We start from the raw sequence: 112,014 nt of genomic DNA, 5'->3' as shown, positions 1-112,014 counted from the left end.
ATCGCGCGCGGCGGCTACGTGCTGCGCGACAGCGAGGGCGCGCCCGAGCTGATCCTGATCGCCACCGGTTCCGAGGTCGGTCTGGCCACCCAGGCCGCCGACGCGTTGGCCGCCGACGGGGTCAAGGTGCGCGTGGTGTCGATGCCGTCCAGCGACGTGTTCGACCGCCAGGACGCCGCCTACCGCGAATCCGTGCTGCCCAACGCGGTGCGCAAGCGCGTGGCGATCGAAGCCGGCGTCAGCGATTTCTGGCGCAAGTACGTCGGCCTGGACGGCGCCGTGATCGGCATCGACAGCTTCGGCGCGTCGGCGCCGGCCGAGGCGCTGTTCCCGCACTTCGGCTTCACGGTCGAGCGCGTGGTCGCGGCGGCGAAGGCGCTGGTCTGAGCTCAGGGGCCGCGCCGATGAGGCTGCCGGCACCGATGCTGTCGAACGCGGGTCGCGCAACGCGACCCGCGCGGGCCGATGTTCCGCAAAGGCGCGGCGGTTGACCGCGGCCCCGGCCCGCACGCCCCGCTGGCCGCAAGCGCGGCGCCGGCCTTACGCGCTGGCCGCGATCTGTTCCGCGCTGTTTCTGATCCTCGTCGGCGCCGCGTCGGCCGCGCCGCCGCGGGTGCTGTGCGACGCCGCGCCGACACCGCGGCCGCTGCCGGATCCCGCCACCTGCCCGCGCCGGCTCGGCCTGCCCGTCGGCGCCGTCGCGCCGACCGCCGCATCCACCGCCACGGGCTTGCTCGCGCAGGCGCGCGAGCGCATCGGCGGCGGGCGCTTCGACGAGGCCGCGCAGGCGCTGGATTGCGCGGAGGCCAGCCTGGGCCGCGACGCCGATTGGTCCTTGCACTACGAACTGGTGCGCCAGCGCGGCATCCTCGCCTATCGGCGCGAGCTCATCCCCGAGGCGCTGAGCCGTTTCGAATGCGCGCTCAAGCTCTCGACCGCGCACGAGGATCGCAGCGCGGTCGCGCGCGATCTCAAGAACGTCGGCAGCGCGCTGCGCCGGCTCGGCGATTTCCGCGGCGCCCTGCGCACGCTCACCGCCAGCCTGCAGATGCAGCGCGCCCAGGGCGAGGTCGGCGGCGCGGTGCTCAACAACATCGCCGACGTCTACCGCGAACTCGACGAGCCCGACGAGGCGACCCGCCATTACCGCGAGGCCCTGGTCGCGTTCCGCGCCCAGAACAACCGCGTCGAAGCCGGGCACGTGCTGGAAAGCCTGAGCGAGCTCAGCCTGGACCGCGGCGACGCGGCGCAGGCTCAGCGCTGGCTGCAGGAAGCGTTGCAGACGTATCGCGAGGCAGGCAACCGCGCCTACGAGCTGCGCGTGTACGCCGGCCTGATGCGCACCGCCTTGTCGCGCGCCGATCTGGCCCAGGCGCGGCAGTGGCGGCAGGCCGCGTTCGCGATCGCGGGCGAACACAAGTTGAGCCTGCCGGCCAGCCTGCAACTGCAGATCGCGCGCAGCGAGCGCCTGGAGGGCCGCGCCGATGCGGCCGCCGAACGCCTGCGCGCGGCGATCGCGGCGCTGCCCGAAAGCGGTGTGGAACGCATCGCGCTGCTGGAAGAGCGGTCGCTGGCGCAGGAGGCCGCGGGCGATCGCGGCGCAGCGATCGCCACCCTGCGCGACGCCCACGAGCAGGAACGCGTGCTCAGCCGCGCGCAGCAGGATCGCCAACTGGGCTGGCTGCGCACGCGCTTCGAAACCGCCGAACGCGACCGCACCATCGCCGCGCTGGAAACCGAGAACCGGTTGCGGCGCGGCGAACTGCGCCAGCGCACCCTGCTGTTGTGGCTGACCCTGGCCGCGAGCCTGGCCGCGGCGCTGGCGCTGGGCCTGCTATGGATGCGCCGGCGCCAACGCGCGCGCCTGCTCGAGGCCGAGCGCGAGGTGCGCGAAGAGGAGGCCTTGGCGCGCTACCGGCGCGAGACGGAGGCGCTGGCCGAGGACCGCAGCCTGCTGCAGGCCCTGCTCGACAGTCGCCAGGACGCGGTCTGCCTGATCGATGCCGAGGGCCAGGTGCTGGCCGCCAATCGCGCCGCCTGTGAACTGCTCGATGCCGATGCCGCGTCGCCGGTGGGCCAGGCGCTGGGCGATTATCTGGGCGAGGCCGATCGCGAGGCCTGGACGGCGGCGCTGGAAGGCATGGAGGACGCCAGCGAGCAGACCCTGGCCTGCGCGCGCCGCGACGGCGCGATCCGCCTGCAGGCCCGGCTCACGCCCTGGCTGCGCGGCGACGGTCTGATCGTGCTCGGGCTGCGCGAGGATTGCGCGAGCGCGGCCGCCATGACGGGTTTGTCCGAGGTCGCGGCGAACGCCGACGATTCCGATCACGACGCGCACCTGCGCGAGGACTTCCGCCGCACCCTGGTCGAGCTGATGCTGGCCGTGGTCGAGACCTGGGAGCGCAGCACCGGCAGCAGCCGCCTGGAGCTGGCCGAGCGCAGCCGCATCTGGCGGGTGACCGTCGACGACGGCCGCCTGCGGGTGCGCGCGATGGAGCGTTATCTGAGCCTGTCGCGGCTGCCGCGGCGGCCGCGCTGGCGCGACGTGCTGCGCTCGGCCTACTACGTGCTCAGCCACTGCACGATGACGGCCCAGGAACGCGAGGACCTGCAGCGCCGCGTCGACGCGGCGCTGGCCTACACCCGGCGCCGCGCCCTGGTCTGAGGCCCCGCCTCAGCGGTCGGGCAACAGCGGCTCGGCCTCGACGCGGTTGTCGACGCAGACCACGCACACGCCCTGCAGATTGCCGTCCTTGAAGCGGTAGAGGTCGTGGTGGTCGCCGTTGTCGGGGCTGAAATCGACCGGCCCCTGCACGAAGGGCACCGCCTGCGCCGCGGGATCGGCGGATTTGACGCCCAGCGCCGAGCATTGGTCGTGCGCGGCCTCGTTGGCCCAATACCACTCGTCGACGATGCCGCAGGTCTTCTCCGGCACGCAGTAGGTCGCGCCGGCCGTGCCCAGCAGCGGCGCGTGCTCGGTGCGGTACTGCGCCAGCGCCGCGGGCGTGATGCTGAAGGTGCTGACGATCTTGGGCGAGGTGTTCGGGTCCAGGCACCACTTCTTGTTCTTGGCCAGGGGGTCGTGGGCGTGGGCGCCGGTGGCAAACAGCAGGCTGAGGCTGAGCAGGCAGAGCAGCGGTTGGCGCGTCATGGCTCGGTCACGGTAGGTGGATGGCCCGCTCAGTGTAGGCGCCGCCGCGCCCGCGGCTCCAACGGTTTCGGGGGCACAAACGGGGTACGAATCCGCGCCAAGCGATTGATTCTTCGAAGCATCGGCGCGATTCGTTCCCGCCGCGGTCCGGTTTGGTCCCGTGCGCGTACTGGCCGCCGGGCGGCCCCGCTCCTAGCGTGATCGGACCCGGTCGGCCGCCGATCACGCGATCGCAGGGCCGGCCCCGGGACCCGCAACCGTCCAATGCCGCCGTCGCCACGGCGGTCCCACCTGGAGATCGCTATGAAGCTCAAGCTGTTCAACCTGGCCCTGATGACGACCGTGCTGCTCGGCGCCAGCCTCGCCTCCGATCCCGCCGGCGCCGCCAACGGCGTGCCGGGCCGGGTCATCCACGACCGCGACGATCCGGTCGGCCCTAGCACCGGCACCTGGCGCGGCAGCTACTACACCCAGTACACCGTGTGGGGCGACGGCATCGAACACATCGGCGAGATCGGCACCACCTTCCGCACCGGGCACGAGGTCTTCGGCAACTCGTACCAGAGTTGCCACAACGCCCTGGTCGCCGAAATGAACGCCGTCGGCGGCGTGGCCGGCTGGACCGACTGCTCGCCGCTGTAACCGTTTTGGGGGATCGTCTCGGGGGATCGCGCGCCGTCCCCGCGGCCGCGATCAGCCGGCGGGTCGTTCGCCGCGCACGGTGACGCGTGTCGGCGGCTCGTCGGTCTCGAGGCGGCCCGGATACCGGTCGTACTCGGACATGGGGCTGTCCTGCGCGCAGCGCGCGTCGGGGAAGCCGTAGCGCTGGCGCAGCGCCAGCCCGCATTCGGCCATGGCCTGGAAGGCCTGGCCGACCTGCATGCACTGCTTGTCGAAATCGCGCCGGAACGCGTCGCGCCGACGCATGAAGTCCTCGCCGCACTTGCGTCCCACCCGGATCCGGTCGAGATCGTCCTGGGCCGCGTTGGTGCCGGCCAGGCCGTACTCCTTGAGCTCGGCCTCGCTGAGGATGCGCAGGTCGCGGTTGGCCACCGTCATCATCTGATCGGCGACCGCGGTGGCCACGCCGTTGCGCTCCAGATAATCGCGCACCTGGGTGTTGATGGCCTTGAGCTCGGCGCTGAGTTCGGCGCGCGAGGTCGCGGTGGAGCGATCGCGGATCAGACGGTGGATGCCGACCTTGCCCGAGATCGAACGGGTATCGCCCGCCGCCAGCACCAGCACGCAGGCGCTGTGGCACTGCGAATCCTCGCGGATCCAGATCGCCCAGCGCGATTCGGCGATCGAGTCGCCGGCGCGGATCGCCTCTTCGACATGGCCGCCGGTGGAATCCAGGTCGAGGATGCGGGTCGGGATTTCCATGCGATCGGCCATCGCCGCCACGCGCTGGACCAGGGCGGTGAAGCCGGCGCCGATCTTGCCGCGGTAGCGCACCCGCACCATGCCCTGCGGCTGGCACGCGCGCAACGCATCGACCAGGCTGAAGAACTCCAGCGAGGTCAGCGCCTCGCCGTCGCCGTGCTGGGCGTAGTCGTACTCGCAGCTGATCGAGGCCTCGCCGGAATCGAGCTTGGCCGGCGGCCAGTAGGTGCCCTTGAGCGCGTCGGCCTTGGCCGGCGCCTGGTCGTCGGCGGGAGCGGCGGAGCGGTCGCCGGACTGGTCGCCGATGGTGACCGCCTCGGCGCGGGCCGTCGCATCGTCGCCGTTCGCCGGCCGCTGGCAGGCCGTGGCCAACAGGCTCAGTGCCAGCAGACCCGATGCGAACAGCCACCTCTTCGACATGCCTTGCTCGTCCTGGTTACGGTTGCGGCCGGCGCCCGCGCGGCGGTCGGCACGGGATTGGACCGCGCGGCCGGCGCCGAGTTTCGGCGGCCGACCCGCTCATGATCGCGCGCGCCGGATGAACGCGAGCGTGATTCCGGGTGGCGTGGACGGCGGCGCCCGGTGTGTCGCCTCAGGCCGCCGGTCGCGGCGTGTCGTAGCGCTTGAAGTAACGATGGTGGCGCAGATGGTCGTGCTGCTGGCCGATCCCGAAATAGGCCTTGCCGCCGCGGCGCCCGGGCTGCAGGCAGGGCAGTTCGTGTTGCGCGTCGGGGTTGTTGGTGTAGTAGGCCGGGATCTTGTCGACGAAGCGGCTGAGCATCTGCGGGCCGCATTCCACGCCGTCGTAGCTGTCGAAGCCGAAGCGCGGATGACCGATGTTGAAGTCGTCCACGCAGACCACGCCGTTCTCGATCAGCGACAGCTCGTGTTCCAGCGGCCAGGCGTCGTACCAATGCGCGTCCAGGTAATACAGCGGGCAGCGGAACTGGTCGCGGAACTTGGCGATCAGCTCCGGCGAGTCCAGCTTCTCCACGTGCGTATGCGGCATGAAGCCGACCCGGCGCTTGACCAGATCGACGTAGCGGTCGACCACGTCGCAAGTGACGATGTTGAGGTGCGGGTAGGCGCGCGCCAGATACTCGGTGGTGTCGCCGACGTTGGAGCCGGTCTCGATGATGGCGTCGCACTGGTAGCGTTCGATCAGATAGTCGAATTCCAGCGCGGTGGTGATGTCGAAGCCGAACGGCCCGCCGTCGTCGCTGAGCTCGGCCGCGCCCAGGCGCATGGTGCGGTAGAAATGCTTGTAGACGTTATCCGACGACATCCGCGAGGCGCTCCCTGAAACACGGTCAGTGACCGAAGTATATGCGGCGTCCGCCCCCGCTTCCTGTGCGAGCGGCGGCAGCCGCGATCGCGAAGCCGACCCTGGCCGCGCCCGCCACGACCAGCGCCGGCATGCGTTCCCTGGCGTGCGCCCGACCGCTCAGGGCGCGCGCGTCTCGCGCAGGCCCAGCGCCAGCAGCCGTGCCAGCAGGCGTTCGCCCAGGCCCGAGGGCGCGGCCAGGTCCATGCGCGCCAGCGCCTCGGCGTCGTCGCTGCGCGCGCCGGTCAAGGCGCGCGCGATCGTGGCCAGCTTGCCGCTACGGCTGGCGGTGGCGGTTTTGAGCCAGCCCAACGCACGCACCAGGCGCTGTTCGACCGCGCTGAAATCGCTGCCCAGCGGATAGTCGGGCAGCAGGCCGTCGCGGCGCAGCGGCGCCAGCGCCGCGCGCAGGTGCTCGGGCGTGTTGTGCCGCGCCGGCGCGGCCATGGCGTAATCGGCGCGCAGCTTGCCCTCGCGGCGCGCGGTGTCGAGCAGACCGCCGCGGTAGCGCGCGTCGGCGATCGCGGCCATGGCCAGCACGCAGTCCTCGTCGGCGCGGCCGCGCAGGTCGGCGATGCCGTACTCGCTGATGTAGATATCGCGCAAGTGGCGCGGGATGGTGGTGTGGCCGTAGTTCCAGACGATATTCGAGCTGACCTGGCCGCCGGCCTCGCGGGTCGCGCGCAGCATCAGCACCGAGCGCGCATCGGGCAGCGCGTGCGCCATGGCGACGAAGTTGTACTGGCCGCCCACGCCCGAGACCACACGGCCGTCGGCGAGCCCGTCGGACACCGCCGCGCCCAGCGCGGTCGCCATCATGCAGGTGTTGAAGAAGCGCGCATCGCGGCGTTGCAGGCGCTCCAGCGCCTCGTGACCGCCGTAGAGCTCGTTGACCTCGCTGATCCGGCGCATGCCGATGCCGCGGCGCTGCTCGTCGGGCAGCCGGCGCAGCCAGTCGTAGAACTCGGGCGAGCCCAGATAGAAGCCGCCGTGCAGGTATTCGCCGTCGCGTTCCAGCGCGGCACGGTCGGCCTCGTCGGCGCTGCCGTCGGCGAGGCGGAGCATCAGCGCTTCGTCGTCGACCACCTTGCGTCGGATCACGCCGACCTCGACCAGGCGCCGGAAGCCCTCGTTGATCATCTCGCTGCAGCCGTACAGGCCGATCGCGAACGGAGCCAGATCGGCGCGCGCGGCCAGGGCCGGATCCAGCGCGGCCAGCACGCGCCGGTAGCCGGCGTTGTCGGCGTGGCGCAGCGCCAGCGCGTGGCAGAGCGCGTCGGCGAGCGCGCCGATGCCGATCTGCAGGGTGCCGCCGTCGCGCACCAGGGTGCTGGCGTAGAAGCCGATCGCGTAGTCGGCGTCGGTGACCGGCTGGCGCGGCAGGCCGAACAGCCTGGGATGCGGGCCGGGCGGGGTCAGCACCACGTCGAAGTAGTCCTCGGCGACGGTGGCGCTGCCGCCCAGCCAGGGCAGTTCCGGGTCGACCTCGGCGATCAGCAGCGGCCGCGGCAGGCCGCGCGCGACGATCGCATCCACCGCGTCCTGGGTCAGGTCGGTGTTGCACGACAGCGACAGGCGGCTGTCGCCGTCGCGGCGCGCGACCTTCTGCACGATCGCGTTGACGCCGCGGTCGGCCAGCGCGCGCGCGACGTGGGTGTAGTTGAGGCTGGCGTAGCGTTGCTGCGCCGGCGGCGAATGCAGCAGCGCGCCGGACTGCAGATAGAACTCCTCGATCTCGATATGCGCGGGCAAGGCGTCGCGCTTGAGCGCGCGCACATAGCTCAGGCGCGGAAAGTCGTCGCCGAAGTGGCGGCTCGCGAACGGGCCGATGAAGCGGCCCTCCAGGCCTTGGCCGGCGCCGGGCGGATCCAGCGACAGCGCGGTGTACAGATGCAGCGGCCGCGAGGGGTCGGCTTCGGCGCGCGCGTAGATCGCGTTCAACAAGCGGTGCGGCTTGCCCAGGCCCAGGGGCGCGCCCAGATGCAGCGGGCCCTGGATGCGGGCGTAGAGAAAATCGACGGCGTCGTCGAGGCGTTCGTAATGGGCGGGTGCGGTCATGGCCCGGAGTATCGCATCGCCGCGGTGGCCGGCTTGACAACTTCGATTACGGGTGTAATCTCAAGAAAAATTACGGATGTAAACGATGCAGATCAGCGAAGCCGAATCGGTGGTGATGGACGTGCTCTGGCGCGAGCATCCGCTCGCCGCCGAGGACGTGGTCGCGGCCCTGGCCCAGCGCCAGGACTGGCAGGAGGCGACCATCAAGACCCTGCTCAACCGGCTCTTGAACAAAGGCGCCGTGCGCGCCGAGAAGCAGGGCCGGCGCTATCTCTACGCGCCGGTGCTCAAGCGCGAGGACTGGGTGCTGGAGGAGAGCCAGGGTCTGTTGCAGCGTCTGTTCGACGGCCGGGTCGCGCCGCTGGTCGCGCACTTCAGCGAGCAGCGCAAGCTCAGCCGCAAGGACATCGCCGAACTGCGCAAGTTGCTGGAGGAGCTCGACGATGAGCAGCGTTGATATCGCCGCCGTCCTGTGGGAAACCGCACTGGCGAGCAGTTTCGCGATCGCCGTGGTGCTGCTGTTGCGGCGCCCGCTGCGGCGCGGCTTCGGCGCGGCCGCCGCGTACGCGCTGTGGGCGCTGGTGCCGGCGGCGGTCGTGGCGGTGCTGTTGCCGGCCGCGCCCGCGCGCATGCCGCTGGCCTTGCCGGTGCAGGCCATGGTCCAGGCCCCGTTGACGGTGGCCGCGCCGCAGGCGCCCGGCATCGCGCCGGCCGACACGGCCCTGGCGATCTGGCTGGCCGGCGCGCTGTTGGCCCTGGCCGCGCTGGCTTGGCAGCAGCGCCGTTTCGTACGCGCGCTGGGCGTGCTGCGCCCGCGCGCCGACGGACTGCGCCAGGCCGATGCGGTGGCCGGTCTGCCGGCGGCGATCGGTTTGCTGCGGCCGATCATCGTCGTGCCAGAGGATTTCGAGCGGCGCTACAGCGTCGAACAGCAGGCGCTGATGCGTGCCCACGAGCGCGAGCACATCGCGCGCGGCGACCTGGCGCTCAACGCGGCGGTCGCTGCGCTGCGCTGCGTCTACTGGTTCAACCCGCTGCTGCACTACGCCGTGCGCCATTACCGCCACGACCAGGAACTGTCCTGCGATCAACGCGTGATTCGCCGCCACCCGCAGGCGCGTCGCGCCTATGGCGAAGCCATGCTCAAGACCCAGCTGGCCTCGCGCCCCGTGCCCCTGGGCTGCCATTGGGGCCACAGCCATCCGCTCAAGGAGAGAATCGAAATGCTCAAGCACGCCAACGTATCGTCGAAGCGCTGGATCTCGGGCGGCGCCCTGGTGGCTCTGCTGGCGGCAGCCACCGGCGCGGCCGCCTGGTCGGCGCAGCCGCAACGCGCGCCGGCCGCCGCGGCCGCGTTGCCCGACGGCTATGCCCTGCTGAAGTTCGAGGTGAGCCTGGACGGCGGCGACCCCAGCAGCTTCCGTGTGCTCGAACGCTACGGCGAATCCTTCGGCGTGAGCGGCGAAGAAGGCGGTTCGACGTGGTCGCTGCAGGGCCGGGTATCCCCGCTGGGCGAAGGGCAGTCGCTGCTGGTGGCCTCGCTGCAACGCGACGGCAAGCCTGTCGGACAACCGCGCTTGACGGTGCGCAACGGGCAACCGGCGCGCATCAGCATCGGCAGCGTGCGCGGATCGAGCAACGCCGAAGTGCTGCAAGGCATCGACATGACGGTGACCGTGAGCGCCGCGGCAGACGCGCGGCCCGTGGTCCAGCCGCGACCGATGGCCGAACCGCGGCCCGCGGCCAAGCCCGCGCCGACGCCGGTCGCCAACCCGCGCGCGCAGACCATCGAGCTGACCGCCGCGGCCTATGGCGCGCTGTCGCCGCCGCCGTACCCGAAGGGCCGCAAGGTCAACGGGCGCGTGCTGCTGGAAATCCAGGTCGGCAGCGATGGCGGCGCGCAGCAGGTTCGGCTGGCGCAAAGCTCGGGCGATGCCGAGCTCGATGCCAGCACCGTCGAGGCCGCGCGCAAGTGGCGCTTCCAGCCCGCGACCCAGGACGGCCGGCCGGTGGCCTCGTGGGTGCAGGTGCCGGTCGATTTCGCCGCCACGTCCGGTCCGACCGCGGCGGCGCCGTTCGACGCGGCGACGGTCGCCCTGGATCCGATCCAGGTGACGGACGAATGATCGCGGCCGCGTAGCGACGCGCGTCGAAGCGGCTTAGCCGACGATGTGGACTTCGTCGGCGATGCGGCGCACTTCGTCGGGGTAGTGGCTGACGTAGATCATCGGCAGGGCGACCTCGTCGCGCACGCGCTGCAGGTAAGGCAGCAATTCGTCGCGACGGTTCATGTCCAGCATCGACAGCGGTTCGTCCAGCAGCAGAATCTGCGGCTGCGACAGCAGCGCGCGGCCCAGGGCCACGCGTTGCATCTCGCCGCCGGACAGTCCGGCGGTGGAGCGCGGCAGCAACGCGCCTATGCCCAGCAGTTCGACGATCGCCTGCAGCTGGAAGCGCGGGGCGACGCGCGCCTCGCCGCGCAGCCCATAGAGCAGGTTGCGGCGCACATCCAGATGCGGGAACAGGCGCGCGTCCTGGAACACGTAGCCGATCCGGCGCCGATGCGCGGGCAGGTCTATGCCGGCCTGGGCATCGAACAGGCAGCGCCCGCCGATCTCGATGCGGCCGCGCTGCGGCCGCAGCAGGCCGGCGATGGCGTGCAGCAGCGAGGTCTTGCCCGCGCCCGAATCGCCGACCAGGGCGATCACGCGCTGTTGGCTGCGGATGCTCACGCTGCGCTCGAACACGCCCCGGCGTAGCGTGAAATCCAGCACGTGCAGTGGCGTCGCGCTCACGCGGCGCGCTCGCGACGCTGGCGCTGCACCAGCCATTCCGACAACAGCACCGCGCCGAACGAGATCGCGACCGCGACCACGGTCAGCCGCCACAGGCCGGACTCGGCGCCGGGCACCTGCAACATGCCGTAGATCGCCGAGGACAGGGTCTGGGTCTCGCCGGGGATGTTCGACACGAAGGTGATGGTGGCGCCGAACTCGCCCAGCGCCTTGGCGAAGGCCAGCACTGCGCCGGCGATCACGCCGGGTAGCGCCAGCGGCAGGGTCATGCCGAAGAACACCCGCCACGGATTCGCACCCAGGGTGGCCGCGGCCTGCTCCAGGCGCTGGTCCACGGCTTCGATCGACAGCCGGATCGCGCGCACCATCAGCGGAAAGCCCATGATCGCGCAGGCCAGCGCGGCGCCGGTCCAGCGGAACGCGAAGCTCAGGCCGAAGCTGTCGGACAGGAAGCGGCCGATCGGCCCCTGGTTGCCGAACAGGATCAGCAGCACATAGCCGGTGACCACCGGCGGCAGCACCAGCGGCAGATACAGCAGCGCGTCGAACAGCAGCTTGCCCGGGAAGTTCTTGCGCGCGAGCAGCCAGCCCATCGCCACGCCCAGCGGCAGACTGCACAACACCGCCACGCTGGCGACCTTGAGGCTGAGCGCGATCGCGGTCAGTTCGGCCGGGCTGAAATCGAACATGCGCCGTTCGCGCTTACTTCAGCAGGCTGAAACCGGCGCGGCGGAACAAGCTCGCCGCAGGCGCCGACGTCGCCAGCCAGCGCATGAACGCGGCCGCCTGCGGATGGTGGCTCGCGCGAATGCGCGCGACCGGATAGATGATCGTCGGATGGGTATCGGCGGGGAAGGTCGCGAGCACGCGCACGTCCCGTTCGACGCGCGCATCGCTGCCGTACACCACGCCCAGCGGCGCCTCGCCGCGCGCGACCAGCATCAGCGCTGCACGCACGTTCTCGGCTTCGACCACATGGGGTTGCAACTGCGTCCACACGCCCAGCGATTCGAACGCGGCGCGCGCGTACTTGCCGGCCGGCACGCTTTCGGTCATTGCCAGGGCCAGGCGACCGTCGCCGATCAGCGGACGCAGATCGACGCCGGGCTTCAGCGTCAGCGGCTGGGCCTGGCTGGTCTTGGGCGCGATCAGCACCAGGGTGTTGCCGAGCAGGTTGCGGCGGCTGCCTACGTCGATGCGATTGCGCTGCTGCAGGTAGTCCATCCAGTCCAGGTCGGCGGACAGAAACACGTCGGCGGGCGCACCCTGTTCTATCTGCCGCGCCAAGGCCGAACTGGCGGCATACGACACCCGCACCGGCTGGCCGGTCGCGGCCTCGTAGGCGACCGCGGCCTTGTCCAGCGATTCCTTCAGGCTGGCGGCGGCGAACACCGTGATCGGTGCGGGCTTGGGCGGCGCGGCCATGGCGCCGGACCAGGACAAGGACAGCACGCACAGCGCGCTGAGCCAGCGACGACGCGTCAGCAGCATGGCGGAACTCCGATGGACGATGGCAGCAGCGTAACGCGAAAAGCGAGGGGTGAGCGTGGAGGAGTGAGGAGTGAGCGTAAGCAAGCATTGCACTTACTCGCTCCTCACTCCTCCACGCTCACTTCTCGCTCTAGGGCGCATCGATCACCCGGATCGATTCGACCTGACGCACCCAGCGCGCGGGCCGCGATTCACCCGGCGCGATCAGGCGCCAGGGGCCGTCGTCGGCGTCCAGGGCGGCGCCGTCGCAGCGGTCGGTCAGCACCACCTCGCGTGCGCCCAGGCTGGGGTCGAGTTCGGCCAGCGAATAGGCGGCGCGGTAACCGTCGCGCGCGGAGATCACCACCACGCGCGCCAGCTGCGCGCCGCGCAGCGGTTCTTCCGGCATCGCGCCGGACGCGCGCAGCAAGGCCGCCAGCGACACGCCCTCGCAGCTCAGGGTCTTGCCGTGGGCGGTGCCGGTGGCGGTCACGCGCGGCAGGCCGGCGATGCGCGCCGCGTCCAGGGCGACGTCCACCGGCGCCATGCGCTGCGGCGGGTCGGAGGCATGCGCGTGCGCGCTCTTTTCGGGCTCCGCGGCGGCGGCCAAGCCCAGGCCCAAGGACAGGCTCAGGCTCAGGCAGGCGATCGCGAGCAGGGAGCGGGTCGGATGCATGGCGGCCTCAGAGTTGGTTGAGCGGAATCTTGAGGTAGCGTACGCCGTTGTCCTCGGCCTCGGGCAGGGCGCCCGCGCGCAGGTTGATCTGCAGCGCCGGCAGGATCAGCGCCGGTACCGCCAGGGTCGCGTCGCGCGCCTCGCGCATGCGCACGAACTCGGCTTCGGCGGTATCGGCGCGCAGGTGGATGTTGGCGCGCTTCTGCTCGCCGATGCTGGTCTCGCAGCGCGGTGCGCGGCCTTCGGGGCCGTAGTCGTGGCAGACGTAGACGCGGGTGCTGTCGGGCAGTTCGTACAGGTGCCGGATCGAGGCATAGAGCATGGCCGCGTCGCCGCCGGGGAAGTCGCAGCGCGCGGTGCCGCTGTCGGGCATGAACAGCGAGTCGCCCACGAACACGGCGTCGCCGATCAGGTAGGCCAGACTGTCCAGGGTGTGGCCGGGCACGGCGATGGTATGCGCGCGCAACTCGCCGATCGCGAACTCTTCCTCGTCCTCGAACAGATGATCGAACTGGCTGCCGTCGGCCTCGACCTTGGCGTCCAGGCCCAGCACCGGAACGAAGGTGCGCTGCACCTCGCGGATGCGCCGACCGATCGCGATGCGCGCCTGCGGCAGGCGCTGCTTCAGCCAGTGCGCGGCGCTGAGGTGGTCCGCATGCGCATGCGTTTCCAGCAGCCAGCGCACCTGCGCGCCGCAGGCCTCGGCGGCGTCCAGGATCGCCTGCGCGGAGGCGCCGCCGGTGCGGCCGGCGCGGGCGTCGTAGTCGAGCACCGGGTCGACGATCGCGGCCTGCGCGGTCGCGGGATCGACCACCAGGTAGCTCCAGGTCCCGGTGTCGGCATGATGGAAAGACTGCACCTGCGGGGACATCGGATTCCTCTTGCTGGGGCGTCCGTGCGATTCGTGCGCCCGCGCCGGGCTCGGCGCGCGGCGGTGTGGTTTGCGCTCAGCGCTTCAGCGCGGCGTTGAGCACGGCGGCCAGATGGCTGCCGCCGCGGCGCAACTGCGCCTCGGCCTCGGGACGCCAAGTCTGCACGTAATTTTCGTCGATCGTCGCCTTGGCCGGATACAGGCCCGGCTGCAGGGCGATCCGGCACGAGGCCTGCGCCCAGGCGGCCGCATCCGGCGGCAGCGCGGGCTTGGCCACGCTGACCGCCAGCGGCAGCGCGCGCAGGCGCTGCAGCCAGGCGTTCTCGTCCAGATGGGCGGCGTTGAGCATGCCGCTGTCCCACAACTGATGCAGGTTGCTGCCGCGGCCGTTGAGGTTGATCTGGACGTCGTTGCCGCCCTTGTCGTGGCTGTAGCCGGCGTGCAGCGGCTGATGCACGTCGCCGACGAAATGGACCACGAACTTCAACGCCTGCAGGCGCTGGTCGCGCGGTCGCGCGCGGTCGCCCAGGATCAGGGTCTGGGCGCGGATCGCCTCGACCACGCAATCGCCCTTGGGACAGTTGCGCGCGGCCTCGTAGACGCAGTCGTCCTCGCCGAGGTTGACGTAGTGCCACTTCGCGCTCTTCTTGCCCAGGTCGGGGTCGTTGCTGCGCAAATCGTCGGCCCAGTTGGCGATACCGGCCAGGGTCGGGTCGGGCTCGCCCGCGAGCAGGGCGTCGATGTCGCCACGCACGGCCGGATCGAGTTCGTCCCAGGCCAGTAGCGCGACCAGGCGATGGCCGAGCGTGCCCCAGGCCAGGGCGTCGAACGGCAGCAGCAGGAGCAGGGCGATGAGGAGGGCGCGGATCATCCCGTCACTTTACTAGAGGCGACGGCGTTGCCGCGCCGCGCAGTCGCGCGCGGACGATGCCGCTCTTGTCGTTTCGCACCCCGGCGTCGCGATCGCGGCGCCGGGGCAGGCGTCTCAGAACGTCCAGACGTAGGCGATGCCGTAGGTCAGCGGGTCGATCTCGGCGGTGCCGATCTTGACGCCGTTGAGCTGGACCTCGCTGTCGATGTCCATCCAGCGCACGTCGACGCGGATCGCACCGCGATCGCCGAGCGGGAAGTCCAGGCCGGCGTGCGCGGCCGGGCCCCAGGAGTCCTTGAGCTTGAGCTTGGTGCCGGCCAGCGCGCCGCGCGTGTCTTCGCTGAAGAACGCGGTGTAGTTGAGGCCGACGCCGACGAAGGGCGAGACCACGCCGTGGCTGTTGAAGTGGTACTGCACCGACACCGTCGGCGGCAGGTGCTTGGTGCTGCCGACCCGGCCGACGCCGACCACGTCGATGTCGTGCTCGAACGGGATGGCGGCCAGCACTTCGATGCCGACGTTGCCGTGCACGAAGTATTCGAAGGTGATGGTCGGGCGCGCGTCGTCGCCGATCTCCAACTGCGCGGTGCCGCCCAGGACGGTGCCGTTGTCGGATTTGGGTGAGACCTGATGGGCGCCGACCCCGAGGGTCCAGGTTCCGGCCTGCTGGGCCAGGGCGGGTTGGGCCAGGCAGGCCAAGGCCAGGGCCGCGAGCGCGGCCCGCTGCGAACGCTTGTTCATTCCGTGAGTCCCCTGAGTGATCCGGCTTGGATCTGCTGGCACTTTAGTGGCACGTTCAGCTTGGGAACCATGACTTTCGTTGCAATATCGCCCGCCCGGGGGCCTGGGGCCGGCCCCCGGCCCGGGCTTGCTAGAATAGGGGTTTCCCATCCCACCGCTGTGCGGGCGCAGGAGCTTGAAGAAATGGCGATCAAGGTAGGCATCAACGGCTTCGGCCGCATCGGACGCAACGTGCTGCGCTCGGCGGTGCAGAATTTCGGCGGCGAGATCGAGATCGTCGCGATCAACGACCTGTTGGAGCCGGACTACCTGGCCTACATGCTGCAGTACGACTCGGTCCACGGCCGCTTCAAGGGCGACATCGCGGTCGAGGGCAACACCCTGATCGTGAACGGCCAGAAGATCCGCCTGACCCAGGAACGCGACCCGGCCAACCTCAAGTGGGACGAGGTCGGCGCCGAGGTCGTGATCGAGTCCACCGGCCTGTTCCTGGACAAGGCCACCGCCCAGAAGCACCTGGACGCGGGCGCCAAGAAGGTCGTGCTGTCGGCGCCGTCCAAGGACGACACGCCGATGTTCGTCTACGGCGTCAACGACAAAACCTATAAGGGCGAGGCCATCATCTCCAACGCCTCGTGCACCACCAACTGCCTGGCTCCGCTGGCCAAGGTGCTGAACGACAAGTGGGGCATCAAGCGCGGCCTGATGACCACCGTGCACGCCGCCACCGCGACCCAGAAGACCGTCGACGGCCCGTCCAACAAGGACTGGCGCGGCGGCCGCGGCATCCTCGAGAACATCATCCCGTCCAGCACCGGCGCGGCCAAGGCGGTCGGCGTGGTGATTCCGGAACTCAACAAGAAGCTCACCGGCATGTCCTTCCGCGTCCCGACCTCGGACGTGTCGGTGGTCGACCTGACCGTCGAGCTCAACCAGGACGCCACCTACGCCGAGATCTGCGCCGAAATGAAGGCGCAGAGCGAAGGCGCGCTCAAGGGCATCCTGGGCTACACCGAGGACAAGGTGGTCGCCACCGATTTCCGCGGCGACACCCGCACCTCGATCTTCGACGCCGACGCCGGCATCGCCCTGGACGGCACCTTCGTCAAGCTGGTCAGCTGGTACGACAACGAGTGGGGCTACTCGAACAAGTGCCTGGAAATGGTCAAGGTGGTCGCGGGCAAGTAAGCCGCGGCGATCGTTGCGATACGAAGAGCCCCGCGTATGCGGGGCTTTTCTTTTGGGCGCGCGATTTCTCTAGCCCGTTCCCCATCGCCCCTTTGCAAAAGGAGGCGGGCGCCCTGTGCGAGTCGATGTCGATTCGTTACTAGCGGCGCCGGGGGATTTGCTGTTGCTGTTGGCACCGGCCAAAAGCAAATCCCCCCCCTGGCCCCCCTTTTTCAAAGGGGGGGAACCTGATGAGGGGCTGCTTTCGAGCTCGACGTCAAACCGCCGCAGTCGCCGACTCGCGCAAACCTTGCACTGCCTACCCCATCCCCATCGCCCCCTTTGCAAAAGGGGGCGGGCGCCTCATGTCAGTCGATGTCGATTCGTGGCCAGCGGCGCCGGGGGATTTGCTGTTGCTGTTGGCACCGGCCAAAAGCAAATCCCCCCCTGGCCCCCCTTTTTCAAAGGGGGGAACCTGATGAGGGGCTGCTTTCGAGCTCGACGTCAAACCGCCGCAGTCGCCGACTCGCGCAAACCCTGCGCCGCCTGCACCATCGCCTTCAGCGCGGTGCGCACCTCCGGCCAACCGCGGGTCTTGAGGCCGCAGTCCGGATTGACCCACAACTGCGCGGGCGTGAGCACGTCCAGGGCCTTGTCCAGCAGTTCGCGCATCTCGTCCACGCTGGGCACGCGCGGCGAGTGGATGTCGTAGACGCCGGGGCCGATGCCGTTGGGATAGCGGTAGCGCACGAACGCGTCCAGCAGCTCCATGCGCGAGCGCGAGGTCTCGATCGAGATCACGTCGGCGTCCAATGCGGCGACCGCCTCGATGATGTCGTTGAACTCGGCGTAGCACATGTGGGTGTGGATCTGAGTGGCGTCGTCGACGCCGCTGGCAGCCAGGCGGAAGGCTTCGCCGGCCCAGGCCAGGTAGGCCGGCCAGTCGGCGCGGCGCAGCGGCAGGCCTTCGCGCAGCGCCGGTTCGTCGATCTGGATCACCGCGATGCCGGCCGCCTCCAGGTCCAGCACTTCCTCGCGCAGGGCCAGGGCGATCTGACGGCAGGTGTCGGCGCGCGGCTGGTCGTCGCGCACGAACGACCACTGCAGGATCGTGACCGGCCCGGTGAGCATGCCCTTGACCGGGCGCGGCGTCAGCGACTGCGCGTAGCGCGCCCAGTCCACCGTCATTGCGCGCGGGCGGGCGACGTCGCCGTACAGCACCGGCGGCTTCACGCAGCGCGAGCCGTAGCTCTGCACCCAGCCGTGGGCGGTAAAGGCGAAGCCGGACAGCTGCTCGCCGAAGTACTCGACCATGTCGTTGCGCTCGAACTCGCCGTGCACCAGCACGTCCAGGCCCAGCGCTTCCTGTTCGCGCAGGCACAGCTCGGTCTCGCGCTCGAGGAAGGTCCGATACCCGGCGTCGTCCAGGCGCCCGGCCTTGTGCTCGGCGCGCGCCTGGCGCACCTGCGAGGTCTGTGGGAACGAGCCGATCGTGGTGGTCGGGAAGTCGGGCAGCTTCAGACGTTGCGCCTGCACCTGCGCGCGCCGCGCATACGCCGAATCGCGCTGGGTCATCGCCGGCACCACCGCAGCCAGCTTGGCGCGCACCTGGGCGTCGCGCAGCAGCGGCGAGGCCAGGCGCGCGGCGCGCGCGCTCGCGGCCGCGCTCAAAGCGCCCGCGGCGCGGCCGTCGTCGGCCAGGGTGTCGGCGAGCAGACGCAGTTCCTCGATCTTCTGCCTGGCGTAGGCCATCCACTGCTGCAAGGGCGGCGGCAGCTTGCGTTCCAGGCCCAGGTCGATCGGCACGTGCAGCAGCGAGCACGACGGCGCCAGCCACTGCGCGCGCGTGCCGGCGCGGCGCGCCAGACTGAGCGCGGCGTCGAGATCGGCGCGCCAGATGTTGCGGCCGTCGACCACGCCCAGACTGAGCGCGCGGTCTTCGGGCAGCTTGGGCAGCAGCGCTTCGAGCTGGCCGGGCGCGCGCACCAGGTCCAGGTGCAGGGCCTGCACGGGCAGGGCGGCGGCCAGTTCGGCGTTGTCGCCTAGCCCGCCGAAGTAGCTGGCGAGCAGGCGCGCGGGCGCGTCGACGCCGGCCAGCGCGTCGTAGGCGCGACGATAGGCCTTGCGATCGTCGTCATCGAGATCCAGCGCGAGGCAGGGCTCGTCCAATTGCACCCATTGCGCGCCGGCCGCCTTCAGCCGCGTCAGCAGTTCGGCGTAGGCCGGCAGCAGCGCGTCCAGCAGCGCGCGCGGATCGCCGCCGTCGCGGCGCTTGCCGAGCTTGAGCAGCGACACCGGCCCCAGCAGCACCGGTCGTGCCTGCAGGCCCAGCGCCTGCGCTTCGGCGAGTTCGGCCAGCGGCTTGTCGCCGCGCAGCGCGAAGCGCTGATCGGGTTCGAACTGCGGCACCAGGTAGTGGTAGTTGGTGTCGAACCACTTGGTCATTTCCAGGGCGCGCAGATCGTGGCGCGCGTCCTGCAGGCCGCGCGCGAGCGCGAAGTAGCCGGCCAGCGGATCGGCGTCGAGCGTCTCGCGGTAGGGCGCGGGCACCGCGTCGAACAGGACGGCGGTGTCCAGCACGTGGTCGTAGAGCGAGAAGTCGTTGCAAGGCACGACGTCGGCGCCGGCGTCGCGCGCCAGCGTCCAGTGCCGGGCGCGCAGCGTGCGTGCGGTGTCGTGCAGATCGCCGGCCGCGGTCTCGCCTTTCCAGAACGATTCCAGGGCCTGCTTGAGCTCGCGTCGCGCGCCGATGCGCGGGAAGCCGAGGTGGGTAACGCTGATCATGATGTCTCCTGCGATGCGTGTGGGCATGAGCAGGGCAACGAAGGAAGGCGGGTACGCACGCGCGACCGCCCGCCGCGGATGCGGCGACGCCGGAGCACGACCTGCCTTCGACCTTCGCCCCCGCGGGCGAACCGGCTCCACCAACAGGCGCGACGGGCGGCCGCAGCCGCGCGCCGGCGCCGGCCAGCGGGCCGGAGTCGGACGGAGGGCGAACCCTCCGGTCATGGCAGGTCTTCGGGCTTGGGGCATGGCGCCGTTCGACGCCGCCTACTGTCCGTCGCTTCCCGGGCTCGCACCCAGTGCCTGACGGAGGTCGTTCCCTACACCGCTGCGGGGCAGCTCCGGAATTGGACGCGAGTCCGTACCGGATTCCCTCTAGCCGTCGCCGGCGCGAACCGGCGGCGTCTTGTCACATCGCTTTATCTTTATGAAGCGATGGTCACCATGACGGCTGCCAAAGTACGCCTCGGAGCGGGGCCCGTCAATCGACGTCCGCGGGTTCAGGCCGCGGCGGAATCCAGCGCGGGCACCGGCGTCGGCACGCCCTCGCGGTCGAGCGCGATCATGGTGAAGCGCCCGCGCGTGGCCAGCTGCGATTCGCCGCTGAGCAGGTCCTCGCAATGCATCTCGACTTCGACTTGCATCGAGGTGCGGCCCACCGAGACCACGCGTGCGATCAGCTCCACCAGCGCGCCCTTGGGCACCGCGGTGTGGAAGTCGATCTGTTCCGAGCGCGCGGTCACCACCGTGCGGCGGGCGTAGCGCGAGGCGGCGACGAAGGCGGCCTTGTCCATCCAGGCCAGGGCCTGGCCGCCGAACAGGGTGCCTAGATGGTTGGTGTGATCGGGGAAGACGATCTCGATGATGCGGGCTTCGGTCATGGGGCTAGGAGTGAGCGTGGAGGAGTGAGGAGTGAGCGAAGGCAGGAGGGAGGGGATGAGGCGCTCTTGCTGGCTCCTCGCTTCTCGCTTCTCACTTCTGCTTCAAAATGCCTCGTCGAACGCCACTTCGCCCTGCACGCCGACCTGATACGCCGAGACCCGGCGCTCGAAGAAGTTGGTCACTTCCTGCACGTCCTGCAGGTCCATGAAGCCGAAGGGGTTGGTGGCGCCGAAATGCTTGGGCATGCCCAGCTGGGCCATGCGCTGGTCGGCGCAGTACTCCAGGTACTGGCGCATGTCCTTCAGCGACAGGCCGACCACGCCGCCGGACAGCACGTCCTGGGCGAACTGGAGTTCGCAATCCACCGCGTCCTCGAACATCCTGACCACCTGCGCACGCAGGTCGGCGTCGAACAGGTCCGGCTCTTCCTCGCGCGCGGTGCGGATCACCTCGAACGCGAACGCCATGTGGCAGCTTTCGTCGCGGAACACCCAGTTGGTGCCCGAGGCCAGGCCGTTGAGCAGACCGCGCGAGCGCAGGTAATAGACGTAGGCGAAGGCGGCGAAGAAGAACAGGCCCTCGATGCAGCCGGCGAAGCAGATCAGGTTGAGCAGGAACTGGCGGCGCTGTTCGCGCGTCTCGATGCGCTTGATGTCCTGCACCGAGTCGATCCAGCGGAAGCAGAACTCGGCCTTGGCCCGGATCGAGGGGATATTCTCGACCGCGTCGAAGGCCTTGGCGCGCTCGTTCGGGTCGGGCAGGTAGGTATCGAGCAGGGTCAGGTAGAACTGCACGTGCAGCGCTTCCTCGTACAGCTGCCTCGACAGGTACATGCGCGCCTCGGGCGCGTTGATGTGCTGGTACAGGTTCAGCACCAGGTTGTTGGCGACGATGCTGTCGCCGGTGGCGAAGAACGCGACCAGGCGTTCGACCAGGTGGCGCTCGGCCGGACCGAACTTGTGCTTGAGGTCGTTGACGTCCTGCGAGAAATCGACCTCTTCGACGGTCCAGGTGTTGCGGATCGCGTCGCGGTACATCTCGTAGAAATGCGGATAGCGCATCGGCCGCAGGGTGAGATCGAAACCGGGGTCGAGCAGGCGGGGCGTGGCGAGGGACATGGGATTTCCTTGAATTGCTTTCCTACTCCCGCGAGCGGGAGTAGGTGCCCGGAGGGCGGATGGGAGCGCTCGAGAATCGGTTACGGCGCGAGTCGCGGGGCGGCCCTCACCCCAACCCCTCTCCCGCGCGGCGGGAGAGGGGCTAAAGCGGGTTTACTGGCAGGCTTCGCAGGATTCGGGGTTTTCCAGCGAACAGGCGATCGCCTCGTCCTGGGTGTACTCCGGCTTGGGCGCCGCGACCGGCGCGCTGACCGTGCTCTTGGCGATCTTGGTGGCCGGGCGCGAACGCAGGTAGTAGGTGGTCTTCAGGCCCTTCTTCCAGGCGTACATGTACATCGAGCTGAGCTGGCCGATGTTCGGGCTCTCGATGAACAGGTTCAGCGACTGGCTCTGGTCGATGTAGGCGCCGCGTTCGGCGGCCATGTCGATCAGCGAGCGCATCGGCAGTTCCCAGGCGGTGCGGTAGATCTGGCGCAGCGACTCGGGCACCTCGTGCACGGACTGGATCGAACCCTCGGCCATCTTGATGCGGTCGCGCATCTCGGCGGTCCACAGGCCGAGCTTCTTGAGCTCCTCGACCAGGTACTTGTTGACCACCAGGAAGTCGCCCGACAGGGTCTCGCGCTTGAACAGGTTGGACACCTGCGGCTCGATGCATTCGTAGCAGCCGGCGATCGAGGCGATGGTCGCGGTCGGCGCGATCGCGATCAGCAGCGAGTTGCGCAAGCCGTGCTCGGCGATGCGCTGGCGCAGGCCGTCCCAGCGCTCGGGCTGCGACGGGGTCACGCCCCAGGCTTCGAACTGCAGCTCGCCGATCGAGGCGCGGGTGTCGTCGAAGGACGGGTGCCTGCCGTGCTCCATCGCCAGTTCGTTCGAGGCCGACAGGGCGTGGAAGTAGATCGCCTCGGCGATTTCCTGGGCCAGCTTGCGCGCCGGCTCGGAGTCGAAGGCCAGGCGCAGCTTGAAGAACACGTCCTGCAGGCCCATGGTGCCCAGGCCGACCGGGCGCCACTTCAGATTGGCGCGGCGCGCGGTCTCGATCGGGTAGAAGTTCAGATCGATCACGCGGTCGAGCTGGCGCACGGCCAGGCGCACGGTTTCGGCCAGCTTGTCGAAATCGAAGGCGCCCTTGCCGTCTTCGTACATCTCGACATGGTGCGAGAGATTGATCGAGCCCAGGTTGCACACCGCGGTCTCGTCCTGCGAGGTGACCTCGAGGATCTCGGTGCACAGGTTGGACAGGTGGATGACGTTACCGTCGCGCAGGGTCTGGTTGGACGCGCGGTTGGACTTGTCCTTGAAGTTCATCCAGCCGTTGCCGGTCTGCGCCAGGGTGCGCATCATCCGGCCGTAGATGTCGCGCGCCTTGACCTTCTTGACCGCAAGGCCGGCCGCTTCGGCGGCGTGGTAGGCGCGGTCGAAGGACTCGCCCCACAGGTCGGTCAGCTGCGGCACCTTGGCCGGGTCGAACAGCGACCACTCGGCGTCGGCTTCGACGCGGCGCATGAATTCGTCGGGAATCCAGTTGGCCAGGTTGAGGTTGTGGGTGCGGCGCGCTTCGTCGCCGGTGTTGTCGCGCAGTTCCAGGAACTCCTCGACGTCGGCGTGCCAGGGCTCCAGGTACACGCAGGCCGCGCCCTTGCGCTTGCCGCCCTGATTGACCGCCGCCACCGACGCATCCAGCGTCTTCAGCCAGGGCACGATGCCGTTGCTGAGGCCGTTGGTGGAACGGATCAGCGAGCCGCGCGAGCGGATGCGCGTGTAGCTCAGGCCGATGCCGCCGCTGAACTTGCTGAGCTTGGCCACGTCCATGTAGCGCTTGTAGATCGCTTCCAGCGAATCGTCGGGCGAATCGAGCAGGAAGCAGCTCGACAGCTGCTCGTGGGTGGTGCCGGCGTTGAACAGGGTCGGCGAGGACGGGATGTAGTCGAGCTGGGCCATGCGGCGGTACAGCGCGAGCGCGTCGCCGACGTCTTCGCTGAGGGCGCAGGCGATGCGCAGGAAGAACTGCTGCGGGGTCTCGATCACGGTGCGCGCGGTCGGGTGGCGCAGCAGGTAGCGGTCGTACAGGGTGCGCAGGCCGAAGTAGTCGAAGCGCGCGTCCAGGCTGCGGTCGATGGCGTCGTTGAGCTTGCGCGCGTTGGCTTGCACGAAAGTCAGCAGGCGGTCGTTGATCAGGCCCAGCTCGTGGCCGCGCACGACCGACTGCGAGAACGCGTGGATCTCGATGCCGGCGACTTCCTTCTCGATCACGTTGCTGAGCAGGCGCGCGGCGAGGCGGCCGTACTCGGGCTCCTCGGCGGTGAGCAGGGCGGCGGTGCGGATCGACAGTTCGTCCAGCTCGCGCGTGGTCGCGCCGTCGTACAGGCCGGAGATGGTGCGGGTGGCCACGCGCATCGGATCGACCGCGTACAGGTCCTCGCCGCAGCGGGTGACCGCGCGCACGATCTTGTTGAGGTCGACCGGTTCGCGGCGTCCGCTGCGCTTGGTCACGCTCATGGTGAGGTTGGCGGCCGGCGGGGTCAGGGCGAAGCCGGGCGTGGCGTCGGGCTGGCGCGCGGGCGCCTGGGCGGGGGCGGGGGAGGTGCTCGCAACGGCGGGCGCTTCGGTGGTAGTGGTCATAGGGGCTCCGATGCGTGGGCGCACGGGTCGCCGGCCTTCCCACGAGGGCCGACGTGCGCGGACGCAGGACGCAACGCCGAGGGTCGGCGTTGCGGCTTGCGCCCCCGCGGGCGCGAAGTGTTCGAGGATGACGACAGGGTGTCGCGCAGGCCGAGACGGCCCGCGGACCGCGACGGCGAACCGTGGCGGGGCGACACCGGCCGTCTTCCCCCGAAGACTCCTGAGCCGGTACCGCGCGGTGTGCGACGCGCGGCTGTCGGCAGGTCTTCGGGCTCGGGACTTGAAGCCAGAAGTGAGCGGGGAGAAGTGAGGAGCGAGTACCGAACCGCTCACCACTCACTTCTCTCCGCTCACTCCTGCTTCTCCTACTGGCGGCCGCTTCCCAGGCGCAGGGCGCCCAGTGCAATGACCGCGTTCGTTTCCCATACCGCTGCGGGGCAGCGCCGGCTTTGTCGCCGCCCTTTCGGGGCGGGTCCGCACCGGCTTCCCTTTTAAGCCGATCTCGCGATCGGCACCGACGGGCACAACATATTAGGGGTGCCCCGATCCGTCAACACGATATGTGGTGAACGACCGCAGATTCGCAACAAAAACTTCGGCGCCGTTGCGGCGCCGCGCTTGGTGTTAACGTGCGTGGCGACAAGGACAGGGATGGGGCGCGATGGAGGGTCTGTTGGCGTTGTTGGTGCTGGTGCTGCTGGCCGTGCCGGTGCTGTTGATCATCGCCTTGGTTTCGATCTCCGGGCTCAAGGCCCGGGTCGGGCTGTTGGAGGCGCGCATCGCCGAACTCGCGCGACGCGCCGACGCGCGACCGTCCGCAGCCGCGGCCGCGGACGTCGCCGACGACGAGGCCGACGAGCGCGAACCGACCCTGGGCGAGCTCATGCGCGGCGCGCCTGCGGCGTCCGCGCAGCCGCCAGCGTCCGCGACCGCATCGCCGGGATCGCCGCCCAGCCCCGATGCGGGCCCGCCCCCGAGCGCACCGCCCGCCCCGCCGCGCGCCGCCGAACCGGCCGCCGCGATGCCGCCGCCGTTGCCCGCCTCGGCGCCGCGCCCGATCTTCCCGGAGGCGCCGCGCGCCGAGCCCGCGCGCGCCGCGCGCGCCCAGGTGCGCGCGCCCGCGCAGCCGGATCCGATCGAGCGCATGGTCGGCGCGGTCAAGCGCTGGTTCACCGAAGGCAACGTGCCGGTCAAGGTCGGCATGCTGGTGCTGTTCGCGGGCGTGGCCGCGCTGCTCAAGTACGCCACCGATCAGGGTTGGATGCGCTTCCCGATCGAGTTCCGCCTGGCCGGCATCGCCCTGGCCGCGCTGGCCGGGCTGGTGTTCGGCTGGCGCCAGCGCGAACGCAAGCGCAGCTTCGCGCTGAGCTTGCAGGGCGGCGCGATCGGCGTGCTGCTGCTGGTGGTGTTCGCGGCGTTCAAGCGCTACGGACTGATCGAGGCGGGGCCGGCGTTCGCGCTCAGCATCGTGCTGGTCGCCGGTGCCGGCGTGCTGGCGGTGCGTCAGAACGCGATCGCGCTGGCGCTGCTGGGCATCTTCGCCGGCTTCATGGCGCCGATCTGGCTGTCGACCGGGCAGGGCAATCACGTCGCCTTGTTCAGTTATTACGCGGTGCTCAACGCGGCGATCTTCGTGATCGCCTGGTGGCGGCCGTGGCGCGCGCTCAACCTGCTCGGCTTCGTGTTCACCTTCGGCATCGGCACCGCCTGGGGCGTGCTGCGCTATCGCAGCGCGGATTTCGCCAGCACCGAACCCTTCCTGCTGCTGTTCTTCGCCTTCTATCTGCTGATTCCCATCCTCTACGCCTGGCGTCAGGCCGCGGGACGACGCGATTTCATCGACGGCTGCCTGGTGTTCGGCACGCCGTTGGTCGCGTTCTCGCTGCAGGCCGGTCTGCTCGAAGGCGAGCGCATGCCGCTGGCGTTCTGCGCACTGGGCCTGGCCGTGCTGTATGCGGCGCTGGCCTGGTGGCTCAAGCGCCGCGAGCACTTCGTTGCGCTGGCCACGCCCTATGCCTTGCTCGCGGTCGGTTTCGCGACCCTGGCCGTGCCCTTGGCGCTGTCGGCGCAAACCACCGCCTGCGTGTTCGCGGTCGAAGGCGCGGCGCTGGTGTGGCTGGGCCTGCGTCAGCAGCGGATCCTGCCGCAGCTGGCCGGTCTGGCCCTGCAAGTGTTCGCCGCCGGCGGTTTCCTGATCGGCATCAGCGACGGCCCCGAGCCGCTGACCGCGGTGCTCAACGCGCGCTTCATGGGCGCCTTGCTGATCGCACTGGCCGGTTTCGCCAGCGCCTGGAGCTACCGTCGCGCCGAGCAGCGCAATCCGGCTTTGTTGTACTACCTCTGGGGTCTGGCCTGGTGGTGCGGCAACGCCTGGGGCGAGTTCGATCGCTTCCTGCTGTCCGACCTGCGCGCCGATGCCAGCCTGGCCTTCGTCGCGCTCAGCGCCTGGCTGGCCGCCGAGACCTACCGCCGCCTGCCCACGCGCGCGTTGTCGTGGACGGCCGCGCTCGGCCTGGCGTCCGCGCTGCCGCTGGCGATCGCGCAGGAGACCGCGCATCTGCATCCCTTCGGCGGCTACGGACTCGCGGCTTGGCTGGTGTACGCGATCGCGGGCTTGCGCGCCTTGCGTTGCCTGCGCGATCAGGCCGGCGCCGCGCTCGCGTTCGCGCACTCGACCTGGCTGTGGGCCTGGCCGCTGGCGGCCAGCCTGTCGCTGCACGAGTTCGCGGGCCGCGCCACCGTCGGCGATGGCTGGACCTGGGGGGCGCTGGCGCTGCCGTTCCTGCTGATGGCCGCGGCCCTGCAATGGCGCCCCGAGTGGGTCGCGCTGCCGGTGGGCGAACGCTTCCGGCAATGGCGCGGCGTGGTCCAGGGCAGCTTCGTGTTCGCCCTGGCACTGGGCGCCATCGTCGTGCTGGGCCAGCCCGGCAGCAGCGCGCCGCTGCCCTGGGTGCCGCTGCTCAATCCGTTGGATCTGAGCCAGCTCGCGGTGCTGGCGCTGTTCGCGTTCTGGCTGGCGTCGCCGTCGGCGCCGGACGATCTGCGCGCGCGCCGGGTGCCGCTGTTGGCGGCCGCGGGCTTCGCCCTGATCACGGCGATCACCCTGCGCGCGACCCATCATTGGGGCGGCGTGCCTTGGGATGGGTCGATGTACCGCACCGGCCTGGTCCAGACCAGCCTGACCGTGGTCTGGAGCCTGCTCGGCGTGCTGGGTTGGGTGATCGGTTCGCGCCGCGGCCAGCGTGGGCTGTGGCTGACCGGCGCGGTGCTGATGGCGGTGGTGCTGGCCAAGCTGGTATTCGTCGACCGCACCCACCTGGGCAACCTGCTCGGGATCGCGTCCTTCATCGCTTACGGCCTGTTGTGCACCCTGGTCGGTTATCTCGCGCCGGCGCCGCCGGCGACGAGCGATGCACCTGCAGAGCCCCCATCGGAGATGTCGGCATGAGCCTGGTCCGCGCGGTAGCGAGCATCGCCTTCGTCTTGTGGCCGGCACTGGGCCTGGCCGGGCCGCGCGACGACTACGCCCAGCAGTGGCCGCTGCAACTGAGCAGCGCCAACGCGGGCGCGTACCGCGTCGTGCTAGACGATTCGGTTTATCTGCAGGCGCGTCAGTCCGGCCTGCGCGACGTCGACGTGATCGACGGCACCGGCAATCCGGTGCCGGCGGCGATCTACCGGCCCGGCGCCAACGACGTGCGCGCGACCACCAAAGTCAGCCTGCCCTGGTTCGCCTTGCCGGCGCGCGCGGCCGGCGCTGGGCAGGACTGGCAGTTGGTCAGCGAAGTGGAAGCCGACGGACGCCTGCGCCGGGTCGAGGCGCGCGGCATCGGCCGCAGCACCGCGACCGGCCCGCAGACCGCCTTGCTGATCGACGCCAGCACCGTGCGCACGCCGATCCGCGCGCTGGAACTGGATTGGGCGCCGGGCACCGCGCTGGACGCGGCCTACCGGGTCGAGGCCAGCGACGATCTCGAACGCTGGCGCGAAGTTGCCGCCAATGGGCGCCTGGTCGATCTGGAGCAGGGCGGCCGCCGCCTGCTGCAGCGCCGGATCGCGTTCGAAGCCGCCGGCCTGCGCGCGCGCTATCTGCGCCTGAGCCCGATCAATCCCGATGCGGTGGCGCCGATCCGCGCGGTCAGCGCCGAGCTCAGCGCGGGCGCCGATCCCGCGCCGCTGCGTTGGCGCCAGCTCAAGGGCCGGCGCCTGGCCGCCGAGGGCGCCAAGGACAAGGGCGCGCGTTTCGAATTCGAGCTCGACGGCCGCTTCCCGATCCAGCGCATCGACGTCGCGCTGCCCGGCAATTACGCGGTGCGCTGGATGCTGGAAAGCCGCGACCAGGCCGATGCGCCCTGGCAGCGGCGCCTGGATACCTGGACCGCCTACCGCGTCGGCGCCGACGGCCGCTCGTCCTCGCGCGCCCTGTCGGCGCGCACCGACGACCGCTATTGGCGCCTGCGCGCCGATGGCGCGGTGCCGGCCGAGCCGACCCTGCGCCTGGGTTATCAGCCGGAGATGGTGGTGTTCATCGCCCAGGGCGCGCCGCCTTACGCCCTGGTCGCCGGCAGCGCGCGCACCGCGCGCGACGACCTGCCGTTGCCGCAGGCGATGATGGCGCTGCAGCAGGGCCGCGGCGCCGATTGGCGACCGGCCGAGGCCAGCCTGGGCGCGATGAAGGCCCTGGCCGGCGCGGCCGCGCTGCAGGCGCCGGAGCCCGAGCGCAACTGGCGCACCTGGCTGCTATGGGCGGTGCTGGTGGTGGGCGCGCTGGTGGTCGCCGGCTTCGCTTTCAGTCTGTTGCGCGGGAGCGCGCCGCCGGCGGCGTGAAGGCCGGTCTCCGGGATCCGGCGACGTTGCCGCAACCGCGCAAAGGCCCGCCACCGGCGGGCCTTTCGCGTTCCGGGGCCCGCGTTCCCAGGCCCGGCCCTTACAATATCCGGCTACGGCAGCCGACCCTGCGCGCGCCGCCTTCCCCCTTATGTCCGTGCCCAGGAGGCCTTACGTGTCCATCGTCCGCATGACCGATCTCGATCTCGCCGGCAAGCGCGTGCTGATCCGAGAAGATCTCAACGTGCCGATCGACGCCGGCCGCATCACGTCCGAGCAACGCATCCTGGCGGCGCTGCCGACCCTGAAGTTGGCGCTGGAAAAAGGCGCCGCGGTGATGGTGACCTCGCACCTGGGCCGGCCCCAGGAAGGCGTGTGGAGCGAGGCCGATTCGCTGGCGCCGGTGGCCGCGCGCCTGTCGCAGCTGCTGGGCATCGACGTGCCGCTGATCAAGGACTGGGTCGAAGGCGTGGACGTGCAGCCAGGCCAGTTGGTGCTGCTGGAGAACTGCCGCATGAACGTGGGCGAGGGCAAGGACGACGAGGCCCTGTCCAAGCGCTACGCCGCGCTGTGCGACGTGTTCGTGATGGACGCCTTCGGTACCGCGCACCGCGCTCAGGCCTCGACCCACGGCGTGATCCGCCAGGCCAAGCTCGCCGCCGGCGGCCCGCTGCTGATGGCGGAGCTGGACGCGCTGGCCAAGGCCCTGGACAACCCGGCGCGCCCGCTGCTGGCGATCGTCGCCGGCTCCAAGGTCTCGACCAAGCTGGAGCTGCTGTCCTCGCTGGTCGGCAAGGTCGATCAGCTGATCGTCGGCGGCGGCATCGCCAACACCTTCATCGCCGCGCTCGGCCACAAGGTCGGCAAATCGCTGGTCGAAACCGATCTGATCGGCACCGCCACTCAAATCATGGCCGACGCCAAGGCGCGCGGCGCCGATATCCCGGTGCCCACCGACGTGGTGGTGGCGCCGGCCTTCGCCGCCGACGCCCCGGCCACGGTCAAGGCGGTGGACGCGGTGGGCGAGGACGACATGATCCTCGACATCGGCCCGGACACCGCCGCGCGCTACGCCGAACTGATCAAGAACGCCGGCACCGTGGTCTGGAACGGCCCGGTCGGCGTGTTCGAATTCGACGCTTTCGGTCACGGCACGCAGGCCCTGGCGCGCGCGATCGCCGCGTCCAAGGCGTTCTCGATCGCCGGCGGCGGCGACACCCTGGCCGCGGTCGACAAGTACGGCATCGGCGACGACGTCAGCTACATCTCCACCGGCGGCGGCGCCTTCCTCGAGTTCCTGGAAGGCAAGGAACTGCCGGCGGTCGCCGCGCTCAAGCAGGCGGGCGCCTGAGCGTGGCCGCGGCCACGCCGACGCTGTTCTTCGACCTCGACGGCACCCTGATCGACTCGGCGGTCGGCATCACCCGCTGTGTCGCCCATGCGTTGACCCGGATGGACCAGCCGGTGCCGCCGGAGTCGGAGCTGCGGCGCTGGATCGGTCCCTCGCTGCGCACCAGCTTCGGGCCGTTGTTCGCCGAGCCCGCGCAGGTCGAGCGCGCGGTCGAGCATTACCGCGAACGTTTCGAGAGCCACGGCTGGGCTGAGCACGAGGTTTACGCCGGCATCGAACAGACCGTGGAATCGCTGCACGCGGCCGGCCATCGCCTGGCGATCGTGACCGCCAAGAACGAGCCGCATGCGCGCAAGATCATCCAGCACCTGCCGTTCGGGCACCGCTTCGACGACGTGATCGGGTCGACCATGGACGGCAGCCTCAGCGACAAGCCCGAGCTGATCGGCGAAGCGCTGCGGCGCTTCGCGCTGACGCCGCAGGACTGTTGGATGATCGGCGACCGGCGCATGGACATCGAAGGCGCGCGTCACCACGGCATGCGCAACATCGGCGTGCTTTGGGGCTTCGGCGGCGAGCAGGAACTGCGCCAGGCCGGCGCGCAGCAGTTGGCGACGACGCCGCAGCAACTGCCGGCGCTGCTCGCGGCCTGAGCCCGCGCGGCATTCGCGACAGCGAGCCGCGCCAGCGCCTCCCGTGGCGCAGCATTCCGGACCCGCCGACCGCGCCGCGCGTCGGCGCGCGCGGCTGCGGATGTGCCGATGCACGCAATTTGTGCCATTCACGTGCCCTGCTGTGAAGCGGGTCAAGGTTTGCGGCGGCCGTCGGAGGTAGCGTCCGGCTGCGGTCGACCGGCCGCGCAGACACGGAGTCCGCACCATGGGTCGCAAGGGCAGTGTGTTCCGGAATACCTCGATCGCCGTCGCCCTGCTGGCGCTGCTGATGGCCGGCGCAGCCGTGGCCGGACGCGCGGGCGAAGGCTATTCGGTGATCTACTTCGACGACGCCGGCAACGAGGTCGGCGGCGCCACCGCCAACTGCGGCGGCCAGTACGTGTCCTGGGGCCAGCGCACCGCCCACTACACCCGCAACACCTGGATCTGCGACTGACGCCAGCGTCGCGTTGGTCCCGCAGCCGCGCGCGGCATCGCGCGACGTTCGCGCCACCGTGAGCGCGAAGGCCGCATGCCGCGCCGCTTCCTCTCCCACGTAGGATGCGGTGAGTCCAGCGAATCCCGGTCATCGAGCACGGTCGGCGCGCGCGCTGGGTGCCGGCCTGCGACGACGCCGCGCTTCGTGGCAGGACTCACCGCATCCTGCGGTCTCGCAATGCGCCATCCCGGCTCGCACCCGCACGCTATACCGGCGCCTCGTGCCGGCCCCTCGTAGGATGCGGTGAGCGCAGCGAACCGCATCGTTGCGGATATCCAGCCCGAGCGCCGCGCCCCATAGCTTCGCGACGATGCGGTTCGCCTGGCGGCTCACCGCATCTTGCGGTGTCGTGTGTGTGACTTCGTCTCGTAGGATGCGGTGAGCGCGGCGAACCGCATCTTTACCGATATCCAACCCGAGCGCCGCGCACCGTAGCTTCGCGCCGACGCGGTTCGCCTGGCGGCTCACCGCATCCTGCGGCGCCTGCTCAATCGCCGCGGGCCTGCCACTCGCGCGCCAGCAGCCCATAGATCGCCGAGTCCTGGCATTCGCCGGCGACCTGCCAGCGTTCGCGCAGCACGCCCTCGCGGCGGAAGCCCAGGCGCTCCACCAGCCGGCAGGAGGCCTGGTTGCGTGGGTCGATGTCGGCCTCGAGGCGGCGCAGTCCCAGCCGGTCGTAGGCATGCTCCATCACCAGCGACAGGGCTTCCTGCGCATAGCCGCGGCCCCAATGCGCCGATTGCAGCGCATAGCCGAGCTCGGCCCGGCCCTGCTCGCGATGGATATCGAACAGGGTCGCCGCGCCGATCAGGCGGTCGCTGTCGCGCAGCGCGATCGCCCAGCACAGCATGCTCTGGTTGCAGCGCGCGGCGATCGCGCGGGCCAGGTAGTCCTCGGCCTGGCTGCGCTGGGTCCAGGCCGGAAAGCTCCAGTAGCGCATCACCGCCGGATCGGCATGCAGGGCGTAGTAGTCGCCCAGGTCGTCGCTGCGGAAGCCGCGCAGGCGCAGACGCTCGCCGCGCAGCAGGGGCAGGTCGTCGCGTTCGGCGGATTCGTCTCGGATCGGAGCGGACATGCGGGCGGAACCGATGGAAGGACGCGGCAGCTGTGCTAGCGTGGCCCGCAGTCACGGAACCGCAGTCTGCCATGCCCGCCAATCCTCGTCGCACCAAGATCCTCGCCACCCTCGGCCCGGCCACCGATCCGCCGGGCGTGCTCGACGCGCTGCTGACCGCCGGCGTCGACGTGGTCCGACTCAATTTCTCGCACGGCGATCCGTCCTCGCAGATCGCGCGCGCGACCGCGGTGCGCGAAGCCGCGCAACGGGTCGGGGTGGAGGTCGGCATCCTGGCCGACCTGCCGGGCCCGAAGATCCGCATCGAGCGTTTCGCCGACGGCAAGGTCTTGCTCAAGGCCGGCGACCGCTTCGATCTGGTCGCCAGCGTCGACGCGCCGCCCGGCAGCCTGCGCGAGGTCGGGGTGAGCTATCTGGGCCTGCCCAACGACGTCGAACCCGGCGACGTGCTGCTGCTCGACGACGGCCTGCTGCAGTTGCGCGTGGACGCGGTCGAGGGCCAGCGCATCGTCAACACCGTGCTCAACGATGGCGCGCTCTCCGACCGCAAGGGTCTGAACAAGCAGGGCGGCGGCCTGTCGCTGGGCGCGCTGACCGAGCGCGACAAGGAATTGATCGCGGTCGCGGCCGAGCTCGGCGCCGACTTCATCGCGGTCTCGTTCTGCCGCAACGCCGAGGACATGAACGAGGCCCGCCGGATCGCGCGCGCCGCCGGCAGCGATGCCGCGCTGGTGTCCAAGATCGAGCGCGCCGAGGCGATCGAGAACCTGGCCGAGATCGTCGAGGCCAGCGACGTGGTGATGGTCGCGCGCGGCGACCTGGGCGTGGAGATCGGCGACGCCGAACTGCCCGGCCTGCAGAAGAAGATCATCCGCGAATCGCTGGCGCGCAACCGCGTGGTCATCACCGCCACCCAGATGCTGCAGTCGATGGTCGACAGCCCGATCCCGACCCGCGCCGAAGTGCTGGACGTGGCCAACGCCGTGATCGACGGCACCGACGCGGTGATGCTGTCGCAGGAATCCGCGGCCGGCCGCTACCCGGTCAAGGCGGTCGAGGCGATGGCGCGCATCTGCCTGGGCGCCGAGCGCCAGTTCGATCACGACACCGATTTCGAAGCCGCGCCGCGCAACCTCGAACGCGCCGACCAGGCCATCGCGATGGCGGCGATGTTCGTATCCGAGCACATCGGCGTGCGCGCGATCGTGGCCATGACCGAGTCCGGCGGCACCGCGCGCTTCCTGTCGCGGTTCCGTTCCAACTCGCCGATCTACGCGTTCTCGCGCCACGACGGCGCGCGCCGGCGCATGGCCCTGATGCGCGACGTCTACCCGATCGATTTCGACAGCCGCGGCCTGGCCTCGCGCGACGCCGCGCGCAGCGCGGTCAAGCAGTTGTTCGACACCGGCAAGCTGGCGATCGGCGAGCGCGTGATCTTCACCAGCGGCGACACCATGGAACAGCACGGCGCCACCAACACCCTGCGCCTGCTCCAGGTCGGCGCCAGCGGCTGCGCCGAGGGTCTGGGCGAGCTCTGAGCCTGGCCCGGCGTCCCGGCCTGCGGTGCAGCTTTCCGGTGCTGCGCGGCTCGACTTGAAAACGGTTACCGCCAGGCCCTGCAACGGACTGGCGCGTCTGAACGGCGCGCGGGGGCGGCTGTCGTCGCCAGCCGCTATAATTGCGGGCTTCCCACCGCTCCCCAGGACGTCCATGAGCATCGAACAGCTTGCCGAAACCGCCCAGGCCATGGTCGCCGCGGGCAAGGGCATCATCGCCATCGATGAGTCCAACGCCACCATCGCCAAGCGTTTCGCCGGCGTCGGCATCGAGAACAGCGAAGAACAGCGCCGCGCCTACCGCGAGCTGCTGCTGAGCACGCCCAAGCTGGGCGACTACATCTCCGGCGCGATCCTGTACGACGAAACCATCCGCCAGTCGACCAAAGCCGGCGTGCCGTTCACCAAGCTGATGGCCGACAACGGCATCATTCCGGGCATCAAGGTCGACAAGGGCCCGCAGCCGTTGGCCGGCTTCCCCGGCGAAGTGGTTACCGAGGGCCTGGACGGCCTGCGCGCTCGCCTGGAGGAGTACTACAAGCTCGGCGCGCGTTTCGCCAAGTGGCGTGCGGTCATCAACATCGGCGACGACATCCCGTCGGGCACCTGCATCGAAGCCAACAGCCATGCCCTGGCGCGCTACGCCGCGCTCTGCCAGGAGCAGGGCCTGGTGCCGATGGTCGAGCCGGAAGTGATCATGGACGGCAGCCACGACATCGACACCTGCTTCGAAGTCACCGAGGTCGTGCTGCGCTCGCTGTTCGGCGCGCTGTACGAGCAGAGCGTGATGCTGGAAGGCACCATCCTGAAGGCCTCGATGGTGCTGCCGGGTTCGACCTGCGACGAGCAGGCCAGCGTCGAGGAAGTCGCCGCCGCCACCCTGCAGTGCCTGAAGTCGACCGTGCCGGCGACCCTGCCGGGCATCGTGTTCCTGTCCGGCGGCCAGTCCGACGAAGCCGCGACCGCGCACCTGGACGCGATGAACCGCATGGGCCCGAACCCGTGGCCGCTGTCGTTCTCCTACGGCCGCGCCATGCAGTCGGCCGCGCTCAAGTTGTGGTCGCAGGACCTGGTCAACAACGTCGCCTCGGCGCAGCAGACCGTGTTCGCGCGTGCGCGCGACAACGGCCTGGCCGCCCTGGGCCAGTGGCAGTCGGCCGCCTAACTGCGCCGCCCGCTGCAGCGAAAACGCCGGCCCAGTGCCGGCGTTTTTGTTTGTCGCGCCGCCTTTTGGCTTGTCCTGCCGCCGCCAGCGGCGACCGAAGGCGGTGCCCGGCCGAGAAGGCAGCGCCGCGCCGGAGGAGGGCGGGCGGTTCGCGTCGGCCGCGCCCCATCGCCGCGCCTAGCGCTATTTAGCTAATCCGGCCGCACCGCAAAGGCGGTTAGACTGGCCGCAGTCGATGCAGGAGGCAGCGCATGGCGGATCCCAAGAAGGTCGCGATCTCCCCGGAGGCCGCCGCGGCGGTCGCGCGCGGCGATCTGATCACCGCGATCAAGCTGGTGCGCGACGCCAACGGCCGGATCGAACTGCGCCTGGCCAAGGAAGCGGTCGAGGCCTGGCGCAACAGCCGGCCCTTGCCGCATGCGGGCAGTTCGTCCCACACCAGCACCAACGCCAAGGCCGCGACGGGCGCGCACGGCGGCCTGCCGGCGGCGGCGCTGCTGGCCTTGTCGCAGGGCAAGACCATCGAGGCGATCAAGGTCCTGCACCAGACCGGCATGGACCTGCGCACCGCCAAGGAGCGCGTCGAAGCGCATCTGCACGCGCATACCAGGACCGCGACGGTGGCGCACAATGCGGCAAGCTCGCGCCCCAGCGTGACTTCGGTGCGCACGCCGACCGTGCAGCACGACGAGAGCGACCGCAAGCTGGTGGTGTACGCGCTGCTGGCGGTCGCGATCGCGACGGTCGGCTATCTGTGGGAAGCGGGCTGGCTTTAGTCGGCCGCGAAGCTCGGACTCGACCGCAAGGGTGGCGAGCGCAGCGAACCGCACCGCTGCCGCGGCATCGCGGCGATGCGGTTCGCTGCGCTCATCGCATCCTACGAGTCGAAAGCCTATTCCTCGCGCGCGGCGTCGCCGCGCGTTGCCGGCCGCTTGAGCGCGGCGCGTTCGGCCATGCGCCGGTCGATCGCGTCCAGGCCCAGGTCCGAGGCGGTCTTGAGCGCGCAGAACACCAGCAGCGCGAAGGTGCCGTGGCCGCCGGCGCCGAACAGGATGGTCAGGTGCATCGGCAGCACGCGCAGGTAGGGCGTGAACATCAGCGCGCCCAGGTTGGGCCGGCCGCGCAGATCGGCCGCGTGCTGGACCTCGTAGGTCTTGCGCTGCGACAGCGCGAACGAGACGCCGCAGGCCACCAGCACCAGCCAGTCGAACATGCCGGATACGCGGTGCTGGGCGAACAGGAACACCAGATAGCCCAGGTGGAAGAAGCCGTAGTGGAAGACGAAGAAGCGCGCGGTCGAGCGCTTGCCGTCCTCGTTCTCCGGCACGCGCTGGCCGCCGGAAGTGAAGCCCTCGGTGCTGAATTCGCGCAGGGACAGCATGCGTTCGCGCGCGTAGTAGCCGACGATCACGCTCTGGATCCAGTACGCCCACAACAGCCAGCCCACATTCCAATCCAGCGCCAACGCCGCGACCAGGGTCGCGGCGTTGGACAGCAGCAGGTTGCGCGCCGAAGGCTGCATGCGTGCGCGGCTCAGCGCGTGGGGCTCAGGACAGACTGGCCAGCCATTCGTCGTCGGAGCCTTCGTTGACGCCTTCGAACAGGATGGTGCTGAGGTAGCGCTCGCCGGTGTCGGGCAGCATGGCCAGGATCGCCGAGCCCGGCGCCGCGCCTTGCGCGACTTCCAGCGCTGCGGCCACGGTGGCGCCGGCCGAGATGCCGACGAACACGCCTTCCTCGGACGCGAGCCGGCGCGCGGTGTCGCGCGCGAGCAGGTCGTCGATCGGCAGGATCGCGTCGGCGGCCTGCGGGTTGAGCACCTCGGGGATGAAGTCCGGAGTCCAGCCCTGGATCTTGTGCGGCTGCCATTCCTTGCCGCTGAGCAATGATGCGCCGGCCGGTTCGGACACGGTCACGCGCACCTCCGGCCGCGCCAGTTTCAGCATTTCGCCGACGCCGGTGAGGGTGCCGCCGGTGCCCCAGCCGGTGACGAAATGATCCAGCCTGCGACCGGCGAAGTCCTGCAGGATTTCCGCCGCCGTGGTCTGGCGGTGATACGCCGGATTGGCCGGGTTCTGGAACTGGCGGGCGAGGAACCAGCCGTGCTGCTTGGCCAGTTCTTCGGCGCGCCGGACCATGCCGCTGCCGCGCTCGGCGGCCGGGGTCAGGATCACTTTGGCGCCGTAGGCGCGCATCAGCTTGCGGCGTTCGATCGAGAAGGTTTCCGCCATCGTCGCCACGAATTTGTAACCGCGCGCCGCGCACACCATCGCCAGGGCCACGCCGGTGTTGCCCGAGGTCGCCTCGACCACGGTGTCGCCGGGCTTGAGCAGGCCGCGCGCTTCGGCGTCGAGGATGATCGCGATCGCCAGGCGGTCCTTGACCGAGCCGCCGGGATTGAAGGACTCGACCTTGGCGTACAAGGTCACGTGCGAGGGGGCGATGCGGTGCAGGCGCACGATCGGCGTGCGGCCTATCGTGTCGAGAATGCTGTCGTGGATCATGGCGTACGGCTCCTGGGCGGGGGAACAAGAGGGGAGTGGGGAGGCGAACGGGGCAGGCCGCCGCCGCGGCGGGCACCGGCCCGATGCGCGGCCGCGGGCGACCCGCCACATTCGGCAAACCTTACACGCGCTGAGCGGCATCATCCGGCCACGCGGGCCAGGCAGCGTCAACCAATGGCCCACGCGAACGTTAACGCAGGGCCGCTAGAATCGCCCGGTTGGGTCTGCACGCGCCTGTTGCGGCGCTGCGTCCAGCCTCCCTCCCGTGTTCCCCGTTCAGAGAACCGCATGCGCCTTGCCCCCGGATTCCGTGCAGCTAGCTCCCGCGTCGGCTGCGCGCTCGTTGTCGTACTGGCCATGGCGGCCTGCAGCAAGGGCGAGGAACGCCAACCAGGTGGTGGCGGCGGCGACCGGCCGGTGCCCGTGACCATCCAGGCCGCCGCGATGCGGCCCTGGAACGACACCGTGCAGGCGCTGGGCAACGTCAAGGCGCGCGAATCGGTGACCGTGACCGCCAAGGTCAGCGAGACCGTGCAGCGCGTGCATTTCGACAGCGGCGACGTGGTCGCCGCCGGCGCGCCGCTGATCACCCTGACCGGCCAGGTCCAGCAGGCCGCGCTGGAGCAGGCCCAGGCCACCGCCAAGGAAGCCGACAGCCTGTACCAGCGCCAGACCGAACTGGCCGGGCAGCAGCTGATCGCGCGCTCGGCCCTGGACACCCAGCGCGCGACCCGCGACGCGGCGCGCGCGCGCGTGGCGCAGATGGCCGCCGATCTCGACAACCGCGTGATCCGCGCGCCGTTCAGCGGCGTGCTCGGCATCCGCCAGGTCAGTCCGGGCTCGCTGGTCACGCCGGGCACGCCGATCGCGACCCTGGACGACACCGCGCGCGTCTACGTCGATTTCCCGGTGCCGGAGACCCTGTTGGCCGACATCGCGCCGGGCCAGCACGTCAGCGGCACCAGCGCGGCCTATCCGGGCCGCGTCTTCGAAGGCCAGGTCAGCACCGTCGACGCGCGCGTCGATCCGACCACGCGCGCGATCACCGTGCGCGGCGACTTCGCCAACGACGACCGCGTGCTGCGTCCGGGCATGCTGGTCCAGATCACCCTGGAACGTCCGCAGCGCCAGGCCCTGCTGATTCCGGAGATCGCGGTGGTCCAGGTCGGCAACGATTCCTTCGTGTATCGGGTCAAGCCCGACGGCACGGTCGAGCGCGCCGACGTCAAGATCGGTACGCGCCGCGAAGGCTTGGCCGAGATCGTCGAAGGCCTCAAGGCCGGCGAGCGCGTGGTGGTGGACGGCACCGGCAAGCTGCGCGTGGGCAGCAAGGTGGTCGAGGGCGGCGCCAAGCCCGCCGCGGCCGCGAAGGGCGCCGGCAATGGTTGAGCGCCTGCGCATGCCGTGCAACGTCAGCGCGCCACGGGGCTGAGCGACGATGAATATCTCCGACCTCTCGATCCGCCGTCCGGTGTTCGCCACCGTGATGAGCCTGCTGCTGATCACCCTGGGCGTGATGGCGTTTTCGCGCCTGACCCTGCGCGAACTGCCGGCGATCGATCCGCCCATCGTCTCGGTCGACGTGACCTATCCGGGCGCTTCGGCCGCGGTGGTCGAAACCCGCATCACCCAGGTGCTGGAGGATGCCTTGGCCGGCATCGAAGGCATCGAGACCATCGAGTCGCGCAGCGTCAACGGCCGCGCCTCGATCAGCATCGAGTTCACCCTGCAGCGCGAGATCGAAGCCGCCGCCAACGACGTGCGCGACGCGGTCAGCCGGGTCACCAACCGTCTGCCCGAGGAGGCCGATCCGCCGCAGATCGAAAAGGTCGAAAGCGACGCCGACCCGATCATCTGGCTCAACATGAGCTCCAAGCAGATGGACACGCTGCAGCTGTCCGATTATGCGGAGCGTTACGTGGTCGACCGCCTGTCCTCGGTGGACGGCGTGGCCCAGGTCCGCATCGGCGGCCAGCAGCGCTACGCGATGCGGATCTGGCTGGACCGCGACGCCCTGGCCGCGCGCGACATCACCGTCAACGAAGTCGAGGCCGCGCTGCGCGCCGAGAACGTCGAACTGCCGGCCGGCCGCATCGAATCGGAAACCCGCGATTTCACCCTGCGCGTGGCGCGCAGCTACCAGAAGCCCGAGGACTTCGCCCAGATTCCGCTGCGCAAAGGCGTCGACGGCTACGTGGTGCGCCTGGGCGACGTCGCCAAGATCCAGCTGGATTCGGCCGAGCGCCGCGCCTACTACCGCAGCAACGGCGAGCCCAACATCGGCCTGGGCATCGTCAAGACCTCCACCGCCAACAGCCTCGACGTGGCCCTGGCCGTGCGCAAGGCCGCCGACACCATCCGGCCCTCGCTGCCGCAGGGCACCGACATCTTCGTCGCCTTCGACACCACGGTGTTCATCGAATCGGCGGTGGAGCGCGTGTACCACACGCTGGCCGAGGCGATCGTGCTGGTGCTGATCGTGATCTGGCTGTTCCTGGGCAGCTTCCGCGCCGCCCTGATTCCGGCGGTGACGGTGCCGGTGTGCCTGATCGCCGCCTTCATTCCGCTGTACCTGTTCGGCTTCTCGATCAACCTGCTGACCCTGCTCGCCCTGGTCTTGTGTATCGGCCTGGTGGTCGACGACGCCATCGTGGTGCTGGAGAACATCCAGCGCCGCGCCGACCTGGGCGAGCCCAAACTGGTCGCGGCCGCGCGCGGCACCAAGCAGGTCGCGTTCGCGGTGATCGCCACCACCGCGGTGCTGGTGGCGGTGTTCCTGCCGGTGGGCTTCATGGAAGGCAACACCGGGCGCCTGTTCCGCGAGTTGTCGGTGGCCCTGGCCGGCGCGGTCGCGATCTCGGCGTTCGTGGCGCTGACCCTGACGCCGATGATGTCCTCCAAGCTGGTGCGTCCGCACAGCGAGGAAAAATCCAACCCGATCAACCGCTGGGTCAACGCGCGCCTGGACGGGGTGAGCCGCCGCTACCGGCGCTGGCTCGACCGCAGCGTCGAGCGGCCCTGGCTGTTCGGCATCCTGATGCTGGTCGCGATCGGTCTCAGTTACGGCCTGTTCCGCTACGTGCCCTCCGAACTCGCGCCGCCGGAAGACCGCGGTTCGTTCCAGATCTCCATCATCGGCCCGGAGGGTGCCGGCTTCGACTACACGGTCAAGCAGGTCCAGCAGGTCGAGAAAATCGTGGCTGCGCACGTCGGCCCGGACAAGACCATCCAGCGCTACAACCCGCGCGTGCCCGGCGGTTTCGGCGCCAGCGAGGAAATGCACACCGGCCGCATCGCGGTGTTCCTGCAGGATTGGGACAAGCGCGACATCAGCACCGCCGACGTCGCCGACGGCCTGCGCGCCGAACTCGGCCAGCTCACGGGCGTGCGCGCGCTGCCGCAGGTCAGCGGCGGCCTGGTGCGCACGCGCGGCCAGCCGATCCAGATCGTGCTCGGCGGCCCCGAGTACGCCGAGCTCGCGCAGTGGCGCGACAAGCTGCTCGCGCGCATCGAGAAGAACCCCGGTTTCTTCTCCGCCGATTCCGACTACAAGGAAACCCGGCCGCAGATGCGGGTCGAAATCGACCGCCAGCGCGCCGCCGACCTGGGCGTGAGCGTGACCGACATCGGCCATGCCCTGGAAACCATGATGGGCTCGCGCCGCGTCACCACCTTCGTGCAGAACGGCGAGGAATACGACGTGGTGGTGCAGTCGGACAAGGCCCTGCGCGCCTCGCCGGCCGATCTGGCCGCGATCCAGGTGCGCGCGCGCGACGGCGGGCTGGTGCCGCTGTCCAACCTGGTGACCCTGCAGGAGCTGGCCGAGCCCGGCAGCCTCAACCGCTTCAACCGCCTGCGCTCGATCACCATCAGCGCCGGCCTGTCGCCGGGCTATCGCATGGGCGACGCGATCACCTGGCTCAACCAGGTCGTGCACGAGGAGTTGCCGGACCAGGCCCAGATCGACTGGAAGGGCGAGTCGCGCGAATACCAGGCCGCCGGCGGCGCCGTGCTGCTGACCTTCGCGCTCGCCTTGCTGGTGGTGTACCTGGTGCTGGCGGCGCAGTTCGAAAGCTTCATCCATCCGTTCGTGATCATGCTGACCGTGCCCTTGGGCGTGCTCGGCGCCCTGATCGGCCTGGCCCTCACCGGCGGCACGCTGAATCTGTTCAGTCAGATCGGCATCGTCATGCTGGTCGGCCTGGCGGCCAAGAACGGCATCCTGATCGTCGAGTTCGCCAACCAGCTGCGCGACGAAGGCCGCGCCATCCACGAGGCCATCGTCGAGTCCTCGGCGGTGCGCCTGCGCCCGATCCTGATGACCTCGATCGCCACCGTGGTCGGCGCGATTCCGCTGGTGCTGGCCGGCGGCCCGGGCTCGGCCAGCCGCGCGACCATCGGCGTGGTGGTGATCTTCGGCGTGTCGTTCTCGACCCTGCTGTCGCTGTTCATCGTGCCCGCGTTCTACGTGCTGCTGGCCAAGTACACCAAGTCGCCCGAAGCGGTCGCGCACGAGCTGGAGAAGCTGGAGCGCGAAACCCCGCAGGCCGGCGGCCACGCCTGAGCCGGTGCGGGAGTGGCAGGCGCCGCTCCCGCACTCAGGCCAGTTCGACCACGCGGCCGCTTTCGCGCTCGCGCATGCGGCCCAGGATCCGCAGCGCTTCGGTCTTGCCCGCCAATTCGGCGGGCCAGAGCAGGCACAAGCCGTCCTCGAGTTCGAGGTGCGCGCGCCCGGCGTCGTTCAATCGGACCTCGACCGCGCGTTCGCCGACGAGGATGCGCTCGGCGCCGCCGTAGCCGCCGCGGCTCTGGTCGTCGCGCTCCAGGCAGATCGCGTCCATGCCGTGTTCGCGGTCCTGCGGCTCGACTTCGTAGGCGCAGACGATATGCAGCACGTCCAGCGGTTCGTGTTCGGAGGCGAAGCCCAGGCTGACCCACAGGCAGTCGTCCTCGCCGGAATGCACTTCCTCGATCGGATAGGTCTTCACCGCTGCTCCTTTCACGCACCGTTTGCAGCGCGACGGTCGCACATTTAGGCTAGTTGCATGAACCCCACCGCCATCGCCGCCCGCCTGCCACCGGCGGGCGAGGGCTACGTCCTGCGCCCGTGGCGCGGCGACGACCTCGCCAGCCTGATCGCGCACGCCGACGACGCTCTGGTCGCGCGCGGCGTCAGCGACCGCTTTCCGCATCCGTACACGCGCGACGACGGCGAGCGTTTCCTGGCCGGCGAGGTCGTGAGCTTCGCCGATCCGGTCTACGCGATCGAAGTCGAAGGCCAGGCCTGCGGCGGCATCGGCGCGCGCCCGGGGCAGGGCGAGCGCCGTCACGGCGCCGAGTTCGGTTACTGGCTGGGCCGCGCGCATTGGAGCCGGGGCCTGATGACGCGCGTGGTCGGCGCGTTCGCGCCCTGGGTCATGCGCGAGCTGGAGCTGCATCGTTTGTACGCGACCGTGCTCGACAGCAACCCCGCTTCGGCGCAGGTGTTGTTGAAGAACGGTTTCATCGAAGAGGGCGCGCAACGCGGCGCCGTGGTCAAGTACGGCGAACTGCACGATCTGCGCGTGTTCGCCAAGGTAAGAAGGAGTCTGCAAGATGCGCCGTGATCCTCCCCGTGGTCCGCGCCCGCCCGGCGGCGGCGATCCCTGGCGGCGCGAGGGCGGCCGCGACGAGCGCGCGCCAGGCCGCGAGCGGCCGGGGCAAGAGCGTTCCGGCTCCGATCGCGGGGGCCCCGAACGCGCCGGCGCCGAGCGGCCGCCGCGCGCGGGCGGTCCCTGGGCCGGTCGTGGCGACGACAGGCCGCGCGACGGCGAACGCGAACGCAGCGGCGATGCGCCGCGCGGGCGCGACACGCCCTGGCGCGAACGCGCGCCGCAGCCGGCACGCGGCGGCGAACGCCCCGCGCCCGCGCACGGCGAGCGCCCGCGTCCGCCGCGTCCGCCGCGCGAACCCGCGCAAGGTTTCCAGGTCGGCGAGCGTCTGGACGAGGCGCAATTGCAGGGCGAGGCCGCGCCGCGTCGCGCGCGCGATCTCGAGCTGCGTCTGTACGGCCTCAACGCGGTGCGCGCGGCCTTCGCGCGCCGGCCGCAGGCGATCCGCAAGCTGTATCTGAGCGAGGCGCGCATTCCGGCCCTGCAGCCCTTGCTGGCCTGGTGCGTGGCCCATCGCGTCGGCTATCGCGTGGTCGAGGACGCCGATCTGGACAAGCTGGCCGCCAGCAGCCACCACGAAGGCGTGGTGGCCGACGTGCTGCGCGAGGAAAACCTGTCGCTGTCGACCTGGCTGCGCGATCTGCCGGCCGGCCCGCAGGCCGCGCTGTGGCTGGACGGCGTGGGCAACCCGCACAACCTGGGCGCGATCCTGCGCGCCGCCGCGCATTTCGGCGTCTCGGCGGTGCTGTTGCCCAAGCATTCCACCCTGGCCCTGTCCGGCGCGGCCGCGCGCGTGGCCGAAGGCGGCGCCGAGGCGGTGCCGATGGTGCGCCTGGGCCGCGGCGACAACGCCATCGCCCAGTTGCGCGGCGCCGGCTTCGCGCTGGCCGCGACCCTGGTGCGCGGCGGCTCCGATCTGTTCGCCACCGCCTTGCCCGAGCGCGTGGTCTACGTGATCGGCGCCGAAGGCGAGGGCATGGACCGCGAGCTTGCGGCCAGCTGCGACCTGCGCCTGTCGATTCCCGGCAGCGGCGCGGTCGAAAGCCTCAACGTGGCTTCGGCGACTGCGGTGTTCCTGGCGGCCTGGGCGTCGCGACAGCGCGCTTGATCCGGCGTCGCTGCGCGTTGGAAGCAAATCCCCCCTGGCCCCCCTTTTTCAAAGGGGGGAATGCTTGCGGGCGATTGGGTCGGCGTCGGCACGCGGGCTTCTAAAGGGGCGGGCATTCTCGAAACCGTGAGCCCCTGCCGGCGAATTCGATACGGCCGGTCGCCCACCAGCCCCCTTTGAGAAGGGGGCGAACGCCCGCGCAGCGGGCGTTGGGGAATTTGCTGTTGTTCTTGCTGTTGTTGATGCTGCCGCGCTCAAACGGCCGCCGCCGCTCAGCTCAGACGACGGATCGTATCCAGCACGCCCGCGTAGGCGTCGGCCTTGTCCGGATCGGCGATCATCGCGCGCAGGCAGGCCGCGGTTGCGGCCAACTGCAGGGTGCGCATGCTTTCGTGCTGTGCGCTTTCGTTGATGTCGTCCAGCGCGGCCTGCATGGCTTCGGCCGCGCAGCGCACCGCGTAGGAAAAGTCGCCGGCGCTGCCGAGCACGTCGTGCAGGCTCTGCTTCACCGCGTCGACGATCTGCGAACTCACGCCGGCGCTGCTGGCCGTGTTCTTGAGGCCGGCGGCGCTGTGCTCGGCCGTCGCCTGCAACTGCTCCGCGCCGGCCGCCGCCATCGTGTCGATCGAGTAGATCTGCATCACGCCCTGGTTGACCGCGGCCTGCATCAGGATGTTCTGCTGCTGCTGCGCGGCGACGGCATTCTGAAACAGGATGCCGGTCGAGTGGGCCATGCTCTGGTAGATCGAGCCCATCGCGAAAGCCGGCGCTTCGCCGATGACTTTGACGTTGCTCTGGGTGACGGCATCGGTGATCTGATCGTTGACGGCGGTCGGGAAGGACATGGCGGCGTTCCTGGTCGGTGGATGGGCGTTCCTTGCGCGGCCAGTCTAAGCCCGCGCAACGACGCTGGGGGACGGCTGTGAAGCGATGCGACGATCGGGCCCGGCGCGAGCGACGAACGGTCGCGGCCACGCTTGGCCGGGCGGTTCAATCGGCCAGGCGGCGGCGCGGCGAGTAGTCGGTCAGGCGCAGGCTGCGGTCTTCGATGCCGTCCACGAAACGGCCGTACTCGGCGCCGGTGCGCTGCTTGATCGCGCTCCACTCGGCGTCGGCCATGAAGCCGGCCCAGGCGCGCTTCATCGCGGCCTCGTCCGGCCACTGCAGCAGGTAGACGAATTCGCTGCGGCCCTCGGCCTGCGCCTGCCAGGTCGCAATTACCTCGAAACCGTGGCGGTCCATGATGCGCAGGGCGTGATCGCGGAAGCGTTCGTGGAAGGCGCGTTCGTTGCCCGGATGCACGCGGTAGATGCGCAGCTGGTGCAGCGGCGCGGGCGCGGCGGCTTCGACTTCGGCCCGCGCCGCAGATGGCGGCGCCAGGCCGCCCAGCAGCAGCGCGACAGCGAGGATGCAGCGGTACGGCGACGCAGCGACGTGCATGGCGACCTCGGCAAGCGGGCGCCGGGGATGCCGGCGCCCTGTCGTTGAAACGGGGGGCGTTAGGGCTCGCGTGCGGCGCTTACTCTTCCGGAACCGGCGCGGCCTTGGGCTGGCTGCCGAAGTCGCCGTCGGCGGAGGCGGCCAGATAGGCGAACACCGCGTAGGCGGCGACGTTCTGCGCCAGCGCCTTGGGATCGATCTTGTCGAAGGTGTCGTCGGGCGTGTGGTGCAGGTCGAAGTAATCGCTGCCGTCCTGGGCCAGGCGCGCCCAGGCCATGCCGCGCTCGGCGATCGGCCCGATGTCCGGACCCGGGCCGCCCTTGCCCGGCGTGTACTCGATGCCCAGCGGTGCCAGCGCTTCGGCGATCTGCTTGTCGGCGGCCTGCGCGTGCGCGGGCGCCGAACTGGAGTAGGCGTAGATGCGGCCCGCGCCGAAGTCGCTCTCGGCGCCGATCTGGTGCTTGGCGACGGCGTTGGCGTGCGCGGCCGCGTAGGCCTTGCCGCCGTACAGGCCCTGCTCCTCGTTGGCGTAGGCGATCACGCGCACGCTGCGCGCGGGGCGCTGCTTCATCTCGCCGATCAGCTTGCCGGCGGCCATGGTCAGGCCGACGCCGGCGCCGTCGTCGATCGCGCCGGTGCCCAGGTCCCAGGAATCCAGGTGGCCGCCGATGATGACGACCTCGTCGGGCTTCTTGCTGCCGCGGATTTCGCCGATCACGTTGTGCGAGGTGGCGGTGCCGTCCCAGCCGCAGTCCAGGGCGACGCGGACCTTGACCGGACCCTTGGCGACCAGGCGCGCGAGCTGGTCGGCGTCGGGCGCGGCCAGCGCGGCGGACGGGATCGGGGTCAGGCCCTCGTCGAAGCGGGTGATGCCGGTGTGCGGGGCTCGGTGCGAGTCGGTGCCGGCCGAGCGCATCAGCATGGCGGCCGCGCCGGCGCGGATCGCCGCCGAGGGCGCGCGGCTGCGCACGCGCGAGCCGGGGCCGTAACCGGCGCCGTCGCGGGCGCGCTGCATGCGGTAGTCGACGAAGGCGATCTTGCCGGCCAGCGAGCCGGCCGGCGCGGCTTCCAGCGCGGCCAGGTCGGCGAAGCGCACGACCTCGGCCTCGACCGTGCCGCCCGGGCTGCCGCCCAGCGCGGTCAGGGTCAGCGGCTGGCGATGCGCGCCCAGCACCTCGGCATGCTCGCTGCGGCGCTCCCACTTCGGGAAGCTCACCGGTTCCAGCCAGACCTTGTCGAAGCCCAGTTCGCGGAACTTGGCCTGCGCCCAGGCGACCGCGCGCGCATCGGCTTCGCTGCCGGCCAGGCGCGGACCGACCTCGGTGGTCAGCGATTCGGTGATGCGATAGCCCAGGTCGCTGGCCAGCGCGCGTTCGCGCAGCTGGGCGACGTTGGCCAGGGCGGACTCGGGGATGCGGGTTTCGCGCTCGGCCGCGTACGCGGGGCCGCTCAGCGTGGCGACGGACAAGACGACGGCCATGGCCGCCCACAACGGTGCACGCATTCCCAACTCCCCGGCTGCAAAGACGAAGCGTCGAGCTTAGCAACCCGCGGCGCGCGGCTTGCATGCCTCAAGTCACGTCGGACTTGAGCGTTTTTTGTCGCTGACTATCGCGGCGCTTGAGGCTGGCTCCTGCGTTTGCCGAAGTTGTCGTTTCGGGGCTGGAAATGCTCCTTGCCGTCCTATGGCGCCACAACCCCATAAGCCAGCTTCGGGGTAGGAGCGGCGTAAGCCGCGATCGCGGCAATCGGCGTAGACGAAAGCTGCGGCTCGTCTCGGCTTTCGATTGCAACAGACCTGCTTTGTCCACCTTGCGTCGTCAATGGGATGCGTGGTCGCGGCTCACGCCGCTCCTACCCCACAGCAGAGCGAGCCCAGACAGCGCAACGGCCGCACTAGGCGGCCGTTGCGGGGCGTCGCGGCGAACCGCTTACTTCTTCAGCGAGTCGCGGATCTCGCGCAGCAGCAGCACGTCCTCCGGCGTGGCCGGGGCGGCCGCCTCGGCCGGCTTGCGCACCTTGTTGTAGGCCTTCAGCACCAGGAAGATCACCAGCGCGATCAGCAGGAAATCGATCGCGGTCTGCAGGAACAGGCCGTACTTGATCGCGACCTCGGCCGCGACTTCCTTGCCCGCCGCGTCCAGCTGCGAGGGCTTGAGCACGTACTTCCAGTCGCTGACGCTGACGCCGCCGCTGAAGAAGCCGATCACCGGCATCACGATGCCGTCGACCAGCGCGGTGACGATCTTGCCGAACGCGGCGCCGATCACCACGCCGACCGCGAGGTCGACGACGTTGCCGCGCGAAATGAATTCCTTGAACTCGCTGATCATGCCCATGGCGGGTCTCCCTGGATTGAACGGCACGGGGGTGCCTAACGCCCGACTATACCGTCGCGGGCGCGATCTGGCCGTGCAGTTCGGCCACGCCTTCGAGCACGGCGTGGTAGCGGTCGCCGGGCTGCAGCGCGGCGACGCCGGCCGGCGTGCCCATGAACACCAGGTCGCCCGCGCGCAGGGCGTACAGGCGCGACAGTTCGTGCAGGATCTCCGGCACGTTCCAGACCAGATCGTCGAGCGAGCCGCGCTGGCGCAGCTGGCCGTTGACCTCCAGGCTGAGCCCGCGCGCGCCGAGCTCGCCGACCTCGGCCACCGGCACGATCGGGCTGACCGGCGCGGAATGATCGAAGGCCTTGCCGGTGTCCCAGGGCAGGCCTTTGGCCTTGGCCGCGGTCTGCAGGTCGCGCCGGGTCAGGTCCAGGCCGACCGCGTAACCGAACACCAGCGCGCCGGCCTGGGCCGGGTCGAGTTCGCCGGCGGGCGCGTCGCGGCCCAGCGCCACCACCAGCTCGACTTCGTGGTGCAGGTCCTGGGTGCCGCGCGGGTAGGGCACGGCTTCGTCCAGCACGATCGCGTCGGCGGGCTTTAGGAAAAACACCGGACGGCCGCGATCGGCGGCCGAGGTGGGGACGGCGGCGCCCATTTCGCGCGCATGCTCGGCGAAATTTCGACCGACGCAGTAGATGCGGCGGACCGGGAACTGTCCGCCGCCGCGGACCGGAATACGGGGCTGCGGCGGTGCCGCGATCACATCGGTCATTGCGGGCCTTACAGGGGTCGGGTGGTATCGCCGCGTTCGATGCGCGCGGCATCGACGACGCGGTACTCGCCTTCGACGATGCGCGGGTCGCGCGCCGCCATCGGCTTGCCGCGGCCCTTCCACAGTTTGTAGACGATGCCGGCGACGATCATCGCCGTGCCGATCACGACGCTGAACATCACCAGCAGTGCCAGCAAGCCCAGGCCGACCACGCCGACGGCGAAGCGCAGCAGTGGGTGGCGCGGCTTGCGCGGCTCGAAGGCGTTGCGCATGCGCTGCTGGAATTGGTGATGGTCGAAGCGGAAGCTGTGGGCGAACATTTCTTGTGTCGTGACACAATGTGGCAACAAGGCCGGACGGACGAGTATCGGACCAGCGATGGACGAGGGTGTGAGAACTTCGTTAAACCATGCCGAAGCCGGCGGTTCGGCGGCGCAGCCCTTGATTTCGTTGGAGCGCATCGCCGTGGGCGGCTTCGCCGAGGCGGAGGCCAGCATAGCCGGCGACGCCGAATCGCTGCTGCTGTACCGCGACGAAACCGGCGTGCGCGCCTGGCTCAACATCTGCCCGCACGCCGGCCGCCGCCTGGACTGGGCGCCGGGTCAGTTCCTCAAAAGCAAGGACGGCCTGCTGGTATGCGCCGCGCACGGCGCCAGCTTCGAGCTGGGCGGCGGTACCTGCGTGGCCGGCCCCTGCCGCGGCGAAGCGCTGCGCGCGATCGCGGTGGTGGTGCGCGACGGGGCGGTCTGGTTGGCTTAGGTGCTGCGGGGCTGAGAGCAAATCCCCCAGCCCCCCTTTCTAAAAGGGGGAATAAACAGCCGCTGCCCGAACGCACGCTCATTTCGCTGCGAATCAGTTCCCCCCTTTGCAAAAGGGGGGCTAGGGGGATTTGCTTCTGCTTTGCTCCTGCTTGCATCCAAGCAGCGCAGCGGCTCACTTGCCCCAGAACAGCAGATTCACCATCAGCACCGCGATCACCGTGTAGATCAGCGACAGCGGCGCGCCGATCTTCCACAGCTCCTTGCCGGTGTAGCCGGCCGGGCCGGTGATCATCGAGATCACCGGATTGGACGCGGTCATGAAATTGTTCGAGGCCGACAGCGCCACGATCAGCGCGAACGCGGTCGGGTTGCCGCCCGCCGCCAATGCCAGGTTGACCGCCAGCGGCACGACCACGATGGTCGCGCCGACGTGGCTGATCACCAACGAGAACAAAGTGGTGAGCAGGCCGATCAGCAACTCCAGCAGCCACACCGGCGTGCCCGTGGGCAAGCGCTCGATGGTGTGACCGGCGATCCAGGCCGCCGCGCCGCTGGAATCCATGGCCCAGCCCAAGGGAATCAGGCAGGCCATCAGGAACACGGTCTTCCAGTTGATCGCCGCGTAGGCCTCGTCGATGTTGATCACGCCCGCGATCAGCATGCCGGCCACGCCGGTCATCAGCGCGATCGACACCGGCAGGCGCGAGGACAGCGCCAGCAGCATGGCCACGGCGAAGATCACCAGCGCCAGCTTGAGCTTGTGCGGACGCTGCTCGCCCTTGGGGTAGTCGGTGACCACCACCAGGTCCTTGCTGGCGGCGACGTCGGCCAGGTCGGTCCAGATGCTGTGCAGCACCAGCATGTCGCCGGCGCGCAGCGGGACGTTGCGCACGTTCTCGCGCAGCACTTGCTTGTCGCGATTGACCGCCAGCAGGCTCAGGCCGGCCTGCTTGCGCAGGTGCAGGTCGCCGGCGGTCTTGCCGATGTAGCCGGAGGTGGCCGGGATCACCGCCTCGGAAATGCCGGCGCGGCTGGGGTTGAACAGATCGCCGAAGGTGCGCAGGCGCGAGGACAGGCGCAGGAAATGGTTCTGGGCGAAATCGCTGACGAGTTGCTTGGAGCCCATCGCGCCGAGCACGCTGCCGACCCAGATGCGGGCGTCGGCCGGCGGCGACAGCCGCGACTCGTTGTCGCTCTTGAGCGCCAGCAGCAGCGGCGCGCCGCGCAGCGCCTCGGCCTCGCCCAGCGACATGCCCACCAGCGGGCTGTCGGCGGTGACGGTGAGCTCGTAGACGTCGCCCTCGATGCCGTAGGCCTTGGCGAAATAGCTCTGGGTACGGGCCGGGGTCGCGCCCTTGTCGCTGTCGTCCTTGAGCAGCTTGTCGCCGAAGAAGTGGAAGTAGGCCAGCGACGCGGCCAGCAGGGCCAGGCCGATCGGCAGCGGCGCGAACATCTTCAGCGGCTCGATCGAGGCCGCGCCCGAGGGCAGGTTGCTGTTGGCGTTGAGCAGCAAGTCGTTGAGCAGGATCAGCGGCGAGTTGCCGACCATGGTCAGGGCGCCGCCCATCACGATCGCGGCCGCGATCGGCAGCAGCAGGCGCGGCAGCGACAGGCCGGTGCGCGAGGACAGGCGCGCGGCGACCGGCATGTACAGCGCCATCACCGACGGGTTCTGCATGAACGAGGAGTTGAGCCCGGCGACCGCGGTGGTCAGCAGCAGCAAGCGCTGCTCGACGCCGTGCGCGCGCCGCAGCAGCCAGCCGGCCAGCCGGTTCAAGGCGCCGGTGCGGTCCAGGCCGGCGCCCAGGATCATGGTCGCGATGATGCTGATCACCGCGTTGCCGGAGAAACCGTTGAACAGTTCGTCGGGTTCGACCAGGCCGGATAGGCCCAACAGCACCAGCACCACCAGGGCGACCACGTCGGCGCGGATGCGCTCGAACAGGAACATCGCCATCGTGAAGCCCACCAGCCCGAGTACGAGCTTCATGTCGGTGGTGAGCGTCAGCGCGGTATCCATGCCGGATCGGTCGGGGGCTCGTCAGCTGCGGTCGTAGAGCAGATCCCAGACGCCGTGGCCGAGTTTCTGGCCGCGGGTCTCGAAATGCGTTTGTGGGCGCCAATCCGGGCGGGGCACCGCCCCGCGCGCGCCGGCGCGGTTGCTCAGGCCCTGGGTCGCATCCAGAACGTCCCACATCTGTTCGGCATAGTCCTGCCAATCGGTGGCGAGGTGCAAGCGGCCGTCGTGGGCGAGCTTGCGCACCAGCAATTGCGCGAACTCGGGCTGGACCAGGCGGCGCTTGTTATGGCGCTTCTTGTGCCAGGGGTCCGGGAAGTAGATCCGGACCTCGTCCAGCGAGCCGTCGGCGATTTCGTTGTTCAGCACTTCGACCGCGTCGTGGTGATACAGGCGCACGTGATCGCTGGCGTCGGCGGCCAACGCGTTGAGCAGGCGGCCGACGCCGGGGGCGTGCACCTCGATCCCGATCAGATCGCGTTCGCGATCGTGCTGGGCGGCGTAGCGCAGCGCCTCGCCGTTGCCGAAGCCGATCTCGAGCACGCGCTTGGCTTTGCGGCCGAAGATCGCGTCGTAGTCGCGCGGCGCGTCGCGGCTCCCGACCGGCTGGTAGTCGATGCCGAAACGCGGCCAAAGCTCGTCGAAGGCGCGTTGCTGAGCCGGGGTGAAGCGGCCCTGGCGCAGCACGAAGCTGCGCACCTGGCGTCGGCCTTCCTCGACCGTGAACGGCTTGGGCGGGGTCTTGGCGCCGTCGCTGGAGAACGGATCGGTCATCTCAGCCGATCAGCCCGTCTACCGGCGAGGACGCGCTGGCGTAGCGCTTGCGCGGAATGCGGCCGGCCTTGAACGCGGCGCGGCCGGCCTCGACCGCCAGCTTCATCGCGTGCGCCATCAGGATCGGATCGCGCGCGCCGGCGATGGCGGTGTTCATCAGCACGCCGTCGCAGCCCAGCTCCATCGCGATCGCCGCGTCGGAGGCGGTGCCCACGCCGGCGTCGACGATGATCGGCACTTTGGCGTTCTCGACGATCTCGAGCAGGTTGTACTTGTTCTGCACGCCCAGGCCGGAGCCGATCGGCGCGGCCAGCGGCATCACCGCGACGCAGCCGATCTCTTCCAGGCGCTTGGCCAGGATCGGGTCGTCGGAGGTGTAGACCATCACGTCGAAGCCGTCCTTGACCAGGATCTCGGCCGCGGCCAGGGTCTGGACCACGTCGGGGAACAGGGTGCGCTGGTCGCCCAGCACTTCCAGCTTGACCAGCGTGTGGCCGTCGAGCAGTTCGCGCGCCAGCCGGCAGGTGCGCACCGCGTCGTCGACGTTGTAGCAGCCGGCGGTGTTGGGCAGCAGGGTGTAGCGGTCCGGCGGCAGCACGTCGAGCAGGTTGGGCTCGCCCGGGTTCTGGCCGATGTTGGTGCGACGGATCGCGACGGTGACGATCTCGGTGGCGGCGGCCTCGGTGGCCAGGCGGGTTTGGTCCAGATCCAGGAACTTGCCGGTGCCGGTGAGCAGGCGCGAACGGTAGGACTTGCCGGCGATGACCAGCGTGTCTGCAGCGGTGGGGGTCGTCATAGGCGGAATTATGAACGATAGCCCGGGGCGCAGGGTGATCGCGACGCGGCTTTGTCGGGGGTTTTTCAGCCCTGAGTGGGGTTCGAGCCGGGCCGCGCGTGGCGCCGGGGCTTTGCGGCACGGAGCGGCGCAAGCCGCGATGAGCTGCAAGAACGAGGCGAAGTACGCGTCTCGGGGTAGGAGCGGCGCAAGCCGCGACCGGCAACTACGCCTGCGACGTGGCTACGAGTCGGGTATCGCTACGCGTGCCGCAGCTCTCTGTGGGAGCGGCGTGAGCCGCGATGGAGTTCAGGGGCGAGGTGAGGTTCGAGCCTAGGGGTAGGAGCGGTGCAAGCCGCGACCGGCAATTACGCCTGCGGTATGGATCAGGTTCGGGCGTCGTTGGAACTGCCGCGGCCTTCTGTGGGAGCGGCGTGAGCCGCGATGGGCTGCGGGTGCGACGTGAGACTGATAGGAGGCGGCGTTGCGTCGTTGCCGGCGTCGCTTCGGGTTGATGTGCGTTGCCATCCATGGCGCGGCTACTGGGCTTCGGATCGTCCGGCCCGGCCATCTTTGGCCGGGCGTTCGCCCAAACTGCGCGGCAATGCAGCGCAAAGCTCGTTTGGGCTCACCCACCCCCCAACGCATGCACGATTTCCACTTTGTCCCCCGCGCCCAGCGCATGCGCGGCATGCGCGCCGCGCGGGACGATTTCGCCGTTGACCTCGACCGCGACCCGGCGCTCGCCCAGGCCCTCGTCCAGCAGCAGTTGCGCGACCGTGGTCGCGGCCGCGATCGCGCGCGGCTCGCCATTGAGAGTGATGTCCATGCCGGCTATTGTCCCGCGCCGCCCGGCGCGCAGCCAGGGCCCGGCCGGTGGTTGTGCCCAGGCTGGCCGCCGGCTGGATGGTTTTGACGCACTGCGCCTTGTATGTCGCAGCGCCGCATGGTTCGATGCCGAGCCATCCGCGGGCGTACTGTCGCAGCGCGGCAAACCTCAAGCCCCGACACCAACACCACCTCACGATCTCGCAGGGAATCCCATGATCAAACCCGTTCGCACCGTGCTCGCCGCCGCCCTGGCGCTGGCGGCCGCACCGGCTTTCGCCCAGACCTATTCGCAGACGATCTTCTTCGGCGACAGCCTGACCGACTCCGGTCACTTCCGCCCCGCGCTGGTCCAGGCCGTGGGCCCGAACGGCGCCCTGCTCGGTCGCTTCACCACCAACCCGGGCCTGGTCTGGTCGGAGTACCTGGCCGACTACTACGGCACCAACGCCGCCAGCGACAACCAGGGCGGCACCAACTACGCCGTCGGCGGCGCGCGCACGGGCACCAACACCAGCGGCGCGCTGGGCCCGATTCCGTCGCTGGCCACCCAGGCCACCAACTACCTCGCCGCCAACGGCGGCCGCGCCGATTCGCGCGCGCTGTACACGGTTTGGGGCGGCGCCAACGACCTGTTCGCGGTCGCCGGCGGCGCACCGGCCAGCACCATCGGCACCGCGGTCGCCTCGCAGATCGGCGTCGTCGGCGCCCTGACCAACGCCGGCGCCAAGTACATCCTGGTGCCGACCATTCCCGATCTCGGCCTGACCCCGCAGTTCCGCGCTGGCGGCGCCGCCAACCAGGCCGCGGGCACCCAGCTGTCGACGACCTACAACAACGCCCTGTTCGGTGGCCTGGCCACGGCCGGCTACCGCGTGATCCCGCTCGACACCTTCAATCTGCTGCGCGAGATCACCGCCAACCCGGCGCCGTACGGCATCACCAACGTCACCGGCACCGCCTGCAACCCGCAGATCACCGCCTCGTCGCTGACCTGCAGCCCGCTCAACTACGCCAACCCGAACGCACCGGACACTTACGCCTTCGCCGACGGCGTGCACCCGTCCTCGCGCGCCCACAAGATCCTCGGCGACTACGCCGTGTCGATCCTGGAAGCGCCGCGTCAGATCGCGCTGCTGCCGAACTCCGAATCCATGGTCGGCCGCTCGCGCGCCGATCGCGTCGCCAACCATCTGGGCAGCAAGCCCGAGGGCGACGGCATGCGCTGGTGGGCCGACGCGCGCGGCGACTTCCAGCGCTACGGCAAGGGCGACGTCTACGACGGCAGCGGCCCCAGCATCACCGGCGGTGTCGACTGGACCCGCGGCGACTGGGTGTTCGGCGGCTTCGCCGGCTTCGGCAAGCAGAGCCTGGACTTCGGTCGCAACGCCGGCGAGTTCGACCAGAGCGACGCCACCCTCGGCGGCTTCGCGGCCTGGTACGGCGCCAATGCCTGGGTCAACGGCCAGCTCAGCTGGACCAAGGTCGACTACGACATCGACCGCCGCGTCGTGCTCGGCCCGACCAGCCGCGTCCACAGCGGTTCCACCGACGGCAAGAACCTGACCGCCGCGATCAACGCCGGTTGGGAGTTCGGCGACGGCGCGCTGCGTCACGGCCCGGTGATCGGCGTGGTCGCCCAGCGCATCGACGTCGACGGTTTCAAGGAAAGCGATCCGGCCCTGGCCACCTCGCTGGCCTACAACGATCAGAGCTTCGATTCGCTGATCGGCAGCGCCGGCTGGCAGGTGAGCTATGCGATCAACGACCACCTCAAGCCCTACGCGCGTCTGACCTACGACCGCGAGTTCGAGGACGCCGACAAGGAAGTGTTCGCGCGTCTGCAGTCGATGCCCGGCACCGCGCCCTACGCCGTGCCCGGTCACGACTTCGATCAGAGCTACGGCACTTTGCTGATCGGCGCGCGCACCCAGCTGTTCGGGCTCGACGCCAACATCGGCAGCAGCGTCACCGTGGGCCAGGCCGGCGGCAATCACGCCACCGTCTTCGCCACCATCGGCGCCGGCTTCTAAGCAGCATCGCAACCGCGCGGGCCCGCACGGGTCCGCGCGGTTTGCCAACCCGCGTAGGCGCGCATAGACTTCGCCGCATGCGGGTGTAGTTCAATGGTAGAACTGCAGCTTCCCAAGCTGCTAGCGTGGGTTCGATTCCCATCACCCGCTCGATCTCTTGCCCGACGTTCGTAGACGGGTAATCGCGAAGCTCGAACCGCCTTCCGCGCGAGCCTTCGTTTCTTCATTTCAGACGCTGCGGCCGATCCGCGATCGGGCCGCTGCCTGCGTTTGCCCGCGCCGGCCGGTCCGCGGCTGCGCGTTGCGGCGTGCGCCGATCGAAGTGCGTACGGCCTCCATCCTGGCGTCGACTAATGCCATGTAAATCAATGGCCTGGGCATCAATTAAATATTAGTATTGACTAATCAATAAGCGAGAGCTAATGTTTATCCATGACCCAAGCCGCCCCCATCGACGCCGTCATGCGCTCGCTCGCCGATCCCACTCGTCGCGCCGTGTTCGAGCGCATCGTCGGCAGCGACGAGATCACCGTGGCCGAGCTCACACGCGGCAGCGGGGTGACGCAGGGCGCCATTTCCCAGCACCTCAAATCCTTGAAGCTGGCCGGACTGGTGATCGAGCGACCCGAGGGCCGCAACGTCTACTACCGCGCGCAACCCGAAGGCCTGGCGCCGCTGGTCGATTGGATGAGCCATTACGGCGTGTTCTGGCGCGAACGCTTCGCCAGCCTGCGCACTCTCTTGAAGGAAATCGACCCATGAACGACGCGGCATCGCAGACCGCCACCCAGGCGATCGTGCTGGACGAGGTGTTTCCGCACGCGCCGGAGATCCTCTGGGCCACGCTGACCAGCGGCGCGCTGATGGCGCGCTGGCTGATGCCGCCGAGCGGATTCGAAGCGGTGGTCGGCCAGCGCTTCACCTTCCAGACCACGCCCGGCGGCGCCTGGGACGGCGTGATCCACTGCGAGGTGTTGGAGGTGAGCCCGAACCGGCGCCTCGCGTTCGCCTGGCGGAGCGGCCACGCCAGCAACGTCGGCTACGGTGCCTTGTTGGACACCGTGGTGAGTTTCGACCTGTCGCCGGCCGACGGCGGCACGCGCCTGCGCCTGGTCCACGCCGGTTTCGTCGCGCCCAGCAACGACGCCACCTACCGCAACCTCAGCGAGGGTTGGCCGAAGGTGTTCAAACAGCTCGACAGCGTCGCGGCCGAACAAGCGCCGCCGACTTCCCTGCACTGAAGCGCAATCTGGATACGAACATGAGCGAGCCTTACACCGGCGGTTGCGCCTGCGGCGCGATCCGTTACGAAATCTCCGGCGAACCTTTGGCGATGAACGATTGCCAGTGCCGCGACTGCCAGCGCAAGAGCGGCACCGGGCACGGCTCGTACCTCTCGTTCCCGAACCGAGCGCAGGTGAAACTCAGCGGCGCGGCCACGCACTGGGATCTGCTCGGCGACAGCGGCAACGCCAAGACGCGCGCGTTCTGTCCCACCTGCGGATCGCCGGTCTATCTGACCTTCTCGGCCATGCCCGACGTGTTCACCGTGCATGCGGCCAGTCTCGACGACCCCGGCCGTTATCGGCCGCAAATGGTCACGTATCGCGCGCGCGGCCATGCCTGGGATCGTGTGGATCCGAACCTGCCGCAGTTCGATGGCATGCCGGTATAGCTCGGCCGCCATGCGGTCGACGGCGGTATCGCTTGCGCGCTGCGTGCCGCTTCGGTCCGTGCGTGCGAAGCGGACCGCCCTGGGCCGTCGCTGGAGGTCCCCAGCGGTGTTGAGGTAGGCTATGGACGTGGTGTCGGGTACGGTTCCCGGTGCGGCCGATCGTTAAGCAAACGATCGCGCTCGACCAGGGATACGACGGGTTCAGTCCTGTCGTACGCACCCTCATCCACGGCTCGATGCGCGCCGCGATGGCGTGCCCGATCCGACAGCGACGGCGGCGCGTCCCCTGATCCGGACGGCCGCTGTTTTTTCTTGAGGGCGACCTCGACGCAGCGGAGACGCGATGGCAGCCCGTATCGTGCTCGGTTGGCGGGAATGGGTGGCGATGCCCGGTCTGGGCGTGGCCGCCCTGCGCGCGAAGATCGACAGCGGCGCGCGCAGCTCGGCGTTGCATGTCGACGCGCAGTGGCGCTTCAGCGAAGGCGGCGCACCCTGGGTAGGCTTCCGCCTCAGCCCCGGCGCGGTCGGGGCGGAAGTGGTGGAATGCCTGGCGCCGATCCACGACGAACGCGTCGTCACCGACTCCGGCGGCCACCGCGGCGAGCGCGTGTTCGTGCGCACCGGCCTGCGTCTGGCCGGGGTCGAACGCGAAATTGAAATAAACCTCGCGGATCGTCGTGGCATGCGTTTCCCCATGCTGCTCGGCCGCACCGCGATGGCACGAGTGTTCACGGTCGATCCGGCTCGCTCGTTCCTGCACGGCAAGGCGGCGCCCAATCCTGCCGCATCCCATTCGGACACCCCCCAGTCATGAAGCTCGCGATCCTGTCGCGCAACACCAAGCTCTACTCGACCCGGCGCCTGGTCGAAGCCGCGCGCCAGCACGGCCACAGCGTGCGCGTGCTGGACCCGCTGCGCTGCTACATGCGCATCGATTCGGACGGCTTCGAGATGCACTACAAGGGCCGCGAGATCGCCGGCTACCACGCGGTGATCCCGCGCGTGGGCGCCTCGATCACGCGCTACGGCTCGGCGGTGCTGCGCCAGTTCGAGCTGATGGGCACCTACACCCCGAACTCCTCCGACGCGATCCTGCGCGCGCGCGACAAGTTGCGCAGCCACCAGCTGCTGGCCGCCGAGCACATCGGCCTGCCGGCGACGGTGTTCGGCGACAACCCCGACGACACCGCCGACCTGCTGTCGATGCTCGGCCCCCCGCCGCACGTGATCAAGCTCAACGAGGGCACCCAGGGCGCCGGCGTGATGCTGACCGAGAAGCTGTCGGCCTCGCGCGGCGTGATCGAGGCGCTGCGCGGTCTGTACGCCAACTTCCTGGTGCAGGAGTTCATCGCCGAGGCCAAGGGCGCGGACCTGCGCTGCTTCGTGGTCGGCGGCAAGGTGGTCGCGGCGATGAAGCGGCAAGCGCCTAAGGGGGATTTTCGTTCCAACCTGCATCGCGGCGGCACCGCCAAGGGCGTCAAGGCCAGCGCGGCCGAGCAGGACGTGGCAATCCGCGCCGCGCGCGTGCTCGGTCTGGGCGTGGCCGGCGTCGATCTGATCCGCTCCGATCGCGGCCCGCTGGTGCTGGAGGTCAACGCCTCGCCCGGCCTGGAGGGCATCGAGGAGGCCAGCGGGGTGGACGTGGCCGGGGAAGTCATCGCCTACGTCGCCGGCCGCACCAAGCGGCATTCGGCCCGACGGGCGGCAGCCAAGAAATAGTGACGAGCTGCTCATTTTCGCGTTTTGCCGCGATCTGCCGCGAACGCCCGGTAACCGTCTGATTCGTCGGCCATCGCCCCCTGCCGGACGTCCCGGGCTTTGCCAGCGGCGTCGGCAGAGACCTGAACGAAACGCGATTTCAGGTTGCTTTTAACAAATAATTAATATTCGTTTTAACAGCCGTTTAATCGATTTCCGCGTAGCGTGTCCGGACCGCAGCACTGCCGCTCTTCCAAGTCAGCGATCTGGTCGAAGCAGGTTACGGTAATCGGGGCAATACCCTTTTGGCCCAGGCGCGGTGGCCCCGCGCTTGGGCCTTTGTTTGCCGGTGCGGCCCGTCATGAGCGAGTGAGAAGCGCACAGCGCGGGCTCTGGCAGAATCGGGAGTCTCGCCGCCTCGTGTTCGCTACGGCCGACGCGCGTCGCCGCCATCAATTCAGGAACCTTGCCGCGACTCTCGGGTCGAAGGCTCAAACAGGAAGGTCCAATGCGCATCCTCGTAATCGAAGACAACCAGGACATTGCCGCCAATCTCGGCGATTTTCTCGAAGACCGCGGCCACACCGTGGACTTCGCCGCCGATGGCATCACCGGATTGCACCTGGCGGTGGTGCACGACTTCGACGCGATCGTGCTCGATCTGAATCTGCCCGGCCTGGACGGTTTGGAGGTCTGCCGCAAGCTACGCAACGAAGCGCGCAAGCAGACCCCGGTGCTGATGCTGACCGCGCGCGACAGCCTCGACAACAAGCTGGCCGGTTTCGACTCCGGCGCCGACGACTATCTGATCAAGCCCTTCGCCCTGCAGGAAGTCGAGGTGCGCTTGAACGCGCTCTCGCGCCGCGGCCGCGGCGTGCAGACGCGGGTGCTCAACGCCGCCGATCTGGAATACAACCTGGACACGCTGGAAGTGCGTCGCCAGGGCAAGTTGCTGCAGCTCAACCCGACCGCGCTGAAGATCCTGCAGGCGCTGATGGAAGCCTCGCCGGCGGTGGTCACGCGCCAGGAACTGGAAACCCGCGTGTGGGGCGAGGAACTGCCCGACTCCGACAGCCTGCGCGTGCACATCCACGGCCTGCGCGCAGTGGTCGACAAGCCCTTCGACACGCCGCTGATCCAGACCCGCCACGGCATCGGCTACCGCATCGCGGCGCCCGAGAACGGTTGATCGCGTGGCGACAGGGGAATCGCCCGCGCCCGAGCGGCGCAAGAAACGGGTTCGCTACCGGCGGCGCTTGCGCAGCCGCATCATTCTGTCCTTCGTCCTGCTCGGCTTCGGGCTGACGACCATGTTCGCGTTCGCGACCAATTGGACCCGCACCCGGGTCGAGAACGCGCTGGTCGAGGACGTGATGAACCGCAACATCACCCAGTTCGCGTTGCAGTTCGAGAAGGACCCGAAGAATCCCGAGTTCGCGGTCGATCAGATCCGCGCCTTCGTCTACACCCCGGACAAGTTCGACTCGGTGCGGGTGAACCGTCCTGAGTGGTTCGAGCTCAAGGACGGCATCCACGGCCTGCGCGGCCAGGACGAGAACGGCGAGTCCTTCGCCTACAAGCTCGCGGTGCGCAAGACGCCCAACGCCTGGTTCTTCCTCGCCTACGACATGAGCTCGACCACGCGCGGCGAACAGCAATTCAACCGCGCCATCTACGGCTCGGTGCTGGTGTTCACCCTGCTGTCGCTGCTGGTCGGCTGGTGGGCGGCCTCGCGCGTGATGAGTCCGGTGTCGGAACTCGCGCGCCGCCTGCGCCTATCCGGTCGAGCTTCGCAGCCCGAAGGACTGGCCACGCACTTCCCCGACGACGAGGTCGGCGAGCTCGCCAAGGCCCTGGACGATTACGCCGAGCGCCTCACCGACGTGGTCCAGCGCGATCGCGAGTTCAACGCCGACGTCAGCCACGAGCTGCGCACGCCGCTGGCGGTGATCAAGGGCGCGGTCGAACTGCTGCTCACGCGTTCGGACCTGGACGAGAAGACCCGCGTCCGCCTGGCGCGCATCCAGCGCGCCGAGCAGCAGTGCACCGACCTGATCAGCGCCTTGCTGCTGCTGTCGCGCAACGAGCGCGGCCACGGCGCCACCGACATCGCACGCCTGTCCGAACAGTTGCTGGATGCGCACCGCGCCCAGCTCGCCGGCAAACCGCTGGACCTGCGCGTGGAAGGCGAGCGTGGCCTGGTGGTGGACGCGCCGGAAGCCGCGGTCGCGGTGGCGCTGGGCAATCTGATCGGCAACGCGGTCAAGTACACCACGCAGGGCGAGGTGATCGTGCGCCTGCATCCGCGCTGGGTGGAGGTGATCGATTCCGGGCCCGGTCTCAGCGCCGAGGACGCGGCCAAGCTGTTCGAGCGCGGCTACCGCGGCACCCACGCCGGCCATTCGCAGGGCGGCGGCATCGGCCTGTCGATCGTGCGCCGGCTGTGCGAGCTCTACGGCTGGGACGTGCGGGTCAAGCCGGGCGAGGAGAAGGGCGTGGTGGCCACGCTGAGCTTCGGCGGTTCGACCGCGCTCGTCGGCTGAAACGCCGAGCGTCGTCGTCGCTCAGAACGGCAGCAGCCCTTCGGTGAGCGCGTTCAGCGGCACGCCGCCGGCGGCTTGGGCGTCCAGCGCGCCGAAACCGCCGCGATGCAGGATGACGTCGCGCAGGTAGTCGAGGAAATAGGCTTCGCGCGATTCGTACAACAACACGAAGTCGAAGCCGTCCTGCGGCAGGGCCACCGAGTAGGGCGCGCCGCCGCTGACGTTGTCCTTGTGGTAATCGTCCGGCGACAGCGCCAGGTGGAACAGGCCGTCGTCCTCGCGTTCGGCCTGCTCCGATTCTTCCAGCAGCGCCTCGGCCGGGTAGACCACCAGAGGATCGAGCATGTCGGGGAAATCGGGGTGCGTGCCGGTGAGCGCGACCCCGCCCATCGCCTGCCAGAAGCATTCCAGCGTGACCGGCAACGCGCCGACCCGAGTTTTCAACATGGCCGGCGCTACGGTATCGGCGTCGAGCAAGGGTGCCGAGACGCCGCCGCCGTCGTCCGGGTCGCAATACACCGAGTAGGCATAGCCGTGCGCCGTCAGGCGCTGGACGAGCAGCCGGCAGTTGTGCGCCACCCGCGCCATCGCCAGTTCGGCGACCGCGCGCATCTGCATGCGCGCGTCGCCCTTGCGCGGGTCCAGCCGCGTCAGCTCCGCCGTCACCTGACGATGCTCGCCGTTGCGGTAGCGCTCGCGGTAATCCATCGCCGCCGTGACCCGAGGATGCGGCTCAGTCGACGCGTTCGAGCCAGCCGTACTTATCCGGCGTCTTGCCGCTGAACAGACCGAAGAACAGTTCCTGCATGCGCTGGGTCACCGGACCGGGCTTGCCGGCGCCGACCTGACGGCCGTCGACCGAACGGATCGGGGTGATCTCGGCGGCGGTGCCGCACATGAACAGCTCGTCGCACAGGTACAGGTACTCGCGCGGCAGATCGCGCTCCACCACCGTGTAGCCCGCGTCGCGGGCGAGGGTGATGATGGTGTTGCGGGTGATGCCGTTGAGCAGCGCAGCGCTGACCGGGGTGGTGTGCAGCGCGCCGTCGAAGACCAGGAACAGGTTCTCGCCCGCGCCCTCGGACAGCAGGCCGGTCGAGGCCAGGGCGATGCCTTCGCCGAAGCCCAGGCGCCGCGCTTCGCGCGCGACCAGCTGGCCCGACAGATAATTGCCGCCGGCCTTGGCGCCGGCCGGAATGGTGTTCGGCGCGAAACGCTGCCAGCTCGACACGCAGGCGTCGATGCCTTGCTCGAGCACGCTGGCGCCCAGGTACTGGCCCATCTTCCAGGTCGCCACCGCCATGTCGGTCGGGGTGTCGGCGGACAGGCCGAAGCCGCCCAGGCCGCGGTAGGCGACCGGACGCAGATAGTCGGTGGTGTAGTTGTTGGCCTTGAGCACCTCGCGGCAGGCCTGGTTGACCTGATCCAGCGTGTACGGCATCGGCATGTCGTAGATCTTGGCCGAGGCGAACAAACGCGTGTTGTGCTCGCTCAGGCGGAAGATCATCGGGCCGTTGGGCGTGTCGTAGCTGCGGATGCCTTCGAACACCGACGAGCCGTAATGCAGCGCGTGCGACATCACGTGGGTGGTGGCTTCGGCCCAGCGCTTGATCGCGCCGTTGTGCCAGATCCATTCGGGGTATTGCATCGCCGGCTTCCGTGGGGGGAGAAACCGCTATTGTGCCCTGTCGGCGCGGCCGGGCCCATCCGCACGCATCGGTACGCTCAGGGTGTGCCGACGCTCAGCCCTTGATCCACCAGCAGCCGAAGTGCCGGATCAGCCCGAATACGGTGTGCGAGGGCGTGCTGCCGTTGGCCAGGGTCTGCTCGACCCGCAACGCCACCGGCAGGCGGCGGGCCTGGGGCACGTATTCGGGTTCGGGCGCGGCGGGTGCGAGTTCGGAGCCGGGTTCGACGTCGGCCGTGGGATCGACCTCGACCCAGCCCAGGTTCTGCGCCGGCGGCGCCACGACCGGCGGTGCGGCCGCGGTCGGCATGATCGGCACGATATCGACCAAGGGCCGCCGGGCGATGGTTTCCAGGCGGTCCAGCACCGAATAACCGGTGCTGCCGGACATGCCGGTCCAGTGGTAGACCCCGGCCAGACGATTGCCGTCGTGGGCGTCGATGGCGCTGGTCATCTGGTACACCAGGTCCTGCACGCTGCGCGCGCAGCCGCCGCGGTAGCCGCCCTTGGCCGCGGCCGCGCCGGGTGGGTTACGAGGAAGGCTGTCGCTGCTGCCTATGTCCTCGCAGCGGCGGTCGGTGAACACCGCCGCGCCGTCCGGGCCGACGCAGCGGCGGATCTGCGCCGGGCTTTCGCGCGGCCACAGCAGGGCCGCGAGCGACAGCAGGACTAGGGCGCAGACACGGACGTACCAAGGCATCGCCGCAGCGTAGCGCCGGCGCTTGGCCGGCGACAGTGCGGCGGTCGCAGTCCGTTCACGCTGCGGCAGCCTACGCAGCCCCGGCGCAAACCGGAGCGCTCACGCCGGCTCAACTCAGGCGCGAGAGCACGCTCAGGGTCGGCTTGGACAGGTTGAGCGTGTAGAAGTGCAGGCCGGGCGCGCCGCCGTCGATCAGGCGCTGGCACAGCTGCGCAACCACGTCGGCGCCGAACTCGCGCAGGCTGTCGACGTCGTCGCCGTAGGCCATCATGCGTTGCTGGATCCAGCGCGGGATCTCGGCGCCGCACAGATCGGAGAACCGGCGCAGCTGGCTGAAGTTGGCGATCGGCATGATGCCCGGCACGATCGGCACCTCGATGCCGGCGGCGCGCACGTCGTCGACGAAACGGAAGTACGCGTCGGCATTGTAGAAATACTGGGTGATCGCGCCGTTGGCGCCGGCGCGGACCTTGCGCTTGAAGTTCTCCAGATCGCTGTGCGCGTCGCGCGCCTGCGGGTGCATTTCCGGATAGGCGGCGACTTCGATATGGAAGTGATCGCCGGTTTCGGCGCGGATGAACTCGACCAGTTCGTTGGCGTAGCGCAGGTCGCCGGCGCTGGCCATGCCCGAGGGCAGGTCGCCGCGCAGGGTGACCAGGCGCCGGCAGCCGATCTCGCGGTACTGGTTCAGCAGCTGGCGGATCTCGGCGCGGGTGCCGCCCACGCAGGAGAGGTGCGGCGCGGCGTCCAGGCTGTGCGCGTCGCGTAGATGGCGCACGGTGTCCGGGGTGTAGCTCAGGGTCGAACCGCCGGCGCCGAAGGTGCAGGACACGTAGTGCGGCTTGCGCACCTTGAGCTTGGCCGCGGTCTTGTCCAGTTGGGCGCGCTGCTCGTCGGTCTTGGGCGGATAGAACTCGAAACTGATCGGCAGCATGGGCGGGGCAGGCGACGGAGTGGCGTCCATAGTATCTCTTCATCGCGATGAAATAAAACGAGACCCGGCCAGCCCTTGATCGCCGGGCCGGCCGGCCCAAACCTGGCCTTAGACCCCGCTGCGCGCATACGGTGAACACGCATGTCCGAACAGGTGCTCGACAATCCGATCTGGGAATCCCTGGCCAGTCGCCATCGCGCGCTGGCCCTGCGCGCCGGCGAGGCCGCGCGCTATCCGGCCCAAGTGGCGCCGTTCCTGGGCGTGCCCGAGGCGGGCGCCGCGGTCGACGACGCGCTGGATGGGCTGGTGCCGGCCGGCGATACCGCGCTGGTGCTGGGGCGCGCGCCGACGGTGTCCGCGCGCTGGGAGCTCAAGCATCTGGCCGAGCTGGCGCAGATGATCTGCGAGCGGCCGCTGGAGCCGGTGGACGGCCCCGAAATCGTGGCGCTGGACGAGAGCCGGCGCGAGGACGTGCTGGCGCTGACCGCGTTGGTGTATCCGCATTACTTCCGTCCGCGCACGCCCGAGCTGGGGCGCTACTTCGGCATCTATCAGGACGGCCGGCTCGCGGCGATGATCGGCGAGCGCATGGGCACGCAGGCGTATACCGAGATCAGCGCGGTGTGCACGCATCCGGACTTCAACGGCCGCGGCTACGCGCGTCGGTTGCTGGTGTTTCTGTCCAACGACAACCATGCGCGTGGGCTGATTCCGTTCCTGCATGTGAGCCAGGAGAATCCGCGCGCGATCGGGCTGTACGAGCAGAACGGTTATCGGCTGCGGCGCGAGATTCCGTTCTGGTCGCTGCGGCGGGTGCAGGCGTAGCTTCGGTTGCTGGCGCGATCGCGGCTTACGCCGCTCCCACAGAGAGCCAGGCTTCCGCATACAGCCCGAGCGTTGCGTCGTTCTCGAAGCCGCGGCCTTGGGGTAGGAGCGGCGTGAGCCGCGATTGCGCCGCTCCGTTGGCTTGTGCGGTCGCGGCTTGCGCCGCTCCTACAGGGGCCAGCGCGTAACTTGTGATGGGGTGGGTTGGCGCATCAAAAATAGATGGTCGCCATTGCCGTTCCTACAGGCCGCGCACGCATCGCGTTCGAAGCCGCGGCCTTGGGGTAGGAGCGGCGTGAGCCGCGACTGCGTCGCTCCGTTGGCTTGCGCGGTCGCGGCTTGCGCCGCTCCTACAGGGCCCGGCGCGTAGCGTGCGGTGACGACCGCACGGGCTCGCGATGCCATGACAGGCGTACGAGCTTGCGATCGTGCGGCGGCATCGTCCCAAAAGAAAACGGGCGCCGAGGCGCCCGTTTTCGTCTTGCATCGCAACGGCCTCGCGGCCGGCGTCGATCAGTAGCGGTAGTGATCCGGCTTGTACGGGCCGTCGGCCGACACGCCCAGGTAGGCGGCCTGGTCGTCGGTCAGGCGGGTCAGCTTCACGCCGATCTTTTCCAGGTGCAGACGCGCGACTTCCTCGTCCAGCTTCTTCGGCAGGATGTAGACCTTGGCCTCGTAGCTGTCCTTGTTCGCCCACAGGTCGATCTGCGCCAGGGTCTGGTTGGAGAACGAGTTCGACATCACGAAGCTCGGGTGGCCGGTGGCGCAGCCCAGGTTGACCAGGCGGCCTTCGGCCAGCAGGAAGATCGAGTTGCCGTTCTTGAAGGTGTACTTGTCGACCTGCGGCTTGATGTTGAGCTTGGTCGCGCCGGAAGCGTTCAGCGCATCGACCTGGATCTCGTTGTCGAAGTGGCCGATGTTGCAGACGATGGCCTGATCCTTCATCTGCGACATGTGCTCGAGCGTCAGCACGTCCTTGTTGCCGGTGGTGGTGACGTAGATGTCGCCACGGCCGAGGGTGCTCTCGACGGTGTTGACCTCGAAGCCTTCCATCGCGGCCTGCAGGGCGTTGATCGGGTCGATTTCGGTGACCACGACGCGGGCGCCGTAGGCGCGCAGCGAGTGGGCCGAGCCCTTGCCGACGTCGCCGTAGCCGCACACCACCGCGACCTTGCCGGCCAGCATCACGTCCATCGCGCGCTTGAGGCCGTCGGCCAGCGACTCGCGGCAGCCGTACAGGTTGTCGAACTTGGACTTGGTGACCGAGTCGTTGACGTTGATCGCCGGGACCAGCAGGGTGCCGGCTTCGGCCAGCTGATACAGGCGGTGCACGCCGGTGGTGGTCTCTTCGGAGACGCCCTTCCAGTCCTTGACCACGGTGTGCCAGAAGCCCGGACGCTCCTTGGCGACGCGCTTGAGCAGGTTCTTGATGATCTGCTCTTCGTGCGAAGAGGCCGGCTCGTCGACCCACTTGGAGCCGTTCTCGAGCTCATAGCCCTTGTGGATCAGCAGGGTCACGTCGCCGCCGTCGTCGACGACCAGCTCCGGGCCCTTGCCGCCCGGGAAGGTCAGCGCGTCGAGGGTGCAATCCCAGTACTCCTCCAGGGTTTCGCCCTTCCAGGCGAACACCGGGGTGCCGGTGGCCGCGATCGCGGCGGCGGCGTGGTCCTGGGTCGAGAAGATGTTGCACGAGGCCCAGCGCACGTCGGCGCCGAGGTCCTTCAGGGTCTCGATCAGAACCGCGGTCTGGATGGTCATGTGCAGCGAACCGGTCACGCGCACGCCCTTGAGCGACTGCGCGGCGGCGTACTTCTTGCGGATCGACATCAGGCCCGGCATCTCGTGCTCGGCGATATCGAGTTCCTTGCGGCCCCAGTCGGCCAGCGAGATGTCGGCAACCTTGTAGTCGCCGTCGGTGGAGAAGGTCTTGGCTACTGCGTTCATTGTTTAGCTCCGATTTTTGGGGTCTGCCGTGTCGAGACCGGCGTGGGGCCGGAATGCGCGGTGACCGCGGACATCGGGCGCCGTTACGTTTGGAATCCGCCAAGCCTGGCCGCGCTCTTGCGTCGCGGTCGCAGCGCCCCTCGGCGAACCGGCAGAATTGTACCGGTAGTCGCCGCCGGAAGCCGCTATTCTCGACCCGGGGAGGGCTCTGGGGCCCGGCCCCGTTCATCGACGGACCGCCCGCCGGCAGGGGATCCACCGCCGTGGTGCGGCCGTTCCGCCATCACCACGCAAGCGGATCGCCCATGAAGAAGTCCATACGGCCTCGTTGTGTCTCCCTGGCCCTGATCGCCACCCTGTTGCTCGCACCGTCCGCCGCGCTCGCGGCCGCGCCGGCCAAGCCCGCCGCCAACGCCGACAGCGGCTATCGTCTGCCGCCGCCGGCGCTGCAGGCCCTGGTCGACGCCCCGCGTCCGCCGCAGCTGATGCTGAGCCCGCGCCGCGACCTGGCCGCGATGATGCAGGTGCCCAACCTGCCCGGCATCGACGTGGTCGCCCAGCCCGAGCTCAAGCTCGCCGGCCTGCGCATCAATCCGCGCAGCTACGCGCAAAGCCGGTTCAGCTTCGGCAGCGACCTGTGGCTGCTCGACATCGCCAGCCGCAAGGACCTGCGCCTGCAGGGCCTGCCGCAGCCGCTGGCGGTGGCCAGCCTGAGCTGGTCGCCGGACCAGAGCCAGCTCGCCTTCAACCACGTCGACGCCAAGACCGGCACCAACGAGTTGTGGCTGGTCGACATCGCCACGCGCAGCGCGCGCCGGCTGCTGGCGCAGCCGCTCAACACCGTGAGCGGACGCGGCTACACCTGGATGCCCGACAGCCGCCGCCTGCTGGTGCAGCTGCAGCCGGAAAACCAGGGCCCGGCGCCCGCGTCCGACGGCATCCCGACCGGCCCCGCCACCCAGCAGACCCAGGGCGGCGGCGCGGTGCGCCAGCTGCGCACCTTCCAGGACCTGCTCAAGAACGAGAACGACGCGCGCCTGTTCGCGCATTACCTGCGTTCGCAGCCGGTCGTGGTCGATCTGAGCGGCAAGGTCGCCAAGGTCGGTCTGCCCGATCTCTACCAGTCGCTGACGCCGTCGCCGGACGGCAAGCTGCTGCTCGCGCAGCGCATCGAGCGGCCGTTCTCCTACCTGGTGCCCGCGTCCTACTTCCCGCGCCGCATCGAAGTGTTGGCGCTGGACGGCAAACTGGTCCACGAAGTGGCCAAGCTGCCGCTGGTCGACGGCCTGCCCACCGGCAACGACGCCGTGCCCACCGGCGTGCGTTCGATCGGCTGGCGCGGCGACGCGCCGGCCACCCTGGTCTGGGCCGAGGCCCAGGACGGCGGTGATCCCGCCAAGCAGGTGGCGATCCGCGACGCGGTGCTGATGCAGGCCGCGCCGTTCGAGCAGCCGCCGGTGACCCTGGCCCAGTTGGGCACGCGCGTGTCCGATATCGAATGGGGCCGCGGCGATCTCGCCTTGATCAGCGAATCCTGGTGGAAGACCCGCCAGACCAAGCAGTGGCGGGTGGCGCCCGACGACGTCGGCCGCGAACCGCAGTTGGTGTTCGAAGGCTCCTACGAGGACCGCTACAACGACCCCGGCACGCCCGCCACCGAGGCCGACGCCGCCGGCAATCCGCGCCTGATCCTGGACGGCGACAGCGTGTTCCTGATCGGCGACGGCGCTTCGGCCGAAGGCGACCGTCCGTTCGTGGACAAGCTGAATCTGGCCGACGGCAAGAAGACCCGCCTGTTCCATTCGCAGGCGCCGTACTACGAGTACCCGCGCGCGCTGCTCGACAACAGCGGCACGCGCGCGATCAGCACGCGCGAATCGCCGACCGAGCCGACCAACTACTACATCCGCGACCTGGGCCAGGCCGAGGCCGCGCCGACCGCGCTGACCCGCTTCGCGCATCCCACGCCGCAGCTCAAGGACGTCAAGAAGGAGCAGATCCGCTACAAGCGCGCCGACGGCGTGGAACTCACCGGCACGCTCTACCTGCCGCCCAAGTACGAGCCCAAGCGCGACGGCCCGCTGCCGCTGCTGATGTGGGCCTATCCGCAGGAGTTCAAATCCGCCAGCGCGGCCAGCCAGGTCACCGATTCGCCGTACCGCTTCAACGCGATCAGCTACTGGGGCCCGCAGGCGTTCCTGGCGATGGGCTACGCGGTGCTCGACGATCCTTCGATGCCGATCGTGGGCGAGGGCGACAAGGAACCCAACGACACCTATCTGGATCAGCTCACTTCCAGCGCCCAGGCGGCGGTGGACGAGGTGGTGCGGCGCGGCGTCGCCGATCGCGAACGCATCGCCATCGGCGGCCATTCCTACGGCGCCTTCATGACCGCCAACCTGCTTGCGCACACGCGCCTGTTCAAGGCCGGCATCGCCCGCAGCGGCGCCTACAACCGCACCCTCACGCCGTTCGGTTTCCAGGCCGAGGAGCGCAATTACTGGCAGGCGCAGAGCACCTACGAAACCATGTCGCCGTTCAACTTCGCCGACAAGATCAAGGATCCGATCCTGCTGATCCACGGCGAGCAGGACAACAACTCCGGCACCTTCCCGATCCAGAGCGAACGCATGTACGCCGCGATCAAGGGCCTGGGCGGCAACGCCCGCCTGGTGATGCTGCCGAACGAATCGCACGGCTACCGCGCGCGCGAATCGATCCTGCACATGTTGGCCGAGTCGAACGACTGGCTGGAACGCTACGTCAAGAACGGCAAGGCCGAGGCCAAGTCGGCACAGGCCGAGGGCAAGGGCGGCAAGAGCAAGGCCGGCAAGTAAGCGCCGGCCGCCGTGCGAAAAGGGGCGCCTAGGCGCCCCTTTTCGTTTCAAGGCGAGGGCGTGAGGCTGCGGATCGGAATGCGCCGCCGCTGCGGCTTGGCCAGGGCATATTCCTGCGTCGACAGCGAGGCGCCCCAGAATTCCTCGACGCTGGGCCCGTTGCGGCTGCGTCCGCCGGCGAAGAAGAACTCGAACAGCTCGCGCAGCCACACCCTCCGGCCCATGCGCACGTACCAGCGCATGCCCTTGAGCACCTCGCGGTCGGGGTGCAGCAGGCTGCGGTAGAGCGCGCGCGGGCGCAACTGCACGATCGCCTCGATCGCCTTCACCCACAGCAGCACCCGCCACGGCGGCACCCGCGTGGTCGCCAGCACCTGATGCTTGTAGTCCCACTTGCGCGCGTCGGTCTGGATCACGCGCCGGTCGGCGACGCTGTCGTAGTAGGGCGTCCAACGATGCGGGGTGACGTAGAGCAGCTGGATTTGGTCGGGGTCGTAGCGCAGCAGGTGGCGCAGCGAATTCCAGTAGTCGCGATCGCGCTCCTCGTCGAAGCCCACCACATAGGTCGCCATCGAGATGATCCCGTGCGCGCGCAGCAGGCGGATCGCTTCGCGGTCCTCGCTGACGCTGGCGCCCTTGCGGATCTTGCTCAGGGTGGCTTCGGAATAGCTCTCGATGCCGAGCAGGAAGCGGATCACGCCCGCGCGCTTGTACAGGTGCAGGATGTCGGCGTCGCGCACGATGTCGCCGGCGCGGGTCGAGCCGACCAGGGTCAGGTCGACGTTCTCCGCGATCAGCGCTTCCAGGAAGGCCTGCCAGGCTTTGCGCGAACCTGTCGGCAGCTCGTCGGCGAAGTTGATCAGGCGCACGCCGTGTTCGCGGTGCAGGCGCGCGAGCTCGCGCGCGAACTTGACCGGATCGCGATGGCGCCAGCGGCTCCAGAAGCCGCGCTGGCCGCAGTAGCTGCACAGGTAGGGGCAGCCGCGCGAGAACTGCACCACCACCGCCTTCATGCCGCCCCAGTAGGAATAGCGGTCGTGGTCGATCAGCTCCCAGCCGACCCGGCACTGGTCCAGGTCCAGGATCATCTCGGCCTGGCCGGTCTCCACGATGTGGCCGTCGTCGCGGCGATAGGCCAGCCCCGGCACGCCGGCCAGGTCCTCGCCGCGCGCCAGCGCCTGCGCTAGCAGGGTCGCGGTGCGCTCGCCCTCGCCGCGCACCACGATGTCCACCGCGGCTTCGCGTTCCAGCACGTCGCGCCAGTGATAGGTCGGATAGACGCCGCCGTAGACGATGCGCAGCTGCGGACGCTCGCGCTTGAGGCGCGCGGCGATGCGGGCGATGGTCGGATGCGCCGAAGTCGAGCCGGAGTGACCGACCATCAGCAGATCGGGCGCGGCCGCGAGCACGCGCCGCACGATCTCGTCGATCGTCAGCGGACCGAACTCGGCGTCCAGCAGTTCGACCGCGAGGCCTGCGTCGATCAAGGGGCCGCCAATGCTGAGCAGGCCCAGCGGCGGCAGTTGCTCGCGCGGGATGCGGCTGCCGATCGCGGTGTGCGGCGGATTCAGCAGCAGGACGCGGAAATCGTTGGGGTCCATGGCGGCCGCTCCTGGCTGCAATCAGCGGCGGCGACGGGCGAGGGCGCCCAAGGCGGCGCGGACCAGGCCGAACGTGCCGACCACCGCGCCGCTCGCGATCAGCGCGAAGCCGATCGGTATCAGCGCGAACGGCTCGTGCAGCACGCCGTCGCCGTCGATGCTGGCGCCGATCAGGCGGAACGCGATCAGGCACAGGCTGCCCAGGATCAGCAGCGAGACGGCGACTTGCGAGGTGAGGGACGGGCTGGACACGACGACGGGCTCCTGAGCGGCAGTAGCATCAGGCTGGGCCCTGCGGGTGCGCGCAGGATGAGGCGTCTGTGAAGCGAGCGTGGCGCCTCGGCTATGCGAATGCCATCAAGGCGCCGTTCTGCTTCCCCCTTTGTTGAGGGGGGTTGAGGGGGATTTGCTTTTGCGCCCCCCAAACAAAAACGGAGCGCCGAGGCGCTCCGTTTTCGTGGCGACGCCCGAAGGCGCGGCGCGGATTACTTCTTGATGCCGGCGTCCTTGCGCAGATCGTCGGCCTTGTCGGTCTTTTCCCACGAGAACGCGGTCGCGGTGTGCTTCTTGCCGGCGGCGTCGACGTAGCTGACTTCCTTGGGCTTGCGGCCGAAGTGGCCGTAAGCGGCGGTCAGCTGATAGACCGGGTGGATCAGGTCCAGCATCTTGACGATGCCGTACGGGCGCAGGTCGAAGTGCTTGCGGATCAGCTTCTCGATCTTGTCGTCGCTGATCTTGCCGGTGCCGAAGGTGGTGACCGAGATCGAGGTCGGCTCGGCCACGCCGATCGCGTAGGAGACCTGCACTTCGCACTTGTCGGCCAGGCCGGCGGCGACGATGTTCTTGGCGACGTAGCGCGCGGCGTAGGCGGCCGAACGGTCGACCTTGGACGGATCCTTACCCGAGAACGCGCCGCCGCCGTGACGGGCCATGCCGCCGTAGCTGTCGACGATGATCTTGCGGCCGGTCAGGCCGCAGTCGCCCACCGGGCCGCCGATCACGAAGATGCCGGTCGGGTTGATGTGGACCTTGCTCTTGGGCAGCTTTTCCAGCCACGCCTTCGGCAGCACCGGCTTGAGGATGTGCTCGTACACGCCCTCGACCAGGTCCTTCTGCTTGATGCCCGGATCGTGCTGGGTCGACAGCACGACCGCGTCGAGGCCGGCGACCTGGTGCTTGTCGTCGTAGCGCAGGGTGACCTGCGACTTGGCGTCCGGACGCAGCCACGGCAGCTTGGAGTTCTTCTGCTTGCGGACCTTGGCCTGCTGCTCGACCAGACGGTGCGAGTAGTAGATCGGCGCCGGCATGAATTCCGGGGCTTCGTTGCAGGCGTAGCCGAACATCAGGCCCTGGTCGCCCGCGCCCTGTTCTTCCGGCTTCTTGCGGTCGACGCCCGCGGCGATGTCCGGCGACTGCTTGCCGAGCATGTTGATGATCGCGCAGGTGTGGCCGTCGAAGCCGACATTGGAGTTGTTGTAGCCGATGTCGTTGATGACCTTGCGCGCCAGCGACTCGATATCGACCCAGGCCGAGGTGGTGACTTCGCCGGCGACGATCGCAGCACCGGTCTTGACCATGGTTTCGCAGGCCACGCGCGCGCGCTTGTCCTGGGCCAGGATCGCGTCCAGCACCGCATCGGAAATCTGGTCGGCGATCTTGTCCGGATGGCCTTCGGACACGGACTCGGAGGTGAACAGGTAGCTGGACATCGGGCGAATATCCTTCGATTCGGATAAAAAGATGGCCGCCTATGATACAGGCTCGGCCGGTTCGGCGCATTGTGCCCATTTCCGGCGTTGCCGGGTCGTTAAGCGGCTGTCACACGCCTGAAGCCCCAGCGCCATCGGACTGTCTCCGGCGCGGCCCAGGCTGCGCGGCATACCGCCGCCACCGCGACGCCCGCCCATGCTGCAACTCGAACGCCGCCTGCAAGAACGCTTTCCGCAGTGGTTTCGGGGCCGCCGCGAGCGGCTGGCCCGGCCGCTGCTGCGCACCATCGGGCGCTGGTCGAAGTTCGACGCGGTCGACGGTTTCCTGGCCGAGAACGGCCATCTGCGCGGTTTCGCCTTCGTCGGCGCGGCCCTGGAGTTCCTGCAGGCGCGTTACAGCGCCGATCCGGCCGAAAAGCAGCGCATTCCGGCCAGCGGCCGTCTGCTGGTGGTCGCCAATCATCCCTCCGGCGCGATCGATGCCCTGGCCCTGCTGGACCTGGTCGGCAGCGTGCGCCGCGACGTGCGCATCGTCGCCAACGATCTGCTGCAGGCCCTGGACGGCCTGGAAGGGCTAATTCTGCCGGTGAAGATCCTCGGCGGCCGGCCCAGCGCCGAGAGCCTGCAGGCGATCGAGGCCGCCCTGGAGGCCGAGCAGTGCGTGATCGTGTTCCCGGCCGGCGAAGTCGCGCGGCTGGGGCTGCGCGGGGTCACCGACGGGCGCTGGCGCCGCGGTTTCCTGCGTTTCGCGCGCAAGACCGGCGCGCCGGTGCTGCCGGTGCGCATCGAGGCGCGCAACTCGGCGCTGTTCTACGGCGCCTCGGCCCTGTTCAAGCCGGCCGGCACCGCGCTGCTGGCGCGCGAGATGTTCGCGCGCGGTTCGCGCCGGATCGCCCTGCGCATCGGCCGCCCGCTGAGCCTGCCCGCCGACGCCGATCCCAACCGCTTGCTGCGCGAGGTGCGGCGAGAGCTGCACGCGATCGGCACGGTGCGCGAGCGCCCCGCGCCGGAAGGCCCGGAACCGCTGATCGACGCGGTCGATCCGCTCGCCCTGCGGATCGAGATCGCGGCCCTGACCTCGCTGGGCCAGACCTTCGACGGCAAGCAGATCCGGGTCGGTCGGCTGCAGCCGGGCTCCAAGTTGCTGCGCGAGATCGGCCGCCTGCGCGAACTCACCTTCCGCGCGGTCGGCGAGGGCACCGGCCGGCGCCTGGACGTGGATCTGTACGACAGCTGGTACGAACACATCGTGCTGTGGGACGCGGGCGCGGCCAAGATCGCCGGCGCCTACCGCATCGCGCGCGGCGCCCAGGTGCTGGCCGAGCGCGGTCTGGCCGGGCTCTACACCGCTTCGTTGTTCCGCTACGCAGACGACACGGTGCCGCGCCTGGCCCAGGGCATGGAGCTGGGGCGCAGCTTCGTCGCGCCCGACTACTGGGGCAGCCGCAGCATCGACTACCTGTGGCAGGGCATCGGCGCCTACCTCGCCCGGCATCGCAAGGTGCGCTACCTGTACGGCCCGGTCTCGATCAGCGCGGCGCTGCCGCCCGCGGCGCGCGAACAGATCGTGGCCTACTACGCGCGCTATTACGGCGCCGAGGAGGGCGAGGCGGTGTCGAAGCAGCCCTTCGTCTATCGCGCCGCGCCGCCGCAGTTCGACGAACTCGACGCCGGCACCGCGTTCCGGGTGCTGCGCGGCAATCTGGACGCGCTGGGCGCGACCTTGCCCATGCTCTACAAGCAGTACACCGAATTGTGCGAGCCGGGCGGGGCGCGGTTCCTCGCCTTCGGCGTGGACCCGGCCTTCAGCGACGCGGTCGACGGCCTGATCGAGGTCGATCTGGAGCGCGTGCGGCCGAAGAAGCGCGAACGCTATCTGAGCGTGGTCGATCCGGCGGCCGAAGCGGCCGCGGCGCGCCACGACGATGCTTCCGTCGCCAGCGAGAGCCGCGTATGAGCCCGTCGATCGCACAACTGCCGCCCCGCCGCCGCGCCGTGTTCCTGTCGGACGTGCATCTGGGCGCCAAGCATTGCCATGCCGCCGAGCTGGCGGAGTTCCTGGCCAACCTGCGCTGCGACCGTCTGTACCTGGTCGGCGATATCGTCGATCTGTGGTGGATGGCGCAGCGGCGCATGGCCTGGGGCGCGGCCCAGTACCGCGTGATCGAAGCCCTGCACGCGCTGCGGCGCGCGGGCACCGAACTGATCTACGTGCCGGGCAATCACGACCGGCCGATCCGGCGCTTCTGCGGCCTGGCCTTGCCGCGCATGTCGATCCGCCGTCGCAGCATCCACGTCACCGCCGACGGCCGCCGCCTGCTGGTCACCCACGGCGACGACTACGACGGCGTGACCCACTTCGGCGGGTTGCAGGAGCGGTTCGGCGACTGGCTGTACTACCGCATCCTCACCGGCAATCAGATGCTCAACCGGGTGCGCCGGCGTTTCGGTCTGCGCTACTGGTCGCTGTCGGAATTCCTCAAGCGCCAGAGCGGCGCCGCCGAGCGCTATATCGCGCGCTTCGTGCAGGCCGGCTTGGACGACGCGCGCCGGCGCGGCCTGGACGGCGTGATCTGCGGGCATATCCACCGCCCGGGTCTGTTCGAACGCGACGGCTGCGTCTACGCCAACGACGGCGACTGGGTCGAAAGCCTGACCGCACTGGCCGAAGACCCCGACGGCAGCCTGCGCCTGCTCTCGCACAACGGCGACACCCTGGCGATGCTGCCCGCGCGCGCGCCGCGCCTGCCGGACGCGCAATTGCCGCACGCGGCGTGAAAGCTTCTGCTTCCCCCTTTGAAAAGGAGGATTGAGGGGGATTTGCCGTTTGAGCGAACTCAACGCCCACACCCGACCTCGCTCCGCGCAACGCGCGGAGCCGATCCATATCGCTCAACCTGCCTCGCGCATCCGCCAACCGCCCGCCCAGGAGTAGGAGAGGACGGCAAGCGGTGGCGGATGCGTCGCCACTACTTGGCGGCGACGTCGCGGTCCTGCATGCCGCCGAGCGAGAGCCGACGCTCGCCGACCTGGATGGTCTGGCCCGCCATCAGGCGCTGATAGCGTTCGTTGCCGAGCGCGCGCTTGAACTGCTCGAGCGAGCGATCGTAGCTGCGGGTGTACTCGGCGAACGCGGTGCGGTTGCCGACGATCATCTGGACCTTGCGTTCGCTCAGGCCGGTTTCCTGCGACAGGGTGTCGACCACTTCATTGGCGTAGACCGGTGCGGTGGCGGCCATCGCGACGACGAACAGTGCGGTTCTTGCGTTCATGACGTTCTCCGTTCGGGCCTCCTGGCCCTGTGGCTGCGACGTCGCCGCAGGCCGGTGTGGGGTGACTCCGGCACTCGTATGATTTCGCATTCGCATGCAAGCGCACGAGTGCCGGAACGGCCCATGACTGACGTCATGTCGGCGGCGAAACCGACGAACGGCAGCAACGTTCGCGCGTTCGACATCATCCCTATCGGGATGCCTCGGCGTTGCGCCGACGCGCGTTGTGCCGATCTCCGCGCGCGGCTGCGCCGGATTTGCGAATAGCGAAAATTCGCCGTGCATCGACGCCCGACCCGGCGCGCGCCATCCCGCAAAGCGGTGCCTTGCGAGGGCATTGGCGTGGCGCCGGATTCTGTGCCAACCTCAGCCCCGCGGGAGGGTCCCAAGGCCGGACGGCCAAGGACACGGGCATCGGGGAGCGATGGCCGCGGACCGCGAACAGGGGATGCCGGCAGCGAGGCGTAGCGCTTACCAGCGCCGCCGGCCACAAACGGCTTAGCGACCAGGGACGGTACGCGATGGTTCGGAAGGATCCGGATGCCTTGATGCCTGTTGCGTATGGCGCACGCCCATGGCTGGCGATCGCGCTGCTGCTGGCCGCGTCGCCGCTGCGCGCGGCGCAAGCGGCCGACGACATCCATACCCTGGACCGAGAACGCGTCAGCGCCAGCGCTTTGCCGGTCACCGCCGCGGCCGCGAGCCAGCACGTGACGGTGCTGGAGCGCGCCGATCTGGACGCGCTGCAGGGCCTGAGCGCGGCCGACATCCTGGCGCGCCAGGCCGGCGTGGTGATCGATCGCGGCGCGGGCAGCGGCGGCTTCGGCGCGCTGTATCTGCGCGGCGCCGATCCCAGCCACGTGGTGGTCCTGATCGATCACGTGCGCCAGAACGATCCCTTGTCCTCGCGCGGCAGCGCGGTCGATCTCAACACCCTGTCCAGCGACGACATCGAGCGCATCGAGATCGTTCGCGGCAACGCCAGCGTGGTCAACGCCGAGGCGATCGCGGGGCTGATCCATATCTTCACCCGCCGCGCCGCGTCCGGCGCCGCGCTCGGCACCAGCATCGGCGGTGACGGTCTGCGCGCGGCGCAGGCATCGTGGTCGGGCGCCGGCTTGCGCGCCAGCGCCACCCAGCGCGAGGAAAGCGGCGATGCCGGCGCGCGCAATCGCGTGCGCGCCGCCAACCTGGGCTGGGACGGCGCGCTGGGCGAACGCACCCGCCTGCACGCGGCCGCGCGTTACAGCGACAGTCGCAATCTCGGTTTTCCCGACGACAGCGGCGGCGACGCTTACGCGGTGATCCGCGCGTTGGATCGCCGCCACAGCCGCAGCCGCCAGCTGTCCTTGCGCGGCGAATACCGGCTGCGCCACGGCGGCGCGATCGAAGCGCAACTGGCGACGTTGACGCGCGACGGCGAGGAAGACACGCCCGGGGTCGCGCCGGGCCTGCGCGATCCCTTCGGCCTGCCGGCGATGCGCAGCCTCGGCGACTATCGCCGCGACGAAGCGCAGCTGCACTGGCTGCTGCTGGGCGGCGACCAGCTGATGTTCACCGTGGGCGCGCAGTACCAGCGCGAGCGGGGCGATCTCGACAGCCTGATCGACTTCGGCGGCTTCGTGCTGCCGGCGGGCTTCGCCCTGCGTCGCAGCACCGCCAGCGCCTTCGCCGAAGCGCGGTGGCAGGCCGGGCCCTGGACCGCGCAGGGCGGGCTGCGCTACGAGCATCCCGACCGAGGCGACGCCGCCAGCCATCCGATGCTGTCGCTGCAGCGCGCGCTGGCCGGCGAGCGCGGCGAGTGGGGGCTGTCGGTCGCGCGTTCGTCCAAGTTGCCCAGCTTCTATGCGCTGGCCCATCCGCTGGTCGGCAACCCCGCGCTCAAGCCCGAACGCGCGCTGCACCGCGAGCTCTATTACGCGAGCTCGGCTGACGCGCGCTGGGGGCTGCGCTTGACCCTGTTCGACGCGCGCTATCGCGATCTGATCGATTTCGATGCCGGACCGCCGCCGCAGTTGGTGAACCGCGCGCGCATCGAGACGCGCGGCCTGGAGTGGCGCCTCGGGCGGCGTTACGCCAACGACTGGCGGCTGCAGTTCGAAGGCAGCTGGATGCACGTGCAGGCCGGCGATGGCGCCGGCGGCGAAACCCGGCTGCGCTACCGTCCGCGCGCGCAGTTCAGCGCCTCCCTGGCCCTGCCGCTGGGCGAGCGCCGCGAGCTGTCGCTGGCGCTGCGTCACCTCGGCCGCCGCGACGACTCTTCCATCCCCACCGGCGAGCGCCGTCTGGACGCGACGACCACGCTGGATCTCAGCCTGCGCCAGCAATGGGGGCCGGCGCAGCTGCTGTTGGCGATCGACAACCTCGCCGATGCGCGCGGCGAGGAAGCCATCGGCACGCGATCGCCGGGGCGCAGACTGCGTCTGGCCCTGCGTTGGTCGCTGCAATGAGCCGCCGCGGGCCCGCCGCCTATGCGGAACGTTCGGCGTGGTGGCGCCTGGGCCTGTTCGCGATTTTGTTGCTGGCCTGCGTGCTGGTGCCGTTCGCGCTGTGGGGCGAGGCCTTCGATCGCGCCGCGCCGGCCTGGCTGTCCGCGCAGGACGCGCGCCTGTGGCTGGCGGCGTTGGGTATCGCGCTGCTGGTGGCCGACGTCGCGCTGCCGGTGCCGAGCAGCGTGATCGGCATGCTGCTGTGCTGGGGGCTGGGGCCGCTGTGGGGCGGGCTCGCGGTGGCGACCGGCTGTCTGCTCGCGTTCGCGCTGGGGTACGTCTTGGGGCGGCTGCTGCCCGAAGCGCGCCTGCGCCGCTGGATCGGCGCGGCCTTGTGGGATCGCGCGCGCGCGTCGGCGCAGCGCCAGGCCTTGTGGTGGATCGTCGCCGCACGGCCGCTGCCGGTGCTGGCCGAGCTCAGCGCCTTGCTGGCGGGCGTGTGGCGGGTGCCGCCGCTGGCCGCGTTCGCACATGCCGCGTTGTCGTCGTGCGCGGTCGGCGCCTTGTACGGCGCCAGCGCCTGGCTGGGCCTGAGCGAACCGCATCCGGCCGCGATGCTGCCGACCATGCTCGCCCTGCCGGCCCTGGTGTGGCTGATCCATCGCATCCTCCTGCGCCGGCTGCTGGCCGGCGCGGGCTCCGCTGTATCCCGTGAACACGATCGAGGAGTGGCGCCATGAGCAGGATCTCGGTAAGCGCAATGTCCCAGCACCCAACAGCACCGCCGGCAGGACGCACCGCGGTCTGGATCGCGATCGCGCTGTCGCTGACGGCCGGCATGGCGATGGCGTCCGGGCCCAGGGTCGAGGCCGCGAAGGCGAAGCAGACGCCGGCCGAGCGCCACATCTACTACACCGGCGGCGTCCACAACGACCAAGGCTGCGTGCCCGCCTCGCGCTGCGTCTATCCGCGCAAGCCGGGCGAGCCCAGCGATCCCCTGTATCCGAAGTGGTGGACCAGCGGCTGGACCATGTACCGGGTGTTCGCCAACTACGACCAGTACCCGCCGCCCTACACCTCGCCGCCGGCGGGTCTGACGCCGGCCGACTATCAGGTCTCCTACGGCGCCACCTACTACGACTCCACCTACGTGCCCGCCGACAAGGACGGCGAAGGCGCGATGATGGAGTACTACGAAAAACAGTGCCTGCCGATCTTTCCCTCGACCAACAACTTCACCTGCGCCTTCGTCTCGCTGGGCAACAAGGCCTACTTCCTGCGCTACGCCGACCGTCCGCCCGGCACGCCGCAGTGCTGCAAGTTCTCGCCCAAGAACCATCCGCCGCGCCTGGACTTCATCAAGCACCTGCCTTACGACGCCCAGCGCAGCACCCATCTCAACGGTGCCGTGCAGGCCTACGCGCGCGAGGTCGGGCCGCAGAAGATCCTGTTCGGCTACGCGTTCTGGCGCGAGCCGACGTCCGACTATCCGATGGACGCCAACGCGCCGCGCTACCGGCATCCGCAGTCGTTCTTCTTCTCCGGCTCGCCCACCGATCCGCCCAACGCGCCGATCGTGAGCCAGAACTACACCAGCTTCCGCGCCGAGCGCCCGGATCCGGCCGAGACCTGGGGCCAGGTCGCGCAGATGTGTCCGGTCGAGCCGGAGTGGTGCTGCCTGTTCGACGGCGATTGCCCGGACAAGGAGCCAGCAGGCCAGAAGAAGTAACAGCCGCAGGACCGGCCGGGTTGATCCGAACCCGAATCCCAGCAAGGACGCGGCGCTCAGGATGGGCGCCGCGATAGCCAGGAGCACGACCGATGAGTTACCTAGACGCGCCGCGCTTGCATTTCAGCGGCTGGTTCCAGGCCGACGTCTCGACCATCAACAACGACGTCCGCACCTTCCAGAACGATTCCTTCGTACCCGAGTACCAGCAATACAACCAGAACGGCAGCTGGAACCCCGAGGGCACCGGCATCTTCCGTTTCCTGGATTGCGCGGTGACCGGCGGCGCGCTCGCCGGCAAGGCCCTACGCAGCGCCAGCGACGATCCGGCGATCGGCATGCTGCTGGAGAACGCCGACCAGCGTGCGCCCGGCAAACTGGTCGATCTGGACCCGCAGCAGCAGATGGTGTCGCAGATCTGGGGCATGCAGCTGCGCCTGCTGGACGCGACGCGCAAGGCCCTGCTGCAGGGCGAGTTCAAACCGGTCGCGTTCTGCAATCTGTGGCAACGTCAGAAGGCCGGCGTGCCCATGGACCAGAAGCTGGCCGCGAACTACCAGTCGGTGCTGGAAGACATCGCCTGGGACGCGGCGTTGGACTCGCCGCTGCTGCGCGCGTTGCGTGAGGCGACCGAGGACGGGCTGCTGTCGATCGCGTTCAACGTCTACGGCTACGGCCGCGACGCCACCATCCCGCGTTACACCATGGGTCACGTGGTCGGCAGCATCGGGCCCTATCTGCGCGGCGAGCCCAAGCATTTCGTGCGCGGCCGGCAGATGATCGCGATGCCGTCGGGGAAGTCGCCGCTGGCGCCCAAGAACGGCGTCTACGATGCCCAGGGCCAGGTCGCGTCCGACCTGAGTACGTTGAGCCTGGATCTGGGCAACACGCTGCCGATCAAGAGTGCCGACAGCGGCTTCGAGGATCTCGGCCCGCTGGTGATCGGCGTATTGAGCTTCAATCCGCTGGCCGAGCTGGTCGCGGACATTCCGGTCAACTCGGTCGCGCTGATCGGCGAAGTGCCGTATCAAACGCCGGACTGGTACGCGCAGACCGCGGGCGTGATCGATTTCGACCTCAGCGCGAACCCGCGCGCGCAGAGCTTCCTGCCGGCCTGCCCCTTGCTGCTGCTGTCGCTGCAACCCTCGGGCTTCTACAAGGTGCTGATGCAGGAGTCGCTGGACGGCCAGTACCTGCGTGCCGACGACTTCGTGTTCCGCATCGATCCGGGCGAGCGCGATCGACTGGAGTTCTACGCCACCCGCTACGGCCAGCCGCTGGCCGGCGCCGGCATCGCGCTCAGCGCCACCGAGGGCTTCATGGGCGGCTCCGGCGGCGGCGACACGATGACGCCGCCGACGCGGCCGCATGCGTCGATTCCCGATATCGGTACGCCCGCCGACGCGATCGCCTACGCCGCCACCGCCACCACCGACGCGGCCGGCCGTGCCCAGGTCGAATTGCGCGCGTCCGACGCCGGCCCCGGGCGGCCGCGCGGCTACATCGCCGGCCAGCTCTACGGCATCGGCTATCAGCTCGCCGCGCAGCCTTCGGGCTACGTTTCCAATCCGCTCAACTACGTGAGCGTGCTGGTCTACAGCAAGAGCGAGCCGCCGGCGGCGCCGACCTGGTACGACGACATCCAGCCCTTGTTTACCCAGTACGGCAATCTCTATCCGATCATGAGCCGCTACGTGGTCGATCTGCGCAGCTACGACTCGGTGATCACGCGGCTGAAGGCGCTGCGCCTGGCGTTCTCGCTGCCGCGGCGCGATCCCAACCACATGCCGGTCACGCGCGACCTCAGCGCCGGCGACCGCGCCACCATCCTGCGCTGGCTGGACACGCCCGGGCCCGACGGATTGCCGCTGTTGGGCAAGCCGCCGCTGGCGCCGACGGTGCCGGTGACCGCGACCGCCGCGACTGCCACGCCAGAACCCCCCGCGGTCGATCTGGCGCCGCTGCAAAGCGCGGGCAAGTCCGCCTTCGTCCTGCAGTACCTGGCGCGCCGCAAGGCGGGGCAGGGCCAAGAACCGGGAGACACGCCATGATCCGCCTGCGTCCGGAAATCCTCAGCGGCATTCGCAGCGCCGAAACCGCGGTCGATCTGCACCAGTACCTGCAGAGCGCGGTCGAGTTGGAGCACAGCACCATCCCACCCTATCTGACCGCGATGCTGTCGCTGCGGCCGGGCAGCAACCGCCGCATCGCCGCGATGATCCGCAGCATCATCGTGCAGGAGATGCTGCATATGAGCATCGCCGCCAACATCCTGATCGCGATCGGCGGCAGCCCGCAGATCAACACCCGCGACTTCGTGCCCAAGTATCCCGGGCCGCTGCCGATGGACATCGGCGACGGCCTGCGGGTCGGCATCGAGGCCTTCTCGATGGGCCTGGTCAAGCACGTGTTCATGGCGATCGAACAGCCCGAGGACGAGATCCCGATCCGTCAACGCATGCTCCAGGCCGGCGGCGAACCCGAATACGCCACCATCGGCGAGTTCTACGACGCCATCCAGCAGCGCATCCGTGAGCTCGGCCAGGGCATCTTCGTCAAGACCAGCGCGCCGCCGCAGGTGGTGGACAGCGCCTGGTTCCCGCCCGACAAGCTGTTCCCGATCGAGGGCCCGGAGTCGGCCTGCCACGCGATCGAGATCATCAAGCTCGAAGGCGAGGGCAGTTCGGTCACGCCGTTCCAGTCGCCCGGCGATCCCGCGCACTACTACATGTTCGGATCGATCGTGGCCGGGCGCGAGCTCATCACCACGCCCGAGGGCTATGCCTACGCCGGCGCGCCGATCGAGTTCGATCCCTCGGCGATCTGGCCGCTCAAGCCGAACTGCAAGATCGCCGACTTCGCGCCCGGCACCCAGGCGCGCAGCCGCATCGAGCAGTTCGCCTACAACTACAGCGCCCTGCTCAACGCCTTGCACCAGGCCTTCAACGGCACGCCGCAATCCTTGAACCGCGCGATCGGCCTGATGTACGACCTGCGCGTGCTGGCGGTGGCGATGATGCAGACCGATATAGACGACGGCACCGGCCGCACCGTCGGCCCCAGCTACGAGTACGTGCAAACCCAGGGAGGCATGGGATGAGCGACAGCGACGCGTCCGTGAACCGGCATCCGGTGGCGATGTTCGAGATCATCGCCCGGGATCAGGCGGCGATGCGGGCCTTCTACAGTCGCGTGTTCGGTTGGCGCTACCAGGACGGCGATGCCGGCTTCGCCTACGTGCATTTCCCGGTACGCATGCAGCCGTTGCTGGGCGGTATCGGCCAAGCCGACCCGAGCACGCCCGGCTTCGAACCGGGGCACAACTTCTATCTGTTGGTCGACGATCTGCAGGCCACCATCGACGCGGCGATCGCGGCCGGCGGGCGTCAGTACATGGCGCCCGCCGACGCCGACGGCTACAGCTTCGCGATGATCCAGGACCCGGAGGGCAATCCGGTCGGCTTGATCCGCCCGTTCCAGCGCTAGCGCGATGCGGGTCGGCCGCGGCGCGCGCCGGCCCGCCGCTGAACCGACGCGTACGACGCGGCGCAGCCGCCCGCGTGGCGGCAACGCCGTGCGCGCTAGCATGCGGGCATGGATTCCCTGACTCAGATCGTGCTCGGCGCCGCGCTCAGCGCCGCCATCGCCCCGGCCGGCCATCGTCGCGCCGCCCTGCTGGCCGGCGCCGCCCTCGGCACCTTGCCGGACCTGGACGTGATACCGGTGAACCTGCTCACCGACGATCCGGTCGCGCGCATGACCTGGCACCGCAGCCTCAGCCATTCGCTGTTGGTGCTGCCGTTCGTGGCCTGGGCCGTGTGGGCCTGGTTCCGCCGGCGCGGCGGCCGCGTGGCGCAATCGCCGCGGCGTTGGTTCTGGGCGATGCAGGCGGCCTTGCTCACGCATCCCATACTGGACGCGTTCACCGTTTACGGCACGCAGTTGCTGTGGCCGTTGACGGTGCGGCCGGTCATGTGGTCCAGCATCTTCATCATCGATCCGCTCTACACCGTGTGGCTGCTGGCGGCCTGCATCTGGGCCTGGTTCGCGCGCGCGAAGGCCAGCGCGCAGCCGGCGCTGCTGTTGGGCCTGGCCTTGAGCACGCTGTACCTGGGCGGTTCGCTATGGGCCAAGCAGCGCGCCGAGCGCGCCGCGCAACCGGCATTGGTGGCGATGGGCCTGGCCGATGCGCCGCGCTTCTCGGTGCCGATGCCGTTCAACATCCTGCTGTGGCGGGTGGTGGCGATGACGCCGCAAGGCTATGTGGAGGGCGAACGTTCGCTGTACGCGGATCGCGGTCCCATGCGTTTCCAGGCCTACCGCTCCGACGTGGACGCCTATCGCCAGGTCGCGGCGTATCCGGCCGTCGCGCGTCTGGCCTGGTTCAACCACGGCTTCATGAAGGCCGAGCAACGCGACGGCCAGTTGGTGCTCAGCGATCTGCGCATGGGGCTGGAGCCGGACTACAACTTCCGCTTCGTGGTTGCCCGACGCGACACCGACGGTTGGAGCGAGGTATCCGCTCAGCAGCTGCAATGGCCGTGGCAGGCTGCCGATCGCTTGCCGGCGATGTGGACGCGCATCTGGAACGAGCCGGCGGCGGCCGTCGGCACAGTCGATACGGGCGTGCCCTCCGCACAATGAAGGCACGCGTTGTGTGTCATTGGTGTTGAGAGCGAATGCGCTTTATGTGCAGGCGTTTCTCGTGCGCGTGCATCGCAGTTGCTAGCGCCAATTCGCTGTGTTGATATGCGGCCGCGACTGGGGGTCGCAGGACGCATGCGTCCTTCATGCACAGGGGAACAATATGCCGATTTTCCTACGCCTGCTCGGGTTGGCGACGGGCGTCTTCATGACGCTGGCTGGCGTCGGTTGCGCCACGATCACGCGCGGCACGACGCAAGCGTTCACCATCGACAGCACGCCGATCGGCGCGACGGTCTCGCTATCCAATGGCGAGCGCTGCGAAACGCCGTGTACCTTGACCTTGAAGCGCAAGTATCCGCTCGCCGTGGAACTGTGCAAAAGCGGATTCCGTCCGGTGCTGACGCAAGTACACAGCCAGGTCGCGGGTTCGGGCGCGGCCGGCATGGCCGGTAACGTGCTCGTCGGAGGGCTGATCGGCGTGGGCGTGGACGCCGCCAGCGGCGCCACCAAGGACCTGCGGCCGAACCCGCTCGCGGTGACGCTGGTCGAGGAAACGCCCGGTTGCGCCGCGCCGAGTTTTCCCGCGGTACCGGAGGGCGGTCAGACCCCGGAGGAATACGCCCAGGGCAAGAGCAAGGCGAAGAAGAAGCGCTGACGCCCTGGCGACAGGGTTCATGGCGGCTCGAGCGCCATGCGTCGAGCCGTCGCGAAGCCCGCGATCAGGCCGCCGCGGACAGTTCGGGCGCCACTCCGGCGATCAGCGCATCGAAGTAGTCGCGGGTCAGACGCAGCTGCGCGTCCGCGCTTTCGGCGCGGTTGACCACGGCGCGGAACGCGGCGTTCTCGGGTCGGTCCTTGGCGTACCAGCCCAGGTGCTTGCGCGCGATGCGCACGCCCGAGACCTCGCCGTAGAAGACGTGCAGGTGTTCGAGGTGGCCGATCAGCCAGTCGCGGATTTCGAGTAGCGACGGTTCCGGCAGCAGCTCGCCGTGCGCCAGGTAGTGGGCGATCTCGCGGAAGATCCACGGCCGTCCCTGCGCCGCGCGGCCGATCATCACGGCGTCGCAACCGGTGCGCGCCAGCACCATCGCGGCCTTGTGCGGCGTATCGATATCGCCGTTGGCCAGCACCGGTATGCGCAGCTCCGCCTTGACCGCGGCGATGGTGTCGTACTCGGCCTGGCCGGTGTATTGCTGGTCGCGGGTGCGCCCGTGCACGGCCAGGGCCTGTATGCCCGCGGCCTGAGCGATGCGCGCGATGTTCAGCGCGTTGCGCTGGTCGTGGTCCCAGCCGGTGCGGATCTTGAGCGTGACCGGCACGTCCACCGCCCGCACCACCGCATCCAGGATCCGTCCCACCAGCGCCTCGTCGCGCATCAGCGCCGATCCGGCCCAGGCATTGCAGACCTTCTTGGCCGGGCAGCCCATGTTGATGTCGACGATCTGGGCGCCGTGATCGACGTTGTGGCGCGCGGCCTCGGCCATGATCTCGGGCACCGTGCCGGCGATCTGCACGCTGATCGGCGCCGGCTCGCCGCTGTGGTCCATGCGGTGGCGCGACTTGGCGGTGTTCCAGAAGCGCGCGTCGCTGGTGGTCATCTCCGACACGCACAGACCGGCACCCAGGCGCTTGCACAGCACCCGGAACGGCTTGTCGGTGACGCCCGCCATCGGCGCCAGCACCACGCGGGGATCGATGTCGTGGGGACCGATACGCATGCGGCCATTGTAGCGGGCGCCGGGCAGCGCTTCGCGTGCGCTCGGAGGCCCGGCCGGCTTGAGCCGGCCGGGCAGGGAACTCAGTCGGTCTGATCGTCGACCGTGGCGCCCGGAGCGTTCAGGGTCACCGAGGCGATGCCGTTCTCGCGGCCGCTTTCGTCGGCGTACATCTGGCTGGTGCCGATCACCTGGCCGTTGGTGGCGGTGAGGTTGAAATAGAGCTTGGCGTTGCTGGCGGTCTTGCGGTCGTAGCGCTTGGGATCCTGGCTGTTCTTGCGTACCGATTCGATGCCGGCGGTGCAGGACGCCTTGGCCGCATAGCCTTCGCTGGTCAGGATCACTTGGCCGTTGCCGGCCTTGAGCACGAACTGGAATTCGCCGTTGGAGCGTTTGCTGATCTCGAACTTGCCGGCCATCGTGTTTCCTCCTTGGAAGGGCTAGAACCCTAGTCAAGCACACTAGACCAGGCTTTGTTACCGGTCCATCGGGAGGCTGCCCCCCAGAACGGTTCAGCGACGGGCGGTGCGCCGGCGCCAGAACAGGAAGCCGGTGACCAGCAAGAAGCTCGGGACCAGGCCGGTGAAGGCCACCAGCGCCTGCCAGACCCGCCCGCCGACGAAGCCGCCGTGCAGCGGATACAGGGCCTCGCTGACGCGCGCGCCGCGCTCCTGGGCGGTGGCGTCGTGCACGCCGAGCACGGCCACGCGATAGGGGTCCAGCCAGACCACGCTGCGCCCGACCGGGTGCCACTCGCCGGCCGCGCGCATGCGGATCGAGACCAGGCCGCTGTCGCCCTTGGGCAGGCCGATGCGACGCAGTTCGGCGCCGGGCAGGCGGCCGTCGGCGGCGCGCAGCAGCGCGGCCCAGTCGATCGGGCGGTCGCTGGCGGTCAGCTTGGGCGGTTTGCGCGCGTCTTCGCCGTCGCCGAACGCGAAACGCAGGCCGCTGCGGGTGGCGCCGTCGTAGACCATGCCGACACCGGTCAGCACCGCCAGCAGGGTCAGCGGCAGCCACAGCACGCCGGCGCCGCGGTGCCAGCTGAACCAGCGCCGGGTCGGCGGGCCGCGGTACCAGCGCAGGCTGGCGCCCAGCGCGGACCAGCGCGGCCACCACAGATAGAGACCGCTCAACAGCAGGAACAGGGCGATCAGGCCGACCACGCCCAGCACCTGCTCGCCGGCCTTGCCGGTCAGCAGATGGGTATGCCAATCGCGCAGCCACAGCACCCAGTCGTTGCCCTTGTTGCGCACCAGCAGCAGTTCGCCGCTGGCGCCGCCGAAGTAGCGGCGCTCGCCATCGGGGAAATAACCCTGCCACACCGGCAGCTGCGCGGTCGGCAGGTCCAGCGAGCTCAGGCCCTGCGCCTGCCAGTCGGCGACGATGCGCGCGAGCGCGGCTTCGCGCTGCGCGGGCGACGGCGGCGCGTGTTCGCTCAGTTGCGGATGCGACCATGCCAGCAGCTCGCGCTGGAACGCGAGCACGGTGCCCGACAGCGCGACCAGCGCGAACACCAGGCCCACGCCGAGGCCCAGCCACAGGTGCAGCCACTTCAGCGCCGCGCGGACGCGATGCTTGATCGGATGTGCCTGGCGTGAGGTCATGCTGGGCTCGATGGCGGCGGCTGCGGTTTAGAAGCGGTGCGACCAGCTCGCGCTGAACACGCGCCCGCGACCGGCGACATAGGTGTCGGCGCGCGGCGTGCTCTGTGAGTAGTAGGTGATGTACTGCTCGTCGAACAGATTCTCGATGCCCAGGCTCAGGCTGCCCACCGGCAGGGCGAAACGCGCCTGCAGATCGACGGTGGTGGTGCCGTCGGCGCTGGCGACCTGGGTGCCGCGCAGGTCGAAGTCGCGGTCCAGCGAGCGGCTGCCCTGCAGGCGGGTGGAGATCTTCGGCGTCCAGGTCTGGTCCCAGAACGCGGTCACGCGGTCGGGGCTGATGTTGATGCCGGGCAGGTCGCTGTCGACGCGGTCGTCGCCGTTGCTGTCGTAGCGGCCCTTGGCGCCGGCGTAGCCCAGGCCGACGCGGCCGGCTTCGGAGAACTGGAACGCGACGTTGCCTTCGATGCCGCGGATTTCGGTGCGCTCGCGCACCACGTTGTAGCTCTGGGTGGCGGTGTCGAAGGCCAGGCGCGAGCCCAGGTCGGAGTCCGACCAGTACGCGGCCAGGTGCGCCAGCCAGCGGCCGTTATCGAAATCGACGCCGATCTCGCGGTTGTCCGACACCACCGGCGACAGATCCACCAGCTTGTCGACGCGCTGGTTCGGCGCGGTGATGCCGCGCAGCACCCGGCCGATGTCGGCGACGGTGTAGCCCTCGGAGTAGGAGGCGTAGAACTTCAGCGAATCGGTGGCCTCGAACACCACGCCGAAGTTCGGCAGGGTTTCGCTGGTCTTGGGCGTGCCGCCGGCGACGAAGCGGCTGCCGCCGGCATTGGCGGGAATGGTGGTGAAGTCGTCGACCTTGAGCTTGCCGCGCTCGTAGCGCAGGCCGCCGGTCAGCATGATCTTGTCGGTGATCCACCACTCGGCCTGCACGAACGGCGACCAGGATTCGTAACGGGTTTCCGGCACCCAGTTCATGCGCGCCACCACCAGTTCCTGATAGGTCGTGTCGCGGCCCCAATCCAGGCCCAGCGTCACGCGCAGGCGCTGATCGAACAGGTTGTCGCGCGACCAGCTGAACTTGCCGCCGAGCTTCTCGGACACGTTCTGCGACTGGTCCCACCAATGGAGGTCGCGGCCGTCGCGCCAGAAATCGCCCCAGTCGGACGCGCCATACAGGCCGTTGAAGTCCACCCAATACAACTGCGCCTGGAAATAGCCGCCGGCCAGCGACTTGTCGCTGTAGTCCAACGCCACCGAGGTCGAGCGGTTGCGCGCGCCTTCGCCCTCGCGGCTGCCGCGCGCGGAGGTCGCGAGCCGGCCGGTGGCGAGGTCGCCGTTGACGGTGATGTAGTCGTTGTTGCCTTGCAGCTCGTAGCGGCTGGCGGTGAGTTGCAGGCGGCGCTCGTCGTCGAGCTCCCAGCCCAACTTGGCGAACAGGTTGTGGCTGCGCGCGTCCATCAGGTCGCCCTGGATGTCGTTGACCGCGATCGCGTCGCCGTTGCCGTCGTAGTACAGGCCCTCGCTGGCGTAGGACAGGCCGCCGACGAAATCGAAGGCGCCGCTGCGGGTGCCGAACAGATAGGAGGCGCGATAGCCGGTGCTGTCGCTGCGGTTCGGCAGCGCGGTGCTGGCGCCGATGCTCACGTCCTGGAAGGTCTCGCCGTCCTGGCGCGGGGCGCGCTTGGTGATGATGTTGATGATGCCGCCCGAGGCGCCCAGGCCCTGCAGCGCGTTGGCGCCATGGATGACCTCGATGCGCTCGATCATGGCCGGATCGACGGTATGGCCGTCGCGTCCGCCTTCGCGCAGCGGCGTGGACTGCGGCACGCCGTCCACCAGGTACAGCGGCTTGCGCCCGCGCAGGGTTTCGCCGCCGTTGGTGAGCTTCTGGCGCGAGGGCGAGAACGAGGGGATCAGGTTGGCCAGCACCTGCGATATGTCCTGGGTGACCGCGAGTTGCTGACGCAACTGCTCCTGGTCGATCACGGTGATCGTGTTCGGCAGCGCGGCCTCGGAGTCGGGCATGCGGCTGGTGCTGGCCGAGACGGTGACGCGGTCGAGGTCGGTGGCCTCCTCGGCGGCGTGGGCGACGGGTGCGGCGAGGACGGCCAGCAGGGCGCTGGCGAGCAGGTGGCGAGGGGGCATTACCGGGTCCGGGAACTGCAGGGGATCGCCATGATAATGCGAGTTATTCTCATTTGACAGCCGGAGATGGGATCGGCTGGCAGCCCGGAGTTGGCTACGGCGGGCTTCGAGGCATGCGGCGGCGTTCCCGTGCGCCCGGCGTCTGGCCAGGGCTGGGGGCGGTTACCAGACGGACAGCAGGCCGTGGCCCGCCGTGTTCACGCGCCGAAGCGCGCGCGCAGCTCGCTGTCGCGCGGCATCGCCGAGGCGGCGCCGGAGCGCTCGGTGGACAGGCCGGCGTAGCGGGTGGCGTAGGCGACGTGGTCGGCGAAGGCGGCGTCGGGCGCGCGCGCCAAGGATGCGGCCAGGGCGCCGTTGAAGGCATCGCCGGCGCCGGTGGTGTCGACCGCGCGCACCGGCGCGGCCGCGACCCGGTAACAGGCCTGCGCGTCGCCGTGCAGGCGGCCGTCGGCGTGCGAGACGAAGCAGCCGGCCGAGCCCAGGGTCACCACCACGCTGCCGTGCGGCAGCAGGCGCCGGCAGTCGGCATGCAGCTCGTCGTCGGCCAGCGCGGCCAGACGCTCGGGATCGACCACCGCGCCGGTGTGGCGCTTGAGCTGGGCGCAGAACTCGGTTTCGTTGGGCGTGATCACGTCGGCCAGCGTCCACAGCTCCGGCGTGGCCACCGCGTCGGCCGGGGCCGGATTGAGCAGGGCCAGCGCGCCGGCGCCGCGCGCATGCGCGAACGCGGCCGCGACCGATGCCGGCGGCGATTCCAGCTGACCCAGCACCACGCGCGCCTGGGCGATGGCCTCGCGCTGCAGATCGACGTAGGCGACGGACAGCTCGGCGTTGGCGCCGGGGCCGATCACGATGGAGTTGCGGCCGTCGCGATCGACATAGATGCCGGCGGTGCCGGTGGGCGCGTCGCTGCGCAGGTCGCGAAGGTCGATGCCGTCGGCGGTGGCGAGCGCGCGCGCGAGCTGCCCGCCCGCGTCCTCGCCCAGCGCGCACACGAAACTGGTGCTGGCGCCGGCGCGCGCCGAGGCGGTCGCCTGATTGAAGCCCTTGCCGCCGGGGCCGGTGTGGTACTGGCCGGCCAGGGTCTCGCCCGGTCGCGGCAGCGCCGCGACCGACCAGACGTGATCGACGTTGAAGGAACCGACGACGACGACCCGGCTCATGGGTCAGCTCGAGAAGTGGGTGAGCACGCCGGCGATGGTCGCGGTCATGAAGGTCGCGATCGAACCGCCGAGCACCGCGCGCAGGCCGAAGCGGGCCAGGTCGGCGCGACGCTCGGGGGCCAGGCCGCCGATGCCGCCGATCTGGATCGCGATCGAGCTGAAGTTGGCGAAACCGCACAGGGCGTAGGTCGCGATCAGGCGGCCTTCGTCGCTCAGGGCCACGCCGGCGGTCTTGCCGTTGACGATGTCGGCCAACTGCAGATAGGCCACGAACTCGTTGATGACGACCTTCTGGCCGATCAGCGAACCGACCGTGGTCGCGTCCTGCCAGGGTACGCCGATCACCCAGGCCAGCGGCGCCAGCAGGTGGCCCAGCAGCGATTGCAGCGACAGTTCCGGACGCGTGCCGAACAGCGAGAACCAGCCGTCCTGCAGGCTGGGCGCGAGCCAGTAGGTGAACGCGCCATGCGCGCTGTCGTAGCCGTTCGGGATCATCAGGTGCGAGGCCCAGACGCCGCCGATCAGGCCGTTGACCAGCGCGATCAGGGCGATGAAGGCCAACAGCATCGCGCCGATGTTCAGCGCCAGGCGCAAGCCGTCGCCGGCGCCGGCGGCGGCCGCGTCAATGATGTTGCTGGAGGTCTTTTCCACTTCCATCTTCACGGTGCCGCGGGTCAGCGGCTCGCCGACTTCGGGGATCAGGATCTTGGCGACCACCAGGGTCGCCGGCGCGGCCATGATCGAGGCGGCGAGCAGGTGCTTGGCGTAGAAGGCCTGTTGTTCCGGATCGCCGCCGCCGAGCATGCCCACGTAGGCCGCGAGCACGCCGCCGGCGATATGGGCCATGCCGCCGATCATCATCGTGATCAGCTCCGACTCGGTCATCTTCGGAATGTAGGGGCGCACCGTCAGCGGCGCCTCGGTCTGGCCGATGAACACGCTGGCGCAGACGCTGGTGGTCTCGGCGCCGGACACGCGCATGACCTTGGTGATCGCCCAGGCCATGCCGCGCACGATCGCCTGCATCACGCCCAGGTGGTACAGCACGCCCATCAGGGCGGCGAAGAAGATGATGGTCGGCAGCACCTGGAAGGCGAAGATGAAGCCGTAGGTCTTGACGTCCATCAGGTTGCCGAAGATGAACTCCGAGCCCTTGCCGACGAAGCTCAACACGGTCACGAAGCCGTGGCCGATGCCGTCGAACACGTCCTTGCCGCCCGGCACCAGCAGCACCAGCGCCGCGAAGCCGATCTGCAGGGACACGCCGGTGGCAACCAGCTTCCAGTCGACCCGGCGCTTGTTGTTGGAGAACAGCCATGCGATGCCGACCAGCACCGCCAAACCAAACAGGCCGAATAACACCCGGACGATCGAATCCACTCAGTTCTCCCCGAGCCGTCCGGGGCCCCGGCGGCGAAATTATCGTTATTGGACCACGCCGAGCGCGGCCGCCGGCCTTTTTCGCGGCCGGAGGCGCAGCCTAGTCCACGGGTCCGCGTCGCGGCAAGCCGCGCGCCCGGTTCAGGTGTCGCGCGCGACCACGCGGTTGCGGCCCTGCTGCTTGGCCTGCTGCAGGCGGCGGTCGGCGCGGCGCAGCAGGCGCGACAGGTCCGAGCCCTCCTGCGGGTAGCCGGCCAGACCGGCGCTGAAGGTCAGGTATAGCGGCTCGGCGCCGCGGCTGGGCTCGAACGGGCGCTCGGCCAGGACCTGGCGGATCGCGTCGACCTGCTCCCAGGCCGTGCCCAGGGGCTTGCGCAGCAGCAGCACGAATTCCTCGCCGCCCAGCCGGACCAGCCATTCGCTCGATCCGGACTGCTCGCGCAGCACCGAGACCACGTGGCGCAGGGCGCGGTCGCCGGCATGGTGGCCGTTGTCGTCGTTGATGCGCTTGAAGTGGTCCAGGTCGATCAGGGCCAGGGTCAGGCTGCCGCCGTCGTGGCGCACGGCGTCGAACAGGCGCTGGATGCGGTGCACCAGCCAGGTCCGGTTCGGCAGCCGGGTCAGACCGTCGGTGCCGGACATCTCGATCAGGCGCTGCATGCGGTACACGACCATGGCCGTGATCAGGGCCACCATCATCAGCAGCACCACGCGCTGGCCCTGGCCGCCGGGGGTGACGGCGCCGTAGTCGCTGGAAATGAGCTGCTCCGGCGAGGACGCCAGGGCGAACACCGCCAGCACCAGCGCGGTGTATTGCACGATCGCCAGGCCGCCCGCGAACAGGGTCACGCGGCCGTCGCTGCGCAGCGCGGTGAGCACGATCGACAGCAGGTAACCGCACCACACGATCAGGCTGTTGAGGCCGGCCGGCAGGTGCTGCAGGGCCAGTGCGATCAGCACCAGGGTGGTGGCGGTGACGTCGAAGCCGGCGGTCGCGAACGGCAGCCAGCGGTAGCGCCGCGGCCGCCGCGCCAGCACCAGCCACAGCTGCGCGAACACGTTGACGAAGATCGCCCCGCCCAGGCCGATCAGGGTTTCCTGGATGGTGCCGCCGCCGATCGCGTTGAGCGGCGGCAGCACCAGCAGCATCGCCGCGAGCACCGCGCGCAGGCGCGCGACCATGAGCTCGCCGCCGGCGCCGATCTCGAGCATGATCTCGTCGGGCCGCGACAACAGCGATACCGCGATCTCGCGCAGGCGTTCGCCCGTGGCGTGCATGGTGTCTCCCCGTTGAGCTGCCCGAGCATAGCGCGCGTGCGGCGGCGAGGGCAGGGCGCCCGCCGCCGCGTCGCGGCCCGGCCGGATCCGGGTCGCACGGGCCCGGCTCAGATCCCGCGCACCGCCACCCACAGCGCCAGCGCCGCGAACACCACCGCCGCGACCGTGCGCGCGGCCTTCAGCGGCAGGCGATCGGCGAAGCGGCTGCCCAGCAGCACCACCGGCACGTTGGCCAGCAGCATGCCCGCGGTGGTGCCGGCCACGACTTCCCACAGCGGCGAATAGCGCGCGGCCAGCAACACGGTCGCGACCTGGGTCTTGTCGCCGATCTCGGCGACGAAGAAGGCGAGGGTGGTGGCGATGAAGGCACCGCGCGCGGGCAGGCGCTCGCCTTCGCCGTCGAGTTTGTCGGGCTTGAGCGTCCACAGCGCCACCGCCAGGAAGCTGCCGGCGACGATCCAGCGCAGCACCGAAGGTTGCAGCCACTGCGCGACCAGGGCGCCCAGCCAGGCGGCCAGGGCATGGTTGAGCAGGGTTGCGACCAGGATGCCGGCGACGATGGGCCAGGGACGGCGGAAGCGCGCGGCCAGCAGCAGGGCCAGCAACTGGGTCTTGTCGCCGATTTCGGCGAGCGCGACCGTGCCGGTCGACAGGGCGGCGGTGGCCAGCGGGAAGGTATCCATCGGAACTCCGGGGCCGGGCTTCGCGCGGAGGCGAAGGCAAACGCCGCACGGCCCGACCCGGGTACGCGCAACGCCTGCCTTCGGTCTTGCCCGTGGTCGCTGGCGCGGACTCGAAGTCGCGCGCTGGCTGCCGCTCCTGCGCCATGGCCGGTGGGCCAAGTGTGTTGACGCAGGTCCCCGCATGCCGGATCGGCGGCGGGTGGGCTACTCCCCGGAGGAGGAAGTGGGGGCATTGTAGCCGGTTGCGCCGGGCGGTGGCTTAACGAGACGAGTCAGGAGCTGCAGGAGCTAGTAGAAAGCCAAATCAGTGACTAGTAAGAGCCGGCTTCGACTGGTTGCTCGTTACGCCTCTTCTCTAGTTACGGCCCTAACGCCCGCCCGGTTAGCATGCGCCCCTGATAGGTCGTCATCGGAGCACGTCATGCAATACCGCCGCCTGGGTTCCTCCGGTCTGCAACTGTCGGCGCTGTCCTTCGGCGCCTGGGTCACCTTCGGCACCCAGATCGGGCGCGGCCCGGCGCGCGAGCTGATCGCCACCGCCTGGGACCACGGCGTCAACTTCTTCGACAACGCCGAGGGCTACGCCAACGGCGAAGCCGAGCGGGTGATGGGCGACGTGATCGCCGACCTGCGCCTGCCGCGCGACGGCTATTGCGTGTCCAGCAAGGTGATGTTCGGCTCGGCCGCGGATCCGCTGCCGACCCAGAAGGGCTTGTCGCGCAAGCACGTGACCGAGGCCTGCCACGGCGCGCTGCGGCGTCTGCGCGTGGATCATCTGGACCTTTATTACTGCCATCGCCCCGATCCGGACGTGCCGATCGAGGAAACCGTGTGGGCGATGGACACGCTGATCCGCCAGGGCAAGGTGCTGTATTGGGGCACCTCGGAATGGTCGGCCGCGCAGATCCGCGAGGCCCATAAGATCGCGCGCCAGCAGCATCTGCATGCGCCGACCATGGAGCAGCCGCAGTACAACCTGTTCCATCGCGAGCGCGTCGAGCTGGAATACGCCTCGCTCTACGCCGAGCTTGGGCTGGGCACCACGATCTGGTCGCCGTTGGCTTCGGGCCTGCTGACCGGCAAGTACAACGACGGCGTGCCCGAGGATTCGCGCCTCAACCACGAGGACTACCGCTGGCTGCAGCGCAGCGTGCTCAGTCCCGAACAGCGCCGGATCGAGCGCGCGCGCGCCTACACCGCGGTCGCGCGCGAGCTGGGTGCGGAGCCGGCGCCGCTGGCGATCGCCTGGTGCCTGCGCAATCCGCACGTGTCCAGCGTGATCCTGGGCGCGACCCGGCCCGAGCAACTGCAACAGAACCTGCAGGCGCTGGAGCTGGTCGACCGCTATTCCGAGCAGGACTGGGACCGGGTCGAGAAAGCCACCGCCTGAGCCCGTTCGGGCCGATCCGGCGCCCCGGCGGCGGGGTGCCGCCTGCTTACGCCCCGACCGGCGGTGTAAACAGGTGTTGACTGGCAAATGAGAATCATTATCATCAAACTCGAATCCCGATCGAGTCACCTGCCATGTCCCTGCGCCAGCCGGTGTTGCAGCTCAAACCTCGTACTGATCGCTCCCTCCCCCCGGTGGTCGCCGCCGCCGCCGTCGCAGCCGCCCCCGCGGTCTCGGCGGCCAACGCGATGCTGGTCGAAAGCGGCGCGCTCCTGCGCGGCGCGCGCGAAGTCCTGATCCGCCACGGCGGCGAGGTCTACCGCCTGCGTCATACCCGCAACGACAAGCTGATCCTCACCAAGTAAGAGCCGTCGCCCGCAACACCGTTACGGCATGGCCGCGCCGCGTTCCCAAGGATGGGAGGCGGTGCGGCGATGCCATGCCGGTTGCGGCGCGGCCATGCGGCGAATCGATCGGATTCCGCGCCAGGGACGGCGCACCGAACTCTCTCTCTCTCCAGGTCGCCAGCAACGCCGCACGGCATGCCAGCCAGCCTCCGACACCACCACTCGAGCCTGACTTCATGCATCGCGCCCAACGCACCGCCGGCCTGCGCCGTTCCGTCCGCATCCCCTTCGTTCCCAGCACGCTCGCGCTGGCCCTGATGCTGGCCCTGCCGGCCACCGCGTCGGCCGCGTCCGCCGAGACCGGCGCCGAATCGCCCGACGGCGCCGGCGCCGGCGCGCGCGAGCTCGAACGCATCGTGGTCACCGCCACGCGCACCGAGCGCGAGGCGCAGGACGTGCCGGCGGTGGTCACCGCGATCGACCGCGAACGCATGGACGAGGAAATCGTGCGCGATCTCAAGGACCTGTTCCGCTACGAGCCCGGCATCAGCGTGAGCAACGTGATCGGCCGCTTCGGCATCGGCGACATCCGCATCCGCGGCCTCGGCGGCAACCGCGTGCGCGTGGAGACCGACGGCATCTCGGTGTCCGACAGCTTCAACATCGGCAGCTTCTCCAACGCCAACCGCAACTTCGTCGACCTCGACACCCTCAAGCGGGTGGAAGTGGTGCGCGGCCCGAGCAGCGCCCTGTACGGTTCCGACGCGCTGGGCGGCGTGGTCTCGTTCGTGACCAAGGACCCGTCCGACTATCTGCTGGACGGCAAGGACAGCTACTTCGGTTTCAAGCTGGGCTATCAGGGCGAAAACAGCGGCCTGTTCGGCGGCGCCACCGCGGCCTTCGGCGGCGAGCGCTGGTCGGGCCTGGTCGCGGTCGGCCACCGTCAGGGCAAGGAAACCGAAAGCATGGGCACGCGCCGTAGCGAGGATTCCACCCGCACCGCCGCCAACCCGCAGGACAGCGACGGCCGCAGCCTGCTGGCCAAGCTGGTGTTCGCGCCCAGCCAGAACCAGCGCTTCAAGCTGACCGTGGAAGGCAACGAGGATCAGACCGATACCGACGTGCTGAGCTCGCGCGGCAATGCCCTGACCGCGCCGGGCGCGCCGACCGTGCGCACCTTGTCGCTGCTGGGCGACGATCGTCAGACCCGCGCGCGGGTGTCGTTCGCGCACGAGATCGATGCGCTGGACGCCGCGTTCGCCGACTCGCTGCAGTGGCAGATCTACCGCCAGGACAGCGAGACCACCCAGCGCACCACCGAGGAGCGCGTGACCCTGATCGGCGGCCGTCCGACCAGCCCGACCCGGCGCGAACGCGAGTTCAACTTCGATCAGCGCACGCTCGGCGCCGAGGCCACGCTGCACAAGGATTTCGTCACCGGTTCGGTCGCGCACACGCTGACCTACGGTTTCGAATACAGCCGCACCGACACCCGCCAGAAGCGCGACGGCCAGTCCACCAATCTCACCACCGGCGTGGTCACCAAGACCATCTCGCCGGACGTGTTCCCGGTGCGCGATTTCCCGATCAGCGAAACCACCGTGGCGGCCCTGTTCGTGCAGGACGAAATCAGCTTCGCCGACGGCGCGTTCCGCCTGGTGCCGGCGCTGCGCGTGGACCGTTACGAACTCAAGCCCGAACTGGATCCGATCTTCGTCGGCGACAACCCGGGTGTGGCGGTGAGCCAGCTCAAGGAGACCGCGGTGTCGCCGAAGCTGGGCGCGGTCTGGCATTTCGCCGAAGACTGGTCGCTGTTCGGCGGCTACCAGCACGGCTTCCGCGCGCCGCCCTACAACGACGTCAACCTGGGCTTCACCAATCTGCAGTTCGGCTACACCGCCATCCCCAATCCCGATCTCAAGCCCGAGACCAGCAACGGCGTCGAACTGGGCCTGCGCTATTCGGGCGAGGCGGTCTACGTCGAGGCCTCGGCCTACTACAACCGCTACGACGACTTCATCGAATCGCAGCGCTACATCGGCAACAACGCCCAGGGCCTGATGGTGTTCCAGTCGCAGAACGTGGCCGAGGCCGAGATCCGCGGCGTCGAGCTGCGCGGCGGCGTCGATTTCGGCGCGTTCTCGCCCGCGTTGGCCGGCTGGTCGCTGCGCGGCGCCGCGGCCTGGTCCAAGGGCGAGGACCGCGGTACCGGCGCGGCGCTGTCGTCGATCGATCCGCTGCGCGGCTCGCTGGGCCTGGCCTACGACCGCGACGATTGGGGCGTCGAACTCGCCGGGCGTTTCGCGCGCCGCAAGAGCGACCTGCCGCAGGCCGGCCTGTTCGCCGCACCCGGCTACGGCGTGCTCGACCTGCTCGCGCACTTCAGCTTCGCGCCGGGCGCCCGGATCAACGTCGGCGTGTTCAATCTGGGCGACAAGAAATACTGGGACGGCGGCGATCTGCCCAGCACCCTGGCCTCGACCAGCACCACCATCGACCGTTACAGCGCCTCCGGCCGCAACCTGGGCGTGAGCCTGGCGGTGAACTGGTAAGCGCATGCGCGCCGCGCGATCGCCAACGGCGGGGAGCACGGACGCGGGCGCATTGCCCGCGCCCGAGCGGCTGGCCGCGGTCGCGACGGTGCTGTGCCTGTACCCGCGCCGTCAGCGCGACGCGCTGGCCGGCTGGCTGGCCAGCGTGAGCGCGCAGCGCTGCATCGGCGAGGGCGTTGCGGCGGCACGCGAAGCCATCGTGTTTCGCGATGCGCGCGGACGCGCGTGCTGGCGTCTGCACCTGCTGCCCGACAGCGATTTCCTGGCCTGGGATCTCGCGGTCGCCGGCTTGCCCGCGGCCGACGCCGAGCGCAGTCGGGGCCGCCTCGCGCGCGCCCTGCGAGGCTGGCTAGGCGGCGGCTGGAGTGCGCAGACCCTGCGCCTGCAACTGGCCCGCGACGAAGCCGGCCGCCGCATCCTGGTCGCCGACGCCGCCGAGCCTTCGGCGCTGGGCCTGGAGCACGCGCGCCGCATCGCCGCCGCCGAGGGCGCGAGGCTGCGGACCGGGCCGGACACCTGCTGCTGCATGGCGCGCCGCGCCGCCTCCGAGGCCTTGAAGCCACAAGCGCTCGCGTCGCATTGAGCGGCGGCGCTTTCCCTCTTTCCTTCCCTCCATGCCCATCGACGAGAACCCATCCATGAAGTTCCGACTGCCAGCCGCCTGCCTGACGCTCGCCTGCGCGGCAACGCCAGCCTTCGCCGCCGCGCCCGCCGCGGCCGACACCGCGCGCGACCGCGCCTCGATTCTGGCCATGCAGGGCGAGTACATCGTCGATTTCGCCTTCGACGAAACCGTGCTGCTGCAGCCGGGCTACGAGCGTGCGCCGGCCATGCGCAGCGGCGGCAACGAGACGGTGATCGTGGTCGAGGACAGCCCGACCAGGATCGTTCTGCAGCACATCCTGGTCGACGAAAAGAGCGGCCATGTCACCAAGCATTGGCGTCAGGACTGGACCTACGAAGCGCCCACGCGCTTCGAGTTCAGCGCCGACCAGACCTGGCAGGTGCGCGCGATTCCGGCCGAGCTCAATCGCGGCGCCTGGACCCAGTGCGTGTTCGAGGTCAGCGACGCGCCGCGCTACTGCGGCACCGGCCGCTGGGAATACCGCAACGGCGTGGCCACCTGGACCAGCGACCTGAGCTGGCGCCCTTTGCCGCGCCGCGAGTACACCAAGCGCAGCGATTACAACGCGGTGGCCGCGATCAACCGCCACACCCTGACCCCCGGCGGCTGGACCCACGAGCAGTTCAACACCAAGGTGCTGCGCAAGCCCGACGGCAGCCAGGTCGAACTGGCGCGCGAGTTCGGTTTCAACGATTACCAGAAGACCAAGGACGTGGACTTCAAGCCGGCCTACCGCTACTGGGACGCGACCCGCGGCTATTGGGCCAAGGTGCGCCAGCGTTGGGACGGCTTTCTGGGCAAGGCGCCGGGCGTGCATCTGAAGACCAAGATCGACGGCATGGCGATGATCATTCCGCTGTTCGAGCAGGCCGGCGGCCTGGAAGAGGGCAAAGCCGTCACCGACGAGCAGATCGACGCGGTGTTCGCCAAGTGGGTGGAAGCGGCGCCGCCGGAACAGCGCTGAGGTCGGCGCGCGCATCGGGCTGTTGGAGTCCGAACGGGGTCGCTAGGTCGCCGTCCCGGGCCATAAACGAACGGCGTCCCGAGGGACGCCGTTTGCGTATGCGCGATCGGCTCAGACCAGAACCGGCGGCGTCGGCGGAACCGGGGGCGGCGGCGGAGGCGGCGGAGGGGCCGGCGGCGGCGGCGCGTCGACCGCCGGCGCCGTCACGGGCGATACGCGAGAGACCGGGGTGACGCGAGAGACGGGCGTCACGCGCGATGCAGGCGTCATGCGCGATACGGGCGCAGCCGGCGCAGCGGGCGGCTTCGGTGGAGCCGGCGGCGGAACCGGCGGCGCGGGCGGTGCGGGCGGTGCCGGCGGCGTCGGCAGCAACAGGCGCACGGTGCGCGGCACCTTGACCCGCGTGCTGGCTTCCTTGCGGTCGCGCAGATAGGCGACCGAGACTTCGCTGCCGTCCGGACGCGCGCGCAAGGCCTCCATCGCCTCGCGCGGCGTGTTCACCGCCACGCCTTCGACGCTGCGGATCACGTCGCCCGGTTCCAGGCCGGCCAGATCGGCGCCGGTGCTGAGCACCAGCACGCCGCGGTCGGTGCCGAAGTAGCGGCCCAGGCCGTTCTCCACCGAGGCCAGATTGAGTCCGTTCCAGCGGAACGCCTCGACCAGGGTCGGCAATTGGCAGTTCTCGTCATGGCGGCCTTGGCAGGCGGGCGAACGCAGCCGAGCCAGATCCGCCTGGACGTGTTGACGGATGCTGGCCATCGCCGCGTTCGAGGCGTTCGGGTCGGCGTTCTCGGCGTCGATCCGGAAGCGGCGCATGACGGCGTCGCTGTCCGCTATCGGCATGGGACCGTCGAACACCATTACGTGCTCGCCCAGTCGTGGCGTGATCTTGACGGTGGCCTTGCGGCCGTCGCGCTCGTAGTCGATCGCCACCGGCGTTTTCACGTCCAGATCGTCGAGCGCGGAGCGGGTCGCGGCCAGGCGGGTTTCGCCGTCGCTGCCGCGCACGGCGGCGCCGTTGACGCTGACGATGCGGTCGCCGCTGCGCAGGCCGGCCTTGGCCGCCGCGCTGTCGGGCGTGACCGCGACGATGCGTGCGCCGGCCGCGGGATCGGCGTTCAGGATCACGCCCAGCAGCGGCCGGCGTTCGGTCTGGCGGATCACCATCTGGCGCTGCGCATCGAGCGCGGACAGGCGCGCCAGGCCGGCGCTTTCGCGCGCGAGCTCGGCCTGGCCGCGCGCGCTTTCGCCGCGCGCGCGCGCCAGTTCGGCGACCCGGCGCTGGGCCTGGCGCAACTCGTCCATGGCGGCCTTGAGTTCGGCGTCGGTCTTGGCGTCGGCGTTGTCGACCACCACGGTGCGCGTGCGCACCTGGGCGTCCTGGGCGATCGCCACCGAGGCGACGGTCGCTGCGATCGCGAACGCGAGCGCGGTGATGCGGAGGCGGCGGGATGTCATACGGACCTCTGGATGAAATGGACGAGACGAAGGGTTCAGTCGACGCGCACCAGCGCGTCGTCGTAGCGCTCGCCGTGCACGGCGAGCCAGCGTTGGGTGCTCTCGACGCCGGCCAGGTCGCGCAGCGTCTGCACGCGTTGCTCCCACAGCGAGGCGCGTTGCGCGAGCGGCAGCGCGTCCTGGCGCAGGGCGGCGTCGATCACGCCGATCTGGCTGTCGAGATCGGCGCTCATCAGGGTCACGCCGGCGCTGCCGACACGCTCGTCGCGCGCCAGCGCCACCAGCGCTTCCAGTTGCGCCGACTCGGACTGCCAGCGCGCGATCGCGGCGGCATCGTCGGCGTGCGTGGCGAGCGCGGCATCGGCGACGGCCGCGGCGTCGGTCGTGGCCAGCGCGGTCACAGGCGCGGGCGCCGTGTCGCGGCGTGCGGCCTTGCCGCGCGGGCGATGGGCGGAAGCGAGCTTGCGTGGCGGCGCGGCCTCGTTGCGGATCGGGTCGGCGCCGACGATGGCGGTGCCGGCGGGTGCGGTGGTAGCGGCAGGCAGGTCGCGCTGTTCCGGCGCGGTCGCGACGGGCGCATGCGTGCGCGGCGCGCTCGCCGTGGCTGCGGCGGGCGTGGTCGTGGCGGCCATGCGCGCGGCGTCCTGCACCGGTCGTTCGGCCTCGCCTTTGCGCATGATCGGCAGCGCGACGGCCAGACCGACCAGCGCGGCCGCGACGGCCCAGCGCGGCCAATGCCGGCGCGTGCGGCGTGGCACGCGCGGCGCGGCGGTCGCGCCGCCGCGTGCGTCCAGGGCGGCGGACAGGCGCGACCAGCCGTCCGCGGGCGGCGTCTCGGCGGGCAGCGCGGCGAACGCGCCGGCCCAGTCCTGCGGCGGCGGGGGCGGGCCGTGACGGGAACTGGCGTCAGGCATGGGAGGCCTCCTTGGTGGGTTCCAGCAGTTCGCGCAGGCGGCGTCCGCCGCGCGCGAGCTGGGATTTGGAGAAGCTGGGCGTGCGTTGCATCAGCGCCGCGATCTCGTCGTGGGTATAGCCCTCGGCGTGGTACAGCCAGAGCACGCTGCGGGTCGCCGCCGGCAGCTGCGCCAGGGCGCGCGCGAGCGCGGCGGCGTCGGCGGCGGCCGGGGGCGGCGGCGCATGCTCGTCGGCGAGGCGGTCGTCTTCCAGCACCAGGGCATGTTCGTGGCGGCGTTGGCTGCGCAGGCGCATCAGGGCTTCGTTGATCGCGATCTGGCGCAACCAGCCCCAGAACGGGCTGTCGCCGCCGCCGCCCTGGCCGCGGAAGTCCTGGATTCGTCCCAGCACCTTGAGCATGGTGTCCTGCAGCACTTCCGAAGCCTCCTCGCGATCGCCGCCGCTGCCGCCCAGGATCCGCAGCGCCAGGGTGTAGACCGGGCGCTCGAACCAGCGGTAGATCTGCTCGAACGCGGCCCGCTCGCCGGCGCGCGCACGGGCGAGCAGGGCATCGGGCACATCGATCGCGAAGCTGGACGTGGCTGGCATGGGTCGGGCTGTCATTACCGGTCTGGATGCGGCCGGGCGGCAAACCGTCGCAGCCGCTGGCTGACGCCTATACTCCGCCTATCTACTTAAGGGAGGGGACGCCATGGGAGGACCGATTCTGATCATCGTGCTGCTGGTGGCCGGCGTGATCATTCTGTTCAAGACCGTGCGCATGGTGCCGCAGGGCTACGAATGGACCGTCGAGCGCTTCGGCAAGTACACCCACACCATGACCCCGGGGCTGCATTTCCTGATTCCCGTGGTCTACGGCGTCGGTCGCAAGATCAACATGATGGAGCAGGTCCTGGATGTGCCGTCGCAGGACGTCATCACCAAGGACAACGCCGTGGTCAAGGTCGACGGCGTCGTCTACTTCCAGGTGCTGGACGCGGCCAAGGCGGCCTACGAGGTCGCCCAGCTCGAGGTCGCGACCCTGAACCTGGTCATGACCAACATCCGTACCTCGATCGGTTCGATGGACCTGGACGAATCGCTGTCGCGCCGCGACGAGATCAACGCCAAGGTGCTGGTGGCGGTGGATCAGGCCACCCATCCCTGGGGCCTGAAGGTCAACCGCATCGAGCTCAAGGACATCCAGCCGCCGCGCGACCTGGTCGATTCGATGGCGCGCCAGATGAAGGCCGAGCGCGAGAAGCGCGCCAACATCCTGGAGGCCGAGGGCCATCGCCAGTCCGAGATCCTGCGCGCCGAGGGCGACAAGCAGGCCGCGATCCTGGAGGCCGAGGGCAAGCGCGAGGCCGCCTACCGCGAGGCCGAGGCGCGCGAGCGTCTGGCCGAGGCCGAGGCCAAGGCGACCGAGATGGTGTCCAACGCGATCGCCCAGGGCAACGTGCAGGCGATCAATTACTTCGTGGCGCAGAAGTACATCGAGGCCTTCAAGTCGCTGGCCGAGGCGCCGAACGCGAAGTTCGTGATGATGCCGATGGAGTCGGCCGGCGTGATCGGCTCGCTGGGCGGTATCGCCGAGCTGGCCAAGGAAGCGCTGGAGCGTCAGGGCGGACGCGCGGCCGTGCCGCCGGTGCCGACGCGCACGGGAGGCTGAGCGATGCGTCTGGACTGGCAGATCGTGACCTGGGCCGCGGTGGCCCTGCTGTTGTTCGCGGCCGAAGCGCTGGCGCCGGGGGCGTTCATGCTCTGGCTGGGCTTCGCGGCGGCCGCGGTGTTCGTGGGCGTGCTGGTGTTTCCCGGCATGCCGGTGCTGGCGCAAGTGGCGGCGTTCGTGGTGTTGAGCTTCCTGTCGATCCAGATCTACCGCGTCTGGTTCCGCGGCCGCGAGCGCAGCAGCGACCAGCCGGCGCTGAACCGTCGCGGCGAGCAACTGGTCGGGCGCGTGGTCGCGCTGGACCGCGCGATCGTGCAGGGCCGCGGCCGGGTCCAGATCGCCGACGCGTACTGGGAAGTGATCGGTCCCGAACTGCCGGCCGGCGCCAGCGTGCGCGTGGTCGCCAGCGAGGGCATGAGCCTGCGGGTCGAGGCGGTCGAATAGGGCGGGTCCGCGCATGTGCGCGGAAGGGGATGCGATGAAGCGGCATGAAGCCCAATGGATCGGCATAGGCCTGGCCGCGTGCGCGGCCTGGGCGCTGGCGTGCCCGGCTTGGGCCGGCCCGCCGGTGGCGACGACGACGCAGGCGCCCGTGGCGGCGCCGGCAACGACCTGGATCGGCCGCGTGGTGCCGCCGTATCCGGACGGGCTGAAATCCAACACCGGCAGTTGCGTGGGCTCGGGCAGCGCGCCCGAGCAGATCTGCGCGCGTTCGATCGGCACCCTCGACGACGCCGAGGACCGTTCGCTGAAGTTCTACGCCGGCGAGTTCGCCGGCCGCGAAGGCAACGAGCCGCGCTGGAAGATCACCGATGTGGTGCCCTATCCCAAGCTCAAGCGCGGCGAGTACGTCTCGGTGGCGACCTGCCAGCGCGACGGCGTCGACGATCCGGGCCTGATCGCGATCGTCGATACCGCGGTGGCCGACGCCGCCGCGCAGGAGATGTTCGAGGCGCGGCGCTGGGCGGTGCGCCTGGACCGCGACAGCGGCAAGTTCGTCGACGTGCCGCCGGCCAGCGTGCGCTGCTACAACGAAGGCTTCGGCGCCGAGTAGGCGCCCGTCGCCCAGCCTGCTTCCTGCAACCTGCTTCCGCGGCCTGCTTCCTGTGGGAGCGGCGTGAGCCGCGATCGGATTCCATCTGCGACGACAACCGCAACGCGCATCGCGACCCGCGCTCGCGTCGCTGGCGCTGGCGTAGGCCCGCATCCATGCGCCGGCGTACCGTCGCCCAGGGCGCATCGCAGTGGTTCTCCATGGGATAATCCCGGGCTCCCCACCGCCCAGGCCCCGCCGCTCATGACCCAGAAGACCATCCTCAACGACGCCCACCGCGCACTCGGCGCCAAGATGGTCGACTTCGGCGGCTGGGACATGCCGATCAGCTACGGCTCGCAGATCGAGGAGCACCACCAGGTCCGTCGCGACGCCGGCATGTTCGACGTCAGCCACATGACCGTGGTCGATCTGCGCGGCGCGCGCACCCGCGATTTCCTGCGTCACCTGGTCGCCAACTCGGTCGACAAGCTGCAGAAGTCGGGCAAGGCGCTCTACACCTGCATGCTCAATCCGCAGGGCGGCGTGATCGACGATCTGATCGTGTACTTCCTGGCCGAGGACTTCTTCCGTCTGGTGGTCAACGCCGCCACCCGCGAGAAGGACCTGGCCTGGATCGGCGAGCAGGCGCGCGCCTTCGACGTGCAGGTCACCGAGCGCCCGGACTACGCGATGATCGCGGTGCAGGGCCCGAGCGCGCGCGACAAGGTGATCGGCCTGCTGCGCGAGGAAGATCGCGCGCGCATCGGCAAGCTCGGCAAGTTCGTCGCCGGCGAGGCCCAGACCCTGGACGGCACCGCGCTGTTCGTCGCGCGCACCGGCTACACCGGCGAAGACGGCTTCGAGGTGGTGGTGCCGGAAACCGCCGCGGTCGCGCTGTGGGACGCGCTGCTGGCCGCGGGCGTGAAGGCCGCCGGCCTGGGCGCGCGCGACACCCTGCGCCTGGAAGCGGGCATGAATCTCTACGGCCAGGACATGGACGACGGCGTGTCGCCCTACGAGGCCGCGCTGGCTTGGACGGTGGCGCTGGACGAGGGCCGCGACTTCATCGGCCGCGCCGCGCTGGAACAGCAGAAGGCCGCCGGCGCCCCGCGCCAGATGATCGGCCTGGTGATGGACGAGAAGGGCGTGCTGCGCCATGGCCAGAAGGTGCTGACCGCCAACGGCGACGGCGAGATCCTCTCGGGCACCTTCTCGCCCACCCTGAACAAATCGATCGCGTTCGCGCGCGTGCCGGCCGGCGAGCCGGGCCAGGTGCGCGTGGACATCCGCGGCAAGGAAGTGCCGGTGCGCGTGGTCAAGTTCCCGTTCGTGCGCGACGGCCAGCCTCAGGACGGCGTGCTGGGCTGAGCACGAGCATGGCCGCGCGCATCGACTACTACTTCAGTCTGATCTCGCCTTACGCCTACCTGGGCCACGCCGCGTTCCTGGACGCGGCGCGCGAGGCCGGCGCCGAGGTGGTCTATCGGCCGTTGCGGATCTTCGAGCTGTTCAAGGCCAACGGCGGTCTGCCCCTGGGCCAGCGCGCGCCCGCGCGCCAGCGCTACCGCCTGGTCGAACTGCAGCGCTGGCGCGAACGCCGCGGCCTGCCGCTGAACCTGGCGCCCAAGCACTTTCCCCTGGATCCGGGCCTGGCCGACCGCTGCGCGATCGCGCTGGTCGCCGCCGGCGCCGACCCGGCCGCGTACATGGACGCCGCGTTCCGCGCGCTGTGGGCGCACGAGGCCGACATCGCCGATCCGGCGGTGCTGACGGAATTGCTAGCCCGTCACGGTTTCGACGCGGCCTCGGTGCTCGCCGCCGCCGACGGCGCCGACACCGTCGCCGCCTACCAGCGCAACACCGACGACGCGATCGCCGCCGACCTGCCCGGTCTGCCCGGCTACGTGCTCGACGGCGAGCCGTTCTGGGGCCAGGACCGTATCGACGATCTGCGTCAGGCCCTGCTCAGCGGCCGCGCGCCATTCCGGGTAGCGTGACCGCTGTGTCCGCACCCTCTCGCATGTTGCGTCCGCGCCGCTAAACTAGGCGCAATTCCCCAGCCGCCCCCGCAGAGTTCGAGGCCAGCCATGAGTGAAATCCCCGGCGATCTGAAGTTCATGAAATCCCACGAGTGGGCCCGCGTCGAAGGCGACGGCAAGGTCACGGTCGGCATCTCCGACCATGCCCAAGGCCTGCTCGGCGACCTGGTCTACGTCGAACTGCCGAACATCGGCGATCGCGTCGAGGCCGGCACCGCCTGCGCCGTGGTCGAGTCGGTGAAGGCCGCCTCCGACGTCTACGCGCCGATCAGCGGCACCGTCACCGCGGTCAACACCGCCCTGGCCGACAAGCCGGAGACGATCAACGAAGACGCCTACGGCGAAGGCTGGATCTTCACCGTCGAGGTCGAGGAGCCGGATCAGCTCAACGAGCTGCTGGCGCCGGACGACTACGCCGAGCTGCTCGAAGACGACGATCACTAAGTAGTCGGCGTCGCCGGACCCTCGCGGTCCGCGACCCTGGCACGGCCGGACCGCTTCGCGGATCCGGCCCGCGCAACGGCCGCCCTGTGCGGCCGTTCGCGTTTCCGGCGCGGCGCGAACGCGCGCGCGGCCCCGGGCCGAGGCGGCGGTGGCGCGCCTCCCGCGCAGCCGACGTGGCGCGCACCGCGTCATCCCGCGCCTGCAGCGCGCCGCCCGCGCACCCGCGGCGCAGCTGCGTGGGCCGCGTCTGCCGAGGCTTGCGCGCGCGTCGCGATGGCGGCGATACCCGCGTTCGTAGGCGCGCGACGCGGCCGCGGTCAGGCGACCGCGGCCGCGATGCCGGCCTTCGCACCCCGATGTGCGCGCCGGCGCACGCCCGCCTCGGCGGGCATCGCCGTCGGCCGCGCGGCAGGTTCGCGCACGTTCGCCGAACCGCGTCGCGACCCGCGCGATCGCCGCGATCGGCCGCTTCACCCGCTCCTCACGCGCTCAACGCGCTCGCGCCGGCTCGACGGCCGCGCGTCCGCGTGCGGCCGGTCGATGCCGGTCCGGCACACCGACGCGCCGCGCGACCGTCCGCGTCGGTCGCGCGATGGCCGGCGAGGGCGCGTCGGCGCCGCCGCGATCGGGTCGCGCATCCGCCGCGTCGGCGGCCGGCGCCGGCGTCGGGGCCGCGCGAGGCTCCGGCGTGCGATCGAAAAACATCTTGTTTTCAGCGCTCGCGCGCATGCGTCGCCAACCTCGGCGGCGCCCGCGGGCGAGCCGCGCGATGGCGCGCGCGGGGGCGATCGGCGCGCCGCGCGCGGTGCGTGCATGCGCCGACGGCGCGCTCGCGCGAGCGCGTCGACGCCGCCGCTCGCGACGTCGCGGCGGTCGCGGTCGGCGTCCGCGGCGGCGGAAAAAGTTCGCGCACTTTTGCGCAAATCGGCTTGTGCGGCGCGAAACCCGGCGCCTTTCGGCAGCGCCGCCGACGGGCGCGAACGGGCGCTCGGAACGCGCTCGCGCGCGCTTCGCCGCGACGCGCGCGATGCGATGCGTGCGCGCGATAAAAAATTTTCGATGCGCTGAAAGCCGCGCCAAATATAGCTTTCAGCGTGTCGGGAAAAATTCGATGCGTTGCGATGCGCGCAATCGTCTTGCGTTCGCGTCGTCGCCGACGACGATTTCCGGCGGGGGCGGCGGAGGCCGGCCCGGAAAAAATTTTGCCGGAGTTGTTGACAGTGCGAAAAAGCGTGATTAGGTTTCGCCCAGCAGACGTTTCCTGCGGAAGAGAGTGAGTACAACGAACGCGACAACGCGCAGCAAAAAACGAACCTCCGCCCGGACAGTCAAAACGGTGGACGCAGGATTCGTTTCCCTCGCGAAAACGCAATCGTTCTTCTCGGCCCCGTCGGCGTCGCACCCCATACGACCCGGTTCGCCCTGCGCGGATCGGGTTTTTGTTTGGCCGCCGTACGCGGCCGGACGCGTTCCCGCCCCCGGGGATCGCGTCGAAGAATCCGTACCGGCACGCTTCGCGCGTCGGCGGCTGCTCGCGGGTCCGACTCCCGCGGCTCTGGTTCAACTGGGCTTTAAAACCGGCAATACCCCTGATCAATCGCTGATCAACCACTGACGAGGAGCCATCACATGGCCACGAAGAAAGCTGCGAAGAAGAAACCCGCCGCCAAGAAGGCTGCGAAGAAGGTCGCCAAGAAGCCGGCCGCCAAGAAGGCTGCGAAGAAGGTAGCCAAGAAGCCCGCTAAGAAGGCTGCCAAGAAGGTCGCCAAGAAGCCGGCCAAGAAGGCCGCTAAGAAGGTAGCCAAGAAGCCGGCTAAGAAGGCCGCCAAGAAGGCTGCGAAGAAGGTAGCCAAGAAGCCGGCTAAGAAGGCCGCCAAGAAGGCGACCAAGAAGGCCGCTAAGAAGGTAGCCAAGAAGCCTGCTAAGAAGGCTGCCAAGAAGGCTGCTAAGAAGGCTGCCAAGAAGCCTGCCAAGAAAGCGAAGAAGGCCTCGAAGAAGTCGGCTCGCAAGCCGGCCGCGACGGCCCTGCCGGCAACCCCGGCTCCGCTGATCTAATAAAGCCCCGATAGCCGTAATCCCGCTCTCTCCCCGCAGCCCAGGCGGGGGGAGAGTTTTTTATTTGGGGCCCCGAAAAGTTCTACGGGCCGCGCCGGGCGGCGGAGCAGGGCGACGCCCGATGCTCGCCGGTTGCAGATCACCCTGACCTTGGCGTTCGACCGATGCCGTAGGCGCGCACCGCTAGACCCGCACGCCGACCGCGGATCGCGACCTCAGCGTTCCCGGCGGCCTCGCCTAGCCATCGCCTTGCAAGCGCGCCAGAACCATCGGCTCCGCTCGCGCGCGGCCACGTTCGCCTCCAC

General features: G+C 69.6%; 101 protein-coding genes, 1 tRNA gene, 1 pseudogene and 3 riboswitches (1 of these 106 running past the window's edge). Of the genes and pseudogenes, 54 read left to right on the top strand and 49 right to left on the bottom strand.

What is annotated here, in order from left to right:
* Window positions 1–387 carry the end of a transketolase gene (gene tkt / locus BMZ45_RS03335; protein ID WP_091634019.1) on the top strand. Its footprint begins 1,614 nt before the window's first position, so 387 of the gene's 2,001 nt are visible here — the last part of the coding sequence; its start codon lies off the left edge, out of view; the stop codon is at window positions 385–387.
* A 100-nt stretch (window positions 388–487) separates the two neighbouring features.
* Window positions 488–2,665 (top strand): tetratricopeptide repeat protein, encoded by a 2,178-nt coding sequence (locus BMZ45_RS03330; protein WP_091632397.1) that lies wholly within the window; start codon window positions 488–490, stop codon window positions 2,663–2,665.
* A 9-nt stretch (window positions 2,666–2,674) separates the two neighbouring features.
* Here the strand turns inward: BMZ45_RS03330 and BMZ45_RS03325 are convergent, their stop codons facing one another.
* A complete protein-coding gene (locus BMZ45_RS03325; protein ID WP_091632394.1) occupies window positions 2,675–3,151 on the bottom strand; it encodes a hypothetical protein in 477 nt (158 codons plus the stop codon).
* Between the two features lie 303 nt (window positions 3,152–3,454).
* On the opposite strand from BMZ45_RS03325, the gene BMZ45_RS03320 reads away from it, so the two are divergent.
* Window positions 3,455–3,793 (top strand): hypothetical protein, encoded by a 339-nt coding sequence (locus BMZ45_RS03320; protein WP_091632391.1) that lies wholly within the window; start codon window positions 3,455–3,457, stop codon window positions 3,791–3,793.
* A gap of 51 nt (window positions 3,794–3,844) precedes the next feature.
* Here BMZ45_RS03320 and BMZ45_RS03315 read toward each other — a convergent pair whose 3' ends face one another.
* The 3 genes from BMZ45_RS03315 to BMZ45_RS03305 all read right to left on the bottom strand — a co-directional run bounded on the left by BMZ45_RS03315 (window position 3,845) and on the right by BMZ45_RS03305 (window position 7,916).
* The gene (locus tag BMZ45_RS03315) at window positions 3,845–4,954 is read right to left on the bottom strand and encodes a COG3904 family protein (RefSeq protein ID WP_091632389.1); all 1,110 of its coding nucleotides are present in this window, start codon (window positions 4,952–4,954) and stop codon (window positions 3,845–3,847) included.
* Window positions 4,955–5,126: 172 nt separating this feature from the next.
* Window positions 5,127–5,819, bottom strand: a complete 693-nt coding sequence (locus BMZ45_RS03310; RefSeq protein WP_091632386.1) for a hypothetical protein — start codon at window positions 5,817–5,819, stop codon at window positions 5,127–5,129.
* A 159-nt stretch (window positions 5,820–5,978) separates the two neighbouring features.
* Window positions 5,979–7,916 carry an acetyl-CoA hydrolase/transferase C-terminal domain-containing protein gene (locus BMZ45_RS03305; protein ID WP_091632383.1) on the bottom strand — a complete coding sequence of 646 codons (1,938 nt, stop codon included), beginning with the start codon at window positions 7,914–7,916 and terminating at the stop codon, window positions 5,979–5,981.
* An 85-nt stretch (window positions 7,917–8,001) separates the two neighbouring features.
* Between BMZ45_RS03305 and BMZ45_RS03300 the strand changes: the two genes are divergently transcribed.
* Both BMZ45_RS03300 and BMZ45_RS03295 read left to right on the top strand, forming a co-directional pair.
* Entirely contained in the window at window positions 8,002–8,373 is a 372-nt protein-coding gene (locus BMZ45_RS03300) for a BlaI/MecI/CopY family transcriptional regulator (RefSeq protein ID WP_056179358.1), read from the top strand.
* Window positions 8,360–10,042, top strand: a complete 1,683-nt coding sequence (locus BMZ45_RS03295; protein WP_091632380.1) for a TonB family protein — start codon at window positions 8,360–8,362, stop codon at window positions 10,040–10,042. The genes BMZ45_RS03300 and BMZ45_RS03295 overlap by 14 nt, the downstream gene beginning before the upstream one ends.
* 33 nt (window positions 10,043–10,075) lie before the next feature.
* Here BMZ45_RS03295 and BMZ45_RS03290 read toward each other — a convergent pair whose 3' ends face one another.
* From BMZ45_RS03290 to BMZ45_RS03260, 7 genes are all read right to left on the bottom strand, one after another.
* Entirely contained in the window at window positions 10,076–10,696 is a 621-nt protein-coding gene (locus tag BMZ45_RS03290; RefSeq protein ID WP_091634016.1) for an ATP-binding cassette domain-containing protein, read from the bottom strand.
* An 11-nt stretch (window positions 10,697–10,707) separates the two neighbouring features.
* The gene (gene modB / locus BMZ45_RS03285; RefSeq protein WP_091632377.1) at window positions 10,708–11,400 is read right to left on the bottom strand and encodes a molybdate ABC transporter permease subunit; all 693 of its coding nucleotides are present in this window, start codon (window positions 11,398–11,400) and stop codon (window positions 10,708–10,710) included.
* A gap of 13 nt (window positions 11,401–11,413) precedes the next feature.
* Entirely contained in the window at window positions 11,414–12,202 is a 789-nt protein-coding gene (gene modA, locus BMZ45_RS03280) for a molybdate ABC transporter substrate-binding protein (protein WP_091632374.1), read from the bottom strand.
* A 130-nt stretch (window positions 12,203–12,332) separates the two neighbouring features.
* Entirely contained in the window at window positions 12,333–12,857 is a 525-nt protein-coding gene (locus tag BMZ45_RS03275; protein ID WP_091632371.1) for a hypothetical protein, read from the bottom strand.
* Window positions 12,858–12,864: 7 nt separating this feature from the next.
* The gene (locus BMZ45_RS03270; protein ID WP_091632367.1) at window positions 12,865–13,728 is read right to left on the bottom strand and encodes an MBL fold metallo-hydrolase; all 864 of its coding nucleotides are present in this window, start codon (window positions 13,726–13,728) and stop codon (window positions 12,865–12,867) included.
* 76 nt (window positions 13,729–13,804) lie between these two features.
* Window positions 13,805–14,599 (bottom strand): S1/P1 nuclease, encoded by a 795-nt coding sequence (locus BMZ45_RS03265; protein ID WP_091632364.1) that lies wholly within the window; start codon window positions 14,597–14,599, stop codon window positions 13,805–13,807.
* A gap of 114 nt (window positions 14,600–14,713) precedes the next feature.
* Window positions 14,714–15,340 (bottom strand): OmpW/AlkL family protein, encoded by a 627-nt coding sequence (locus BMZ45_RS03260; protein WP_056179385.1) that lies wholly within the window; start codon window positions 15,338–15,340, stop codon window positions 14,714–14,716.
* A 183-nt stretch (window positions 15,341–15,523) separates the two neighbouring features.
* Between BMZ45_RS03260 and gap the strand changes: the two genes are divergently transcribed.
* On the top strand, window positions 15,524–16,528 hold the full coding sequence (gene gap, locus BMZ45_RS03255; RefSeq protein ID WP_056179388.1) for a type I glyceraldehyde-3-phosphate dehydrogenase: 1,005 nt from the start codon (window positions 15,524–15,526) through the stop codon (window positions 16,526–16,528).
* A 483-nt stretch (window positions 16,529–17,011) separates the two neighbouring features.
* Here the strand turns inward: gap and metE are convergent, their stop codons facing one another.
* The 4 genes from metE to BMZ45_RS03235 form a co-directional block, all read right to left on the bottom strand.
* The gene (gene metE / locus BMZ45_RS03250; protein ID WP_091632361.1) at window positions 17,012–19,291 is read right to left on the bottom strand and encodes a 5-methyltetrahydropteroyltriglutamate--homocysteine S-methyltransferase; all 2,280 of its coding nucleotides are present in this window, start codon (window positions 19,289–19,291) and stop codon (window positions 17,012–17,014) included.
* A gap of 207 nt (window positions 19,292–19,498) precedes the next feature.
* Window positions 19,499–19,706, bottom strand: a riboswitch (cobalamin riboswitch).
* Between the two features lie 85 nt (window positions 19,707–19,791).
* Entirely contained in the window at window positions 19,792–20,172 is a 381-nt protein-coding gene (locus BMZ45_RS03245; RefSeq protein ID WP_091632358.1) for an acyl-CoA thioesterase, read from the bottom strand.
* Between the two features lie 102 nt (window positions 20,173–20,274).
* Window positions 20,275–21,291 carry a ribonucleotide-diphosphate reductase subunit beta gene (locus tag BMZ45_RS03240; RefSeq protein WP_091632355.1) on the bottom strand — a complete coding sequence of 339 codons (1,017 nt, stop codon included), beginning with the start codon at window positions 21,289–21,291 and terminating at the stop codon, window positions 20,275–20,277.
* Between the two features lie 153 nt (window positions 21,292–21,444).
* Window positions 21,445–23,790 carry a ribonucleoside-diphosphate reductase subunit alpha gene (locus BMZ45_RS03235; protein WP_175488963.1) on the bottom strand — a complete coding sequence of 782 codons (2,346 nt, stop codon included), beginning with the start codon at window positions 23,788–23,790 and terminating at the stop codon, window positions 21,445–21,447.
* A gap of 363 nt (window positions 23,791–24,153) precedes the next feature.
* Window positions 24,154–24,447: riboswitch (cobalamin riboswitch) on the bottom strand.
* Between the two features lie 127 nt (window positions 24,448–24,574).
* Between BMZ45_RS03235 and BMZ45_RS03230 the strand changes: the two genes are divergently transcribed.
* The 5 genes from BMZ45_RS03230 to BMZ45_RS03210 all read left to right on the top strand — a co-directional run bounded on the left by BMZ45_RS03230 (window position 24,575) and on the right by BMZ45_RS03210 (window position 31,201).
* Window positions 24,575–27,361 (top strand): DUF2339 domain-containing protein, encoded by a 2,787-nt coding sequence (locus BMZ45_RS03230; protein WP_091632349.1) that lies wholly within the window; start codon window positions 24,575–24,577, stop codon window positions 27,359–27,361.
* Window positions 27,358–28,740, top strand: a complete 1,383-nt coding sequence (locus BMZ45_RS03225; RefSeq protein ID WP_091632347.1) for a DUF3999 domain-containing protein — start codon at window positions 27,358–27,360, stop codon at window positions 28,738–28,740. Before BMZ45_RS03230 ends, BMZ45_RS03225 begins: the two co-directional genes overlap by 4 nt.
* A 175-nt stretch (window positions 28,741–28,915) precedes the next feature.
* On the top strand, window positions 28,916–30,091 hold the full coding sequence (locus tag BMZ45_RS03220; RefSeq protein ID WP_091632344.1) for a phosphoglycerate kinase: 1,176 nt from the start codon (window positions 28,916–28,918) through the stop codon (window positions 30,089–30,091).
* Between the two features lie 2 nt (window positions 30,092–30,093).
* Window positions 30,094–30,744 carry an HAD hydrolase-like protein gene (locus tag BMZ45_RS03215; RefSeq protein ID WP_254776516.1) on the top strand — a complete coding sequence of 217 codons (651 nt, stop codon included), beginning with the start codon at window positions 30,094–30,096 and terminating at the stop codon, window positions 30,742–30,744.
* Window positions 30,745–30,970: 226 nt separating this feature from the next.
* Entirely contained in the window at window positions 30,971–31,201 is a 231-nt protein-coding gene (locus BMZ45_RS03210; RefSeq protein WP_091632341.1) for a DUF6289 family protein, read from the top strand.
* 529 nt (window positions 31,202–31,730) lie between these two features.
* On the opposite strand, the gene BMZ45_RS03205 is transcribed toward BMZ45_RS03210, so the two are convergent.
* Complete coding sequence (locus BMZ45_RS03205) at window positions 31,731–32,318, bottom strand: GNAT family N-acetyltransferase (RefSeq protein WP_091632338.1); 588 nt, start codon at window positions 32,316–32,318, stop codon at window positions 31,731–31,733.
* Window positions 32,319–32,389: 71 nt separating this feature from the next.
* Here BMZ45_RS03205 and pyk point away from each other — a divergent pair, with 71 nt between their 5' ends.
* From pyk to BMZ45_RS03190, 3 genes are all read left to right on the top strand, one after another.
* Window positions 32,390–33,856 carry a pyruvate kinase gene (pyk, locus tag BMZ45_RS03200; protein WP_091632335.1) on the top strand — a complete coding sequence of 489 codons (1,467 nt, stop codon included), beginning with the start codon at window positions 32,390–32,392 and terminating at the stop codon, window positions 33,854–33,856.
* A 172-nt stretch (window positions 33,857–34,028) separates the two neighbouring features.
* Window positions 34,029–35,039 carry a class I fructose-bisphosphate aldolase gene (locus BMZ45_RS03195; protein WP_056179423.1) on the top strand — a complete coding sequence of 337 codons (1,011 nt, stop codon included), beginning with the start codon at window positions 34,029–34,031 and terminating at the stop codon, window positions 35,037–35,039.
* A 251-nt stretch (window positions 35,040–35,290) separates the two neighbouring features.
* Window positions 35,291–35,815, top strand: a complete 525-nt coding sequence (locus BMZ45_RS03190; RefSeq protein ID WP_091632332.1) for a hypothetical protein — start codon at window positions 35,291–35,293, stop codon at window positions 35,813–35,815.
* 116 nt (window positions 35,816–35,931) lie between these two features.
* Here the strand turns inward: BMZ45_RS03190 and BMZ45_RS03185 are convergent, their stop codons facing one another.
* A complete protein-coding gene (locus BMZ45_RS03185) occupies window positions 35,932–36,561 on the bottom strand; it encodes a DUF6498-containing protein (RefSeq protein ID WP_091632329.1) in 630 nt (209 codons plus the stop codon).
* A gap of 25 nt (window positions 36,562–36,586) precedes the next feature.
* Entirely contained in the window at window positions 36,587–37,543 is a 957-nt protein-coding gene (gene cysK, locus BMZ45_RS03180) for a cysteine synthase A (RefSeq protein ID WP_091632327.1), read from the bottom strand.
* A 288-nt stretch (window positions 37,544–37,831) separates the two neighbouring features.
* Between cysK and BMZ45_RS03175 the strand changes: the two genes are divergently transcribed.
* Both BMZ45_RS03175 and BMZ45_RS03170 read left to right on the top strand, forming a co-directional pair.
* Window positions 37,832–38,932, top strand: coding sequence for an efflux RND transporter periplasmic adaptor subunit (locus BMZ45_RS03175; RefSeq protein WP_091632324.1), 1,101 nt, complete (start codon window positions 37,832–37,834; stop codon window positions 38,930–38,932).
* Window positions 38,933–38,981: 49 nt separating this feature from the next.
* Window positions 38,982–42,107 (top strand): efflux RND transporter permease subunit, encoded by a 3,126-nt coding sequence (locus tag BMZ45_RS03170; RefSeq protein ID WP_091632321.1) that lies wholly within the window; start codon window positions 38,982–38,984, stop codon window positions 42,105–42,107.
* A 34-nt stretch (window positions 42,108–42,141) separates the two neighbouring features.
* Here BMZ45_RS03170 and BMZ45_RS03165 read toward each other — a convergent pair whose 3' ends face one another.
* Entirely contained in the window at window positions 42,142–42,531 is a 390-nt protein-coding gene (locus tag BMZ45_RS03165) for an Imm10 family immunity protein (RefSeq protein ID WP_091632319.1), read from the bottom strand.
* Between the two features lie 57 nt (window positions 42,532–42,588).
* On the opposite strand from BMZ45_RS03165, the gene BMZ45_RS03160 reads away from it, so the two are divergent.
* Both BMZ45_RS03160 and BMZ45_RS03155 read left to right on the top strand, forming a co-directional pair.
* Window positions 42,589–43,149: a GNAT family N-acetyltransferase gene (locus BMZ45_RS03160; protein ID WP_091632316.1), complete on the top strand. Its 561-nt coding sequence runs from the start codon at window positions 42,589–42,591 to the stop codon at window positions 43,147–43,149.
* A 373-nt stretch (window positions 43,150–43,522) separates the two neighbouring features.
* A complete protein-coding gene (locus BMZ45_RS03155) occupies window positions 43,523–44,302 on the top strand; it encodes a TrmH family RNA methyltransferase (protein WP_254776555.1) in 780 nt (259 codons plus the stop codon).
* A 611-nt stretch (window positions 44,303–44,913) separates the two neighbouring features.
* Here the strand turns inward: BMZ45_RS03155 and BMZ45_RS03150 are convergent.
* The 6 genes and pseudogenes from BMZ45_RS03150 to BMZ45_RS03125 form a co-directional block, all read right to left on the bottom strand.
* Window positions 44,914–45,147: pseudogene (locus tag BMZ45_RS03150) on the bottom strand (RebB family R body protein); the annotation flags it as partial.
* A 145-nt stretch (window positions 45,148–45,292) separates the two neighbouring features.
* Entirely contained in the window at window positions 45,293–45,742 is a 450-nt protein-coding gene (locus BMZ45_RS03145; protein ID WP_091632310.1) for an NIPSNAP family protein, read from the bottom strand.
* A 79-nt stretch (window positions 45,743–45,821) separates the two neighbouring features.
* Window positions 45,822–47,222, bottom strand: coding sequence for a M28 family peptidase (locus BMZ45_RS03140; protein ID WP_091632307.1), 1,401 nt, complete (start codon window positions 47,220–47,222; stop codon window positions 45,822–45,824).
* A gap of 451 nt (window positions 47,223–47,673) precedes the next feature.
* On the bottom strand, window positions 47,674–48,081 hold the full coding sequence (gene mscL / locus BMZ45_RS03135) for a large-conductance mechanosensitive channel protein MscL (protein ID WP_091632304.1): 408 nt from the start codon (window positions 48,079–48,081) through the stop codon (window positions 47,674–47,676).
* A gap of 46 nt (window positions 48,082–48,127) precedes the next feature.
* Window positions 48,128–48,841, bottom strand: coding sequence for a fumarylacetoacetate hydrolase family protein (locus BMZ45_RS03130; protein ID WP_091632302.1), 714 nt, complete (start codon window positions 48,839–48,841; stop codon window positions 48,128–48,130).
* Between the two features lie 8 nt (window positions 48,842–48,849).
* Window positions 48,850–49,161, bottom strand: a complete 312-nt coding sequence (locus tag BMZ45_RS03125; RefSeq protein ID WP_091632299.1) for a hypothetical protein — start codon at window positions 49,159–49,161, stop codon at window positions 48,850–48,852.
* A gap of 121 nt (window positions 49,162–49,282) precedes the next feature.
* On the opposite strand from BMZ45_RS03125, the gene BMZ45_RS03120 reads away from it, so the two are divergent.
* Window positions 49,283–49,600, top strand: coding sequence for a Rieske (2Fe-2S) protein (locus tag BMZ45_RS03120; protein ID WP_254776554.1), 318 nt, complete (start codon window positions 49,283–49,285; stop codon window positions 49,598–49,600).
* A 174-nt stretch (window positions 49,601–49,774) separates the two neighbouring features.
* Here BMZ45_RS03120 and BMZ45_RS03115 read toward each other — a convergent pair whose 3' ends face one another.
* From BMZ45_RS03115 to thiS, 4 genes are all read right to left on the bottom strand, one after another.
* On the bottom strand, window positions 49,775–51,622 hold the full coding sequence (locus BMZ45_RS03115) for an SLC13 family permease (protein ID WP_091632295.1): 1,848 nt from the start codon (window positions 51,620–51,622) through the stop codon (window positions 49,775–49,777).
* Between the two features lie 21 nt (window positions 51,623–51,643).
* A complete protein-coding gene (gene trmB / locus BMZ45_RS03110) occupies window positions 51,644–52,393 on the bottom strand; it encodes a tRNA (guanosine(46)-N7)-methyltransferase TrmB (RefSeq protein WP_091632292.1) in 750 nt (249 codons plus the stop codon).
* A gap of 1 nt (window position 52,394) precedes the next feature.
* Window positions 52,395–53,189, bottom strand: a complete 795-nt coding sequence (locus BMZ45_RS03105; RefSeq protein WP_091632288.1) for a thiazole synthase — start codon at window positions 53,187–53,189, stop codon at window positions 52,395–52,397.
* 607 nt (window positions 53,190–53,796) lie between these two features.
* On the bottom strand, window positions 53,797–53,997 hold the full coding sequence (thiS, locus tag BMZ45_RS03100; RefSeq protein ID WP_055903698.1) for a sulfur carrier protein ThiS: 201 nt from the start codon (window positions 53,995–53,997) through the stop codon (window positions 53,797–53,799).
* A 214-nt stretch (window positions 53,998–54,211) separates the two neighbouring features.
* On the opposite strand from thiS, the gene BMZ45_RS03095 reads away from it, so the two are divergent.
* From BMZ45_RS03095 to BMZ45_RS03055, 9 genes are all read left to right on the top strand, one after another.
* Window positions 54,212–56,029, top strand: coding sequence for an autotransporter domain-containing protein (locus BMZ45_RS03095; protein ID WP_091632286.1), 1,818 nt, complete (start codon window positions 54,212–54,214; stop codon window positions 56,027–56,029).
* A gap of 79 nt (window positions 56,030–56,108) precedes the next feature.
* Window positions 56,109–56,179: transfer RNA gene (locus tag BMZ45_RS03090), tRNA-Gly, on the top strand.
* A 282-nt stretch (window positions 56,180–56,461) separates the two neighbouring features.
* Entirely contained in the window at window positions 56,462–56,791 is a 330-nt protein-coding gene (locus BMZ45_RS03085) for an ArsR/SmtB family transcription factor (RefSeq protein ID WP_091632283.1), read from the top strand.
* A complete protein-coding gene (locus BMZ45_RS03080) occupies window positions 56,788–57,270 on the top strand; it encodes an SRPBCC family protein (protein WP_091632280.1) in 483 nt (160 codons plus the stop codon). Before BMZ45_RS03085 ends, BMZ45_RS03080 begins: the two co-directional genes overlap by 4 nt.
* A gap of 20 nt (window positions 57,271–57,290) precedes the next feature.
* Window positions 57,291–57,704, top strand: coding sequence for a GFA family protein (locus BMZ45_RS03075; RefSeq protein WP_091632277.1), 414 nt, complete (start codon window positions 57,291–57,293; stop codon window positions 57,702–57,704).
* 343 nt (window positions 57,705–58,047) lie between these two features.
* Window positions 58,048–58,518 carry an ATP-dependent zinc protease family protein gene (locus tag BMZ45_RS03070; protein ID WP_091632275.1) on the top strand — a complete coding sequence of 157 codons (471 nt, stop codon included), beginning with the start codon at window positions 58,048–58,050 and terminating at the stop codon, window positions 58,516–58,518.
* The gene (gene rimK / locus BMZ45_RS03065) at window positions 58,515–59,423 is read left to right on the top strand and encodes a 30S ribosomal protein S6--L-glutamate ligase (RefSeq protein ID WP_091632273.1); all 909 of its coding nucleotides are present in this window, start codon (window positions 58,515–58,517) and stop codon (window positions 59,421–59,423) included. Before BMZ45_RS03070 ends, rimK begins: the two co-directional genes overlap by 4 nt.
* Before the next feature lie 487 nt (window positions 59,424–59,910).
* Window positions 59,911–60,591 (top strand): response regulator transcription factor, encoded by a 681-nt coding sequence (locus tag BMZ45_RS03060; protein ID WP_056179494.1) that lies wholly within the window; start codon window positions 59,911–59,913, stop codon window positions 60,589–60,591.
* 4 nt (window positions 60,592–60,595) lie between these two features.
* The gene (locus BMZ45_RS03055; protein ID WP_254776514.1) at window positions 60,596–61,945 is read left to right on the top strand and encodes a sensor histidine kinase; all 1,350 of its coding nucleotides are present in this window, start codon (window positions 60,596–60,598) and stop codon (window positions 61,943–61,945) included.
* A 21-nt stretch (window positions 61,946–61,966) separates the two neighbouring features.
* Here BMZ45_RS03055 and BMZ45_RS03050 read toward each other — a convergent pair whose 3' ends face one another.
* From BMZ45_RS03050 to metF, 4 genes are all read right to left on the bottom strand, one after another.
* On the bottom strand, window positions 61,967–62,653 hold the full coding sequence (locus BMZ45_RS03050) for a hypothetical protein (RefSeq protein WP_091632269.1): 687 nt from the start codon (window positions 62,651–62,653) through the stop codon (window positions 61,967–61,969).
* 25 nt (window positions 62,654–62,678) lie between these two features.
* Entirely contained in the window at window positions 62,679–63,593 is a 915-nt protein-coding gene (locus BMZ45_RS03045) for a branched-chain amino acid transaminase (RefSeq protein WP_091632266.1), read from the bottom strand.
* Between the two features lie 94 nt (window positions 63,594–63,687).
* Window positions 63,688–64,332: a hypothetical protein gene (locus BMZ45_RS03040; protein WP_091632264.1), complete on the bottom strand. Its 645-nt coding sequence runs from the start codon at window positions 64,330–64,332 to the stop codon at window positions 63,688–63,690.
* 109 nt (window positions 64,333–64,441) lie between these two features.
* Window positions 64,442–65,266 (bottom strand): methylenetetrahydrofolate reductase [NAD(P)H], encoded by an 825-nt coding sequence (gene metF, locus BMZ45_RS03035; RefSeq protein WP_091632261.1) that lies wholly within the window; start codon window positions 65,264–65,266, stop codon window positions 64,442–64,444.
* Between the two features lie 141 nt (window positions 65,267–65,407).
* Between metF and BMZ45_RS03030 the strand changes: the two genes are divergently transcribed.
* Window positions 65,408–66,091: a GNAT family N-acetyltransferase gene (locus BMZ45_RS03030; protein ID WP_091632259.1), complete on the top strand. Its 684-nt coding sequence runs from the start codon at window positions 65,408–65,410 to the stop codon at window positions 66,089–66,091.
* Between the two features lie 513 nt (window positions 66,092–66,604).
* Here the strand turns inward: BMZ45_RS03030 and ahcY are convergent.
* Window positions 66,605–68,035 carry an adenosylhomocysteinase gene (gene ahcY / locus BMZ45_RS03025; protein ID WP_056179513.1) on the bottom strand — a complete coding sequence of 477 codons (1,431 nt, stop codon included), beginning with the start codon at window positions 68,033–68,035 and terminating at the stop codon, window positions 66,605–66,607.
* 68 nt (window positions 68,036–68,103) lie between these two features.
* A riboswitch (S-adenosyl-L-homocysteine riboswitch) is annotated at window positions 68,104–68,183 on the bottom strand.
* Window positions 68,184–68,340: 157 nt separating this feature from the next.
* Here ahcY and BMZ45_RS03020 point away from each other — a divergent pair.
* Window positions 68,341–70,872, top strand: a complete 2,532-nt coding sequence (locus tag BMZ45_RS03020; protein WP_091632256.1) for a S9 family peptidase — start codon at window positions 68,341–68,343, stop codon at window positions 70,870–70,872.
* 47 nt (window positions 70,873–70,919) lie between these two features.
* On the opposite strand, the gene bchE is transcribed toward BMZ45_RS03020, so the two are convergent.
* From bchE to metK, 3 genes are all read right to left on the bottom strand, one after another.
* Complete coding sequence (gene bchE, locus BMZ45_RS03015; RefSeq protein WP_091632253.1) at window positions 70,920–72,473, bottom strand: magnesium-protoporphyrin IX monomethyl ester anaerobic oxidative cyclase; 1,554 nt, start codon at window positions 72,471–72,473, stop codon at window positions 70,920–70,922.
* Window positions 72,474–72,494: 21 nt separating this feature from the next.
* Complete coding sequence (locus BMZ45_RS03010) at window positions 72,495–72,725, bottom strand: DUF3955 domain-containing protein (RefSeq protein WP_091632250.1); 231 nt, start codon at window positions 72,723–72,725, stop codon at window positions 72,495–72,497.
* A 233-nt stretch (window positions 72,726–72,958) separates the two neighbouring features.
* A complete protein-coding gene (gene metK / locus BMZ45_RS03005; protein ID WP_091632247.1) occupies window positions 72,959–74,182 on the bottom strand; it encodes a methionine adenosyltransferase in 1,224 nt (407 codons plus the stop codon).
* Window positions 74,183–74,378: 196 nt separating this feature from the next.
* On the opposite strand from metK, the gene BMZ45_RS03000 reads away from it, so the two are divergent.
* A complete protein-coding gene (locus BMZ45_RS03000) occupies window positions 74,379–76,139 on the top strand; it encodes a lysophospholipid acyltransferase family protein (protein WP_175488899.1) in 1,761 nt (586 codons plus the stop codon).
* The gene (locus BMZ45_RS02995; RefSeq protein ID WP_091632244.1) at window positions 76,136–76,960 is read left to right on the top strand and encodes a UDP-2,3-diacylglucosamine diphosphatase; all 825 of its coding nucleotides are present in this window, start codon (window positions 76,136–76,138) and stop codon (window positions 76,958–76,960) included. Before BMZ45_RS03000 ends, BMZ45_RS02995 begins: the two co-directional genes overlap by 4 nt.
* 191 nt (window positions 76,961–77,151) lie before the next feature.
* On the opposite strand, the gene BMZ45_RS02990 is transcribed toward BMZ45_RS02995, so the two are convergent.
* Complete coding sequence (locus BMZ45_RS02990) at window positions 77,152–77,454, bottom strand: hypothetical protein (RefSeq protein ID WP_139215371.1); 303 nt, start codon at window positions 77,452–77,454, stop codon at window positions 77,152–77,154.
* Window positions 77,455–77,577: 123 nt separating this feature from the next.
* Here BMZ45_RS02990 and BMZ45_RS21505 point away from each other — a divergent pair, with 123 nt between their 5' ends.
* From BMZ45_RS21505 to BMZ45_RS02950, 9 genes are all read left to right on the top strand, one after another.
* Window positions 77,578–77,721: a hypothetical protein gene (locus BMZ45_RS21505; protein WP_175488898.1), complete on the top strand. Its 144-nt coding sequence runs from the start codon at window positions 77,578–77,580 to the stop codon at window positions 77,719–77,721.
* Window positions 77,722–78,002: 281 nt separating this feature from the next.
* Complete coding sequence (locus tag BMZ45_RS02985) at window positions 78,003–79,904, top strand: TonB-dependent receptor plug domain-containing protein (RefSeq protein ID WP_175488897.1); 1,902 nt, start codon at window positions 78,003–78,005, stop codon at window positions 79,902–79,904.
* Window positions 79,901–80,623, top strand: a complete 723-nt coding sequence (locus tag BMZ45_RS02980; RefSeq protein WP_091632237.1) for a VTT domain-containing protein — start codon at window positions 79,901–79,903, stop codon at window positions 80,621–80,623. Before BMZ45_RS02985 ends, BMZ45_RS02980 begins: the two co-directional genes overlap by 4 nt.
* A gap of 20 nt (window positions 80,624–80,643) precedes the next feature.
* Entirely contained in the window at window positions 80,644–81,612 is a 969-nt protein-coding gene (locus BMZ45_RS02975) for a hypothetical protein (RefSeq protein ID WP_139215370.1), read from the top strand.
* Window positions 81,613–81,704: 92 nt separating this feature from the next.
* On the top strand, window positions 81,705–83,663 hold the full coding sequence (locus BMZ45_RS02970) for a hypothetical protein (RefSeq protein ID WP_091632232.1): 1,959 nt from the start codon (window positions 81,705–81,707) through the stop codon (window positions 83,661–83,663).
* Entirely contained in the window at window positions 83,660–84,712 is a 1,053-nt protein-coding gene (locus BMZ45_RS02965) for a ferritin-like domain-containing protein (protein WP_091632229.1), read from the top strand. Before BMZ45_RS02970 ends, BMZ45_RS02965 begins: the two co-directional genes overlap by 4 nt.
* A complete protein-coding gene (locus BMZ45_RS02960) occupies window positions 84,709–85,098 on the top strand; it encodes a VOC family protein (protein ID WP_091632226.1) in 390 nt (129 codons plus the stop codon). Before BMZ45_RS02965 ends, BMZ45_RS02960 begins: the two co-directional genes overlap by 4 nt.
* Before the next feature lie 108 nt (window positions 85,099–85,206).
* Window positions 85,207–86,256, top strand: a complete 1,050-nt coding sequence (locus BMZ45_RS02955; protein ID WP_091632224.1) for a metal-dependent hydrolase — start codon at window positions 85,207–85,209, stop codon at window positions 86,254–86,256.
* A gap of 163 nt (window positions 86,257–86,419) precedes the next feature.
* Window positions 86,420–86,914 carry a PEGA domain-containing protein gene (locus BMZ45_RS02950; protein WP_091632221.1) on the top strand — a complete coding sequence of 165 codons (495 nt, stop codon included), beginning with the start codon at window positions 86,420–86,422 and terminating at the stop codon, window positions 86,912–86,914.
* Window positions 86,915–86,978: 64 nt separating this feature from the next.
* Here the strand turns inward: BMZ45_RS02950 and dusB are convergent, their stop codons facing one another.
* The 8 genes from dusB to BMZ45_RS02910 form a co-directional block, all read right to left on the bottom strand.
* Window positions 86,979–87,977: a tRNA dihydrouridine synthase DusB gene (gene dusB / locus BMZ45_RS02945; protein WP_091632219.1), complete on the bottom strand. Its 999-nt coding sequence runs from the start codon at window positions 87,975–87,977 to the stop codon at window positions 86,979–86,981.
* An 80-nt stretch (window positions 87,978–88,057) separates the two neighbouring features.
* On the bottom strand, window positions 88,058–88,393 hold the full coding sequence (locus BMZ45_RS02940; protein WP_056179558.1) for a YegP family protein: 336 nt from the start codon (window positions 88,391–88,393) through the stop codon (window positions 88,058–88,060).
* Between the two features lie 93 nt (window positions 88,394–88,486).
* Window positions 88,487–89,578 carry a PepSY-associated TM helix domain-containing protein gene (locus tag BMZ45_RS02935; protein WP_091632216.1) on the bottom strand — a complete coding sequence of 364 codons (1,092 nt, stop codon included), beginning with the start codon at window positions 89,576–89,578 and terminating at the stop codon, window positions 88,487–88,489.
* A gap of 27 nt (window positions 89,579–89,605) precedes the next feature.
* A complete protein-coding gene (locus tag BMZ45_RS02930; RefSeq protein ID WP_091632213.1) occupies window positions 89,606–91,729 on the bottom strand; it encodes a TonB-dependent receptor in 2,124 nt (707 codons plus the stop codon).
* Between the two features lie 197 nt (window positions 91,730–91,926).
* Window positions 91,927–92,892 (bottom strand): ribokinase, encoded by a 966-nt coding sequence (locus BMZ45_RS02925; protein ID WP_091632211.1) that lies wholly within the window; start codon window positions 92,890–92,892, stop codon window positions 91,927–91,929.
* A 3-nt stretch (window positions 92,893–92,895) separates the two neighbouring features.
* A complete protein-coding gene (locus BMZ45_RS02920; RefSeq protein WP_091632209.1) occupies window positions 92,896–94,272 on the bottom strand; it encodes a NupC/NupG family nucleoside CNT transporter in 1,377 nt (458 codons plus the stop codon).
* A gap of 141 nt (window positions 94,273–94,413) precedes the next feature.
* Window positions 94,414–95,550: a GGDEF domain-containing protein gene (locus tag BMZ45_RS02915; RefSeq protein ID WP_091632206.1), complete on the bottom strand. Its 1,137-nt coding sequence runs from the start codon at window positions 95,548–95,550 to the stop codon at window positions 94,414–94,416.
* Window positions 95,551–95,657: 107 nt separating this feature from the next.
* The gene (locus tag BMZ45_RS02910; protein ID WP_091632202.1) at window positions 95,658–96,233 is read right to left on the bottom strand and encodes a TMEM165/GDT1 family protein; all 576 of its coding nucleotides are present in this window, start codon (window positions 96,231–96,233) and stop codon (window positions 95,658–95,660) included.
* 421 nt (window positions 96,234–96,654) lie between these two features.
* On the opposite strand from BMZ45_RS02910, the gene BMZ45_RS02905 reads away from it, so the two are divergent.
* The 5 genes from BMZ45_RS02905 to BMZ45_RS02885 all read left to right on the top strand — a co-directional run bounded on the left by BMZ45_RS02905 (window position 96,655) and on the right by BMZ45_RS02885 (window position 102,111).
* Window positions 96,655–97,623, top strand: a complete 969-nt coding sequence (locus tag BMZ45_RS02905; protein WP_091632199.1) for a potassium channel beta subunit family protein — start codon at window positions 96,655–96,657, stop codon at window positions 97,621–97,623.
* 134 nt (window positions 97,624–97,757) lie between these two features.
* Window positions 97,758–97,988, top strand: a complete 231-nt coding sequence (locus tag BMZ45_RS02900; RefSeq protein ID WP_091632197.1) for a hemin uptake protein HemP — start codon at window positions 97,758–97,760, stop codon at window positions 97,986–97,988.
* Between the two features lie 299 nt (window positions 97,989–98,287).
* Entirely contained in the window at window positions 98,288–100,522 is a 2,235-nt protein-coding gene (locus tag BMZ45_RS02895) for a TonB-dependent hemoglobin/transferrin/lactoferrin family receptor (protein WP_091634005.1), read from the top strand.
* A 52-nt stretch (window positions 100,523–100,574) separates the two neighbouring features.
* Window positions 100,575–101,105, top strand: coding sequence for a hypothetical protein (locus BMZ45_RS02890; protein WP_091632194.1), 531 nt, complete (start codon window positions 100,575–100,577; stop codon window positions 101,103–101,105).
* A 55-nt stretch (window positions 101,106–101,160) separates the two neighbouring features.
* Entirely contained in the window at window positions 101,161–102,111 is a 951-nt protein-coding gene (locus BMZ45_RS02885; RefSeq protein WP_175488895.1) for a DUF6607 family protein, read from the top strand.
* A gap of 111 nt (window positions 102,112–102,222) precedes the next feature.
* Here the strand turns inward: BMZ45_RS02885 and BMZ45_RS02880 are convergent, their stop codons facing one another.
* The 3 genes from BMZ45_RS02880 to BMZ45_RS02870 are packed head-to-tail and all read right to left on the bottom strand — an operon-like array spanning window position 102,223 to window position 105,072.
* Window positions 102,223–103,569, bottom strand: a complete 1,347-nt coding sequence (locus BMZ45_RS02880) for a PDZ domain-containing protein (protein ID WP_091632191.1) — start codon at window positions 103,567–103,569, stop codon at window positions 102,223–102,225.
* A 35-nt stretch (window positions 103,570–103,604) separates the two neighbouring features.
* Window positions 103,605–104,483, bottom strand: a complete 879-nt coding sequence (locus tag BMZ45_RS02875) for a hypothetical protein (protein WP_091632189.1) — start codon at window positions 104,481–104,483, stop codon at window positions 103,605–103,607.
* Window positions 104,476–105,072 carry an RNA polymerase sigma factor gene (locus tag BMZ45_RS02870; protein WP_254776513.1) on the bottom strand — a complete coding sequence of 199 codons (597 nt, stop codon included), beginning with the start codon at window positions 105,070–105,072 and terminating at the stop codon, window positions 104,476–104,478. The genes BMZ45_RS02875 and BMZ45_RS02870 overlap by 8 nt, the downstream gene beginning before the upstream one ends.
* A 103-nt stretch (window positions 105,073–105,175) precedes the next feature.
* Here BMZ45_RS02870 and BMZ45_RS02865 point away from each other — a divergent pair, with 103 nt between their 5' ends.
* From BMZ45_RS02865 to BMZ45_RS02835, 8 genes are all read left to right on the top strand, one after another.
* Window positions 105,176–106,135 carry an SPFH domain-containing protein gene (locus BMZ45_RS02865; protein ID WP_091632183.1) on the top strand — a complete coding sequence of 320 codons (960 nt, stop codon included), beginning with the start codon at window positions 105,176–105,178 and terminating at the stop codon, window positions 106,133–106,135.
* A gap of 9 nt (window positions 106,136–106,144) precedes the next feature.
* On the top strand, window positions 106,145–106,579 hold the full coding sequence (locus tag BMZ45_RS02860) for an NfeD family protein (protein WP_091633999.1): 435 nt from the start codon (window positions 106,145–106,147) through the stop codon (window positions 106,577–106,579).
* A gap of 34 nt (window positions 106,580–106,613) precedes the next feature.
* Window positions 106,614–107,189 (top strand): hypothetical protein, encoded by a 576-nt coding sequence (locus tag BMZ45_RS02855; protein ID WP_091632180.1) that lies wholly within the window; start codon window positions 106,614–106,616, stop codon window positions 107,187–107,189.
* A 243-nt stretch (window positions 107,190–107,432) separates the two neighbouring features.
* Window positions 107,433–108,539, top strand: a complete 1,107-nt coding sequence (gene gcvT / locus BMZ45_RS02850; RefSeq protein WP_091632177.1) for a glycine cleavage system aminomethyltransferase GcvT — start codon at window positions 107,433–107,435, stop codon at window positions 108,537–108,539.
* 8 nt (window positions 108,540–108,547) lie between these two features.
* Window positions 108,548–109,168 (top strand): 2-hydroxychromene-2-carboxylate isomerase, encoded by a 621-nt coding sequence (locus tag BMZ45_RS02845; protein ID WP_091632174.1) that lies wholly within the window; start codon window positions 108,548–108,550, stop codon window positions 109,166–109,168.
* Window positions 109,169–109,258: 90 nt separating this feature from the next.
* Window positions 109,259–109,654, top strand: coding sequence for a glycine cleavage system protein GcvH (gcvH, locus tag BMZ45_RS02840; protein ID WP_091632172.1), 396 nt, complete (start codon window positions 109,259–109,261; stop codon window positions 109,652–109,654).
* Window positions 109,655–109,990: 336 nt separating this feature from the next.
* On the top strand, window positions 109,991–110,722 hold the full coding sequence (locus BMZ45_RS21050) for a hypothetical protein (protein ID WP_139215369.1): 732 nt from the start codon (window positions 109,991–109,993) through the stop codon (window positions 110,720–110,722).
* Window positions 110,723–111,283: 561 nt separating this feature from the next.
* Entirely contained in the window at window positions 111,284–111,709 is a 426-nt protein-coding gene (locus tag BMZ45_RS02835) for a histone (protein ID WP_082576505.1), read from the top strand.
* Window positions 111,710–112,014: the final 305 nt, after the last annotated feature.

The sequence above is a fragment of the Lysobacter sp. cf310 genome, assembly GCF_900114355.1.
GTDB lineage: Bacteria > Pseudomonadota > Gammaproteobacteria > Xanthomonadales > Xanthomonadaceae > Lysobacter.
Note: the sequence above shows the minus strand (reverse complement) of the source record. Positions and strands in the feature narration are given on the sequence as shown.

Coding starts and splice junctions, on each gene's coding strand:
- BMZ45_RS21505 (WP_175488898.1), top strand. CDS start 77,578: ATGACTGACGTCATGTCGGCGGCGAAACCGACGAACGGCAGCAACGTT.
- BMZ45_RS03240 (WP_091632355.1), bottom strand. CDS start 21,291: ATGTCCCTCGCCACGCCCCGCCTGCTCGACCCCGGTTTCGATCTCACC.
- BMZ45_RS02975 (WP_139215370.1), top strand. CDS start 80,644: ATGTCCCAGCACCCAACAGCACCGCCGGCAGGACGCACCGCGGTCTGG.
- modA (WP_091632374.1), bottom strand. CDS start 12,202: ATGCTGCTGACGCGTCGTCGCTGGCTCAGCGCGCTGTGCGTGCTGTCC.
- mscL (WP_091632304.1), bottom strand. CDS start 48,081: ATGGGCATGATCAGCGAGTTCAAGGAATTCATTTCGCGCGGCAACGTC.
- BMZ45_RS03130 (WP_091632302.1), bottom strand. CDS start 48,841: ATGACCGATGTGATCGCGGCACCGCCGCAGCCCCGTATTCCGGTCCGC.
- BMZ45_RS03050 (WP_091632269.1), bottom strand. CDS start 62,653: ATGGATTACCGCGAGCGCTACCGCAACGGCGAGCATCGTCAGGTGACG.
- BMZ45_RS03080 (WP_091632280.1), top strand. CDS start 56,788: ATGAACGACGCGGCATCGCAGACCGCCACCCAGGCGATCGTGCTGGAC.
- BMZ45_RS03000 (WP_175488899.1), top strand. CDS start 74,379: ATGCTGCAACTCGAACGCCGCCTGCAAGAACGCTTTCCGCAGTGGTTT.
- BMZ45_RS03085 (WP_091632283.1), top strand. CDS start 56,462: ATGACCCAAGCCGCCCCCATCGACGCCGTCATGCGCTCGCTCGCCGAT.
- BMZ45_RS02930 (WP_091632213.1), bottom strand. CDS start 91,729: ATGCCCCCTCGCCACCTGCTCGCCAGCGCCCTGCTGGCCGTCCTCGCC.
- trmB (WP_091632292.1), bottom strand. CDS start 52,393: ATGACCGATCCGTTCTCCAGCGACGGCGCCAAGACCCCGCCCAAGCCG.
- BMZ45_RS02900 (WP_091632197.1), top strand. CDS start 97,758: ATGTCCCTGCGCCAGCCGGTGTTGCAGCTCAAACCTCGTACTGATCGC.
- BMZ45_RS02980 (WP_091632237.1), top strand. CDS start 79,901: ATGAGCCGCCGCGGGCCCGCCGCCTATGCGGAACGTTCGGCGTGGTGG.
- BMZ45_RS02910 (WP_091632202.1), bottom strand. CDS start 96,233: ATGGATACCTTCCCGCTGGCCACCGCCGCCCTGTCGACCGGCACGGTC.
- BMZ45_RS03295 (WP_091632380.1), top strand. CDS start 8,360: ATGAGCAGCGTTGATATCGCCGCCGTCCTGTGGGAAACCGCACTGGCG.
- BMZ45_RS03190 (WP_091632332.1), top strand. CDS start 35,291: ATGGCGGATCCCAAGAAGGTCGCGATCTCCCCGGAGGCCGCCGCGGCG.
- BMZ45_RS02965 (WP_091632229.1), top strand. CDS start 83,660: ATGATCCGCCTGCGTCCGGAAATCCTCAGCGGCATTCGCAGCGCCGAA.
- BMZ45_RS03125 (WP_091632299.1), bottom strand. CDS start 49,161: ATGTTCGCCCACAGCTTCCGCTTCGACCATCACCAATTCCAGCAGCGC.
- ahcY (WP_056179513.1), bottom strand. CDS start 68,035: ATGAACGCAGTAGCCAAGACCTTCTCCACCGACGGCGACTACAAGGTT.
- metE (WP_091632361.1), bottom strand. CDS start 19,291: ATGATCAGCGTTACCCACCTCGGCTTCCCGCGCATCGGCGCGCGACGC.
- BMZ45_RS02915 (WP_091632206.1), bottom strand. CDS start 95,550: ATGCACGCCACGGGCGAACGCCTGCGCGAGATCGCGGTATCGCTGTTG.
- gcvT (WP_091632177.1), top strand. CDS start 107,433: ATGACCCAGAAGACCATCCTCAACGACGCCCACCGCGCACTCGGCGCC.
- BMZ45_RS02955 (WP_091632224.1), top strand. CDS start 85,207: ATGGATTCCCTGACTCAGATCGTGCTCGGCGCCGCGCTCAGCGCCGCC.
- BMZ45_RS02990 (WP_139215371.1), bottom strand. CDS start 77,454: ATGAACGCAAGAACCGCACTGTTCGTCGTCGCGATGGCCGCCACCGCA.
- BMZ45_RS03095 (WP_091632286.1), top strand. CDS start 54,212: ATGATCAAACCCGTTCGCACCGTGCTCGCCGCCGCCCTGGCGCTGGCG.
- BMZ45_RS03045 (WP_091632266.1), bottom strand. CDS start 63,593: ATGCAATACCCCGAATGGATCTGGCACAACGGCGCGATCAAGCGCTGG.
- BMZ45_RS03325 (WP_091632394.1), bottom strand. CDS start 3,151: ATGACGCGCCAACCGCTGCTCTGCCTGCTCAGCCTCAGCCTGCTGTTT.
- modB (WP_091632377.1), bottom strand. CDS start 11,400: ATGTTCGATTTCAGCCCGGCCGAACTGACCGCGATCGCGCTCAGCCTC.
- BMZ45_RS02875 (WP_091632189.1), bottom strand. CDS start 104,483: ATGCCTGACGCCAGTTCCCGTCACGGCCCGCCCCCGCCGCCGCAGGAC.
- BMZ45_RS03245 (WP_091632358.1), bottom strand. CDS start 20,172: ATGACCGAAGCCCGCATCATCGAGATCGTCTTCCCCGATCACACCAAC.
- BMZ45_RS03225 (WP_091632347.1), top strand. CDS start 27,358: ATGAGCCTGGTCCGCGCGGTAGCGAGCATCGCCTTCGTCTTGTGGCCG.
- BMZ45_RS21050 (WP_139215369.1), top strand. CDS start 109,991: ATGCCGGCCTTCGCACCCCGATGTGCGCGCCGGCGCACGCCCGCCTCG.
- BMZ45_RS03040 (WP_091632264.1), bottom strand. CDS start 64,332: ATGCCTTGGTACGTCCGTGTCTGCGCCCTAGTCCTGCTGTCGCTCGCG.
- BMZ45_RS03175 (WP_091632324.1), top strand. CDS start 37,832: ATGCGCCTTGCCCCCGGATTCCGTGCAGCTAGCTCCCGCGTCGGCTGC.
- BMZ45_RS03030 (WP_091632259.1), top strand. CDS start 65,408: ATGTCCGAACAGGTGCTCGACAATCCGATCTGGGAATCCCTGGCCAGT.
- BMZ45_RS02970 (WP_091632232.1), top strand. CDS start 81,705: ATGAGTTACCTAGACGCGCCGCGCTTGCATTTCAGCGGCTGGTTCCAG.
- BMZ45_RS03205 (WP_091632338.1), bottom strand. CDS start 32,318: ATGTCCGCTCCGATCCGAGACGAATCCGCCGAACGCGACGACCTGCCC.
- gcvH (WP_091632172.1), top strand. CDS start 109,259: ATGAGTGAAATCCCCGGCGATCTGAAGTTCATGAAATCCCACGAGTGG.
- BMZ45_RS03210 (WP_091632341.1), top strand. CDS start 30,971: ATGGGTCGCAAGGGCAGTGTGTTCCGGAATACCTCGATCGCCGTCGCC.
- BMZ45_RS02885 (WP_175488895.1), top strand. CDS start 101,161: ATGAAGTTCCGACTGCCAGCCGCCTGCCTGACGCTCGCCTGCGCGGCA.
- BMZ45_RS02925 (WP_091632211.1), bottom strand. CDS start 92,892: ATGAGCCGGGTCGTCGTCGTCGGTTCCTTCAACGTCGATCACGTCTGG.
- BMZ45_RS03230 (WP_091632349.1), top strand. CDS start 24,575: ATGGAGGGTCTGTTGGCGTTGTTGGTGCTGGTGCTGCTGGCCGTGCCG.
- BMZ45_RS02880 (WP_091632191.1), bottom strand. CDS start 103,569: ATGACATCCCGCCGCCTCCGCATCACCGCGCTCGCGTTCGCGATCGCA.
- BMZ45_RS02845 (WP_091632174.1), top strand. CDS start 108,548: ATGGCCGCGCGCATCGACTACTACTTCAGTCTGATCTCGCCTTACGCC.
- BMZ45_RS03185 (WP_091632329.1), bottom strand. CDS start 36,561: ATGCAGCCTTCGGCGCGCAACCTGCTGCTGTCCAACGCCGCGACCCTG.
- dusB (WP_091632219.1), bottom strand. CDS start 87,977: ATGCGTATCGGTCCCCACGACATCGATCCCCGCGTGGTGCTGGCGCCG.
- BMZ45_RS03140 (WP_091632307.1), bottom strand. CDS start 47,222: ATGGCCGTCGTCTTGTCCGTCGCCACGCTGAGCGGCCCCGCGTACGCG.
- BMZ45_RS03315 (WP_091632389.1), bottom strand. CDS start 4,954: ATGTCGAAGAGGTGGCTGTTCGCATCGGGTCTGCTGGCACTGAGCCTG.
- BMZ45_RS02995 (WP_091632244.1), top strand. CDS start 76,136: ATGAGCCCGTCGATCGCACAACTGCCGCCCCGCCGCCGCGCCGTGTTC.
- BMZ45_RS03260 (WP_056179385.1), bottom strand. CDS start 15,340: ATGAACAAGCGTTCGCAGCGGGCCGCGCTCGCGGCCCTGGCCTTGGCC.
- BMZ45_RS02950 (WP_091632221.1), top strand. CDS start 86,420: ATGCCGATTTTCCTACGCCTGCTCGGGTTGGCGACGGGCGTCTTCATG.
- BMZ45_RS03145 (WP_091632310.1), bottom strand. CDS start 45,742: ATGCACGTCGCTGCGTCGCCGTACCGCTGCATCCTCGCTGTCGCGCTG.
- pyk (WP_091632335.1), top strand. CDS start 32,390: ATGCCCGCCAATCCTCGTCGCACCAAGATCCTCGCCACCCTCGGCCCG.
- BMZ45_RS03270 (WP_091632367.1), bottom strand. CDS start 13,728: ATGTCCCCGCAGGTGCAGTCTTTCCATCATGCCGACACCGGGACCTGG.
- BMZ45_RS02905 (WP_091632199.1), top strand. CDS start 96,655: ATGCAATACCGCCGCCTGGGTTCCTCCGGTCTGCAACTGTCGGCGCTG.
- BMZ45_RS03020 (WP_091632256.1), top strand. CDS start 68,341: ATGAAGAAGTCCATACGGCCTCGTTGTGTCTCCCTGGCCCTGATCGCC.
- BMZ45_RS03115 (WP_091632295.1), bottom strand. CDS start 51,622: ATGGATACCGCGCTGACGCTCACCACCGACATGAAGCTCGTACTCGGG.
- BMZ45_RS02960 (WP_091632226.1), top strand. CDS start 84,709: ATGAGCGACAGCGACGCGTCCGTGAACCGGCATCCGGTGGCGATGTTC.
- thiS (WP_055903698.1), bottom strand. CDS start 53,997: ATGGACATCACTCTCAATGGCGAGCCGCGCGCGATCGCGGCCGCGACC.
- BMZ45_RS03195 (WP_056179423.1), top strand. CDS start 34,029: ATGAGCATCGAACAGCTTGCCGAAACCGCCCAGGCCATGGTCGCCGCG.
- BMZ45_RS02835 (WP_082576505.1), top strand. CDS start 111,284: ATGGCCACGAAGAAAGCTGCGAAGAAGAAACCCGCCGCCAAGAAGGCT.
- BMZ45_RS03170 (WP_091632321.1), top strand. CDS start 38,982: ATGAATATCTCCGACCTCTCGATCCGCCGTCCGGTGTTCGCCACCGTG.
- metF (WP_091632261.1), bottom strand. CDS start 65,266: ATGCTGCCGATCAGTTTCGAGTTCTATCCGCCCAAGACCGACGAGCAG.
- BMZ45_RS03160 (WP_091632316.1), top strand. CDS start 42,589: ATGAACCCCACCGCCATCGCCGCCCGCCTGCCACCGGCGGGCGAGGGC.
- BMZ45_RS02940 (WP_056179558.1), bottom strand. CDS start 88,393: ATGGCCGGCAAGTTCGAGATCAGCAAACGCTCCAACGGCGAATTCCAG.
- BMZ45_RS02935 (WP_091632216.1), bottom strand. CDS start 89,578: ATGACCTCACGCCAGGCACATCCGATCAAGCATCGCGTCCGCGCGGCG.
- BMZ45_RS03060 (WP_056179494.1), top strand. CDS start 59,911: ATGCGCATCCTCGTAATCGAAGACAACCAGGACATTGCCGCCAATCTC.
- gap (WP_056179388.1), top strand. CDS start 15,524: ATGGCGATCAAGGTAGGCATCAACGGCTTCGGCCGCATCGGACGCAAC.
- BMZ45_RS03320 (WP_091632391.1), top strand. CDS start 3,455: ATGAAGCTCAAGCTGTTCAACCTGGCCCTGATGACGACCGTGCTGCTC.
- BMZ45_RS03235 (WP_175488963.1), bottom strand. CDS start 23,790: ATGAGCGTGACCAAGCGCAGCGGACGCCGCGAACCGGTCGACCTCAAC.
- metK (WP_091632247.1), bottom strand. CDS start 74,182: ATGTCCAGCTACCTGTTCACCTCCGAGTCCGTGTCCGAAGGCCATCCG.
- BMZ45_RS03265 (WP_091632364.1), bottom strand. CDS start 14,599: ATGATCCGCGCCCTCCTCATCGCCCTGCTCCTGCTGCTGCCGTTCGAC.
- bchE (WP_091632253.1), bottom strand. CDS start 72,473: ATGGACCCCAACGATTTCCGCGTCCTGCTGCTGAATCCGCCGCACACC.
- BMZ45_RS02865 (WP_091632183.1), top strand. CDS start 105,176: ATGGGAGGACCGATTCTGATCATCGTGCTGCTGGTGGCCGGCGTGATC.
- cysK (WP_091632327.1), bottom strand. CDS start 37,543: ATGATCCACGACAGCATTCTCGACACGATAGGCCGCACGCCGATCGTG.
- BMZ45_RS03105 (WP_091632288.1), bottom strand. CDS start 53,189: ATGACGACCCCCACCGCTGCAGACACGCTGGTCATCGCCGGCAAGTCC.
- BMZ45_RS02870 (WP_254776513.1), bottom strand. CDS start 105,072: ATGCCAGCCACGTCCAGCTTCGCGATCGATGTGCCCGATGCCCTGCTC.
- BMZ45_RS03275 (WP_091632371.1), bottom strand. CDS start 12,857: ATGCATCCGACCCGCTCCCTGCTCGCGATCGCCTGCCTGAGCCTGAGC.
- BMZ45_RS02985 (WP_175488897.1), top strand. CDS start 78,003: ATGCCTGTTGCGTATGGCGCACGCCCATGGCTGGCGATCGCGCTGCTG.
- BMZ45_RS03070 (WP_091632275.1), top strand. CDS start 58,048: ATGGCAGCCCGTATCGTGCTCGGTTGGCGGGAATGGGTGGCGATGCCC.
- BMZ45_RS03310 (WP_091632386.1), bottom strand. CDS start 5,819: ATGTCGTCGGATAACGTCTACAAGCATTTCTACCGCACCATGCGCCTG.
- BMZ45_RS03300 (WP_056179358.1), top strand. CDS start 8,002: ATGCAGATCAGCGAAGCCGAATCGGTGGTGATGGACGTGCTCTGGCGC.
- BMZ45_RS03305 (WP_091632383.1), bottom strand. CDS start 7,916: ATGACCGCACCCGCCCATTACGAACGCCTCGACGACGCCGTCGATTTT.
- BMZ45_RS03075 (WP_091632277.1), top strand. CDS start 57,291: ATGAGCGAGCCTTACACCGGCGGTTGCGCCTGCGGCGCGATCCGTTAC.
- rimK (WP_091632273.1), top strand. CDS start 58,515: ATGAAGCTCGCGATCCTGTCGCGCAACACCAAGCTCTACTCGACCCGG.
- BMZ45_RS02855 (WP_091632180.1), top strand. CDS start 106,614: ATGAAGCGGCATGAAGCCCAATGGATCGGCATAGGCCTGGCCGCGTGC.
- BMZ45_RS02895 (WP_091634005.1), top strand. CDS start 98,288: ATGCTGGCCCTGCCGGCCACCGCGTCGGCCGCGTCCGCCGAGACCGGC.